Source organism: Corynebacterium sp. UMB4614 (genome assembly GCF_030217065.1).
In the GTDB taxonomy this organism is placed as follows: domain Bacteria; phylum Actinomycetota; class Actinomycetes; order Mycobacteriales; family Mycobacteriaceae; genus Corynebacterium.
In genome coordinates this window covers 115,343-229,261 of the sequence record NZ_JASONC010000001.1, presented here as the reverse complement: position 1 = coordinate 229,261, position 113,919 = coordinate 115,343, and the positions used below count along the sequence as shown (strand labels likewise).

General features: G+C 65.7%; 104 protein-coding genes and 1 tRNA gene (1 of these 105 running past the window's edge). 28 read left to right on the top strand and 77 right to left on the bottom strand.

The genetic code is table 11. The features are described 5' to 3' along the window. Positions 1 to 199: 199 nt before the first annotated feature. The 7 genes from pheT to uvrA all read right to left on the bottom strand — a co-directional run bounded on the left by pheT (position 200) and on the right by uvrA (position 9,251). Positions 200 to 2,767 carry a phenylalanine--tRNA ligase subunit beta gene (gene pheT, locus QP413_RS00990; RefSeq protein WP_284780130.1) on the bottom strand — a complete coding sequence of 856 codons (2,568 nt, stop codon included), beginning with the start codon at positions 2,765 to 2,767 and terminating at the stop codon, positions 200 to 202. Positions 2,768 to 2,839: 72 nt separating this feature from the next. After that, a complete protein-coding gene (gene pheS / locus QP413_RS00985; RefSeq protein ID WP_284780159.1) occupies positions 2,840 to 3,847 on the bottom strand; it encodes a phenylalanine--tRNA ligase subunit alpha in 1,008 nt (335 codons plus the stop codon). A 93-nt stretch (positions 3,848 to 3,940) separates the two neighbouring features. Continuing rightward, positions 3,941 to 4,750, bottom strand: a complete 810-nt coding sequence (locus tag QP413_RS00980) for an RNA methyltransferase (protein WP_148811953.1) — start codon at positions 4,748 to 4,750, stop codon at positions 3,941 to 3,943. Between the two features lie 192 nt (positions 4,751 to 4,942). Beyond that, positions 4,943 to 5,326, bottom strand: coding sequence for a 50S ribosomal protein L20 (gene rplT, locus QP413_RS00975; RefSeq protein ID WP_012360369.1), 384 nt, complete (start codon positions 5,324 to 5,326; stop codon positions 4,943 to 4,945). A gap of 65 nt (positions 5,327 to 5,391) precedes the next feature. Then, positions 5,392 to 5,586, bottom strand: coding sequence for a 50S ribosomal protein L35 (rpmI, locus tag QP413_RS00970; RefSeq protein WP_012360370.1), 195 nt, complete (start codon positions 5,584 to 5,586; stop codon positions 5,392 to 5,394). A 39-nt stretch (positions 5,587 to 5,625) separates the two neighbouring features. Then, positions 5,626 to 6,150 (bottom strand): translation initiation factor IF-3, encoded by a 525-nt coding sequence (infC, locus tag QP413_RS00965; RefSeq protein WP_081477610.1) that lies wholly within the window; start codon positions 6,148 to 6,150, stop codon positions 5,626 to 5,628. A gap of 248 nt (positions 6,151 to 6,398) precedes the next feature. Then, on the bottom strand, positions 6,399 to 9,251 hold the full coding sequence (uvrA, locus tag QP413_RS00960) for an excinuclease ABC subunit UvrA (RefSeq protein ID WP_284780128.1): 2,853 nt from the start codon (positions 9,249 to 9,251) through the stop codon (positions 6,399 to 6,401). Between the two features lie 105 nt (positions 9,252 to 9,356). Here uvrA and QP413_RS00955 point away from each other — a divergent pair, with 105 nt between their 5' ends. The 4 genes from QP413_RS00955 to QP413_RS00940 all read left to right on the top strand — a co-directional run bounded on the left by QP413_RS00955 (position 9,357) and on the right by QP413_RS00940 (position 14,359). Next, the gene (locus QP413_RS00955) at positions 9,357 to 10,040 is read left to right on the top strand and encodes an MBL fold metallo-hydrolase (RefSeq protein WP_012360374.1); all 684 of its coding nucleotides are present in this window, start codon (positions 9,357 to 9,359) and stop codon (positions 10,038 to 10,040) included. 103 nt (positions 10,041 to 10,143) lie between these two features. Continuing rightward, positions 10,144 to 10,878 (top strand): DoxX family membrane protein, encoded by a 735-nt coding sequence (locus QP413_RS00950; protein WP_012360375.1) that lies wholly within the window; start codon positions 10,144 to 10,146, stop codon positions 10,876 to 10,878. A 21-nt stretch (positions 10,879 to 10,899) separates the two neighbouring features. Further along, positions 10,900 to 13,284 (top strand): AAA family ATPase, encoded by a 2,385-nt coding sequence (locus QP413_RS00945; protein WP_284780124.1) that lies wholly within the window; start codon positions 10,900 to 10,902, stop codon positions 13,282 to 13,284. Between the two features lie 139 nt (positions 13,285 to 13,423). After that, positions 13,424 to 14,359, top strand: coding sequence for a CAP domain-containing protein (locus tag QP413_RS00940; protein WP_284780122.1), 936 nt, complete (start codon positions 13,424 to 13,426; stop codon positions 14,357 to 14,359). Positions 14,360 to 14,499: 140 nt separating this feature from the next. Here QP413_RS00940 and QP413_RS00935 read toward each other — a convergent pair whose 3' ends face one another. The 4 genes from QP413_RS00935 to QP413_RS00920 form a co-directional block, all read right to left on the bottom strand. Next, a complete protein-coding gene (locus tag QP413_RS00935) occupies positions 14,500 to 14,943 on the bottom strand; it encodes a universal stress protein (protein ID WP_070758137.1) in 444 nt (147 codons plus the stop codon). A gap of 1 nt (position 14,944) precedes the next feature. Then, a complete protein-coding gene (gene uvrB, locus QP413_RS00930) occupies positions 14,945 to 17,077 on the bottom strand; it encodes an excinuclease ABC subunit UvrB (RefSeq protein ID WP_284780121.1) in 2,133 nt (710 codons plus the stop codon). A gap of 137 nt (positions 17,078 to 17,214) precedes the next feature. Beyond that, positions 17,215 to 17,823, bottom strand: coding sequence for a dephospho-CoA kinase (gene coaE / locus QP413_RS00925; RefSeq protein WP_284780119.1), 609 nt, complete (start codon positions 17,821 to 17,823; stop codon positions 17,215 to 17,217). Positions 17,824 to 17,833: 10 nt separating this feature from the next. Continuing rightward, positions 17,834 to 18,172, bottom strand: coding sequence for a hypothetical protein (locus tag QP413_RS00920; protein ID WP_012360381.1), 339 nt, complete (start codon positions 18,170 to 18,172; stop codon positions 17,834 to 17,836). A 51-nt stretch (positions 18,173 to 18,223) separates the two neighbouring features. On the opposite strand from QP413_RS00920, the gene QP413_RS00915 reads away from it, so the two are divergent. Further along, a complete protein-coding gene (locus QP413_RS00915; RefSeq protein WP_284780116.1) occupies positions 18,224 to 19,507 on the top strand; it encodes a DUF4185 domain-containing protein in 1,284 nt (427 codons plus the stop codon). Between the two features lie 104 nt (positions 19,508 to 19,611). On the opposite strand, the gene QP413_RS00910 is transcribed toward QP413_RS00915, so the two are convergent. Further along, entirely contained in the window at positions 19,612 to 20,928 is a 1,317-nt protein-coding gene (locus QP413_RS00910) for an acetyl-CoA C-acetyltransferase (RefSeq protein ID WP_070761938.1), read from the bottom strand. A gap of 288 nt (positions 20,929 to 21,216) precedes the next feature. Between QP413_RS00910 and QP413_RS00905 the strand changes: the two genes are divergently transcribed. The 3 genes from QP413_RS00905 (at position 21,217) to QP413_RS00895 (ending at position 24,202) form a co-directional block, all read left to right on the top strand. Beyond that, complete coding sequence (locus tag QP413_RS00905; RefSeq protein ID WP_148791695.1) at positions 21,217 to 22,575, top strand: 3-oxoacyl-ACP reductase; 1,359 nt, start codon at positions 21,217 to 21,219, stop codon at positions 22,573 to 22,575. A 50-nt stretch (positions 22,576 to 22,625) separates the two neighbouring features. After that, positions 22,626 to 23,537 (top strand): MaoC/PaaZ C-terminal domain-containing protein, encoded by a 912-nt coding sequence (locus tag QP413_RS00900; protein ID WP_284759342.1) that lies wholly within the window; start codon positions 22,626 to 22,628, stop codon positions 23,535 to 23,537. Between the two features lie 83 nt (positions 23,538 to 23,620). Continuing rightward, on the top strand, positions 23,621 to 24,202 hold the full coding sequence (locus QP413_RS00895) for a DUF421 domain-containing protein (protein ID WP_284759345.1): 582 nt from the start codon (positions 23,621 to 23,623) through the stop codon (positions 24,200 to 24,202). Here the strand turns inward: QP413_RS00895 and QP413_RS00890 are convergent. The 3 genes from QP413_RS00890 to QP413_RS00880 all read right to left on the bottom strand — a co-directional run bounded on the left by QP413_RS00890 (position 24,167) and on the right by QP413_RS00880 (position 27,820). Beyond that, positions 24,167 to 25,021: a DMT family transporter gene (locus tag QP413_RS00890; RefSeq protein ID WP_284780115.1), complete on the bottom strand. Its 855-nt coding sequence runs from the start codon at positions 25,019 to 25,021 to the stop codon at positions 24,167 to 24,169. The genes QP413_RS00895 and QP413_RS00890 overlap by 36 nt on opposite strands. Before the next feature lie 120 nt (positions 25,022 to 25,141). Next, positions 25,142 to 26,602, bottom strand: a complete 1,461-nt coding sequence (rpsA, locus tag QP413_RS00885; protein ID WP_012360388.1) for a 30S ribosomal protein S1 — start codon at positions 26,600 to 26,602, stop codon at positions 25,142 to 25,144. Positions 26,603 to 26,683: 81 nt separating this feature from the next. Further along, positions 26,684 to 27,820 (bottom strand): isocitrate/isopropylmalate family dehydrogenase, encoded by a 1,137-nt coding sequence (locus tag QP413_RS00880; protein ID WP_012360389.1) that lies wholly within the window; start codon positions 27,818 to 27,820, stop codon positions 26,684 to 26,686. 109 nt (positions 27,821 to 27,929) lie between these two features. Here QP413_RS00880 and QP413_RS00875 point away from each other — a divergent pair, with 109 nt between their 5' ends. After that, positions 27,930 to 28,961: a DUF368 domain-containing protein gene (locus tag QP413_RS00875; protein WP_284780114.1), complete on the top strand. Its 1,032-nt coding sequence runs from the start codon at positions 27,930 to 27,932 to the stop codon at positions 28,959 to 28,961. Between the two features lie 159 nt (positions 28,962 to 29,120). On the opposite strand, the gene polA is transcribed toward QP413_RS00875, so the two are convergent. Continuing rightward, a complete protein-coding gene (gene polA / locus QP413_RS00870; protein ID WP_284780113.1) occupies positions 29,121 to 31,760 on the bottom strand; it encodes a DNA polymerase I in 2,640 nt (879 codons plus the stop codon). A gap of 69 nt (positions 31,761 to 31,829) precedes the next feature. Here polA and QP413_RS00865 point away from each other — a divergent pair. Next, a tRNA-Leu gene (locus QP413_RS00865) sits at positions 31,830 to 31,903 on the top strand. A gap of 88 nt (positions 31,904 to 31,991) precedes the next feature. On the opposite strand, the gene QP413_RS00860 is transcribed toward QP413_RS00865, so the two are convergent. The 5 genes from QP413_RS00860 to QP413_RS00840 form a co-directional block, all read right to left on the bottom strand. After that, positions 31,992 to 32,789, bottom strand: a complete 798-nt coding sequence (locus QP413_RS00860) for a metal ABC transporter permease (RefSeq protein ID WP_284780112.1) — start codon at positions 32,787 to 32,789, stop codon at positions 31,992 to 31,994. Further along, positions 32,782 to 33,618, bottom strand: coding sequence for a metal ABC transporter permease (locus QP413_RS00855; RefSeq protein ID WP_070758112.1), 837 nt, complete (start codon positions 33,616 to 33,618; stop codon positions 32,782 to 32,784). The genes QP413_RS00860 and QP413_RS00855 overlap by 8 nt, the downstream gene beginning before the upstream one ends. After that, on the bottom strand, positions 33,608 to 34,288 hold the full coding sequence (locus QP413_RS00850; protein ID WP_148811986.1) for a metal ABC transporter ATP-binding protein: 681 nt from the start codon (positions 34,286 to 34,288) through the stop codon (positions 33,608 to 33,610). The genes QP413_RS00855 and QP413_RS00850 overlap by 11 nt, the downstream gene beginning before the upstream one ends. Beyond that, positions 34,288 to 35,418 carry a metal ABC transporter substrate-binding protein gene (locus tag QP413_RS00845; RefSeq protein WP_070758108.1) on the bottom strand — a complete coding sequence of 377 codons (1,131 nt, stop codon included), beginning with the start codon at positions 35,416 to 35,418 and terminating at the stop codon, positions 34,288 to 34,290. Before QP413_RS00845 ends, QP413_RS00850 begins: the two co-directional genes overlap by 1 nt. 225 nt (positions 35,419 to 35,643) lie before the next feature. Beyond that, on the bottom strand, positions 35,644 to 36,642 hold the full coding sequence (locus QP413_RS00840) for an NADP-dependent oxidoreductase (RefSeq protein WP_012360396.1): 999 nt from the start codon (positions 36,640 to 36,642) through the stop codon (positions 35,644 to 35,646). Between the two features lie 230 nt (positions 36,643 to 36,872). On the opposite strand from QP413_RS00840, the gene QP413_RS00835 reads away from it, so the two are divergent. Genes QP413_RS00835 through QP413_RS00825 form a run of 3 tightly spaced genes read left to right on the top strand, consistent with a single transcriptional unit; the run spans position 36,873 to position 39,415 of the window. Continuing rightward, the gene (locus tag QP413_RS00835) at positions 36,873 to 37,193 is read left to right on the top strand and encodes a ferrous iron transport protein A (RefSeq protein ID WP_012360397.1); all 321 of its coding nucleotides are present in this window, start codon (positions 36,873 to 36,875) and stop codon (positions 37,191 to 37,193) included. 15 nt (positions 37,194 to 37,208) lie between these two features. Continuing rightward, positions 37,209 to 39,143 (top strand): ferrous iron transport protein B, encoded by a 1,935-nt coding sequence (feoB, locus tag QP413_RS00830; RefSeq protein ID WP_070761928.1) that lies wholly within the window; start codon positions 37,209 to 37,211, stop codon positions 39,141 to 39,143. Next, positions 39,140 to 39,415 (top strand): MarR family transcriptional regulator, encoded by a 276-nt coding sequence (locus QP413_RS00825; protein ID WP_284780109.1) that lies wholly within the window; start codon positions 39,140 to 39,142, stop codon positions 39,413 to 39,415. The genes feoB and QP413_RS00825 overlap by 4 nt, the downstream gene beginning before the upstream one ends. On the opposite strand, the gene QP413_RS00820 is transcribed toward QP413_RS00825, so the two are convergent. The 4 genes from QP413_RS00820 to QP413_RS00805 are packed head-to-tail and all read right to left on the bottom strand — an operon-like array spanning position 39,412 to position 43,336. Beyond that, positions 39,412 to 40,173 carry a sulfite exporter TauE/SafE family protein gene (locus tag QP413_RS00820; RefSeq protein ID WP_284780108.1) on the bottom strand — a complete coding sequence of 254 codons (762 nt, stop codon included), beginning with the start codon at positions 40,171 to 40,173 and terminating at the stop codon, positions 39,412 to 39,414. The two genes, QP413_RS00825 and QP413_RS00820, sit on opposite strands and share 4 nt — an antisense overlap. A 21-nt stretch (positions 40,174 to 40,194) precedes the next feature. Continuing rightward, positions 40,195 to 41,571 (bottom strand): glycosyltransferase 87 family protein, encoded by a 1,377-nt coding sequence (locus tag QP413_RS00815; RefSeq protein WP_284780107.1) that lies wholly within the window; start codon positions 41,569 to 41,571, stop codon positions 40,195 to 40,197. Beyond that, on the bottom strand, positions 41,568 to 42,806 hold the full coding sequence (locus tag QP413_RS00810; RefSeq protein ID WP_070761925.1) for a glutaminase: 1,239 nt from the start codon (positions 42,804 to 42,806) through the stop codon (positions 41,568 to 41,570). Before QP413_RS00810 ends, QP413_RS00815 begins: the two co-directional genes overlap by 4 nt. Then, entirely contained in the window at positions 42,803 to 43,336 is a 534-nt protein-coding gene (locus QP413_RS00805; RefSeq protein ID WP_284780106.1) for a methylated-DNA--[protein]-cysteine S-methyltransferase, read from the bottom strand. The genes QP413_RS00810 and QP413_RS00805 overlap by 4 nt, the downstream gene beginning before the upstream one ends. 47 nt (positions 43,337 to 43,383) lie before the next feature. Here QP413_RS00805 and QP413_RS00800 point away from each other — a divergent pair, with 47 nt between their 5' ends. The 3 genes from QP413_RS00800 to QP413_RS00790 are packed head-to-tail and all read left to right on the top strand — an operon-like array spanning position 43,384 to position 46,116. Then, the gene (locus QP413_RS00800; protein WP_284759311.1) at positions 43,384 to 44,391 is read left to right on the top strand and encodes an ABC transporter substrate-binding protein; all 1,008 of its coding nucleotides are present in this window, start codon (positions 43,384 to 43,386) and stop codon (positions 44,389 to 44,391) included. Positions 44,392 to 44,410: 19 nt separating this feature from the next. Beyond that, entirely contained in the window at positions 44,411 to 45,355 is a 945-nt protein-coding gene (locus QP413_RS00795; RefSeq protein ID WP_284780157.1) for an amino acid ABC transporter permease, read from the top strand. Next, complete coding sequence (locus QP413_RS00790; protein WP_070758094.1) at positions 45,352 to 46,116, top strand: amino acid ABC transporter ATP-binding protein; 765 nt, start codon at positions 45,352 to 45,354, stop codon at positions 46,114 to 46,116. The genes QP413_RS00795 and QP413_RS00790 overlap by 4 nt, the downstream gene beginning before the upstream one ends. Before the next feature lie 126 nt (positions 46,117 to 46,242). Here the strand turns inward: QP413_RS00790 and QP413_RS00785 are convergent, their stop codons facing one another. Continuing rightward, positions 46,243 to 46,623 (bottom strand): hypothetical protein, encoded by a 381-nt coding sequence (locus QP413_RS00785; RefSeq protein WP_284780104.1) that lies wholly within the window; start codon positions 46,621 to 46,623, stop codon positions 46,243 to 46,245. A gap of 49 nt (positions 46,624 to 46,672) precedes the next feature. Between QP413_RS00785 and QP413_RS00780 the strand changes: the two genes are divergently transcribed. Both QP413_RS00780 and QP413_RS00775 read left to right on the top strand, forming a co-directional pair. Next, positions 46,673 to 48,031 (top strand): DUF4921 family protein, encoded by a 1,359-nt coding sequence (locus tag QP413_RS00780; RefSeq protein ID WP_070761921.1) that lies wholly within the window; start codon positions 46,673 to 46,675, stop codon positions 48,029 to 48,031. An 85-nt stretch (positions 48,032 to 48,116) separates the two neighbouring features. After that, the gene (locus QP413_RS00775; protein ID WP_284780103.1) at positions 48,117 to 49,370 is read left to right on the top strand and encodes an amidohydrolase; all 1,254 of its coding nucleotides are present in this window, start codon (positions 48,117 to 48,119) and stop codon (positions 49,368 to 49,370) included. A 147-nt stretch (positions 49,371 to 49,517) separates the two neighbouring features. On the opposite strand, the gene pyk is transcribed toward QP413_RS00775, so the two are convergent. The 16 genes from pyk to hisD form a co-directional block, all read right to left on the bottom strand. After that, positions 49,518 to 50,936 (bottom strand): pyruvate kinase, encoded by a 1,419-nt coding sequence (pyk, locus tag QP413_RS00770; RefSeq protein WP_070758086.1) that lies wholly within the window; start codon positions 50,934 to 50,936, stop codon positions 49,518 to 49,520. A 63-nt stretch (positions 50,937 to 50,999) separates the two neighbouring features. After that, on the bottom strand, positions 51,000 to 51,902 hold the full coding sequence (lgt, locus tag QP413_RS00765; protein WP_284780101.1) for a prolipoprotein diacylglyceryl transferase: 903 nt from the start codon (positions 51,900 to 51,902) through the stop codon (positions 51,000 to 51,002). 14 nt (positions 51,903 to 51,916) lie between these two features. Further along, positions 51,917 to 52,690, bottom strand: a complete 774-nt coding sequence (gene trpA / locus QP413_RS00760; RefSeq protein ID WP_148820561.1) for a tryptophan synthase subunit alpha — start codon at positions 52,688 to 52,690, stop codon at positions 51,917 to 51,919. Beyond that, positions 52,691 to 53,947, bottom strand: coding sequence for a tryptophan synthase subunit beta (gene trpB, locus QP413_RS00755; protein WP_284780098.1), 1,257 nt, complete (start codon positions 53,945 to 53,947; stop codon positions 52,691 to 52,693). A 24-nt stretch (positions 53,948 to 53,971) separates the two neighbouring features. Next, on the bottom strand, positions 53,972 to 54,793 hold the full coding sequence (gene trpC / locus QP413_RS00750; RefSeq protein ID WP_070758079.1) for an indole-3-glycerol phosphate synthase TrpC: 822 nt from the start codon (positions 54,791 to 54,793) through the stop codon (positions 53,972 to 53,974). Positions 54,794 to 54,887: 94 nt separating this feature from the next. Next, complete coding sequence (locus QP413_RS00745; RefSeq protein ID WP_284780095.1) at positions 54,888 to 55,538, bottom strand: TIGR02234 family membrane protein; 651 nt, start codon at positions 55,536 to 55,538, stop codon at positions 54,888 to 54,890. 43 nt (positions 55,539 to 55,581) lie between these two features. Further along, positions 55,582 to 57,117: an anthranilate synthase component I gene (locus tag QP413_RS00740; RefSeq protein ID WP_284780094.1), complete on the bottom strand. Its 1,536-nt coding sequence runs from the start codon at positions 57,115 to 57,117 to the stop codon at positions 55,582 to 55,584. A gap of 3 nt (positions 57,118 to 57,120) precedes the next feature. Then, positions 57,121 to 57,465, bottom strand: coding sequence for a phosphoribosyl-AMP cyclohydrolase (gene hisI, locus QP413_RS00735; RefSeq protein WP_012360416.1), 345 nt, complete (start codon positions 57,463 to 57,465; stop codon positions 57,121 to 57,123). Beyond that, a complete protein-coding gene (hisF, locus tag QP413_RS00730; protein ID WP_148792409.1) occupies positions 57,462 to 58,223 on the bottom strand; it encodes an imidazole glycerol phosphate synthase subunit HisF in 762 nt (253 codons plus the stop codon). Before hisF ends, hisI begins: the two co-directional genes overlap by 4 nt. After that, positions 58,220 to 59,170 carry an inositol monophosphatase gene (locus QP413_RS00725; protein ID WP_284780092.1) on the bottom strand — a complete coding sequence of 317 codons (951 nt, stop codon included), beginning with the start codon at positions 59,168 to 59,170 and terminating at the stop codon, positions 58,220 to 58,222. The genes hisF and QP413_RS00725 overlap by 4 nt, the downstream gene beginning before the upstream one ends. Then, positions 59,170 to 59,931: a bifunctional 1-(5-phosphoribosyl)-5-((5-phosphoribosylamino)methylideneamino)imidazole-4-carboxamide isomerase/phosphoribosylanthranilate isomerase PriA gene (gene priA, locus QP413_RS00720; RefSeq protein WP_284780091.1), complete on the bottom strand. Its 762-nt coding sequence runs from the start codon at positions 59,929 to 59,931 to the stop codon at positions 59,170 to 59,172. Before priA ends, QP413_RS00725 begins: the two co-directional genes overlap by 1 nt. Before the next feature lie 88 nt (positions 59,932 to 60,019). Continuing rightward, positions 60,020 to 60,763: an imidazole glycerol phosphate synthase subunit HisH gene (gene hisH, locus QP413_RS00715; protein WP_284780090.1), complete on the bottom strand. Its 744-nt coding sequence runs from the start codon at positions 60,761 to 60,763 to the stop codon at positions 60,020 to 60,022. 13 nt (positions 60,764 to 60,776) lie between these two features. Beyond that, positions 60,777 to 62,105, bottom strand: a complete 1,329-nt coding sequence (locus tag QP413_RS00710; protein ID WP_148812023.1) for an MFS transporter — start codon at positions 62,103 to 62,105, stop codon at positions 60,777 to 60,779. Positions 62,106 to 62,217: 112 nt separating this feature from the next. After that, on the bottom strand, positions 62,218 to 62,832 hold the full coding sequence (gene hisB, locus QP413_RS00705; protein ID WP_070761909.1) for an imidazoleglycerol-phosphate dehydratase HisB: 615 nt from the start codon (positions 62,830 to 62,832) through the stop codon (positions 62,218 to 62,220). Positions 62,833 to 62,834: 2 nt separating this feature from the next. Beyond that, entirely contained in the window at positions 62,835 to 63,935 is a 1,101-nt protein-coding gene (locus tag QP413_RS00700; RefSeq protein ID WP_284780155.1) for a histidinol-phosphate transaminase, read from the bottom strand. Then, entirely contained in the window at positions 63,916 to 65,235 is a 1,320-nt protein-coding gene (hisD, locus tag QP413_RS00695; RefSeq protein ID WP_284780089.1) for a histidinol dehydrogenase, read from the bottom strand. The genes QP413_RS00700 and hisD overlap by 20 nt, the downstream gene beginning before the upstream one ends. 93 nt (positions 65,236 to 65,328) lie before the next feature. Here hisD and QP413_RS00690 point away from each other — a divergent pair, with 93 nt between their 5' ends. Then, positions 65,329 to 66,876, top strand: a complete 1,548-nt coding sequence (locus QP413_RS00690; RefSeq protein ID WP_284780088.1) for a hypothetical protein — start codon at positions 65,329 to 65,331, stop codon at positions 66,874 to 66,876. On the opposite strand, the gene QP413_RS00685 is transcribed toward QP413_RS00690, so the two are convergent. Then, positions 66,873 to 67,397: a hypothetical protein gene (locus QP413_RS00685; RefSeq protein WP_284780087.1), complete on the bottom strand. Its 525-nt coding sequence runs from the start codon at positions 67,395 to 67,397 to the stop codon at positions 66,873 to 66,875. The genes QP413_RS00690 and QP413_RS00685 overlap by 4 nt on opposite strands. Then, positions 67,388 to 68,086 (bottom strand): hypothetical protein, encoded by a 699-nt coding sequence (locus tag QP413_RS00680; RefSeq protein WP_284780086.1) that lies wholly within the window; start codon positions 68,084 to 68,086, stop codon positions 67,388 to 67,390. Before QP413_RS00680 ends, QP413_RS00685 begins: the two co-directional genes overlap by 10 nt. A 62-nt stretch (positions 68,087 to 68,148) precedes the next feature. On the opposite strand from QP413_RS00680, the gene QP413_RS00675 reads away from it, so the two are divergent. From QP413_RS00675 to QP413_RS00665, 3 genes are all read left to right on the top strand, one after another. Then, positions 68,149 to 68,922: a BRCT domain-containing protein gene (locus QP413_RS00675; protein WP_284780085.1), complete on the top strand. Its 774-nt coding sequence runs from the start codon at positions 68,149 to 68,151 to the stop codon at positions 68,920 to 68,922. Positions 68,923 to 69,026: 104 nt separating this feature from the next. Further along, complete coding sequence (locus QP413_RS00670; RefSeq protein ID WP_284780084.1) at positions 69,027 to 69,581, top strand: hypothetical protein; 555 nt, start codon at positions 69,027 to 69,029, stop codon at positions 69,579 to 69,581. Between the two features lie 46 nt (positions 69,582 to 69,627). Beyond that, positions 69,628 to 70,620, top strand: a complete 993-nt coding sequence (locus QP413_RS00665) for a GTP pyrophosphokinase family protein (RefSeq protein ID WP_284780082.1) — start codon at positions 69,628 to 69,630, stop codon at positions 70,618 to 70,620. Positions 70,621 to 70,717: 97 nt separating this feature from the next. Here QP413_RS00665 and QP413_RS00660 read toward each other — a convergent pair whose 3' ends face one another. The 4 genes from QP413_RS00660 to dnaE form a co-directional block, all read right to left on the bottom strand. Then, complete coding sequence (locus QP413_RS00660; RefSeq protein WP_284780080.1) at positions 70,718 to 71,086, bottom strand: RNA-binding S4 domain-containing protein; 369 nt, start codon at positions 71,084 to 71,086, stop codon at positions 70,718 to 70,720. A 3-nt stretch (positions 71,087 to 71,089) separates the two neighbouring features. After that, positions 71,090 to 71,323 carry a hypothetical protein gene (locus QP413_RS00655; protein WP_148812040.1) on the bottom strand — a complete coding sequence of 78 codons (234 nt, stop codon included), beginning with the start codon at positions 71,321 to 71,323 and terminating at the stop codon, positions 71,090 to 71,092. Between the two features lie 77 nt (positions 71,324 to 71,400). Beyond that, complete coding sequence (locus tag QP413_RS00650; RefSeq protein WP_284780079.1) at positions 71,401 to 72,087, bottom strand: YigZ family protein; 687 nt, start codon at positions 72,085 to 72,087, stop codon at positions 71,401 to 71,403. A 70-nt stretch (positions 72,088 to 72,157) separates the two neighbouring features. Continuing rightward, complete coding sequence (gene dnaE / locus QP413_RS00645; RefSeq protein ID WP_284780078.1) at positions 72,158 to 75,724, bottom strand: DNA polymerase III subunit alpha; 3,567 nt, start codon at positions 75,722 to 75,724, stop codon at positions 72,158 to 72,160. A 68-nt stretch (positions 75,725 to 75,792) separates the two neighbouring features. Between dnaE and QP413_RS00640 the strand changes: the two genes are divergently transcribed. Further along, the gene (locus QP413_RS00640; protein WP_284780153.1) at positions 75,793 to 76,977 is read left to right on the top strand and encodes an amino acid deaminase/aldolase; all 1,185 of its coding nucleotides are present in this window, start codon (positions 75,793 to 75,795) and stop codon (positions 76,975 to 76,977) included. Here the strand turns inward: QP413_RS00640 and rarD are convergent. From rarD to lspA, 4 genes are read right to left on the bottom strand one after another with little or no spacing between them, the layout of a single operon-like run. Beyond that, positions 76,974 to 77,876, bottom strand: a complete 903-nt coding sequence (gene rarD / locus QP413_RS00635) for an EamA family transporter RarD (RefSeq protein ID WP_284780077.1) — start codon at positions 77,874 to 77,876, stop codon at positions 76,974 to 76,976. The two genes, QP413_RS00640 and rarD, sit on opposite strands and share 4 nt — an antisense overlap. Before the next feature lie 3 nt (positions 77,877 to 77,879). Next, positions 77,880 to 78,503: a hypothetical protein gene (locus tag QP413_RS00630; RefSeq protein ID WP_148812049.1), complete on the bottom strand. Its 624-nt coding sequence runs from the start codon at positions 78,501 to 78,503 to the stop codon at positions 77,880 to 77,882. Beyond that, positions 78,493 to 79,437, bottom strand: coding sequence for an RluA family pseudouridine synthase (locus QP413_RS00625; RefSeq protein ID WP_284757782.1), 945 nt, complete (start codon positions 79,435 to 79,437; stop codon positions 78,493 to 78,495). Before QP413_RS00625 ends, QP413_RS00630 begins: the two co-directional genes overlap by 11 nt. Further along, a complete protein-coding gene (gene lspA, locus QP413_RS00620) occupies positions 79,434 to 79,937 on the bottom strand; it encodes a signal peptidase II (protein ID WP_284780076.1) in 504 nt (167 codons plus the stop codon). The genes QP413_RS00625 and lspA overlap by 4 nt, the downstream gene beginning before the upstream one ends. A gap of 38 nt (positions 79,938 to 79,975) precedes the next feature. Here lspA and QP413_RS00615 point away from each other — a divergent pair, with 38 nt between their 5' ends. Further along, the gene (locus tag QP413_RS00615; protein ID WP_284780074.1) at positions 79,976 to 80,896 is read left to right on the top strand and encodes a DUF6263 family protein; all 921 of its coding nucleotides are present in this window, start codon (positions 79,976 to 79,978) and stop codon (positions 80,894 to 80,896) included. Between the two features lie 49 nt (positions 80,897 to 80,945). On the opposite strand, the gene QP413_RS00610 is transcribed toward QP413_RS00615, so the two are convergent. The 24 genes from QP413_RS00610 to QP413_RS00495 form a co-directional block, all read right to left on the bottom strand. After that, positions 80,946 to 81,470 carry a hypothetical protein gene (locus QP413_RS00610; RefSeq protein WP_284780073.1) on the bottom strand — a complete coding sequence of 175 codons (525 nt, stop codon included), beginning with the start codon at positions 81,468 to 81,470 and terminating at the stop codon, positions 80,946 to 80,948. An 88-nt stretch (positions 81,471 to 81,558) separates the two neighbouring features. After that, entirely contained in the window at positions 81,559 to 82,980 is a 1,422-nt protein-coding gene (locus tag QP413_RS00605; protein WP_284780072.1) for a DNA polymerase IV, read from the bottom strand. Positions 82,981 to 82,986: 6 nt separating this feature from the next. Further along, positions 82,987 to 86,181, bottom strand: coding sequence for an isoleucine--tRNA ligase (gene ileS / locus QP413_RS00600; protein ID WP_070758026.1), 3,195 nt, complete (start codon positions 86,179 to 86,181; stop codon positions 82,987 to 82,989). Between the two features lie 277 nt (positions 86,182 to 86,458). Continuing rightward, positions 86,459 to 86,623, bottom strand: a complete 165-nt coding sequence (locus QP413_RS00595; RefSeq protein WP_168167033.1) for a hypothetical protein — start codon at positions 86,621 to 86,623, stop codon at positions 86,459 to 86,461. Positions 86,624 to 86,628: 5 nt separating this feature from the next. After that, on the bottom strand, positions 86,629 to 87,699 hold the full coding sequence (locus QP413_RS00590) for a DivIVA domain-containing protein (protein WP_284780071.1): 1,071 nt from the start codon (positions 87,697 to 87,699) through the stop codon (positions 86,629 to 86,631). Between the two features lie 180 nt (positions 87,700 to 87,879). Further along, positions 87,880 to 88,167: a YggT family protein gene (locus QP413_RS00585; protein WP_070758022.1), complete on the bottom strand. Its 288-nt coding sequence runs from the start codon at positions 88,165 to 88,167 to the stop codon at positions 87,880 to 87,882. A gap of 6 nt (positions 88,168 to 88,173) precedes the next feature. Further along, the gene (locus tag QP413_RS00580; protein WP_070758020.1) at positions 88,174 to 88,734 is read right to left on the bottom strand and encodes a cell division protein SepF; all 561 of its coding nucleotides are present in this window, start codon (positions 88,732 to 88,734) and stop codon (positions 88,174 to 88,176) included. A gap of 56 nt (positions 88,735 to 88,790) precedes the next feature. Continuing rightward, positions 88,791 to 89,501, bottom strand: coding sequence for a YggS family pyridoxal phosphate enzyme (locus tag QP413_RS00575; protein WP_284780070.1), 711 nt, complete (start codon positions 89,499 to 89,501; stop codon positions 88,791 to 88,793). Then, positions 89,498 to 90,232 (bottom strand): peptidoglycan editing factor PgeF, encoded by a 735-nt coding sequence (pgeF, locus tag QP413_RS00570; RefSeq protein ID WP_284780067.1) that lies wholly within the window; start codon positions 90,230 to 90,232, stop codon positions 89,498 to 89,500. Before pgeF ends, QP413_RS00575 begins: the two co-directional genes overlap by 4 nt. A gap of 5 nt (positions 90,233 to 90,237) precedes the next feature. Further along, positions 90,238 to 91,503, bottom strand: a complete 1,266-nt coding sequence (gene ftsZ, locus QP413_RS00565; RefSeq protein WP_070758015.1) for a cell division protein FtsZ — start codon at positions 91,501 to 91,503, stop codon at positions 90,238 to 90,240. 242 nt (positions 91,504 to 91,745) lie between these two features. After that, positions 91,746 to 92,510, bottom strand: a complete 765-nt coding sequence (locus QP413_RS00560) for a cell division protein FtsQ/DivIB (RefSeq protein WP_284780064.1) — start codon at positions 92,508 to 92,510, stop codon at positions 91,746 to 91,748. Between the two features lie 5 nt (positions 92,511 to 92,515). Then, positions 92,516 to 93,979, bottom strand: coding sequence for a UDP-N-acetylmuramate--L-alanine ligase (gene murC / locus QP413_RS00555; RefSeq protein ID WP_284757801.1), 1,464 nt, complete (start codon positions 93,977 to 93,979; stop codon positions 92,516 to 92,518). Between the two features lie 120 nt (positions 93,980 to 94,099). Continuing rightward, entirely contained in the window at positions 94,100 to 95,233 is a 1,134-nt protein-coding gene (murG, locus tag QP413_RS00550; protein ID WP_284780063.1) for an undecaprenyldiphospho-muramoylpentapeptide beta-N-acetylglucosaminyltransferase, read from the bottom strand. A 6-nt stretch (positions 95,234 to 95,239) separates the two neighbouring features. Further along, positions 95,240 to 96,856: a putative peptidoglycan glycosyltransferase FtsW gene (locus QP413_RS00545; RefSeq protein WP_070761883.1), complete on the bottom strand. Its 1,617-nt coding sequence runs from the start codon at positions 96,854 to 96,856 to the stop codon at positions 95,240 to 95,242. Next, a complete protein-coding gene (gene murD, locus QP413_RS00540) occupies positions 96,853 to 98,337 on the bottom strand; it encodes a UDP-N-acetylmuramoyl-L-alanine--D-glutamate ligase (protein WP_284780060.1) in 1,485 nt (494 codons plus the stop codon). Before murD ends, QP413_RS00545 begins: the two co-directional genes overlap by 4 nt. Before the next feature lie 21 nt (positions 98,338 to 98,358). After that, complete coding sequence (gene mraY, locus QP413_RS00535) at positions 98,359 to 99,459, bottom strand: phospho-N-acetylmuramoyl-pentapeptide-transferase (RefSeq protein WP_149121623.1); 1,101 nt, start codon at positions 99,457 to 99,459, stop codon at positions 98,359 to 98,361. Between the two features lie 9 nt (positions 99,460 to 99,468). Continuing rightward, entirely contained in the window at positions 99,469 to 100,971 is a 1,503-nt protein-coding gene (murF, locus tag QP413_RS00530) for a UDP-N-acetylmuramoyl-tripeptide--D-alanyl-D-alanine ligase (RefSeq protein ID WP_284780059.1), read from the bottom strand. Next, a complete protein-coding gene (locus QP413_RS00525; protein ID WP_284780057.1) occupies positions 100,964 to 102,589 on the bottom strand; it encodes a UDP-N-acetylmuramoyl-L-alanyl-D-glutamate--2,6-diaminopimelate ligase in 1,626 nt (541 codons plus the stop codon). Before QP413_RS00525 ends, murF begins: the two co-directional genes overlap by 8 nt. A 1-nt stretch (position 102,590) precedes the next feature. Beyond that, on the bottom strand, positions 102,591 to 104,486 hold the full coding sequence (locus QP413_RS00520; protein ID WP_070757998.1) for a penicillin-binding protein 2: 1,896 nt from the start codon (positions 104,484 to 104,486) through the stop codon (positions 102,591 to 102,593). A gap of 143 nt (positions 104,487 to 104,629) precedes the next feature. Beyond that, positions 104,630 to 105,451, bottom strand: coding sequence for a hypothetical protein (locus QP413_RS00515; protein ID WP_284780053.1), 822 nt, complete (start codon positions 105,449 to 105,451; stop codon positions 104,630 to 104,632). 94 nt (positions 105,452 to 105,545) lie between these two features. Continuing rightward, positions 105,546 to 106,607, bottom strand: coding sequence for a 16S rRNA (cytosine(1402)-N(4))-methyltransferase RsmH (rsmH, locus tag QP413_RS00510; protein WP_148812081.1), 1,062 nt, complete (start codon positions 106,605 to 106,607; stop codon positions 105,546 to 105,548). Between the two features lie 240 nt (positions 106,608 to 106,847). Continuing rightward, positions 106,848 to 107,279, bottom strand: coding sequence for a division/cell wall cluster transcriptional repressor MraZ (mraZ, locus tag QP413_RS00505; RefSeq protein ID WP_012360462.1), 432 nt, complete (start codon positions 107,277 to 107,279; stop codon positions 106,848 to 106,850). 451 nt (positions 107,280 to 107,730) lie between these two features. Next, complete coding sequence (locus QP413_RS00500) at positions 107,731 to 108,123, bottom strand: DUF3040 domain-containing protein (RefSeq protein WP_070757996.1); 393 nt, start codon at positions 108,121 to 108,123, stop codon at positions 107,731 to 107,733. A 229-nt stretch (positions 108,124 to 108,352) separates the two neighbouring features. Next, the gene (locus QP413_RS00495) at positions 108,353 to 108,760 is read right to left on the bottom strand and encodes an SAV_6107 family HEPN domain-containing protein (protein ID WP_246817996.1); all 408 of its coding nucleotides are present in this window, start codon (positions 108,758 to 108,760) and stop codon (positions 108,353 to 108,355) included. A 169-nt stretch (positions 108,761 to 108,929) separates the two neighbouring features. Here QP413_RS00495 and QP413_RS00490 point away from each other — a divergent pair, with 169 nt between their 5' ends. Next, positions 108,930 to 109,613, top strand: coding sequence for an N-acetyltransferase (locus QP413_RS00490; RefSeq protein WP_070761959.1), 684 nt, complete (start codon positions 108,930 to 108,932; stop codon positions 109,611 to 109,613). A gap of 84 nt (positions 109,614 to 109,697) precedes the next feature. Here QP413_RS00490 and QP413_RS00485 read toward each other — a convergent pair whose 3' ends face one another. Further along, positions 109,698 to 110,723, bottom strand: coding sequence for a methylenetetrahydrofolate reductase (locus QP413_RS00485; RefSeq protein ID WP_284780052.1), 1,026 nt, complete (start codon positions 110,721 to 110,723; stop codon positions 109,698 to 109,700). 245 nt (positions 110,724 to 110,968) lie between these two features. On the opposite strand from QP413_RS00485, the gene QP413_RS00480 reads away from it, so the two are divergent. The 3 genes in view from QP413_RS00480 to QP413_RS00470 are tightly spaced (at most 3 nt apart) and all read left to right on the top strand, a layout consistent with a single transcriptional unit that may run on beyond the window. After that, complete coding sequence (locus tag QP413_RS00480; protein WP_284780050.1) at positions 110,969 to 112,153, top strand: polyprenyl synthetase family protein; 1,185 nt, start codon at positions 110,969 to 110,971, stop codon at positions 112,151 to 112,153. Positions 112,154 to 112,156: 3 nt separating this feature from the next. Then, on the top strand, positions 112,157 to 113,845 hold the full coding sequence (gene crtI, locus QP413_RS00475) for a phytoene desaturase family protein (RefSeq protein WP_284780048.1): 1,689 nt from the start codon (positions 112,157 to 112,159) through the stop codon (positions 113,843 to 113,845). Beyond that, positions 113,842 to 113,919 carry the 5' end (the start) of an alpha-(1->6)-mannopyranosyltransferase A gene (locus QP413_RS00470; RefSeq protein WP_284780046.1) on the top strand. It continues 1,608 nt past the right edge of the window, so 78 of the gene's 1,686 nt are visible here — the first part of the coding sequence; it begins with the start codon at positions 113,842 to 113,844; its stop codon lies off the right edge, out of view. The genes crtI and QP413_RS00470 overlap by 4 nt, the downstream gene beginning before the upstream one ends.

Below are 113,919 nucleotides of genomic sequence, written 5' to 3'. Positions count from 1 at the left end.
CGATCACAGAAAAATGCAATATATACACGCTTATGCAAAATATGCAGCCCGCGAGGGTGGTCCTCGCGGGCCGCATTAGGGGTGTGTTCTAGAGGTCCCCTCCCCTCAGAGCACGGCCGCGCCCTAAGAACGCAGCTGCACATTAGGAGCGAAGCTGTATCCTAGCAGCGAAGCTGTGCCTTAGGAGCGAAGCTGTGCCTTAAGAGCGAAGCTCAGCACCCAGTTTCGCCGTGGCGGCGTCGATGGCCGCACGGCGACCCTCCGATGCCTCATCCTCGGTCAGCGTGCGGTCCGTCGCGCGGAAGCTCAGGGAGAAGGTCAGCGAACGCTTGCCCTGGCCGAGCGAATCCGACTCGTAAATGTCGAACAGGCGGATGCTCTCCAGCAGCTCGCCGGCGCCCTCCTGCAGCACCTTCTGCACCTCGGCGACCGGCAGATCCTCGTCAACCACGAGGGCCACGTCCTGGTAGACCGGCGGGAAGGCAGACACCTTGGGCTGCGGGAAGCGTTCCTCCACCGGGAGGGCATCCAGGTCGATCTCGAGCGCGATGCTCCGGGCCGGGATGTTGGCGCGCTCGCAGACCTGCGGGTGCAGCTCGCCCGCGTGCCCCACCACGGTGCCGTCGACCAGGATCTCCGCACAGCGGCCCGGGTGCCACGGCAGGAACTCGGCGTTGCGGAACTCCACGTCCACACCAGCCGCACGCCCGATCAGGCGGGCTGCCTCGAAGGCGTCCTGAGCCTCGAAGTTCTCCGCGCCACCCCACGGGCCCTGCAGAGCGCGCTGGCCGGCGGCGACCATCGCCACGTAGAGCGGCTGCTCCGGCAGAGTCTGAGCCAGCTCATCCAGCTCCGCCTCGGACGGGCGCTGGGTCACAGCGGGCATCGGGGTCGGCTTGCGCCCGCTTTCCGGCAGGCGGGGCAGGGAAACCTGCTCCACGCCGAACAGGGCGACGTCCTTCTGACCACGCGCGGAGTTGCGGCGCAGGGCGTCGATCATGGACGGCAGCAGCGTGGTGCCCAGGGAAGCGTGATCGGACTCCAGCGGGTTCTGGACCTTCACCACGTTGCGGCGCGGATCATCCTCCGCCAGCCCCCACTCGTCGAAAACATCGTTGGCGATGAACGGGGTCGGGAGGATCTCCGCGAAGCCATTCCAAGCCATCGCGTGGCCGATGCGGCGGCGCAGGCGCTGGCGTGGCGTCAGGCCACGACCGACCGGCGCGTGAGGCAGGACCGATGGGATGTTCTCCAGCCCCTCGAGACGGAGGACCTCCTCCACCAAGTCGGCCGGGATGGTCAGGTCCGGGCGCCAGGTCGGCGGGGTGACCTCGATCTGGCGGGCACCCTGGCCGTCGCGCAGGCCGGTCTCGCGGACGGTGCAGCCTACCTCGCGGAGGCGACCGATCGTGGTGCCATCCGGGTAGATCATGCCCGCGACCTTGCCCGGACGGTTGGTGTGCATCTGGATCGTCGGCATGCTCGGCACCTCGCCGACCATCGTGCGGCCGTGCACCACCTTGCCGCCGGCGATGCGGACGAGCAGCGAGACCGCGAAGTCCAGGGCATTGCCGATGATCGCGGCATCGGTACCGCGCTCGAAGCGGCGGGAGGACTCAGAGGAGAGCTTGTGGCGGCGGCAGGTGCGGGCCACGGTGAGCTCGTCCCAGTGAGCGGCCTCGAAGAGCACATCGACAGTCTCATCGGAGATCTCGGAGGTGCTGCCGCCCATCACACCGGCCAGGGACTGGATGCCAGAGTCGTCGGAGATGACGACGTCCTCGCTGGACAGGGTCCGCTCCACACCGTCCAGGGTGGTCAGAGTGTCGCCCTCGGAGGCGCGGTGCACCCGCAGGTTGCCGGTAATCTTGCCAGCGTCGAAGGCGTGCATCGGCTGGCCGAGCAGCATCATGACGTAATTCGTGACGTCCGTGGCGGCATTGACCGGGCGCTGGCCGCAGAGCATCAGCTCGCGCTGCAGCCACAGCGGGGATTCGGCGGTCGGGTCAATGCCCTCGACCTTGCGGATACCGAAGAGGGAGCACTTCGCATCCTCCTCGACCTCCAGGGAAAGGATGTCTTCCTTGATGCCCGGGATGCCGGCGAAGAGGTCGTCGTCGAGAGCGGCAGCCGCTGGATCGAGCGCCGGGTCACGGTACTGCAGCTCGAAGGAGGACGCCAGCTCGCGGGCCAGGCCGCGGGCGGACAGCGCGTAGCCACGGTCCGGGGTGACGTTGACCTCAAAGACCGTGTCATCCAGGCCCAGCAGGCTGCGGGCGTCGTCGCCGACGGAGAGACCGTTGGCCGTGATCTCCTCCTCGGAGACGGTGATGATCCCTGGGCTCGTGCCGTCGTAGAGGCCGAGCTCGGAGGCGGAGCACATCATGCCCTCGGAGATCTTGCCGTAGGTCTTGCGCGCGGAGATCTCGAACGGGCCAGGCAGCACGGTGCCCGGCAGGGCGACGATCACGTAGTCGCCCTCGGCGAAGTTGCGGGCACCACAGATGATGTTCTGTGGCTCGCCGGTGCCGTTGGCCTCGCCGACGGCGATCTCGCAGTAGCGGATCGGCTTCTTAAAGCCCTCCAGCTCCTCGATGTTGCTCACCCTGCCGATGACGAGTGGCCCCTCGGTCTTCGGGAGGCGCTCGTAGCCCTCCGTCTCGAAGCCGACGCGGACGAAACCTGCGTCGAGTTCCTCGGAGTCCACAGACCAGCTAGGGTTCGCGGTCTGCAGGATCCGGGTGAGCCAGTTCTGAGAAATCAACATGTGCTTGAAAAGGTCCTTTTGCCAGAAGAGTTGTGGAGCGGAGGTTGTTGTGGCGGCGGGGTACTGCGGGGCTTAGCCGCGGACCCCGAATGGCAGGGTGAAGCGGACGTCGCCTTCCACCATGTCGCGCATGTCAGGCAGACCGTTGCGGAACTGCAGGGTGCGCTCGATGCCCATGCCGAAGGCAAAACCCGAGTACTCCTCCGGGTCGATTCCCGCGGCGATGAGGACGTTGGGGTTGACCATGCCGCAGCCACCCCACTCGATCCAGCCGGCGCCGCCCTTCTTGTCCTCGAACCAGACGTCAACCTCGGCGGAAGGTTCGGTGAACGGGAAGTAGTTCGGGCGGATACGGGTCTTGGTGTTCGGGCCAAACAGGGACTTCGCGAGGTGGTCCAGGGTGCCCTTGAGGTGAGCCATCGTCAGGCCCTTATCCACGGCCAGCCCCTCGACCTGGTGGAAGACCGGGGTGTGGGTGGCGTCCAGCTCGTCGGTGCGGAACACGCGGCCCGGGCAGGCGATGTAGATCGGCACCTCGCGGGAGAGCATGGTGCGCATCTGCACCGGGGAGGTGTGGGTGCGCAGCACCTGGCGGGAGCCCTGCGGTGCAATGTGGAACGTGTCCTGAAGGGTGCGGGCCGGGTGGTCCGGGATGAAGTTCAGGGAGTCGAAGTTGAAGTACTCCGCCTCGACCTCCGGGCCGTCGGCGATCTCCCAGCCCATGCCGACGGAGATGTCCGCGATCTGCTCGTTAAGGATGGTGATCGGGTGCTGGGCCCCAACCTGGCCGCGGGTGGTGGGCTGGGTGACGTCAATGCGCTCGGCGCGCAGCGCCTCCTGGTTGCGCTTCTCCTCCAGCTCGGCCTTCACCTGAGCGAAGAGCTTCTCGACGCGGCCACGTGCCATGTTGACGATGCGGCCGGCATCCTTGCGCTGGTCCTTCGGTAGGGAGCCGAGGGAGCGGCGAGCGGCGGGGATCGGAGCGTCGTCGCCGAGGTGGGCACGGCGGGCCTCGGCGAGTTCCTCGAGGTTGGTCGCGGAGGTAAAGGCCTTCTCGGCGGCTTCGGCCGCAGCCCCCATCGACTCTTCAGAGATTTCTACAGCAGCCTCAGGCGACACTGGGGATTCCGACAACGGGGGCTCCTCGCAACACGTAACAACGACTATTTCAGGCTATAGCTTAGCAATCTGTGCTTTGGAGGATTCGTAAAGGCACACACTTGCCGCCGTGGCGAGATTCAGCGATTCCGCCTGCCCGCGCATCGGGATACTCACGCGGATATCAGCGAGGTCCAGCCAGTCCCCCAGCCCGTGCGCCTCGTTGCCAAACAGCCACGCGGTGGGCTGGGCGAGCATGCCATTGGCGGGATCGGCCGCCTCGTGGAGGGTGACGTCCCCGTCCGCTGCGGTAGCGAGGATCTGAAACTCCGCCTCGTGGAGCTTGTCCACGACCTCCACGACCGAGGTGTTGCGGGCGACCGGGAGGTTGAACAGGCTTCCGGCGGAGGCGCGCACCGCCTTGCCGCCCTGCGGATCCACGGTGTTTCCGGCGAAGAGCACTCCCCCGGCGCCGAAGGCATCGGCCACCCGGATGATGGTTCCCGCGTTCCCGGGTTCATTCGTTTCGACGGGGACGGCGATCAGCGGGCTGTTCTTGACGGCGCTGGTGATGAGGGCGTCGTCGTCCACCATCTGGCTCGCGCAGAGGGCGAACAGGCCGGTGTGGGTGACCGTCTCGGAGAGGTGGTCGGCGGCGCGTTCGGTGATGAGGTGGACGTGGGTGCCGGTGACGTCCTGGAGGAAGGGGAAGCGCTCCCACGCAGCCTCGGTGACGTACAGGTCGAGGACCTCGCCGCGCGCGAGAGCTGCGGTGACCGCGTTCTCCCCCTCGGCGAGGAAGCGACCGGTCTTGCGCCGGGTGGCGGCTCGGTGCAGCTTGGCGGCGTTGACGATGCGGGGCGTGCGTTCAGTGAACATCTCCATGGCTTCACAGCCTAGTCGGGTTGTTGCGAGGCGATGACTGTGGTGCCCCGCTGCCCACCTCTCCCCTGTTCGGGAGCTCCACCACCACGCACCCAGCTCGCTTTGCACGCACGGTAGCCCATGAAGACATGAAAAACCGCCCCGACGCGGAGCGCGTCGAAGGCGGTGGGAGGCTGAACGCCTCGGCTGGCTTTAGGAAGCCGCCGGTGCGTTGACGTCCTCCGGCAGAGCAGCCTTAGCAGCCTCGCACAGTGCGGTGAAGGCAGCAGCGTCGGAGACAGCCAGCTCGGCCAGGACCTTGCGGTCGACCTCGATCTCGGCCAGCTTCAGGCCCTGGATCAGGCGGTTGTAGGTCATGTCGTTCTGACGAGCAGCGGCGTTGATGCGCTGGATCCACAGCTTGCGGAACTCACCCTTGCGGGCGCGACGGTCGCGGAAGGCGTAGGTCTTGGAGTGGAGCATCTGCTCCTTCGCCTTGCGGTACAGGCGGGAGCGCTGGCCCCGGTAGCCCTTCGCGGAATTCAGTACTTCGCGACGCTTCTTCTTTGCGTTCACAGAGCGCTTGACACGTGCCACGGTGATACGTCCTTTACTTCAGGTTGTTCTTTAGTATTTCGAGAAAAGGGGGAGGCTTAAGGTAATTAAGCCTTGCCCAGCAGGCGCTTCATGCGCTTGTTGTCGGCTGCGGACACATCGGTGGTGCCCTTCAGGCGGCGGGTGCGGGTGGACGGCTTGCCCTCAAGAAGGTGGCGGCGGTAGGCGCGCTCACGACGGAGCTTGCCGGAACCGGTGACCTTGATGCGCTTAGCGGTACCCTTGTGCGTCTTCTGCTTCATTGGTGAAAATCCTCTAGCAACGTTTGTGAACTACTGAGACTACTTCTTGCCCTTGTTGCGGACGGGGCCGAGAACCATCGTCATGTTGCGACCGTCCTGCTTCGGACGGGACTCAACCTGACCGACTTCCTCAACGTCAGCGGCAAGACGCTCCAGGAGGCGGAAGCCCAGCTCGGGGCGGGACTGCTCGCGACCACGGAACATGATCGTGACCTTGACCTTCGAGCCCTTCTCCAGGAAACGAACGACGTTGCCCTTCTTGGTCTCGTAGTCGTGGTCATCGATCTTCGGGCGGAACTTCTGCTCCTTGACCACAGTCTGCTGCTGATTACGTCGAGCCTCGCGAGCCTTCTGAGCTTGTTCGTACTTGAACTTGCCGTAGTCCATGATCTTGGCCACGGGCGGCTTGGCGTTCGGCGCGACCTCTACAAGATCGAGGTCTGCTTCATAGGCCAGCTTGCGAGCATCGTCCGTCTTGACAATGCCGACCTGTTCTCCGTTGGGACCGACGAGTCGGACCTCGGGGACTCGAATTCGGTCGTTGATGCGAGCTTCAGCGCTGATGTGAACTCCTCAGTAGCAGTAGTAAGTGATCTTTACCGCAACTGCTTGTGAAGCCCTGAAAAATCCCCCGCGCCGGAGCGCCCAAATGAAAGCCCCTTCAATCATGTGGAAGAGGCTGCGAGCATAAAGCTTCGCTTTGGACCCGAGCCCAGCCAGTGACGGCGGTCTAAGGTGGGAGAAAAAGAACTCCACTTGCAGCTTGTCGACACACGACAAGCGGTAGTGCTCATGAATATAGCACGCAGATCTTAGGCGGGCAACATGGGCGCGAGGTATGTCGCGGTATGGGAGCCGTCGACCTTCGCCACATCCTCCGGGGTCCCCTGGGCCACGACCGTGCCGCCACCCGAGCCACCCTCCGGACCCATGTCGATGATCCAGTCCGCGGACTTAATGACATCCAGGTTGTGCTCGATGATCAGCACCGTATTGCCCTTGTCCACCAGTCCCTGCAGGACCAGCATGAGCTTGCGAATGTCCTCAAAGTGCAGGCCAGTGGTCGGCTCGTCGAGGATGTAGATCGTCCGCCCGTTGGAGCGCTTCTGCAGCTCGGCTGCGAGCTTCACGCGCTGCGCCTCACCGCCAGACAGCGTGGTGGCCGCCTGGCCGAGGCGCACGTAGCCCAACCCAACATCCACGAGCGTGTTCAGGTAACGCGCGATCGCCGTGATCGGCTCGAAGAACTCCGCGGCCTCGGAGATCGGCATGTCGAGCACCTCGGCGATGTTCTTGCCCTTGTACTTCACCTCGAGCGTCTCGCGGTTGTACCGGGCACCGTCGCAGACCTCGCAGGGCACGTACACATCCGGAAGGAAGTTCATCTCAATCTTCAGCGTGCCGTCGCCGCGGCAGGCTTCGCAGCGCCCGCCCTTGACATTGAAGCTGAAACGCCCGGCCGTGTAGCCGCGCACCTTCGCCTCGGTGGTCTCCGCGAAGAGCTTGCGCACCCGGTCGAAGACACCGGTGTACGTCGCCGGGTTGGAGCGCGGGGTGCGCCCGATCGGGCTCTGGTCGACCTGCACGAGCTTGTCCAGCTGGTCGAGTCCGCTGACCTTCTTGTGGCGCCCCGGCACCAGGCGGGCACCGTTGAGCTGATTAGCCAGCGACCGCGCCAGAATGCCGTTGACGAGGGAAGATTTGCCCGAACCCGACACGCCGGTGATGCAGGTCATCACACCGAGCGGGATCGACACGTCCACCTTCTTGAGGTTATTTTCCTGCGCCCCGTGGATCGTGAGCATCCGCTCACTATCGATCTCGCGGCGGGACTCCGGTACCGCCAGTACCCGGCGTCCGGCGAGGTAATCGCCGGTCAGCGAATCCTCGGCATCAGTGATGCCCTTCGGTTCGCCGGAATACACGATATGCCCGCCGTACTCGCCGGCATTCGGGCCGATATCGACCAGCCAGTCCGCCGCGCGGATCGTGTCCTCGTCGTGCTCGACGACGATCAGGGTGTTACCCAGGTCGCGGAGGTTCTCCAGGGTCGTAATCAGCCGGGCATTATCCCGTTGGTGCAGGCCAATCGACGGCTCATCCAGCACGTAGAGCACCCCGGCCAGGCCCGCACCAATCTGGGTCGCCAGGCGGATGCGCTGCGCCTCGCCACCGGAGAGTGTGCCCGCCGAACGGGACAGGGCCAGATAGTCCAGGCCGACGTCCAGCAGGAACTTCAAGCGTGCCTGCGTCTCGCGCAGCACCGCGCCGGCGATCATCTCCTGGCGCTTATTCAGTGTGAGGTTATCCAGGAACTCGCTCGCCTCGGCGATGGAGAGGTCGGAGACTCCCGCGATGGACAGCTCCTTCTCCCCCGAGGCGATGGTCACGGCCAACACCTCCGGCTTCAGTCGCGCCCCCTTACAGGTCGGGCACGCTACCTCGCGCATGTAGCTGCGGTAGCGCTCCTTCGACCAATCGGAGTCGGTCTGGTCGAGCTTGCGCTTCAGGAATGGCATCACGCCCTCGAAGGGTGCGTTGTACCGGCGCTGGCGGCCGTAGCGGTTCTTGTAGCTCACGCTGATCGGGGTGGGGTGCCCCTTCAGGACAGCCTTCTGTTCGGCCTTCGTGAGCTCCGACCACGGGGTGCTCGGGTCAATGTCCAGCTCCTTGGACAGCGCGGTGATGAGCTTGTCGAAGTAGCGCGCGTTCGGGCTGGACGTCCACGGCGCGATGGCCTTGTTCAGCGGGGCATCCTCGTCCGGGATGACGAGCATCTCGTCGACCTCGAGCTTGGTGCCCAGGCCGTCGCAGGCCGGGCAGGCACCAAATGGAGAGTTGAAGGAGAAGGCGCGCGGTTCGAGCTCGTCGAGCTGCAGGGCGTGGCCGTTGGGGCAGGCCATCTTCTCGGAGAAGCGGCGCTGCCGGTTCGGGTCATCTTCGTCGAGGTCGACGAATTCGATGACGACGACGCCGTCCGCGCGGCGCAGTGCCGTCTCGACGGAGTCGGTGAGTCGCTGCTTCTGGCTTTCCTTCACCTGGAGGCGGTCGATGACGACATCGATGTCGTGCTTGACCTGCTTCTCCAGCTGCGGCGGATCGGTCAGACGGTAGACCTCGCCGTCCACCCGGACGCGGGCGTAGCCCTCGGCAGCGAGCTCCTCGAAGAGGTCGACGAACTCGCCCTTGCGGGTGCGCACGACCGGCGCAAGGACCTGGAACTTGGTTCCGGCTTCCATGGCCATGATCTGGTCCACGATTTCCTGCGGAGTCTGCCGCTGGATCACTTCGCCACACGTCGGGCAGTGCGGGGTGCCGGTGCGGGCGAAGAGCAGGCGCAGATAGTCGAAGATCTCGGTCACGGTACCCACGGTGGAACGTGGGTTGTGGTTGGTCGACTTCTGGTCAATGGAGACCGCCGGCGAGAGCCCTTCGATGAAGTCCACATCCGGCTTATCGAGGCGGCCGAGGAACATGCGGGCATAGGAGCTCAGGGACTCGACGTAGCGCCTCTGTCCCTCGGCGAAGATGGTGTCGAAGGCCAGCGATGACTTCCCGGAACCGGACAGCCCCGTGAAGACGATCATTTTGTCCCTCGGCAGCTCGAGGTCCACCCCCTTGAGGTTGTGCTCGCGTGCACCGCGGACCAAAAGCTTCTCTGCCACTCGTCCTCCTGTTTGGATTTGGCGCTGAGCCGCGCCTGGGTGGCGCGGGCTCAGAATGAGTTCATTCCCACTGTACGACAAGTAGATATGCTCGAGTTCATGCATATGTCACAGGTCAGTGAGTTCGGACATCTTTCTAACCCCCGAGATGTCGAGATTATTTCCACGGATGCCACGATCGTGGCGCGCACCTCAGTCGGCGAGATGGATAACAACGTCTACCTCATCGCCAGCGGCGGCAACGCGCTGCTCATTGACGCGGCTACGGACGCTGAGCACATCCTGGCCCTGGCGGATCAGCTGCGGGTGACCATCACCGACGTCCTCACCACCCACCAGCATGGCGACCACGTGCAGGCGCTGGAGGAGGTTCTGGCGGCAACGGGTGCGCGTCACCACGCACCACGCAAGGAGGCCACCAACCTGCCAGCCCCGGCCGATGAGGTCTACGGCAACGACGAAGGGACCCCGGAGCTGCTGCGTTTGAAGGGTAACTGCTCGGAGTTGAAGATGACTGCGGTGGAGCTGCGGGGCCACACCCCGGGCGGCATCGCCGTGCACGTGGAACTGCCGGAAGACGCCCCACGCATGTTCGTCGGGGATAGCGTGTTCCCAGGCGGGGTCGGCAAAACGAACTCCCCGGAGGAGTTCCAGCAGCTGCTCTCGGACGTCACGCAGCGGGTGTTCAGCCTGCCCGACGGCACGCGGCTGCACCCCGGCCACGGCGACAGCACCACCGTCGGCGACGAGGCCCCGCACGTCGAGGAGTGGGCCGAGCGGGGCTGGTAATCCCGCGAAACGCGCAGCTGGCGCCCGGCCACTCGCGTAGACTTGATCCCCTAACGCTGGATAAAACTCCAGCTATCTTGCTACCCACACCGAAGGAGTCTTCATGCTTCGCAAGATCGCCCGTCCCCTGATGGCTTCGGCATTCATCGCCGATGGTGTCCAGATGGTGAAAAGCCCGCAGAATCACGCGAAGAACGCCGAGGTTGTGACCGGCACCCTGCGCAAGGTTCTGCCACCGCAGGCTGCTGGCCTGCTACCACGTGACGCGGAAACCAACGTGCGCATCGCGGGTGGCACCAAGATCGCCGCCGCTGCCCTGCTGGCCCGCGGTAAGGCGCCGCGCCTGGCCGCCGCAGCGCTCGCAGCCGCACACCTGCCTGCGATCCTGACCCGCCACGACATCAAGAACGTCGCCGGCAAGGGCGGCCAGAACACCCAGCTGACCACCCTCCTGGCGGACGTCGGCCTGCTGGGTGGCCTGTTGATCGCCGCCGAGGACACGGCCGGCAAGCCGGGGCTGGCATGGCGCGCGCAGCAGGCGCTGCCGGGCAAGTCCCAGCAGCAGGAGATGCTCGCCACCGCGCAGGACTACGCCAGCGACTTCTCCGAGAAGGCCCGCGAGCTGGCTTCTGAGGCCTCGGATAGCATCTCCTCTGCAGCGAGCGCTGTGAGCGACTACGTCGACGAGCACTCCGACGAGTGGCGCGACACCGCCTACCAGGTGCGCGACCAGGCGAGCGCGTATGCTGAGACCTTTGCTGAGGAGCTGCAGGACAGCACGAAGGGCCTGTCCAAGAAGGCAAAGAAGGCCAAGAAGAAGGCGAAGAAGCTCAAGTAAGCCCGTTGCACCGGAGGTAGATTGACCAGCCCCGCATCTCGCGGCACCACGAATAATGCCGACCGCTCGCTCGCAGAGGCCATCGCGAGCGAGCAGGACCATCTCGATGACCTGCTGGCTGAGGTGGACGCCACGACCGCCACGCTGAAGAAGCGACTGGCCAGCGTCCGAGCCACGGCAGATATCGATGACCCGCAGGGGCTGATGCGCCGCGACCGCGAGATCCAGGACATCTCGCAGCGACTGGATAACCTGTCCATCGCGGAGATCGGACTGATGTTCGGCCGCATCGACGTGGCCGATGAGGAGCCGGAGAATCCGGTGCCCGGCTCCCCCGATCTGGATCGCCGCTATATCGGCCGACTGGGGCTGCACACCCGCGATGACGAGATGCGCACCTTGCTGATGGACTGGCGCGCACCGATGGCCCGCCCCTTCTACCTCGCCACCACCCTGCACCCAGATGGGGTGCATCTGCGCCGTCACATCAAGACCCGCGGGCGACGGGTGACCCACGTGGCCGATGAGCGACTCACCACCCGCGGCGAGGACCGGGCGTCCTTAACAGAAAAGACGACGTCCGCGGCGGGCGGGGTGGCTCAGGAGGCCGCGCTGCTGGACGCGGTGAACGCGGCCCGCAGCACGCGGATGGGCGACATCGTGGAGACCATCGCCGCGGAGCAGGACGCCATCATCCGCAGCGAGCACCGCTCCGTCACCGTCGTCCAGGGTGCGCCGGGGACCGGGAAGACCGCGGTCGCGCTGCACCGCGCGGCCTACCTGCTGTACACGTGGCGCGAGCAGCTCGCGAAGACGGGCGTGCTCATCGTCGGCCCGAATGCGCGCTTCCTGGACTACATCTCGCAGGTGCTGCCCTCCCTGGGTGAGACCGGCGTGGTGCTGGCGACCCCGGGCACGCTCCTGCCGGGGGTGAAGACGCGGCCCGAACCGAGCCTGCTGGCCCGTGAGGTCAAGGGCAGCGCGGAGATGCTGCACATCCTGAAGCTGGCGGTGCAGTCCTGGCAGCAGGTGCCGGAGCAGCCGCGCGATTTCATGGTAGATGGCGTGGCCGTGGAGTTGAGCCCGAAGATGGTCCGCGCCGCCCGCACCCGGGCGCGACGTAGCCGCAAGCCCCACAACCAGGCCCGGCCACTGTTCGTGGATCATGCGATCAGTTCCCTGGCGGATGCGTTGGCGCAGACGATCGGGCGCGACCCCCTCGGCGGGGAGAACTTGCTGACCGCGGAAGACCGCACCAGCCTGCGCGATGACCTGCGCGAGGAGCCCGCGGTGGTGGCAGCGTTGGACGAGTTCTGGCCGGAACTCACGCCGGAGCAGGTGCTGGCCGACCTGTACGAGCATGCCGAGGAGATCGCCTCGGAGTACGACGAGGACACGATCCGCGGCCTGCAGGCCACCCCGCCGGTTGAGCTGGACGGTGGCCAGATCCTGTGGACTGCCGCAGATGCGCCGCTGCTCGACGAACTGGCGGACATGCTGGGCATCATCGACGACGAGGCGGCCGAGAAGGCGGAGCGTGAGGAGTGGCTGGCGAAGATCGCGGAGGCCCAGGACGCGCTGGACATCCTCACGGGCTCGGCGACCCAGGACTTGGACGATGGCTTCGCCCCAGAGATCCTCATGGCCTATGACGTCATCGACGCCGAGCAGCTAGCGGGTCGCCAGCGAGTACGCGACGCGCGCAGCACGGCGCAGCGTGCCGCCCAGGACCTGCGCTGGGCCTTCGGCCACGTCATCGTGGACGAAGCCCAGGAGCTTTCGGAGATGGACTGGCGGATGATCTTCCGCCGCTCCCCCAACCGGTGGATGACCGTGGTTGGTGATCCGGCACAGACGGGCAACCCGGCGGGTGTGGCCTCCTGGGGCGAGACCCTGGCTCCTTATGTGTCGGATCGCTGGGAGCTGAAGGAGCTCAGCGTGAACTACCGCACGCCGCAGGACATCGCGGACGTGGCCAATCAGTTGCTCCCCGAGATCGCCGCGGATCAGGAGCCCGCGATCGCGCTGCGCGGCACCGGCACGGGTGTGGCTTATGCGGCGCGGGCGGAGCTGGCGGGCGCGCTGCCCGAGATCGCGCGGCGGGCCGGCGAGGGCCTGGTTGGGATCATCGCCAGCGATGCGGACCTTGAGTGGGCACGCGGGAAGGTGACTGCGGCCTTGGGCGATGCGCTGGGCTCTGACCTGGTCGGCATCGACGCGGAGGTGCTGGTGGTCAGCACCGCCGAGGCGAAGGGCCTGGAGTTCGACGAGGTCGTGCTCATCGAGCCCGCCGCGATCGTCGCTGCCTCCCCACAGGGACTGCAGGACCTCTACGTGGCAATCACCCGTGCGACCCAGGGTTTGAGCGTGTTCGCGGACCAGCCACTGCCCTGGGATCAGGGTTAAGCGCGCAGGTCAGGTTCTTTTTAGCGCGGCGGCGCGCCCACTCGCTCAACAAATTCTTAAAAAGCTCTTAGCTGGCTATAATCTCATTCAATCCACTCACCCGCTCCTCTCACCGGAGCCAGCACTTTAAGGAATGAGCATGAAGCGCAAGCTCGCCGTCGCCACCGCCACGGTCCTCTCCCTCGCCTTCCCCACCGCCATCGCCAACGCGGCTCCGGACCCAACCACCGGGGTGGAACTCGGTGTAAGCCAGAGCCAGTTCTCGGCGCTCCAGGCCCAGTTCAACCCAAGCCTCGCACGCACGGAGGGTCTCCGAGCCGTCCGTCAGCTCCGCAAGGAGATGTGGAACCTGAACCCTTACCTCAGCGTCAACGGATCCACTGGAACGAAGCTTCGCGATGTTGTGCAGGCCAAGGGTTGGAGCAAGACTGACTACATCAGCAACGTCTCGATTGATAGCGACCTCACGTGGATGGCTATTCAGCGCGCTTCCGAACAGGTCCACCGTTTCGAGCCCGCACACACTCGCCCCAACGGCGGGAACATCTGGGACGCCACGCGAAACGGTCGTCGTTCGAACGGCGAAATCCTCATGACCGGGACCGGTGTCACTCTCTCTGACGCGATCGTCAAGTACTGGGGCCATGGAGAGCTTCGGGCACTGAACGCCAGCAAGGGCGAGGCGAATGCTCAGAGCGGCCACCTGCACACGCTCATTAATCCGGAAAACACATACTACGGATTTGGTCGAGTCAGTGGTCGTAAGAACGGTCAGGGTTCTGTCGACACCGTCATCGCGGGGCTCTCGGGCGTTGCACCAGCGAAGGCCCTCGCGAATGAGTCCAACACCCCGAACAAGACCTACAACACCTGGCTTTATAATGCTGCCGGTGACCGAAGGGATGTCACGGGAGTTAAGGACAACGCTCCGGGCCAATTCCCTTCTGGCATCACCAACCCAGGCGGCACCTCTGGGTCCAGTGGTGACATCGGCATGATCATCAGCATCATCCTGGGCACCATCTCGATCCTGGGCAGCATCTGGATGGCGATCCAGCAGTTCCTGCCCCGCTAAGTCGGCAGCCTCTGCGCAATCCTGAACCCCGCGGAAAATTTTCCGCGGGGTTCTTCGCTACCTTGCCCCTAGCGTCCGCGCGCTTGTGGCGAGCCCGATGCGAGCGCTGGCACGGCGCGTCTAAGGATCCGGTTGCGCGCCTAGCCGACGGTGTGGACGATCATCACGTCGCAGTCGGACTGGCGGGCCACATCGGCCGGAACCGAGCCCAGCAGGCGGCCGGTGAGGGAGTTAATCCCCCGGTTACCCACCACGAGCAGGTCGGCTTTCTCCTCGGTCACCACGGCCATAAGCGCGTCCACCGGGGCGCCCTCCCGCAGCACGGCGCGCACCTTCTCGGCCCCCTCCTCGCGGGCGACCTCCATCGCGGAGCCCAGCACTTCCTCGGCGTGCTCGTCCCCCACGACCGGCGAGGACTCATCCCGGCGCGAGGCCTGGGCGTCAGCCTCCTTGGCGAAGTACGCCGACGCGAGCACCAGCTCGGAACCAAAAGCCGCTGCGATTCCCGCCGCACGCCGGACGGCGAGGTGGGAGGATTTGGAGCCATCAGTGCCAACGACGATCTTTGAGAACATGCTCCCCATTCTATAGGCCAGCTTCCTTCATGCCCCGAAGTTCCTTATTCAGGTCCGCAATTTCATCACGCAGCCGGCCGGCCAGCTCGAATTTCAGCTCTCGTGCGGCTTCCTTCATCTGCGCGGTGAGGTCTTCGATGAGCTTTTCCAGCTGCGGGCGGGCCATGTCGCCGCGGTCTTCCGCTCGGCCGAAGGTGGCCATGTCCCCTTCCACGCCCGTGGCAGTAGAGCCCGCGACCTCGCTGCCCGGCTCGCCGTAGCCTTCGGAGAATTCCTCGACCTGGTCCAGGATGTCGGCGATCTTCTTGCGCAGTGGCTGGGGGTCGATGCCGTGCTCCTCGTTATAGGCGATCTGCTTCGCCCGGCGCCGCTCTGTCTCGTCGATCGCGTTGCTCATCGACTCGGTGATGTTATCGGCGTACATGATGACCTCACCGGAGACGTTTCGGGCGGCACGGCCGATCGTCTGGATCAGTGAGCGGGTGGAGCGCAGGAAGCCTTCCTTATCCGCATCCAGGATCGCGACCAGGGAGACCTCCGGCAGGTCGAGGCCCTCGCGCAGCAGGTTGATGCCCACCAGCACGTCGAACTCCCCGAGGCGTAGCTGCCGCAGCAGCTCCACGCGCTTGAGGGTATCGATATCCGAGTGCATGTAGCGCACCCGCACGCCGTGTTCCAGCAGGTAGTCGGTGAGGTCCTCGGCCATGCGCTTGGTGAGGGTGGTGACGAGCACGCGCTCGTCCTTGTCCGTGCGCTTGCGGATCTCCTCGATGAGGTCGTCGATCTGCCCCTCCGTGGGGCGCACCTCCACCTTCGGGTCCACCAGGCCGGTTGGGCGAATCACCTGCTCCACGAACTCGCCCTGGGCCGCGGCGATCTCGTAATCCCCCGGGGTGGCGGACATGTACACGCACTGGCCCTTGCGGTCGTCGAATTCTTCCCAGGTCAGCGGTCGGTTATCGAGCGCGCTGGGCAGGCGGAATCCGTGCTCGACCAGGTTGCGCTTGCGGGACATGTCGCCCTCGAACATGCCGCCGATTTGCGGCACCGTCACGTGGGACTCGTCGATGATCGTGAGGAAGTCCTCCGGGAAGTAGTCGATCAGCGTCGCCGGGGCACTGCCGGCGGGTCGGCCGTCGATGTGCCGGGAGTAGTTCTCGATGCCGCTGGTGAAGCCGACCTGCTGGATCATTTCGAGGTCGTATTCCGTGCGCATCCGCAGCCGCTGCGCCTCCAGCAGCTTGCCGCGGTTCTCCAGGTCCTCCAGGCGCTCCGACAGCTCCTCCCGGATGGCCTGCATCGCCTTTTCCATCCGCTCCGGCCCAGCGACGTAGTGGGTGGCCGGGAAGATGCGCAGTTCATCCACTTCGCGGATCACGTCGCCGGTCAGCGGGTGGATGTAGTACAGCGCGTCGACATCGTCCCCGAAGAACTCGACGCGGACGGCGAGCTCCTCGTAGGCCGGGATGATGTCCACCGTGTCGCCCTTCACGCGGAAGGCACCGCGGGTGAAGGAGACGTCGTTGCGGTCGTACTGGATGTCGACGAGTAGGCGGAGGAACTGGTCGCGGTCGACTTCCTCGTCCACCCGCAGGACGACGGAACGGTCCAGGTAGGACTGCGGGGTGCCCAGGCCGTAGATGCAGGACACGGAGCTGACGACGACCACGTCGCGGCGGGACAGCAGCGCGGAGGTCGCGGAGTGGCGCAGGCGCTCGACGTCGTCGTTGATCGAGGAGTCCTTCTCGATATAGGTATCGGTCTGCGCGATGTAGGCCTCGGGTTGGTAGTAGTCGTAGTAGGACACGAAGTACTCCACCGCGTTATTCGGCAGCAGGGAGCGCAGCTCGTTGGCCAGCTGGGCGGCGAGGGTCTTATTCGGCGCCATGACCAGGGTGGGGCGCTGCTGTTGCTCGATCAGCCAGGCTGCGGTCGCCGACTTACCCGTACCGGTCGCGCCCATGAGGACGACGTCGCGTTCGCCGCGGTTCAGCCGCTCGTCGAGTTCCGCGATGGCGGCTGGCTGGTCGCCCGCGGGTTCGTACTCGCTGATGACCTCGAATTTGGCATCGCTGCGCTCGACCTCCCCCACGGGGCGGAATTCGGAGTAGGACAGCTCGGGACGCTCTGCTGCAAAAGCCATGTGTCTATCCTAGGCAGCCCGCACGGTGGGCAGCCACCGGGCTGAGGTGTGGCTGGGCGGCCGGCTGGCAGGCACTGCGATGGTCGAACCGGGGTCACGGTACGCGCCCGGGGGTTACTGTCGGCCGAGCCGCTGGGTTATTTCTCGTCGAGCTGTGGGGCGACGACCTGCTCCCAGAAGGTGTCGACCTGCTGGAGGAGCTGATCCCGGGTGCCGGAGTTATCCACCACGGAATCCGCGGCGGCAAGCCGCTCCTCGCGGCTGATCTGGGCTGCGATGCGGCGGTGGGCGTCGTCCTCGTCCAGGCCACGGGAGTTGACCAGACGGTCGATGCGGATCTCGTCTTCCGCGTCGACGACGAGCACGTGGTCCATCTTCTTATACTCGCCGTTTTCGATGAGCAGCGGCATGTCGTAGACGAGCACCGGCACGGCCTCAGTGCGGGCCTGGGCGAAGCGCTCGAGGGTGCGTTCCCGGATGCGGGGGTGGGTGATGGAGTTCAGCTTCTCGGTGGCCTCCGGGGTGGCGAAGGCCTGCCGGGCGAGCTCGGCACGGTTGAGAGCGCCGTCCGCGTTGAGCACCCCGTCGAAGGCCTCGGCGAGTTCCGCGAGGGCTGGTTCGCCGGGTTCGACGATCTCGCGGGCGATCTTATCGGCGTCGACGATCCGGGCACCGAGGGTCTTCAGCCGACTGGCGACGGTCGTTTTCCCGGAGCCGATGCCACCGGTGAGTCCGATGAGAAACATTGCTTCAATCCTAAGAGCTCAGGAGCAGGCGATTAGCCGACTGCAGGCACTGTGCCCACGAGACGGTCACGTTGGTGTAGTCCACGCGCAGCTGATTTGCCGTATAAAAATCGCCGTCGGTCACTGCCTGCTGCCACTGGCCAGCAATCTCGTCCGACTGGGCCTTGAGCTTCTTGCAGTTCTTCGGGTTGAGCATCAACGATCCGCCCGAGCCCGCAGTGGGGCGTTCGATGTCTGGGAGTGGCTGGGCTTCCTCAGCCTTTGCCGGCGCTGCCCCGCCGCCGACACCTGCCGAGAGAGCGAGAGCTGCGGCCAGCGCAACGGTGGCGCGTTTCCGAAAAAGATTCATGCCCCTAAAGCTACATCACTTGAAGATCCCCGTTGTGATTGAATTAACACCATGACTGTTCTCTCCGGGCATCGCAGCCCTTCCCCTTTCACCCGCCGTGGAACCAGGACGGCGTTGCTGGTCGCCGCCCTCGCCACGTCCTCCTTCTCGGTGATGATCGGCTCCGCTGGCACCGCGCACGCCGCTGGGCCGTGCTCGGCCTGGTCCCCCGGCAGCTCCGACACAGCTGCAGCGTTGGGCTCCAGCGGCAGCTCCTCGGGCTCCTCGTGGTTGAAGGGCATCCCCGGCGGCATGCCCTCGTTGACGGGCAACACCACGGCCATGCACATCCTCACCGGCCCCAACGGCCCCGATCAGCTCTCTAAGTTCGGCTTGGCGAGCACGGACCTGGGCTTCATGTGGGACGCCGGCGACGGACGCACGCTCGCTGTGTTTGGGGACTCCTTCAGCTGCGGCCCCCGCGGGGACGGCTGGCATTCGAATGCGATCTTCGAATCGGATGACCGCGACCCGTCCAACGGCATTCACATCACCCGACCGGCCAACGGGGACCGTTCGGACGAGTTCCTCCCGCGTTCGCTGAAGATCGACGGCGTGGAAATGACGGTCATCCCGACCTCCGGCATCGCGATCGACGGCGTACAGTATGTGGACTTCATGTCCGTGAAAAAGTGGGGAACGCCCGGAAACTGGACCACCAACTACGCGGCCACCGCCAAGTCCACCGACGGCGGAAAGACCTGGACCGTGATGGAGGGCTCCAAGCGAACCAACACCAACCCCTCCACCAGTGATAAGTTGCCCGCGCTGCCCGCCCACGTTCGCGGCGCGGAGAACTTCCAGATGACGGCCTTCGCCGCCCCACCAGCCGAGAGCAACGACCCCTACGTCTACGTCTACGGCACCCCCAACGGGCGTTCGGGGCAGGCTCGGCTCGCCCGCTTCCCGAAGGACAGCTTCGCCCTCTTCCCCGGTGCTGCGGCTCACTCCGACGCCGAGTTCTACACCGGCAGCGGCTGGAGCCCCGCCATGTCGGATGCCGCACCCGTACTCGACGGTAAGGTCTCCGAGCTATCGGTGATGTACCACCCGGAACAGGATGCTTGGCTCGCACTCTACGAGGCGCCGCAGGGCGTGGTGATTAGGAAGGCTGCCTCTCCGGAGGGGCCGTGGAGCACGCCGACGACCCTGGTCTCTCGCGCTCAGATCGGTGACCTCTACGGCGCATTCATGTTCCCCCACCAGGTCGATAAAAACCTCTACTGGGTGGCCACGACGTGGAAGGACTACAACCCGGTCGTGTACAAGACCGACCTGGGTCGCGTGTTCCAGTAGAAGCACCTATTAACGCTCATGGTCTGAGCACGCCAAAGGCGCCCCGCGGGCGAGGAGAACCCTCGCCCCGGGGCGCCTTCTCTTTCGCTATCGGCGCAGCTGGTTTAGCGCTCGACGATGGCGACGATGCCCTGGCCACCTGCTGCACAGATGGAGACCAGTGCGCGGCCGCCGCCGTTTTCCTCGAGCAGCTTCGCGGTGGTGGCGATGATGCGGCCACCGGTTGCGGCGAATGGGTGGCCAGCGGCCAGCGAGGAGCCCTTGACGTTGAGCTTGGAGCGGTCGATCGCACCCAGCGGCTTGTCCAGGCCCAAGCGCTCGCGGCAGTACTCCTCGGACTCCCAAGCCTTCAGGGTGGCCAGGGTCTGGGAGGCGAAGGCCTCGTGGATCTCGTAGAAGTCGAAGTCCTGGAGGGTCAGGCCGTTACGCTCCAGCATGCGCGGGACGGCGTAGGTCGGGCTCATCAGCAGGCCGTCCGGAGTCTTGCCATCGTGGCCGTGCAGGAAGTCCACGGACGCGACCTCGGAGTCCACCAGGTAGGCGCGGACCGGGAGGTTGCGCTCCTTGGCCCACTCCTCGGAGGAGAGCAGGACGGCGGACGCGCCGTCGGTCAGCGGGGTGGAGTTACCGGCGGTCATGGTGGCGGTGGTGCCGTGCTGTGCCGCGTCGCGCTTGCCGAAGACCGGCTTGAGCTTGGCCAGCTTCTCCGGGGTGGAGTCCGGCCGCAGGTTGGTGTCGCGCTGCACGCCGAGGTACGGGGTGATGAGGTCCTCGAAGAAGCCCTCGTCATAAGCCTTGGCCAGGTTCTGGTGGGAGGTCGCGGCGAACTCGTCCTGCTCCTCGCGGGTGATGTTCATCTCGCGGGCGGTGATCGCAGCGTGGTCACCCATGGACAGGCCGGTGCGCGGCTCGCCGTTGCTCGGCTGATCCGGTGCCAGCTGGGCCGGGCGGATGGAGCCGACCAGCTTCAGGCGCTGCTGGGTGGTCTTGGCCTGGGTCAGCTTGATGAGGGTCTTGCGCAGCTGGTCGCCTACCGCCAGCGGGGCATCGGAGGTGGTGTCCACGCCGGAGCCGATGCCGGACTCGATGCGGCCCGCACGGATGGCGTCGCCGACGGCGACGATGGCGGCCAGGCCGGTTCCACAGGCCATCTGCATGTCCATGGCCGGGGTGCTGTTGGCCAGGGAGGAGCCCAGTACAACCTCGCGAACCATGTTGAAGTCGCGGGAGTGCTTCAGAACCGCACCACCGGTGACCAGGCCGAGCTCTTCGTCCTGGAGGCCGTAGCGGGCGACGAGGCCCTCGATAGCCGCGGTGAGCATGTCCTGGTTAGATGCGTCCGCGTACTCCTTGTTGGAGCGGGCGAAAGGAATGCGGTTGCCGCCGAGGATGGCGACCTTCTTCTGGTTACCGTTCGTCATGATGGTTTTCACTCCGTCTCTAGAATGTGCACCAAAGTTGTGCGTCTCCCAACCGACTATAGAGACGTGCTGGGGCCTGGGTTAGAAAACGAAAATATAAAAATAATTTCACTAGATTTCACCCTCAGTGTGACCCCCGACACCGTAGAGTTGAAGTCACGTTCTTAAAAATCTTCTCCGGTCAGCGCGCTGTGCCCGCTAGCCCGCGCCTCGTCAGAAGGGCGCACCCAGCGCGCAGCAAGTTAACGTGACGTGAAGACCGGAAAGCGACAACCCGAAGGAGAATAAGTGTCTAAGACTTCCTCCCAGCACTCCGACCGTTACGGCGAGTTCATCGAGTCCCCGTTCGGCAACTTCCTGGCTGACAAGGTCGGCCTGCCGAAGCCTGAGAAGCTGCGCCGCTACAAGGCCGGCGAGCCAGCACTGCCGGGCCTCGTGCTCGTCGGCGGCCAGGGCCGCCTGATCGACCCGGTCACCTCCCTGCTGGATGCGGACTACGACCTGACCCGCGACTCCGGTGACAGCAAGTACGCCGCCTTCGTCTTCGACGCGACCGGCATCACCAAGCCAGAGGAGCTCCACCAGCTGTTCGACTTCTTCAACCCGGTGATGCGCAAGCTCGCCCCGAACGGCCGCATCGTCGTTCTGGGCACCACCCCGGAGCTGGCTGAGTCCACCGACGAGGCCATCGCCCAGCGCGGTCTCGAGGGATTCAGCCGCTCCGTGGCCAAGGAGCTGCGCCGCGGCGCGACCGCCCAGCTGGTCTACGTCAGCCCGAAGGTCTCCGGCGACTTCACCGGCCTGGAGTCCACCCTGCGCTTCCTGCTGTCCGGCAAGTCCGCTTACGTCGACGCCCAGGTCATCCGCGTCGACGACACCGCTGCGACCGCACCGGCAAACTGGGACCAGCCGTCTGAGGGCAAGGTCGCCGTTGTCACCGGTGCTGCCCGCGGCATCGGTGCCACCATCGCCGAGGTCCTGGCCCGCGACGGCGCGAAGGTCATCTGCGTGGACGTCCCGCAGGCCGGCGACGGCCTGGCTGAGACCGCCAACCGCGTCAAGGGCACCTCCCTGCCGCTGGACGTCACCGCCCCGGATGCTGCCGACAAGCTCAAGGAGCACGCCGAGGCTCGCTTCGGCCAGGGCATCGACATCATCGTCCACAACGCCGGTATCACCCGCGACAAGCTGCTCGCCAACATGGACGACGCACGCTGGAACGCCGTCATGGCCGTGAACCTCATCGCCCCGGTCCGCATCACCGAGGGCCTGATCGCCAACGGTGGCCTCAACGACAACGGCCGCGTCATCGGCGTGTCCTCCATCGCGGGCATCGCCGGTAACCGTGGCCAGACCAACTACGGCACCACCAAGGCCTCCGTCATCGGCTTGGTCAACACCTTCAGCGAGAAGCTGGCGGACAAGAACATCACCGTCAACGCCGTGGCACCGGGCTTCATCGAAACCCAGATGACCGCCGCCATCCCGTTCGCGACCCGCGAGGCCGGCCGTCGCATGAACTCCCTGCAGCAGGGTGGCCAGACCATCGACGTCGCCGAGACCATCGCCTACTTCGCAGCACCGGCATCCAACGCCGTGACCGGCAACGTGGTCCGCGTCTGCGGCCAGTCCCTGCTGGGCGCGTAAACAAAGCACTGCCCCGCTGACATCTTTTCAACTTCTTAAAGGAGGTTCCTGTGGCTGAGGTTTCCTACAAGGAACTGCCCAAGATTCCGGCTCTCATGGACGAGTACCGGAACGCAGTCAAGGACATTCTGCCGGTCGTCGGGTCCACGCGCTCCGCGAAGGACAACCCGAAGACCGCCTTCGAGGTCCGCGGCGTGAAGATCGACGTTCCGCACCTCGCGGCGTACTGCAGCGCGACGGACCTGCGACTGAGCAACGAGCTACCGCTGACCTACCCGTACGTGCTCTCCTTCCCCATCGTGATGAAGGTCCTCACGGCTCCGGACTTCCCGTTCGGCGCTGTGGGTGCGGTGCACCTGAATAACGTCATCGAACAGAAGCGGGCGCTGACGGTCGACGACGTCCTGGACATCAAGGTCCACGCCGAGAACCTGCGCGAGCACAACAAGGGCCTGCTCATCGACCTGGTCACCGAGATCACCTCGGGCGGCGAGATTGTGTGGCGCCAGGTCTCCGGCTTCCTGGCCAAGGGTGCGAAGCTCTCCAGCTCCTCCCCGCTGGCAGGTGGCGAGAAGACCGACGGCGTGATTCTGCCGATCACCGAGCTGGCGGATCCGCGTCCGACCGCGAACGTGCGGGTCACCCCGTCCCAGATCAAGGACTACGCGGAGGCTTCGGGCGATAAGAACCCGATCCACGTCTCCGGCGTGGGTGCGAAGGCCTTCGGCTTCCCGGCGGTCATCGCGCACGGCATGTGGTCCGCCGCTCGCCTACTGGCCACGCTGGAGGGCGAGATCCCGTCCGCGGCGCGCTACACGGTGCAGTTTGCTAAGCCGGTGACCCTGCCGGCCAATGTCGCGGTCTTTACCGAGAAGGCTGCCAACGGCGACTGGGACGTCCAGCTGCGCAAGGCATCCAAGTTGGACACGGTCCACGCAGTGGCGAAGATCGAGAAGCTCTAAGCCGCTCGCTGTAGCACTCCCCTTTCGGCCGGTTCGCGTTCTCCGCGGGCTGGCCGAAAGCCTTTTGTTGGCCGCGAACTACCATGAGAATCATGGAGCAGGTACAGCAGGCCTTCTACGAGCAAATCACGATCGACCCAGCCCGCATCCCCATCGTCATCCTCTCGGCGCTGGCGATCTACCTCTTTTTCCTGATCCTCGTGCGACTGTTCGGCGTCCGCATCATGACGAAGATGAATGCCTTCGACGCGGTCGTCCTGGTCATGTTCGGCGCGGTCTCGGGCCGCGTGGTCATCGGGCACCCGCCGACCCTTGCCGCGGGGGCGATCGGACTGTTCACACTCATGCTGCTGGAGGCGATCTTCGGAGCAGCGCGCAAATCCACCGCCGTGAGCCGCGTCTTCGACGAGGACCCCCAGGCCGTCTTCGCGCACGGCCAGTACCTGGACCGGCAGCTGCGCCGCACCCACGTCTCCCGCGACGACCTGCGGATGGTCATGCGCCGCGCCGGAGTGGCAACGCCAGCGGACGTCCAGCTCATCATTCTGGAGCCCACCGGCGAGATGACCGTCTACAAAGTCGGCATCGTGATCGACCCGGAGATGCTGCGCGGGGTTGCGGGGCTCCCCTCAGGGTTTACGCAGCACGATCGCGAGAATCACTAGGGTGATACCGGCCAACTCCGTGAGGCTGATCCACTGCTTCAGCGCCACCGCGCCCACCAGGGTCGCAACGAGCGGCAGCACGGCCTGCAGGAGGGCGAACAGCGAGGACCCCGCGAGCCTCAGCACCACCTGGTCCAGGGAATAAGGGATCGCAGCCGAGAGCAGCCCCAGGCCTGCGGCGAGCCCGATGATCGTCGGTGCGGCCATCGCGAGGTTCTCTGGCCACAGCCAGATGGCCAGGGGAAGGCCAAGGACACCGGCGTAGGTGAAGCCCACCGCCAGCGATGCCTTCGAGGTGTCCGCGTTGGAGGAAATCTTGGCACCAAGCAGGATGTAGCCTGCCCAGAAGCCACCCGCGGCCAGCGCCCAGAGGATGCCGCTAGCCTCAGCTGACCACTGGGCCCCGGAGATCACCAGCACGCCAGCGATGGCGAATCCGAGAGCGAGCCAGTCGCGCAGCAGCCTCGACCCCCAGGCCGCAACGATCACCGGCCCAATGAACTCGATCGCCACGGCCGAACCCAGCGGGATGGACTGAATGGCCATGTAGAAGGTCATGTTCATCGCCATCGCGGCCACACCAAAGAAGGTGGCGATCAGCGCCGGGCGGCCGATGAAGGAGCTCGCCCGCGGCCGGAAGAAAGCCCAGAGGATCAGGCCTGCTGTGGCGATGCGGAACCACGCCACCACCACCGGTGGGAAGTGATCGAATAGCCCCACGGCCAGCGCTGCGCCCACGTAGAGCGAGAGGCCGGAGACCGCCATGATTGCCGGAGGCAGCACGCGGGAAGAGCCCTGGTGAGAAAGCGATCCGAACATGCCGTTGATCCTATCCAACCGCCTTCAAACACGAAGAAGGGCCCGCACCGTATGGTGCGGGCCCTTCTTTCAGCGCTCTAGCGTCGTTGTTTCAACTCCGCCAGAGCTGGTTGGTGCGATTTACTCGCCGCCGGCCAGCTTCTCGCGCAGAGCAGCCAGCTGCTCGTCGGAAGCCAGGGTGCCAGCGTCCTCGGCCGGAGCCTCGGCTGCCTTGGTCTCAGCGCCGGACTCGGAGGAGTAGCCGCCCTCGCCGTTAGCCGCAGCCTCAGCAGCTGCGGCGCGGTGGCGCTCGATCTGAGCTGCGTGCAGACGGTGGCGACGCTCGGACTCGGCGTAGCGAGCCTCCCAAGCCTCACGCTGCTCGTCGAAGCCCTCGAGCCACTCGTTGGTCTCCGGGTCGAAGCCCTCCGGGAAGATGTAGTTGCCCTGCTCGTCGTAGGAGTCGGCCATGCCGTACTTGGACGGGTCGAACTCCTCGGTGAAGTCCTCGTCAGCCTGCTTCAGGGATAGGGAGATACGACGACGCTCGAGGTCGATGTCGATGACCTTGACCATGACCTCTTCACCAACGTTGACGATCTGGTCCGGAACCTCGACGTGGCGCTCAGCCAGCTCGGAGATGTGAACCAGGCCCTCGATGCCCTCCTCGACGCGAACGAATGCGCCGAACGGAACCAGCTTGGTGACCTTGCCCGGAACGATCTGGCCGATCGCGTGGGTGCGGGCGAAGACGCGCCATGGGTCTTCCTGCGTTGCCTTCAGGGACAGGGAGACGCGCTCGCGGTCCAGGTCGACGTCCAGAACCTCGACGGTGACCTCGTCGCCGACGGTGACGACCTCAGACGGGTGGTCGATGTGCTTCCAGGACAGCTCGGAAACGTGGACCAGGCCGTCAACGCCGCCGAGGTCAACGAATGCACCGAAGTTGACGATGGAGGACACGACGCCCTTGCGGACCTGGCCCTTCTGCAGCTGGTGCAGGAACTCGGAGCGGACCGCGGACTGGGTCTCCTCCAGGTATGCACGGCGGGACAGCACGACGTTGTTGCGGTGCTTGTCCAGCTCGATGATCTTGGCCTCGATCTCCTGGCCGATGTACGGCTGCAGGTCGCGGACGCGGCGCATCTCGACGAGGGAAGCCGGCAGGAAGCCGCGCAGACCGATGTCCAGGATCAGGCCGCCCTTGACGACCTCGATGACGGTACCGGTGACCGGCTCGTCGTTCTCCTTGAGCTGCTCGATGGCGCCCCAAGCGCGCTCGTACTGGGCACGCTTCTTGGACAGGATCAGGCGCCCCTCCTTGTCCTCCTTGGTGAGGACCAGAGCGTCGATCTCGTCGCCAACCTCGACAACCTCATTCGGGTCGACGTCGTGTTTGATGGACAGCTCACGGGACGGGATTACGCCCTCGGTCTTGTAGCCGATGTCCAGCAGGACCTCGTCGTGATCGACCTTGACGATGGTGCCCTCGACGATATCGCCATCATTGAAGTACTTGATGGTCTCATCGACGGCGGCGAGGAAATCCTCAGCGGAGCCAATGTCGTTGATGGCTACCTGAGGGACGTTGTTGGTTGGCATATGGAAGTGTTCTCCGAAACGGAAATCAAATAGAAATGGACAGGGTCAAACTGCGCCTTTCGACGCGTAACGTACTGAAGGTTACACGAGAGGCTTTAGCTGCACAAACACCTGTTTTGCAAATTCCTCGGTCGTGGCGGGGCGGGGCGCACCTTCCACCCCACGCGCCACAGCAGGCTCATCTGCCACAGGCGTTGCGGTCTCGGGGTCTGCTGCGGCAGCCTCTCGGACCAGATCCGCGGTCGGCGCCTTGACCACGGCCTCGCGTACCGCGCCTTCCAGAAGCTCCGCAGCTTGCGGATAACCCAACGAGTCGAGCATCTGCGCGGCGGAGTTCATGATGCCCGCCGGGTTGGCAATGCCCTGCCCCGCGATATCCGGGGCGGAACCGTGCGCCGCCTGTGCCATGACCTGCGACTCGCTGGCATTGATACTGCCCGCAATCCCCAGCGAACCACCCAGCCCACCGGCCAGGTCGCTCAAGATATCGCCGAACATGTTCTCGGCCACGATCGTGGCATAGCGCTCCGGTCGGGTCACCAGCTCGGCGCACAGGGCGTCGATATGAACGGGCTGAACCTCGACCCCGAACTCTTCCGCGCAGGCCTTCGCCTCGGCGACGTAGCGCCCCGAGGTCTCGGTCAGCACGTTGGACTTGTGCGCCACCGTGAGCACCCCGTCGCGGGCGGCGGCGATGGCGGCGGCGCGACGGACGATGCGGCGGATCTTGGTCTGGGTGAAAACGCCGATCGCCAGGGAGACTTCCCCGTTGACCGTGATATCGCCGCTGCCCATCAGCATGTTGCGGTCGGCGTACATGCCCTCGGTGTTCTCCCGGACGATCACCACGTCCAGGTCCGGGTGCACCGCCCCTGGCACGCCACGCACCGGGCGAATATTCGCCCACAGATCCGCCTGTTTGCGCAGATGAGCAGAAGGGTTGAGCTGGCCCGCCACGCTCGGCGGATAAGACACATTGTCGTGAGGACCCAAGATCCAGCCATCCAAGCCAGTGATCGTCTCCCAGGTCTCTTCCGGCACGATTCTTCCGGTGGCGTTGATCGCCTCGCGGCCCAGCAGCAGCGGCACAAACTCCGGTGTCGCTTCCCCACTGGCCTGTAGCGCAAGTTCCACCGCCTGCACCGTCGGGGCGACGATCTCCGGGCCGATGCCCTCGCCCTGCCAGACTCCGAGACGACAAGTTTCTGTGTTAGCCATGCCCTCCACCCTAGGGCTCCCAGACCGGCCGAGCACAGGGCTGCCCCATTGTTCTTGCGGATTGCCCGAACCTGACGTCCGTAAATAAACCCAGCGTGCCTGGTGTCTTTTGCAAGGATTCGGCCGTAAAGTACCTCGGGTGACTGATTACTCTTCGCACTCCGCAGCATCGGAGCAATACCCGGCCGACACGGCTGGCAGCTCCAGCGGCGTGAGCTTTGACAAGACCAAGCCCTCCGCGCTCACGGTCATCCTCAACGCGATTCGCGGCGGCCTGATTGGCCTGGCCGAGCTCGTGCCAGGTGTGTCCGGCGGCACGATCGCGCTGGTGACCGGCGTGTACGAGCGCGTGATCTATAACGCCAACGTCTTCCTCGACGGGGTCAAGACCCTGCCGAAGGACCGGGCGAAGGCGGGCCAACGCTTCCGCGACGTGGACTGGTGGCTACTGATCCCGATGCTCATTGGCATGGGACTGATCGTGGTGCTCATGGCTGGTCCAATGAAGGACTTCGTCACCAACCAGCCAGTCGCAGCGCGTGCACTATTCCTCGGCATGGTGATGGTCTCCATCGCCGTGCCACTGTTGATGATCGACTGGAAGAGCGCTTCAGCGAGCTGGGCGAAGGTGCTGCCGGTGATGGGTATCTTCGCGGTGCTGACGTTCTGGGCCACCGGGTTCACCAGCAGCACGCAGCATGAACCGCACCTGATCATCGTGTTCCTCGCCGCAGCGGTGGCGATCTGTGCGCTGGTGCTGCCCGGAGTGTCTGGCTCCTTCTTCCTGCTGGCCGTCGGCCTCTACGAGGCCACGCTCGGCGCGGTGGACGAACGCAACTTCACCTACCTGGGCGTGTTCGCCCTCGGCGCGCTGACGGGCATCGTGGTCTTCGTCCGCCTGCTGGAGAAGATGCTCAACGAGCACCGCACCGTCACGCTGGCTGCGATGGCCGGTCTGCTGTTGGGAAGCCTGCGCGCGCTGTGGCCATGGCAGGACGACGCCGCTGGTCTGCTCGCCCCGGGCGAGAATGTCGGTGGTGCCATTGTTCTGTTCGTGCTGGGGGCAGCGATCGTAGCTGCGATGGTTATCGCGGAACGGCGCTTCGGGGGCGACAAAACCGAAGCCACCGCAACGTCCTAGAAGGCGTCTGTAACAAGGCGAGAAACCCCACGGTGAATGATTGAACTGATCACCGTGGGGTTTCGCATTGCTGTGGGGGTAGCGCCACACGCACGGGGTGGCGCCACACGCACGTCGCGGCGGCGCTGTGGCGGCGATGCTACAACGCTGGGGCGAAGGCTAGTGCCCGGCGAGATCCCAGTTCTCGCCGTGGCCTGCGGAGACATCCAGGGGGACCCGCAGGCTGGCTGCCGAATCCATGTTCTCCTCCAACAGCTGCTGGATCTGCTCGAGCTCACCGGGCGCGATCTCCAGCACGAGCTCATCATGGACCTGCAGCAGCACCCGGGACTTCAGATTCGCATTGCGCAGCGCGCGATCCACCCGCAGCATCGCGAGCTTGATGATGTCCGCAGCCGTACCCTGAATCGGCGCATTGAGGGCGGCACGCTCGGCATTCTCCCGAGCCACCCGGTTCGAGCTGGCCAGCTCCGGCAGGTAGCGGCGGCGACCGTAGAGCGTCTCTGTGTAACCGGTTTCCTTCGCCGCCTCGACGACCTTATCCAGGTAGCGCTTCACGCCGCCGAAACGGTCGAAGTAGTTTTCCATGATCCCCTTGGCCTCGCCCGGGCTGATGCCCAGCTGCTGGCTGAGTCCAAACGCGGAGAGCCCGTAGACCAGGCCATAGCTGAGGGCCTTGACGCGACGGCGTAGCTCCGGGGTGACCTCGTCCACGGGGACGTCGAACACTCGGGAGCCGACGTAGTTGTGCAGGTCCTCCCCCGCCCGGTAGGCCTCGATCAGACCTGCGTCCTCGGAAAGGTGCGCCATGACGCGCATCTCGATCTGCGAGTAGTCGGCGGTCAGCAGCGTCTCGTAGCCCTCTCCGACGCGGAACGCGGAACGGATCTTGCGGCCCGCTTCCGTGCGCACGGGGATGTTCTGCAGGTTCGGTTCCGAGGACGATAGTCGGCCGGTCGCCGCTCCCTTCTGGTTGAAGGTGGTGCGGATGCGGCCGTCGCCGTCGATGGCGTTGATGAGGCCGTCGATGGTGCTCTTCATCTTCTGGTACTCACGGTGCGCCATGAGGTGGTTGAGGAAGGGGTGTTCGGTCTGCTGCTGCAGCTTCTCCAGCTCCGCGGCAGCAGTTGAGTAGCCGGTCTTCGTCTTCTTGGTCTTCGGCAGGCCAAAGTCCTCGAAAAGTACCTTCTGCAGCTGCTTGGGGCTGGAGAGGTTGAGCTGATCGTCCTCGGCGAGTTCGCGGGCGGCGGTGACCTCGTCGGCGATCTGGGCTTCGTATTCGGCGGCGAGCTCCTCGAGGGCGGCCTTATCCACCTCGATGCCGTGGGCCTCCATCTCCGCCAGGATGTGGGTCAGGGGCACCTCCATGGAGAAGTAGAGCTCGGCCTGGCCGGCGTCCGTGAGCTCCTGGTTCATGATCCCGACCAGCTCGCGGACGGCCTGGGCACGCTCCAGGCTGCCCGAGTTCTCAGGCAGGTCGCGGCCCGCGTGGCGCTGCAGCACATCCCCCAGCGACCAGCTGCGCAGGTCCGGGCGGACGAGGTAGGCAGCCACGGAGGTGTCATGTTCCACCCCGTCGAGGGCGAAGCCCTGCTGCCGCAGTGCGTGGAAGCTCTGCTTGGAATCGTGGAACCACTTCGGCGCGCCCCGGTCGGCCAGCCAGGTGCGCAGCACCTGCTCGTCCTTCGCATCCAGAGCGGCAAGGTCAAGCCTTAGGCCTTTATTTTCGGCACTGAGCAGGCCGAGTGTCTCACCGTCAATGTCCACGGCGAGCGCCTCTGCGACCGCGTCACGCCCCTCCTGGTAGGCGGCGTTCTTCTTCAGCCAGTTGGCGAGCTTGCCGGGGGTCAGCTCCTCCTCGGTGACGGGGATGCTGGTGGTGTCCTCGAATTCCACCCCGAGGGTGCGGAAAGTGCGGTTGCGCAGCGTGTTGCCGAACTGCAGCTTCTCGAAGATCGCCAGCGCGTCGTTCGGGTCGATATCCGCCGGCTTCAGCGTGTCCAAGCTGTCCACCATGTCCAGGTCCCGGACCATCTCTGTGATCTTCCGGGCCAGCTGGACGTCGGCGACATAGGCGCGCAGGTTCTCGCCCACCTTGCCGCGGATGTCGTCCATGTTGTCGATGACGCCGTCCAGGGAACCGTACTTCTGGATCCACTTCTGGGCGGTCTTCGGTCCCACACCCGGCACGCCCGGCATGTTGTCCGAGGTATCGCCGCGAAGTGCCGCGAGATCCGGGTACTGCTTCGGGGTCACGCCGTACTTCTCTTCCACGGCCTCCGGGGTGAAGCGGTGGAGCTCGGAGACCCCGCGCAGGGTGTAGAGGACGGTGACGTCGTCCTCGACGAGCTGCAGGGAGTCGCGGTCACCGGTGCAGATGAGGGTGTTCATGCCCGCGTCATGCCCCTGGGTGGCCAGCGAGGCGATGATGTCGTCCGCCTCGTAGCTCTCCTTATCCAGGGTGGTGATGCCGAGTGCCTTCAGGGTCTCGCGGATCAGCTCGATCTGGCCCTTGAATTCCGGCGGCGTGGCTGGGCGCTGCGCCTTGTACTCGGGGAACTCCGCCTCCCGGAAGGTCGGGCCCGAAAGGTCAAAGGCGGCGGCGATGTGGGTGGGCTTTTCCTGTTCCACCAGCCCCAGGAACATCCCCAGGAATCCGTAGACGGCGTTGGTGTGCTGCCCGCCGGTCGTCGAGAAGTTCGCCGCCGGGAGGGCGTAGAACGCCCGGAAGGCAAGGGAATGCCCGTCGAGGAGGAGCAGGGTTTCTTCAGATTTACCACCGGTTGTCATGCCCGCCATCCTACTGAACCGCACCCCGCCCGCTGTTTTGTGCCCACCAGGGCGCTGCCGTATGCTTTGACCTATTGCGCCCCCGTAGCCCAATTGGCAGAGGCAACGGATTCAAAACCCGTCCAGTGTGAGTTCGAGTCTCACCGGGGGCACGTTTTAACCCCGCTGCGACCAGCATTAACGCCAGGTCGCAGCGGGGTTCTTCTTTTCCGCCACTTCCGCCGGGCAAGGCCAGGGTGGTTAGCGGAACAGCTTCAACAGCAGATATCCGACACCTGCACTCACCCCGATGCAGCCGCCGACCGAAAGATCCGCCCAGACACCAACACCGAGGCCAATGAGTCCCATCGCAACTCCAACCAGTGGCGCGGCGATGAGGAGGGTTCGAGTATTGGAGCACACTCCCACCAAGCCGGCGGCGGGCGCCACGAGCAGAGCGATCGAAAGGATCGTCCCGACGGCAGGGATGAGCGCCACCAGGGTGGCCACAATAAGCGCACTGATGATCCCTTGCGCAAACCTTCGATTGTGGGACACCCCGAATGCTTCAGGGTCGAAGGCGAAGAACACCAGCTTCCGCCAGCCACCCCACAGGATGAGCAGAGTGACTGCGAGCAGCCCGAGGGAAATTCCGATGTCCACCCAATCAACGTTGAGCACGCTACCAACCAGGAAGCTCTCGACCTTGACGGGCAGTGGTGCGAAAAACTTGTTGAGGAAATACCCCAGCGCGAATCCGGACGTCAGCACGATGCCAGCAGCGGCAGAGGGCGTTCCAAATTTCGAGAGTCCGAACAGGGCTCCGATGGGGATGCACATGAGTAATGCGCCGAGGAAAAGCAACGCCGAGATCCCCGCGAAGTTCAGACCGAGGGCAGCAGCCACGACCACTCCGAGGACTGCCCCGGGGAAGGTGGCGTGGGTGATGGCTTCGGCGAAGAAGACCTGCCTATTGAGCACAGCGAACACACCCACCAGCCCGGCGAGCATTCCGACGGCGATGACCTCGATGATGGGGAGCAGAAGAATATCAAGCATCGCGGCCCACCCCTACCTTCAGCCACCGCACCCCAAGGGCCAAGAAGTAGAAGCCGACGGCGGTGAGTGCGACCACTGCCTGCGGGGACACCGGTCCCAGTGGGACGAGGGCGAGGCCCACCACCCCACTCATGCAGCCGATGAGCACCGAGATCGGAACCATCGTGCGCACCCTCGTGGCCACTAACCGGGCTGCCGCACCGGGCACGATGAGGTAGCCAACCACCAGGAGTACTCCGACCGCACTGGCTGAAGACACGACGATGGCTGCAACAGCCACGTTGATCGCGATGTCAATGACCCACAAGTTGATTCCGCTGGCGGCCGCCGCGACGCGGTCGAAGGCAACAAAGACTTGCCGCCGCCACGTCACCGCGATCACCACGAGCGCTACAGCGCACACCAGCAGCGCGCTGTTGAGTCGGGAATCCGTGACCTCGAGGAGCCGGCCGAACATCAGCGCCTCCAATTGCCCCGATTGGTCACCCTTCTTCAGGGAAAGCACCACCCCTAGGGAAAAGAAGCTGGTGAGCACCACGGCCACCCCTGGTTCGGATAGCCGCGAGCGGGACACCACCGCCAGGAGCACAGCCACCACCAGAGCCAGCGCCGAGGCAGCCGGAATGATCATGTCGATCCCGCCGAACACTGCACCGGCGACGATGCCGGGGAAGATCGAATGCACCATCGCCTCAGCGTTGAACTCGAGGCTGCGCAGATTCACGATCACCCCCACCAGGCCGGAGACCAGTCCCAGTGCGAGCAGCAGCACCAGCGGGCGAAACATGAAGGGCGATACCCCCAGCGCGAGTGCTAGATCAACCCACATACAGCGGCACCACCTCGGCACTCGGCCCGAAGATCGGCTGCTCAGCAACGATGAGGGTGTAGTCACAGGCCCGTTCTGCCAGGACGAGATCGTGGGTAGAGGCGATGATCGCGGTGCCTTCTTCCTTCAGCTCTTCTAACAGGTCCAGCAGCATCTCTCGGTTCTGGGAGTCCAGTCCGTTGAATGGTTCATCGAGCAGAATGAGTTCGGTGCGCGCAACGACGGCTCGGGCAAGCAGAACCCGCTGCTGTTGCCCACCGGAGAGGCTGCCAAAGCGCACGTGCGCACGTTCCGCGAGTCCGACCTTTTCCAGGGCCTGGTAGACGCGCTTCTTCTTCCCTCCCAGCGGTTGGAAGGGACGAAGTTCCCGGAGCACGCCCATCGCGACGACGTCGAAGGCAGTGACGGGGAAGCTACGATCCAGGTCGGCGACCTGGGGCACGTAGGACAGGCGGGTGGCGTTGACGTCCAACTTTCCGCCGACAAGGCGTACCGCCCCCAGAATGCCGCGCAGCACGGTGGTCTTCCCGGAGCCGTTCGCCCCGATCAGCGCGAGCCCCTGACCAGCGTGGAGCCGGGCGTCGAGGTGCTGGACGACGGGCGGGCCACCGTAACTGAACGCGGCGTCCGAAAGCTCAACGATGGGCTGTCCGGAAGATGGAGTGGGCATTACTTCAGGCTCTCAGGAAGGTCGGCGAGCTTGCCATCCCAGGCCTCCACGAGGGTGGTGACGTTGTGAATGATCGAGGAAATGTAGGTCTCGCCAGCCGAGCCCGCAGGGCCCAGGGAGTCACCGTAGAGGGCATCGTCGCCGACGACCGCCTTCACGCCGGCTGCCTTGGCGATGGCTTCGATGGACTTCGAGTTATTGGAATTCTCCGCGAACAGGGCGGTAGCTCCGGACTTCCGCACGGTCTCAGCTGCCTTGCGAATGTGGTCGGCGGTGGCGTCCTGCTGGTCGCTGAAGTCGGAGAGCGCGGCGCCGATGAAGTCGATACCGTACTCCTTGGAGAGGTAGCCGAATGCATCGTGGCTGGTGAACAGGATCGGGTCCTTCACCGTCGCGAAGGACTCGCGTGTCCACTCGTCCAGGTCGTCGAGCTTATCCTGGTAGCTCTTCACACCCTCGGAGATCGCCTTCTTCATCGCTTCGTCGCCGCGCTCATCGGCAATCTTCTCCAGCGCGTAGCCGATGTTCGCCACCTGGACCTTCGCGTTCTTCGGGGAGGTCCAGACGTGCGGGTCGTAGGTGAACTCCGGCTCCTCGCCTGGTTCCTCCGGTGGGAATGGCCAGGGCGCGACGTCCACCTGCTCGATCCCGCGGTCGATCTTGTAGTCACCGTTGTCGGCGTCCTCGATCTGCTTCGGCTTCTCCTTCACGTCAGAAGCGGTGAGCACGCCGGTGGTGACCAGCATGTTGCCCTTGAATCCGGAGGATTCGATCGCGTTGGAGAGGAAGTGTTCCAAGTCGACGCCGTTGACGAGCAGGAGTTCTGCTTCCGAGGTCGCCTTGAGCTGCTCGTGGGTCATCTCGAGCTCGTGAGCGCTCGCATTGGGCGCCAGCAGGCAGGTGAGATCAACCTCGGAGAGGTCCATCTGCTTGACGTAATCGCAAATCTGGGTGGTAGACGCGACGACCTTGATCTGGTCATCGCTGCCGGACGGCTCGCCTTCACTGCTGCAGGCCACCAGGCTGGCGCCAGCAAGAGCGAGCCCGATGCCTGCGGTTAGCGCACGCGCGAATGGGCGGCGGAGGCGCGCGGCTGGGCTTTCGGCGGAGGGTGTTGAAGCTGGGGACATGGGTATGAGTTCCTTCCCGACGAGGTTTTGGCTCCCTGTCATCAGGCAGCCACAATTAAGCAAGGCAACCCTAAGTCGATCGCAAAGAGTTAGTCAAACCCCCAGTATAATGGCACTGTTTTCCATTAATGCTATCTCCGCTGCTGCGCCCACTCCACCGTTCCGAACCCCAAGCGACGGACTCCGCCCTCGCAGGGGGGTATCGCAGCTTCGCCCCTCCTACCGCTACATTTGCACGACCATCTTCCCGGTATTGCCGCCGGTGAACAGCTCCAGGAAAGCCCCAGGCATAGCCTCAATGCCATGACGGGTCGTGACGTCGTACCGAACCTCTCCGCTGGCGATCAGTGGCGCCATCCGCTCCCGGAACTCCCCTGCTACGTCGAGGTACTGCCCCAGCACAAAGCCACGCAGGGTGAGACACTTGCCGATCGCCAACGCAAGGTTTCGCGGCGCGGTCGGCGGCTGTGTGTCGTTGTATTGGGCAATCGCACCACACATCGCAACACGGCCGAAGGTATTCATGCGAGCAATGGCTGCCTCCAGGTGATCGCCGCCGACGTTATCGAAGTAGACGTCGATCCCCTCGGGCGCGGCCTGGCGCAGCTGCCCCGCGAGGTCGCCCTCCCGGTAGTTGATGGCCGCGTCGAAGCCGAGCTCCTTGAGTCGGGCAACCTTTTCCTCGCTGCCTGCCGATCCGATCACGCGGGAAGCGCCCAGGTGGCGGGCGAACTGCCCCACCGCAGACCCCACGGCACCGGCCGCACCGGAGACGAAAACCACGTCCCCTTCCTTGATCTCCGCGATGCGGGTCAGCCCCACGTAGGCGGTCAGTCCGGTGAGGCCAAGGATGCCGAGATAGGCCGCCGCTGGGGCGACATTCAGATCGACTGGCTTAGCCTGCCCCTCATCGACGATGGCGATATCCTGCCAGCCCAGCGGATGGGAAACGGTATCGCCGACCTGGAATTTCTCCGACCGGGATTCGCGAACCACACCCACTGCCCCGCCGGTCATCGGCTTGTTGAGATCGAAGGGCGGGATGTACGACTTGACGTCGTTCATCCGGCCGCGCATGTACGGATCGACCGTGTTGACGGTGTTCTCGACGAGGATCTGTCCCTCAGCTAGGTCTGGGAGCTCGACCTGCTCGAGGCGGAAGTTCTCCATCGTCGGGGTTCCTGTCGGTCGGGAAGCGAGAACCCATTGTTTCGCGGTAACCATGGCACGTTGTCCTCTCTGTTGATTTTCGTGACGCCCACGGTACTCGCCCGAGAGATTTCACCGCTGCCTCTAAAACCATCTCCTTTCGGTATTGCCCCCACACATAAACGAGCGCTAAGGTTAGCCTTAGTAAAGATCACTTAGGGTTGACTAAGTCGCCAGGCCATCTCATGGATGATCAGCGACGAACAGCCCCCACGCTTCCCGAGCAGAACTGAGACCACCTACCCATGAAGCTCCTCCCCATCGCCAGAAAGCCCCGCGCAGCAGCATGCCAGGACAGCCCTTGCGGATCTGGCTCCTGCCTACGCGGCGACCAGGTACCCGCCGACACCTGCGCGCTCCTGCCCGAGTGCTGCCTACAGCGTGTCATCGCTCAGCAACCCGCGCTCGCTACTCGCTTACTCGAACTGGGATTCCGCCCGGGCACGAAAATCCGGGTGGGTGGCACGGTGGCTGGTGGTGCCCGCGTGGTCACCATCGGCAATGCCCACTACGCAGTGGATCATCACACCCTGCGCCAGCTGGACGTCGTCATCACTGCGGCATAAAGGATCGAAAAGAGAATGACGAAGGATCACAGCACCCCGGTGAGCTGCCACGGCGCCCCAGCAATGGCGGTAGCTGCTGCAGGTTCGCCGGTCATCACGCTAGTGGGCGCCCCCAACTCCGGTAAGTCCACCCTCTTCAACGCGCTGACCGGCGCGAAAGTGCAGACCGGAAACTGGCCCGGCACCTCCGTGGAGATCAGCCGGGGCCTCTGGCACATCGGTGACACCCCCATCGACCTGATCGACTTGCCCGGCGCGTACTCCCTGGACCCGCTGAGCCCGGACGAGGCCTTCACCCGTGAGATGTTGGTGGACTGCCCGGCCGATGAACGCCCCGACGTGGTCGTCGTCCTGATCGACGCGACTGCTCCGGCGCGTGGGCTGAACCTGGCTTTTCAGGTTGCTGAGCACCCATACCGTGTGGTGCTGGCGGTGACCAAACAGGATGTCGCCGCTGACCAGGGCATTCACATTGACCTTGAGTCACTGGCTAAAGCGGTGGGGATGCCGGTGGTTGCTGTGAATGGGCGCCGGCGGGAGAATCTCGGCGGCCTGCGGGATGCCGTCACGCGAGCACTAGCGACTGAGCCCGCGGTGGTGCGTCCGGATACCGACCTGGAGCGCCGTTTCGCGGATCTGGATGCGGCGGAGAAAGCTGCGGTGCAGCGTGCGGAGGTAGGGCCGAGCATCAGTGAGCGGATCGACCGGGTGGCTTTGCACCCTGTGCTGGGCCCCGTTCTGTTCCTTGCTGTGATGTGGGCAGTCTTCATGATCACCACAAAGGTGGCCGCACCGCTGCAGGACGGCCTGGAGGGCTTCATTATGGGCCCGGTCTCCGATGCCGCCCGGTCCGGATTGGAAGCCGTCGGCGCGGCTCACTGGTTGGTCACCGGCCTGCTGGTTGATGGGCTGATCGGCGGGGTGGGCATGGTGCTGACCTTCGCCCCGCTGATGGCGCTGATGTTTCTGTGCCTGGCCGTACTGGAGGACTCCGGCTATATGGCTCGTGCCGCGGTGGTGACTGACCGGGTGATGCGGGCGATCGGGCTGCCGGGCAAGGCCTTCATCCCGATCGTGGTGGGTTATGGCTGTAATGTGCCGGCAATCTCCGCCACTCGTGTGCTGGGGGATGTGCGCCACCGGATCTTGACGTGTCTATTGATTCCCTTCACGTCCTGCTCTGCGCGCTTGGTTGTTTTCATGATGCTGGCTCAGGTCTTCTTCCCGGCTCACGCGGGCTCAGCCGTGTTCGCAATGTATGTTCTTTCCATTTTGTTGGTCATTGTGTGCGGTCTTGCGCTACGGCACACGCTGTGGCGGTCAATGCCCTCGGAGGCGCTGGTAATTGACCTTCCGACGTATCAGCTGCCCACCTTCCGCCTTTCTCTATCGGTGATGTGGACCCGGTTGAAGGGATTCCTGCAGACCGCGGGGGGCATCATCGTCGCGACGGTGGTTGTCATTTGGCTGCTGATGTCCATCCCAGTAAGTGGCCAGCCATTCACCGAGGAGGGGCCGACCCCGCAGGATTCCGCATATGGGCTGGTCTCCGAGGCCATGGCCCCCGTGTTCGCCCCAGCCGGATTTGGTTCCTGGTCGCTGACGGGCCCGCTGGTAACGGGCTTCGTGGCCAAAGAGGCGCTGATCTCCACGTGGGCGCAGACCTACGCGGTGGAGGACGTCACCGACGCTGATCCGGAGACGCAGGCGGATTCTCCGCTGGCGCGCAACATCCGTGCGGACTTCGATGAGGCCTCGGGTGGGCACGGGCTGGCTGCGGTCTGGGCCTATATGGTGTTCCTCCTGGCCTATACCCCGTGCGTGGCGACGATCGCTGCCCAACGCCGCGAGATCGGCTGGAAATGGACGCTGCTCGGTTTCGGGCTTCAGCTGGCGGTCGCGTGGTTGCTGGCCGTAGGAACCTTCCAAGTGTTGAAGGTGTTCCTATGACGCCGATGACGCCACAAGCCAAGGTCGCAGAGGCTATCACCCGCGGGGTGACCCGGCCGGTGGACATCGCGCTGGAAACGGGTCTGGGGCAGGGCACCGTTGAGGTGATCATGACGCACATGGAACGCAGTGCGCAGCTAGTGCGGGAGCCCATTGGGGGATGCCCGAGCACCGGCTGCGACCGCTGCCCGCAATCCAGGGGCTGTTCGGGGGCGTCGGGGAACCGCGGGCCAGTGTTGCTCAAGCTGAGCTCTCCCCCGCGGCACGACTAGCCGCCGAAGGTCTGCATCGCTCCGCGAAGCATCACAACGCCTGCCCCCAGTGTCGCCATGATCAACGAGAGCTTGTGGGCGCATTCGAGCGAAATGTAGCGGGAAAGTTTCGAGCCCGTAGCGATGCCGACCACCAGGGCCACGAGGCACAGCGGCCAGAGCACGATGGGTGCTGTGGCGAAGATCGACTGCTCAGCACCCAGTTCCTTAAACAGCAGCGAGAGAGCCCCGGAAACGAAGAACAGCGGCTGCAGCGTGGCGGCGAAGGTGCGAGTCGGCCACCGTGAGACCTGGGCGTAGACCGTGATCGCAGGCCCGGCGATACCCGCCAAGGTGTTCATGAAACCGCCGGCCACCCCAGCCGCGACGGCGTATTGGGGCCCATCAACCCTCGCGCGCTCCGGTAGCCGCGAGGTCACCAGTAGGGCGAGGAGCACCAGGGCACCGACGATCATCTGGAGCGGCCCCAGTGGCGTATTGTGCACCACCCAGGTGCCGGGGAGCGCCCCGAGCGCCATGACGGGTCCAATGAGCCAGAAGTTCCGCCAGTCGATGTTCTCCCACACGGAGGCGGATTGCATGACGGCGTTGACGGTTGCGACCACGTTGATGACGAGCACTCCCGTCACGGGGCCTGCGACCAGCGCCACAACGGGCGCGCCGAGTAGCCCCAGCCCCATCCCGGAGATCCGCTGCATCATCGCGCCGACGAAGATCGCCGCGAGGATGCACACGAAAGCCACGATGGTCAGTTCCATGTGTAGGCAGTCTACTGCCAGCTAGGACGTCGCCACCTCAGCACCCGGGGCCCCAGCGCCCGGGGCCTCAGCGCTCGGCGTTCCTGTATCCGGTGTCTCACTGCCCGGCGCGGCGGCCCGCTCCCCTTCAGTAACGCTGGGCTCGCTCTCCTCACCCCGGTGCGCACGCGCCATGACGACCGGCCACCAGAGCACGACCGCGGCCAGAACCAGCAGCACCATGCCCCACAGCACATAACCCATGGCCAAGGGTCCGGGCCAGCGCACCTGGTGCCACAGCCCCATCGCCGGGGCGATATGGCGGGTGATGAAAGGTACCGCGCACACCCCCACTGCCAGAATCGCCAGCAGCGTCCCCCACCACCGGGGCACCCATGTGATCACCTGGTCAGCCACGCAGAGCAGCACCGGGATCACCCAGACCCAGTGGTGCATCCAGGAAAACGGCGAGACCATCACCAACGCGACACCGGCAAACCCCAGCTCAGCGGTGCGGTGATCCTGCTTGTGCGCCTGCCACAGCACGGCGATAGTCACGCCGAGGATGAGTACGCAGCCCAGCGCCCAGAAGAGCTTGCTCTCCGTGTGGAAGGTGCGCTCCAGCACCACTCCCAGAGACTGGGCGCCGGGGTTGATCGCCTCACCGACCCGTGAGGAGTCGAGCATCTTCTCGGCCCAGTACGTGCCGGCGTCTTTGACGAAGAGAAAGCCGATGCCCACCGTCACGAAGAAAGCGGCGACCGAGCGGGCGAGCGCCCACCACTGCCGCCGGACGATGAATACCAGCCAGAAGAACGCGGGCACGAGCTTGATGCCCGCCGCGATCCCCGTCGCAATCCCGATATCGCTGCGCCACCGATTGGCTGGGGACCGCAGCACGTCCGCTGCTACCAATGCCATGAGCAGCAGGTTGATCTGGCCGAAGAAGAAGCCCTCCCGGATCGGGACGAGCGCGAAACTCGCGATACCGAGCAGGGTGGCAAATCCCACTGTCGCCCCGCTCACGCGGTAGCCACGCTCGGCAATGATTGCCACGAGGATGATGAGCAACAGCAGGAAGGCACCGAACTGCCATAACACTGCCCCCACTACTGCGGGGACGTGCGAGAATGCGCTAAACAACCACGCCGAGAACGGCGGATAGGTAAAAGGCAGCTTGCCCACGAGCCCGCCGGTGTAGACGTCCTGACCCTGCTGCACCAGTGCTCCGCCTCGTCGGTAGACGATGAAGTCGATGGGAACGCGGAACAGGGAGGCTTTCGAGCTGAGCATCTGCTGGCTGAGCTCGGTTCGCGCCACGACGAAAATCGCGGCGATGACGGCGAGGTAGGCCCACGGCTTACCGGGTAAGCGCTTGGACTGGTGTTGCACGGGCTGGGCCGTGGGCTGCGGAGTCATGACAATTCAGGGAAAAGCTTTCGGGGGTCTTTGAGGATAACGTTGCGGCCCGCGGTGCGCAGGCCCTGGAAGCCCTGGACGACCATGCGTCGGCCAATGTCATTAACCGAAGCGACCTCGGAGAGATCGAACACCACCCGGTCGGCGAGTTTTTCTTCTTGAAGAATAGTACGCCACGCGTTCTCCGCAGCCGCAAAATCAATGATTCCTTGGAGTTCGATAGTGGTGGTGCGACCATCCGGCCCGTCCTCGCGGGTGATGATGTCGCGCACCGCCGTATCGCCGCGCTGGCGCAGGCCCATCAGGTGCAGGCTCATGTCTTCCGAGAGACGGTGGAAAGTTTTTACACCGCGCACCGAGTTTCCCGTCTTATCCAATCGCGGCGAGAACGTGGCCAGCCCCATCACGCCGGGCAGCGTGCCCATGATGCCACCGGAGACACCGGACTTCGCGGGGATGCCGACCACGGACATCCACCGGCCCGCGAGGTTGTACATCCCGGCAGAAGACATCACCGCCTGCACCTGTCGGGAGACCAGCGAGGAGACCACGCGCTTGCCCGTCAGCGGCTGGATTCCCCCGCTCGCCAACGTCGCGGCCATCACCGCCAGGTCCCGCACCGTGACCTTGACGGAGCACTGTTGGGTATAGCTCTCCACCGCGTCGTGGGCCATGTCCTCGATGATCCCGTGGCTGCGGAGCATGTGCGCAATGGAGAGGTTGCGGTCCGCGACCTCCAGCTCGGAGTCGCAGACGACGTAGTCGATCTCCAGGTCCCGGCCCGCCAGCTCGCTCAGGAACTGCCGGATCACCTCGGTGCGCTCCTCGACAGTAGAGTCCTCGCCGTTGATGAGCTGGTTAACCGCGATGGCGCCCGCGTTGATCATCGGGTTCATTGGCCGGTTGCTGCCCGGGTCGAGGCTGAGCTCGTTGAAGGCCTCACCCGAGGGCTCCATGCCCACTGTGGCGCGCACCTTCTTCAGCCCCCGCTCCTGGATCGCCGCGGCATAGACGAAGGGCTTGGACGCGGACTGGATCGTGAACTCCAGCTCGTCGTCGCCTTCGTTGAGACCCGCGCTATAGACGGCGCCGTCGGTGGTGGCCAGCGCGACCGCGAACGGCTCCGGGTCGGCGGTCGCCAGCTCCGGGATGTAGTCCGCGACCTCGCCACCGTCGGAGTCCTTCAGGTCCTCCAGGATTTCCTGCAGGTACCCATGCACCATGTGGCGTTTCATAGACTTACTCCTTCGCGGGTCAATAATTCGATCTTGCGCTCCAGGCCACCGCCGAAACCTGTGAGGGACCCGTCGGCCCCCACCACGCGGTGGCACGGCACGAGAATGCTGATGGGGTTGCGGCCCACGGCCTGACCCACTGGCCGTGCCGCCTTCGGCCGCCCAATGCTACGCGCTACCTCCTGATAACTACGTGTCTGCCCCACCGGAATGCGCCGCAGTTCCTGCCACACAGCCTGCTGCATCGCGGTACCAGACGGAGCCAGCGGCAGGTCCCGGGCCTCGTCCAGGGCCGCAACGTCGCCGTCGAAGAAGCGGGCCAGAATGCTCGCAGCACTCCCGAGAACCGCATCGGACGCAGCAGGGACCTTCCTGACCTCGGTGAGATCCGGAATCCTGTCAGGCTGATCGAACCAGCAACCGATCAGATTCTCCCCATCCGCGATGAGCCATAGCCTGCCCACCGGGGACCCCAGGACAGCGTAACGGCGACCCGCATCGGCCCCACCGGAAGAAAAGCTGGCATCCATAGCATCCGATATTAAGCGCCAGCTGGTCATCCGTTAATATTGCCCGCATGAACAATCACCCGAAACACCGGTCTGCTGTGGCGGCGATCCTCGCCACGGCAGCCCTCGTCCTCACCGGGTGCGTAACTAATGAAGAGCTCGGCAACCCCGATGGTTGGGAGGAGATCCTCCCCCCGGCCAAACCGGAGCTGGTCGCCATGGTGCCCCAGAAGTTCCAGGACAAGGGCACCCTGTCGGCAGCCGCGAACGCCCCGTACGCCCCCAATGAGTTCAAGGACTCGCAGGGCAAGATCATCGGATTCGAGATGGATCTGGTTCGGGCGGCTGGTTCGAAGCTGGGCCTCGATGTCGTTCCGCGCCAGATGGACTTCAACCTCATTCTGCCCGCAGTCTCCGCCGGCACCATCGACGTCGGCGCGTCGGCCTTCACCGATACCGAGGAACGCCAGAAGACCTACGATTTCGTGGACTTCTTCAGCGCCGGTATCGCCTGGGCAACCCAGCCAGGCCGGGAAAAGAGCATTGACCCGGACAATGCCTGCGGCTTGACCGTCGCGGTGCAGAAGGGCACCTACTCGGACACGGACGAGGTCGAGGAGAAGAGCCAGGCCTGCGTCGAGGATGGAAAGCCAGCGATCGACAAGCTGGTCTACCCCACCGCCGATGCCGCCGCGACCGCCACGATCCTCAAGCGCGCCGATGCCTATAGCTCGGATTCCTCCGTCATCGCCTACGCGATCCAGCGCTCGGAGGACAAGCTCGTCCAGATCGGCGACGCCTTCGACACCGCCCCATTTGGCTGGGCCTTCCCGAAGGGTTCCGAGCTGGGCCACGCCTTCGCCGCGGCCCTGCAGGACATGATGGACGATGGCACCTATGAGAAGATCCTCGAGCCCTGGGGGCTGGAGGAAGGCGCCCTGGACGAGGTGACCTTCAACCTGAAGCCACTGCCCCAGGCCCGCCAGCGACACAACCAGCTGCCCGCCGCCACCGGCAACCGCAAGCGCCGGGGCACCAACCGCACGATGAACAGGAGGCGCCGTGAGCACCGCTAACAACAGCTCCCGGACAACCGTGATTTCCGACGAGCCACGCCGCCGGCCGTCGTCCAATAAGGCAGTCCCGCTGCGCCACCCCGGCCGCTGGATCACCGCCGCCGTACTCGTGATCCTGCTGGCGTGGTTCCTCATCAGCGCCGCGGGCAACGAAGCTTATGGCTGGGACACCTACCGGCAGTACATCTTCGACACGCGCATCGCCGTCGCCGCAGGCCACACCATCTTGCTGACGGTACTAGCCATGATCCTCGGCGTGGTGCTGGGCTCCATCATCGCCGTGCTGCGCATGTCCCCCAACGGCGTGCTGCGCGGCGTGTCCTGGCTGTTCCTGTGGGTCTTCCGTGGCACCCCGGTTTACGTGCAGCTGATGTTCTGGGGCCTGCTGGGCTCGATCTACCAGGTCGTCAACATCGGCATCGCGGAGATCGACATGCAGGACTTCCTGTCCAACATGTTCTGGCTCGCCGTCATCGGCCTGGGTCTCAACGAGGCCGCCTACATGGCCGAGATCGTCCGCGCGGGCATCCAGGCCGTCCCAGAGGGCCAGTCCGAGGCCTCCAAGGCTCTCGGCATGACCTGGTGGCAGAACATGCGCCGCACGGTGCTGCCGCAGGCAATGCGCATCATCATCCCGCCGACCGGCAACGAGCTGATCAGCATGCTGAAGACGACCTCCCTGGTCATCGTGGTGCCGTACTCCGGCGAGCTCTTCGGCAAGGCGACGGACATCTCCAACAGCATCTTCCAGCCGGTCCCGCTGCTGCTGGTGGCGGCCAGCTGGTACTTGGTGATCACCAGCGTGCTGATGGTGGGCCAGCACTACCTGGAGCGCTACTTCTCGCGCGGGTCCTCCCGCCAGCTGACTTCCCGCCAGCTCGCCGCCTTCACCGATGCGGAAGGCGTGCCGCCGCGCAATATTTCCATCAAGGACGACGACAGCGTTACGGAGAATGATCGATGAACGTCCCCATGATTGCTTTCCGCGATGTGTGGAAGAACTACGGCCGCCTCGACGTGCTCAAGGGCATCGACCTTGAGATCCCTAAGGGGTCGGTGACCTGCCTGATCGGACCCTCGGGATCCGGTAAGTCCACGCTGTTGCGTTGCGTCAACCACCTGGAGAAGGTCACCGCTGGCCGGATCGAGGTCGATGGCGAGCTCATCGGCTACCAGGAAAAAAACGGCACCCTGTACGAGATCTCGGAAGCAGCGGCAGCCAAGCAGCGCCGCGGCATCGGGATGGTCTTCCAACACTTCAACCTCTTCCCCCACCGCACGGTGCTCGAGAACATCATCGAGGCTCCGGTGCTGGTCAACGGCGAGGACAAGGAAACCGCCACCGGTTACGCCATGACCCTGTTGGAGCAGGTCGGGCTGGCCAACAAGCGGGACGCGTACCCGGTGCAGCTCTCCGGTGGTCAGCAGCAGCGCGTGGCCATCGCGCGCGCCCTGGCGATGCGCCCGAAGTTGATGCTCTTCGACGAGCCAACCTCCGCCCTGGACCCGGAGCTCGTCGGCGAGGTGCTGGGCGTCATGCGCTCCCTGGCTGACGACGGGATGACGATGCTGGTCGTCACCCACGAGATGGGTTTTGCCCGCGAGGTCGCCGACGAGGTGGCCTTCATGGACGGCGGCGTGATCGTGGAGAAGGGCCCTGCCGAGGACCTCATCAATAACCCCCAGCACCCCCGCACCCAGGAGTTCCTCTCCAGCCTGCTTTAGGCGCGAGAGGCTTCGCTAGGCACGAGCGCTCATTCGCTTTCGGGGTGTGCTCCCCGCGGGTGAGCGCTCTAGCATTCTTGGGCGACGGGGTGAGCGCTCCAAACATGGTTTTCTACAGCCTGGCCGCTACGGGGCGACCTCGAGGTGCCACGGCACCCGCGGGGTGCCCGGGTCGTCCTTCACCTCACGCAGCAGCGGCTCGGCGGGCTCATCTTCAATCACGGTGAGCAGGTGTGCGAACTGCATCGCCAGCCCGGAAATCGACCCGCCCTCGTAGTTCGCGACGGCGACGTCCAGGGTGGTCCCGGAGGTCGGGTCGTCCTCCGAGGTCTCCCCGAAGAGCTCCACCCAGGTGGTCTCCAGCTCGGGGTCGGGGGTCAGGCCGGTCTTCACCGCCAGTTCCGCGTCGAGGCGGGGCCCGAAAGAGTCGATGAAGGTGCGGAAATCCTGCTCGATCTCGTCGCGCTGGGCAGCGGTGGACAAGATCCTAAAACTAATCTTTGGCATGCGCCCAAGTATGGCAGCTTTACTGATTGATTAGCTAGGATCGGCAGGTGTGATTGCTAATTCAGGACGCATCCCGGCCCCGGTTCCCCCGCTGACGACGCTCCCCGACGGGACGATCAAGCAGGTCAATCCTTTCTCCGGCACCGAGGTGTGGACTGTCCCCGGCCGTGGTCACCGCCCCATGGAGCCCTATCAGCTGGCCAAGGAGCCCATCGCTGACCGCGACCGGGCCAGCGACTTCGGCATCGCCCGCAAGCTCGACACTCCCCCGGAAAAGGCCCGCATGGTCCGGGACATCAATGGCGAGGTCCGCATCGACCGCGGCGTCGTCGCCAGCAAGCTGGAGGACAGCGAACCGCTCTTCCGTCGCGTGGCGAACCTCTACGAGATCCTCACCTACGACTACTGGGCGCTGAACTACGGCTACCGCATGAACCCCGCCGCGGCGAAGCACATGACCGACTACCTCAGAGAGGAAGCCGGCTGCGAGCACGTCGAGAACATCCTGCGCGTCAAACTCGCCGCGGCAGGCACCCCGAAGGCGGAGATCGACGAGCTGTTCACCGAGGAGCGCCGCTACCAAACGCTCCACGAGATGGGTGCGGCACTCTTCGCCGGTGGCCACGACGTCGTCATCGCGCGCGACCACTACGTCCCCGGGGCGACAACGACGGACCAGCTGGCGTCCTCCGGCGAGATGAGCTGGGAGGACCACCGCCTGTTCATCGAGTTCACGGTCGACGGGATGGACCAGCTCTACCGCGCGAACCGCTACGTCCGCTACGTCGCGGCCTTCCAGAACTGGCTGGAACCCTCCGGTGCCACGATGGAGCACCTGCACAAGCAGCTCGTGGCCATTGACGAGCACGGGCTGCAGAACGACTGGGAGATCTCCCTGGTCCGCAACAACCCGAATATGTACAACGAGTGGGCCGTGGACTATGCCGCCCGCCACAACCTCGTCTTCGCCGAAAACGAGCACGCCATCGCCTTCGCCGGCTTCGGGCACCGCTGGCCGACCCTGGAGGTCTTCTCCAAGTCCGCCACCACCGAGCCGTGGCTGATGACTCCGGAGGAGCGCGCGGGTGTCGCGGATCTCGTGCACGCCTGCCACATCGCCAGCGGCCCTTCCATCCCCTGCAACGAGGAGTGGCTGCACCGGCCGATGGACGTAGACGTGCCGATGCCGTGGCGCATCGTCATCAAGTGGCGCGTCTCCACCCTCGCGGGCTTCGAGGGCGGCACGAAGATCTACATCAACACCATCACCCCGCAGGAGCTTTGCGAGCTGGTGTTGCACCGCCTGGAGGCCGCACAGGCCGCGGGGCGCCTGGCGCCGGGAATCAAGCTCGGCGAGGACATCGAGCACGCCCCCAACAAGCTGAAGTACAACCCGGCGATCCGCTAGCAGCGGGCAGCACCGCTACCTCGCAGGTGCCGCGCCGCAGTCACGCACGGCTGAAGGCTGAACGCTGAAGAAAGGAAGTTTTCGCATGTCTGCATCCGACTCCACCTCCCCCGCCCAGGCCGCACCAGAGGCGGTCGCGGAGCTCATCAACTCCCTGGGCTCCGGCCCCGGGAGTGACCTCGGGTGGACCCAGGAGTTCTACGAGTGGATGCACGCCCACCCGGAGCTCTCCCTCCAGGAGGAGCACACGGCACGCGCGATCGCGGAAAAGCTTGGCGACTTCGACTGCGAGGTGACTACCGGGATCGGCGGCCACGGTATCGTCGCCATCTTCCGCAACGGCGAGGGACCAACCGCGCTGATGCGCGCCGACTTCGACGCCCTGCCCGTACGCGAGACCACCGGGCTGCCCTACGCCTCCACCGTGGACGGTGTGATGCACGCCTGCGGGCACGACGTCCACACCTCCTCCCTGCTGGGGCTCTGCGCCGTCATGGACGCCCACCGCGAGGCGTGGTCGGGCACCTTCATCGCCCTGTTCCAGCCCGCCGAGGAGGTCACCCAGGGCGCGAACAACATGATCAAGGACGGGCTTGCCGATGCGATCCCCCGCCCCGATGTCTGTTTCGGCCAGCACGTGGTCGCAGGCCCGCAGGGGACGGTCTACACCGCCGCAGGCCCCGTGCTCGCGGCGTGCGACACCATCACCGTGACGATCCCCGGCCTATCCGCGCACGCCTCCTCCCCACACCTGGGCCTGGACCCCAGCTACGTCGCGGCGATGATCGTCGTGCGCCTGCAGGGCATCGTGGGCCGCGAGGTGGACCCGAACGACTTCGCGGTGATCTCCGTGGGCTCCCTGATCGCAGGTCACACGAATAACACCATCCCCAGCGAGGCGAAGCTGGTGCTGAACTGCCGCTTCTACAACACCGAGGTGCGCGACCGCACCTACGAGGCCATCGAGCGGGTCATCCGCGGCGAGTGCCTGACCTCCGGGGTCACCGGCGAGCCGACCATCGAGTACTCCGCCCGCGGCGAGCTGACGGATAACGACCCGGAGCTCTTCCGCACGGTCCGCCCGTACTTCGACGCGGTCTTCGGCGGCCAGTCGCAGGACTCCGAGCGGTGGACCGCCTCCGAGGATTTCTCCGAGATCCCCCGCCACTTCGGCTGCCCGTACCTGTTCTGGACGGTCGGTGTGACCCCCACCGAACAGTGGGACGCAGCCACCCCGGCGCCGGGGAACCACGCCAGCGACTTCGCCCCGGCGAAGGGCTCCGTGCACACCGGCATCAAGGCCGCCGCCGCAGCGGTGCTGGGCTACCTGGGGGTCTAGCCCGCCTGGGATTGCCCCCTGCGGCGCCCGCACCGCAGTATTCGCTCCACCTGCTTTGCCCCACCCGCGATAAGCACAGCGAAAGGGGCCGGGTCTCGCGTCACCAGCGAGCAGCCCGGCCCCTTTTTCACGCCTGCGCGCTTTGACCTAGCGGCGGCGCTCCTGACCCAGCATGTGTACCTGGATCATGTTCGTGTTGCCTGGGATCCCCGGTGGGGAGCCCGCGGTGACCACGACGAGGTCGTCGTAGTTGTAGTTCTTCTTGCTGAGCAGGGACTCGTCCACCACGCGCATCATGTCATCGGTGGAATCGACGTCATTGGTGAGCAGCGTCTCAGTACCCCAGGTCAGCGACAGCTGATTGCGCACGTCCTGCGAAGGCGTGAACACCAGCAGCGGCAGGTAGCTGCGCAGGCGTGCCACGCGCTTGGCGGTATCCCCAGAGGAGGTGAAGGCCACCAGGGCGCGCGCGTTGAGGCGCTCGCCAATGTCCTTCGCCGCATAGGAGATCACGCCGCGGCGGGTACGCGGGCGGTGCGTCAGCGGTGGGGCCTCGCCGTCATCCTCGGCGGCAACGACGATGCGGGACATCGTCTCCACCGTCGCGATCGGGTGCTTACCCACGGAGGTCTCTCCGGACAGCATGACCGCATCCGCACCATCCAGCACGGCGTTGGCCACGTCGGAGGCCTCCGCGCGGGTCGGGCGGGAGTTCTCGATCATGGAATCCAGCATCTGGGTCGCCACGATCACCGGCTTGGCGTTCTCGCGGGCGATCTGGATGGCGCGCTTCTGCACCAGCGGGACGTCCTCCAGCGGCACCTCCACGCCCAGGTCACCGCGGGCAACCATGATCGCATCGAAGGCCAGGATGATCGGCTCCAGCGCGTCGACGGCCTCCGGCTTCTCCAGCTTCGCGATGACCGGGACGCGGCGGCCGACCTCGTCCATGATCTCGTGGACGAGCTCAACGTCCGCCGGGGAGCGCACGAAGGACAGGGCGATGAAGTCCACGCCCATCTTCAGGGCGAAGCGCAGGTCCTCGCGGTCCTTCTCGCTGAGCGCCGGGACGGAGATGTTCATCCCCGGCAGGGACACGCCCTTGTTGTTGGAGACCGGGCCGCCCTCGACGACCTCGCAAACCACGTCGTCGTCCTCGACAGCCTTGCAAATCAGCGCGACCTTGCCGTCATCGACGAGCAGGCGGTCGCCCGGCTGGGCGTCCCGCGCAAGGCCCTTGTACGTGGTGGAGACGCGGTCGTGGGTGCCCTCGATGTCCTCCACGGTGATGCGGACGGTCTCGCCGGTCGCCCAGTAGGTCTTATCCTCGGCGAAGCGGCCGAGGCGGATCTTCGGTCCCTGCAGGTCGGCCAGGATGCCGACCGGCTTCCCGGTCTCCGCCGAGGCGTCGCGGACCCACTGGTAATTCTGCTGATGATCAGCGTGTTCCCCGTGGGAAAAGTTCAGGCGCGCGACATTCATGCCCGCGTCGATCAGCCCGCGAATCGAATCCTTATCGGCCACTGCCGGGCCGAGCGTACACACGATTTTTGTTCTTCTGCTCACAGCTCCCCAGAATAGCCAGGAGCAGCCTACCCCCGCTACATAAGGGGTAATTGGGGCGAGTTTTTACTCCGACTCGGCAGAAAGTTCGGCGTTGCCGCGGACGTACTCGGGAGTTTCCCGACGTCGGTTCCGGGTCGCCCAGAACAGGATGGCAGCCGACACAAACGCCACGGCAGAGACCACCACGTTGATGCGGACGTCCCCGAAGACCGTCGTCGCCGGATCGGTGCGCAGCATCTCGATGAAGAAGCGACCCAGGGTGTAGCCAGCCACGTAGAGCATGAACACCCTGCCGCCACCCAGCCGGCGGGTGCGGTCGATGTAGACCAGCAGGCAGACGATGAGGATGTTCCACACCATCTCGTAGAGGAAGGTGGGCTGGACGGTGGCGATGACCTCCCCGGTGGAGCGCCCCGTGACGGGCGCGAGGTAGCCGGATTCGTCGACGCGGCGGTAGATCTCCAAAGCCAGCGGGCCGTCAGCGGGACCGCCGTAAAGCTCCTGGTTGAACCAGTTGCCCAACCGGCCGATGGCTTGTGCCAGCAAAATGGTGGGCGCGATGGCATCCGCGAAAGGCATCAGTGGGAGGCGTTTGAACTTAAACAGCAGCGCCACGGCTACCCCGCCCAGGATCACCGCACCCCAGATGCCCAAGCCACCGTTGGTGATCTTCAGGGCGTCGACGGGGTTCTTCCCCGGCCCGAAGTACTTATCGTGGTCGGTGATGACGTGATAAATACGCCCGCCGATGATGCCCGCGGGCACGGCGACGAGCAGCGCGTCGACCACAACCTCCGGGTCGCCGCCGCGGTCTGCGTAGCGTTTACGCGACCAGAAGTACGCCACGACGATGCCTGTGAGAATGCACAGGGCATAGGCCCGCAGCGGGAATCCGCCCAGGTACCACACGCCCTGTGGTGGCGAAGGAATCGCGGCGAGCAGCATGGTGTCCGGGGCACCCATCATCCGTGGCTGCTCCCCTACGCCTTGGCACGCACGCCGGCGGCCAGGTCTGCTGCGACCTCCACCAGGGTGCCTTGCTCAGTGGCGTTGATGAGGGCGGAGCCCACGATCACACCGTCGGCGAAGGCCGCGATCTGCGCGGCCTGCTTGCCGTCGCGAACGCCCAGGCCGACGGCCACCGGCAGGTCGGTGACCTTGCGGCAGCGCTCCACGAGTTCCTGGGCGCCCTTATCGACCTCGTCCTGAGCACCGGTGACACCCATGTGGGAGGCCGCGTAGATGAAGCCACCACCAGCGTGGGTGGTCATCTCCAGCCGCTCCATCGTGGTGGACTGAGCCGCCAGGTACACGGGGTCCAGGTCGTTTTCATCACAAGCAGCCTTCCAGCGGCCGGCCATCTCCGGAAGCAGGTCCGGGATGATGCTGCCCAGGCCACCGGCCTCAGCGAACTCGGCGGCGAAGCGCTCCGGGCCGTACTGCAGCACCGGGTTCCAGTAAGTCATGACCACGCAGTTCGCGCCGGCCTCGGTAGCCCGGCGGACGACCTCGATGGTGTCCTTGACCTTGAAGCCGTTCTCCAGGGCGATGTCCGCGGCGTGCTGGATGGTCGGGCCGTCCATCATCGGGTCCGTGAACGGGATGCCCACCTCGATGAGATCCGCGTGCTTGGACAGCTCGATGATGTTCTCGACGGACTCCTCGACCGTCGGGAAACCGGCCGGGTAGTAGGCGACGAACGCCGCCCGTCCCTCGGCCTTGGCGTCCTTAAAAATCTGTTCCAGACGGCTCATTTAGTTTCCCTCCTTCGCGAACCACTTCGCGGCGGTCGCGACGTCCTTATCGCCGCGGCCGGAGACGTTGACGATGATCAACGGGTTGTCCTCGCGCTCGGCGTACTTGATGGCAGCGGCCACACCGTGGGCCGACTCGATGGCCGGCAGGATGCCCTCGAAGCGGGTCAGGAGGCGGAAAGCTTCCATGGCCTCGGCATCGGTGATGGCGAAGTATTCCGCGCGCCCCTCGGCGTGCAATGCGGAGTGCTCAGGGCCCACACCCGGGTAATCGAGCCCGGCGGAGATGGAGTGCGATGGGATGATCTGGCCGTCCTCGTCCTCCATCAAGTCGGAGTAGGAGCCCTGGAACACGCCCTGGCGACCCATGTTGATGGGTGCTGCGTGACGGCCGGTGTCCATGCCGTCGCCCGCGGCCTCGGCGCCGATCAGCGCGACGGACTCGTCCTCGATGAACCGGTGGAACAGACCGATGGCGTTCGAGCCACCGCCCACGCAGGCCACCACGGCGTCTGGGAGGCGACCAGCGCCCTGAAGGATCTGCTCGCGGGCCTCGGTGCCGATGATGCGCTGCAGGTCGCGCACCATCTGCGGGAATGGGTGCGGGCCGGCGGCGGTGCCAAAGCAGTAATAAGTGTCGTCCGCATTGGCCACCCAGTAGCGCATGGCCTCGTTAATCGCGTCCTTCAGCGTGGCGGAGCCGAGCTCGATCTCCACGACTTCCGCTCCCAGCAGCTTCATCCGGGCGACGTTCATCGCCTGGCGCTGGGCGTCCACTGCCCCCATGTAGATGCGACATTCCAGGCCGAGCAGGGCACACGCGGTGGCGGTTGCGACGCCGTGCTGGCCGGCGCCCGTCTCAGCGATCACGCGGGTCTTGCCCATGCGCTTGGCTAGCAGGGCCTGGCCGAGCACGTTGTTGATCTTGTGGGAACCCGTGTGGTTGAGGTCTTCACGCTTGAGCCACACCTCTGCACCCACGTGCTTGGAGAACCGCTCTGCGTAGTACAGCGGGGACGGTCGGCCCGAGTAGTTGCGGTGCAGATCGTCGAGCGTTTCCAGGTACTCCGGATCGGTCTTCGCCTTGCCCCAGGCGTCGGTGATCTCATCGATCACGGCCATGAGGGCCTCTGGGATATAACGGCCACCGAAGTCGCCCCACTGCCCGAGATTATCGGGCTCGTGGTGGGTCGCGGTGCCGATCACTTCGCCGGCGGTGGGAAGTGCTTGTGCTGGGCTTTTCTTGTTATTACTCACGAGTTCCAACTTACCTGGCTGGGGTTATGCGTTTTGCTTGGAGCCGGTCGGGCACGCCGGGTGCTGGCCTGCCACCACGAGGGCCTTGGCGGCCGCACCCGGGTCGTCGGCGGTCACGAGCCCTTCGCCCACGAGGACAGCGTTTGCGCCGTGGCGGGCGTACTCGATCAGGTCGTGCTTATCGCGCACACCGGATTCCGCGATCTTCACGATGTGATCCGGGATCAGCGGGGCGATACGACCGAAGACGGACATATCGACCTCGAGGGTCTTGAGGTTACGGGCGTTGACGCCAATGACCTTGGCACCGGCAGCGACCGCGCGCTCGACCTCGTCCTCCGTGTGGACCTCGACGAGGGCGGTCATCCCCAGCGACTCGGCGCACTCCAGGAGCCCGGTCAGCCGCTCCTGCTCGAGGGCTGCAACGATGAGGAGGATGACGTCCGCGCCGTGGGCCCGTGCCTCGTAGATCTGGTACGGGTTGACGATGAAGTCCTTGCGCAGCAGCGGGATATCCACGTTTGCGCGCACAGCGTCGAAGTCGGCCAGGGAGCCGTTGAAGCGGCGCTCCTCGGTCAGGCAGCTGATGACGGCGGCACCGTTCTTGGCATAGGCCTTGGCCAGCACCTCCGGCTCTGGGATCGCGGCCAGCGCTCCCTTCGAGGGGCTGGAGCGCTTGACCTCAGCGATAACGCTCACATCCGGACCGGAGAGAGCAGCCAGCGCGTCGAGCGCGGGCGGGGCGTCCAGTGCACGGGCCTTGATCTCCGCCAGCGGCACCTCCGCTTCACGGCGAGCCTGGTCCTCGAGAACTCCGGCGATGATCTCATCCAACACTGTTGCCATGTCGGCCTAACCTTTCACGATCGCTGTGTCGATGGTCACAACATTATCTACGCGTCGCGCTGGCACGAAATCCTGCCACCCCGGGTGGTACCGGCTACGTCCGTTCGTCGTCCGTGGGGTCCACTCCCGCATCCAGGGCGTCCCACAGCACCCGGCCGGAATCCGGGTTTTCCGTCAGGTCTTGCTTGGCTCCCTCGCGCCGACGTTCCGGGGTCTCATAGCGGCTATAGCCACTGTCCGAGCTCCCGGGCTTCATCGCGAGGATCACTCCGCCACACACGCCGAGAATGGCGACGATGACGGTGAGCAGGACGGGCAGGTTGTGCACTTCCGCGGACACCACCTGGGCCCAGGCGGAGATCTGCTCGGGGTTGCTGGAATTCTGCGTGGCCACGCCAGAGCGCAGCAGCTGCTGGGCTCGGTAGAGATCCGGCTCCGCACCCACGAGCTGCACGGCTCGGAAGCTCGCGCCAGCGGACAACAGTGCGATGAGCACTCCGATGATGCGGCGCACCACCGGTGGGACCGCCATCGTCGCGATCAGCGCGGCCATCATCGCCAGCGCCAGCGGCGTGCCAGCCGGATCCCACACTGCACCCACGAGCTCGTGGGTGGACTCGCCGGACTTGTCGTCGAAGACCTCCGCGGTCAGCCAGTTCATGCGGCCGAAACCCCACACGCCGGCCGCTGCCAGGATCACCAGCAGTTGGGCCAGCCCACGAATGCGCTTCTCAGTCTTCGTCATGCCCTTCTTACCTTTTTCGTCAACGTCGTTGGCCGGTCGCAACCTAGAGCTTGCGCAGCGTCTCCGCTGCTGCCACGGCGCGCAGCACGGCCGCGGCCTTGTGCTGGCACTCGCGGTCTTCCGCCGCCGGGTCGGAATCCGCAACGATACCCGCACCGGCCTGCACGTACACGGTGCCGTCCTTGTAGAGCCCGGAGCGGATCGCGATCGCCTGATCGGTGTTGCCGGAAAAATCGAAGTAGCCGACCGTGCCGCCGTAGATACCGCGGCGGGTGTCCTCGAGGCGGTCGATGATGCCCATCGCGGATGGCTTCGGGGAGCCAGAGAGCGTGCCCGCCGGGAAGGTCGCGGCCGCAGCGTCCACGGCCGTCTTACCCTCCGCGAGCTCGCCCGTCACGCCGGAAACCAGGTGCATGATGGCGCTGTAGCGCTCGATGTGGCGGAAGTCGTGTACCGCCACCGAGCCAGGCTTCGAGATCTTGCCAACGTCGTTGCGGCCGAGGTCCACGAGCATCAAGTGCTCGGAGTTCTCCTTCTCATCGGCCAGCAGCTCCCGCTCGTTGGCCAGGTCCTCCTCCGGGGTGGCCCCGCGGGGCCGGGAACCGGCGATCGGATGGGTGCTGATGTGCCCATCTTGCACGCGGACAAGGGACTCCGGCGAGGAGCCGACGATCCGGAATGCGGTCTGCGTGAAGTCCTCGTTCGGGATGTTCATCAGGAACATGTACGGGCTCGGGTTGGTGCGTCGCAACATCCGGTAGATGTCCAGGGCGGGCACGTCCGTATCAATCTCGAATCGCTGGCTCAGCACGATCTGGAACGCGTCCCCTGCCCGGATGTGCTCCTGGCACTGCAACACGCGCTCCCGGTACACCTCAGAAGTCTGCTGGCGACGGACCTGCGGCTCGACGGTGGCGTCGTAAGTATGAACCCCGCCCGCGGTCGCGCCGGAGAGCTTGCCGAGCATGTCCTCGATGCGGGCGACGGCGTCGTCATAGGCGGCGTCCACGTGCTCCGGTGAGTTATTCCAGTTCACGGCATTGGCGATGAGCCAGATGCTGCCCTCGTGGTGGTCCACGACCGCCAGGGTGTCGACGAGCATCTGCACCAGGTCGGGGACGTCCAGGTCGTCCTCACAGGTATCCGGTAGCCGCTCGATATAGCGCACCATGTCGTAGCCCAGATAGCCCACCAATCCGCTGGTCAGCGGAGGTAGGCCCGGCATGGGGGCAGTGTGCAGGGCTTCGAGGGTGGCGCTGATCGCAGCGAGCGGGTCCTCGGCGGCGGGCAGGTCCTCGGGAGTCTGGCCGATCCAGCGGGCGTCCTTGCCCTTGGCAACCAGGGCGGCGCGCGCCCCGGTGCCGATGATGGACCAGCGGCTCCACGACTTGCCACTCGGGGCTGATTCGAAGAGGAACGTGCCCGGCCGGTCTTCTGCGAGCACACGGTAAGTGTTCAGGGTGGACAGCCCATCGGCCAGCACCTTGTACACCACCGGGACCACGCGATGTTCCGCCGCCAGAGCGCGGAACTCCTCGCGGGTCGTGATCTCCTGGAAATTCCCCTGCGCTGTAGCCATGTTCTAGAGCAACCTATCCGAATCGAAGCAGGTGGTGGTTCCGGTGTGGCACGCCGCACCGGTCTGATTGACCTTCAGCAGCACCGTGTCGCCATCGCAGTCGAGCCGTGCCTCCACGACCTCCTGCGTGTGCCCACTGGTCTCCCCCTTGACCCACAGTTGCTGCCGGGATCGGGACCAGTACGTGCCCTTGCGAGTGGCCAAGGTCAGCGCCAGGGCCTCGTCGTTCATCCAGGCCTGCATCAGGACGTCGCCGGTGGTCGCGTCCTGTACGACGGCGGCGACGAGGCCGTCAGCGTTGCGCTTCAGGCGTTCGGCGATGGCGGGCTCGAGGGCTGCAGAACTCAACGGCGCACCTCGTAGTCTTGGCCGAGTGCGTCCTTGACCTCGCGGATGCTGACCTCACCGAAGTGGAAGATGCTGGCCGCCAGGACCGCATTCGCACCGGCCGCGACGGCCGGCGGAAAGTGGCTGGCCTTACCCGCACCACCGGAGGCAATGACGGGAATGGACACGACTTCACGCACCGCGGCGAGCATCTCGGTGTCGAAGCCGTCCTTGGTACCGTCGGCGTCCATGGAGTTGAGCAGGATCTCCCCCACGCCCAGCTCCTCGCCCTTCTTCGCCCAGGCCACGGCGTCCAGGCCGGCGGACTTGGTGCCGCCGTGCGTGGTGACCTCGTAGCCGGAGGGCTGGTCATCGCAGCGGCGAGCATCCACGGAGAGCACGACACACTGGGCGCCGAAGCGGGTGGACAGCTCGCGGAGCAGCTCCGGGTTCGCCACCGCAGAGGAATTCACGGAGACCTTATCGGCACCCGCCCGCAGCAGGGCGTCGGCGTCCTCGACGGAACGAACCCCGCCGCCGACGGTCAGCGGGATGAAGATCTGGTCCGCGGTGCGGCGGACGACGTCCAGCATCGTGCCGCGGCCTTCCTTGGACGCGGAGACGTCCAGGAAGGTCAGCTCGTCGGCGCCCTCTTCGTCGTAGCGCTTTGCTAGTTCCACCGGATCACCGGCGTCGCGCAGGTTCTTAAAGTTCACGCCCTTGACGACGCGGCCGTTCGCCACGTCCAAGCACGGAATGACGCGCACACTGACGCTCATCGGATTCCACCTCGGTCCATAATCTCCTGCGCGGTGCGCGCAGCGGTGCCGATCGGCACGTTTTGAATGTGTTCCAGCAGCGTGGCGTGCACGTCCGGTTCACCGGCCACCAGGCCGGACACACCCGGTCGCCACGGGTTCCCCGCGAAGTCGGTTGCCACGCCACCGTTGGCCTCCACGGCCAGGATGCCGGCAGCGTTATCCCACAGGTTCGGGCTGAAGGTCACCGTGCCGCCAAAAACACCAGCAGCGGTAAAAGCCAGGTCAATGCCCACCGAGCCGGTCACGCGCATGCGCGGATAGGACTTGCCAATTTCGTTGAGCATGTCCTGGCGGTAGGAAATCGGCAGGTTACCGCGACGCTGGGACAGAATCGAGCCGAAGCTGATCTGGGTCACGCCCGCATCCGAGGGAGGCATCGGCCGGGCCGGATTGCCGTCCACGAACAGCCCGTGGTCCTTATGCGCGGTGATGCGGCGGCCCAGCAGGGGCATCTCGGTGACCGACAGCAGGGTCTCGCCCTGGTGAATCAGGGACACGAGGATGCAGCAGAATGGGTTGCCCACCGCGTAGTTCGCGGTGCCGTCGATCGGGTCGACGACCCAGAAGGTCTCCGGCTCCTCGTCGATGAGTTCCCGACGACGCCGACGCGGGCCGTCGAGGGCGTCCGCGCTCTTGTCACCGGGATTGTATTCCGGCACTTCGCCCGGCAGCTCGCCCGGCATGACGGTCCCATACTCCTCGCCGTGAACCGGGAAGCCGGTGTACTGGCTCAGCAGGTTGCGCAGCTGCCGTTCCACCTTGAGGTCGGCCTCGGTGGCGAAATCGCCGGGGCTCTTGATGACCTCGGGATCCGCACCGACGGCGGCCGTGAAGGTGGCCTCGGCTTCGTCGACCGCGGCTTCGGCGATGGCCAGCAGCGCGCGGGTGTCGAGAGATTCTGTCATCAGTCCTCCTGACCGCGGGCGACCCGCAGCGCCTCCTCGAGCGTGAACTTGCCTGCATACAGTGCCTTACCAACGATGGCCGAGTCCACGCCCTCGTCGACGACGGCGGCGAGTGCTCGGATGTCGTCCAGGCTGGAGATACCGCCCGACGCGACGACCGGCGCGGACGTTGCCGCCGAAACCTCGCGCAGCAGCTCGACGTTCGGTCCGTTGAGCATGCCGTCACGGGAGACATCGGTGACGACGAGGCGGGACACTCCCTCGGCGTCGAGGCGCTCGAGGACCTCCCACAGGTTGCCGCCGTCGCTGGTCCAGCCACGGCCACGCAGGCGCCACTCGCCGTCGACCTCACGGGTGTCCAGGCCGATGGCGACCTTGTCCCCGTGCTCCTGGATGATCTTCTTGCACCACTCCGGGTCCTCCAGCGCGGCGGTGCCGATGTTCACGCGCTCGCAGCCGGTGGACAGAGCGCGCTCGAGGGAGGCGTCGTCGCGGATGCCGCCGGAGAGCTCGACCTTCAGGTCCATTGCCTGGGTGACCTCGCGGATGATCTCGAAGTTGCTGCCCCGGCCGAAGGCGGCATCGAGGTCGACGAGGTGAATCCACTCGGCCCCGGCGTTCTGCCAGGCCATGGCGGCCTCGATCGGCGCGCCGTAGCTGGTCTCCGTGCCGGCCTCGCCCTGGACGAGGCGGACGGCCTGGCCCTCGGAGACGTCGACGGCGGGAAGGAGAGTCAAAGCGGTGGTGTTGTTGTGGGACATGTTTTTCACTTTCTCGCCACGGGGTGAATTTAGCTATTAAAGGATCAGTGTAGCCCCGGCCTGCCGGCGCAGTGCCGGGACCGTGCAACTAGAGGGTTGTGACCCAGTTGCGCAGCAGGTGCGCGCCCGCGTCGCCGGACTTCTCCGGGTGGAACTGGGTGGCCCACAGCGGGCCGTTTTCCACGGCTGCGACGAAGCGGCAGTCCTCATGCTGGGTCCAGTGGACCAGGGGCGCGCGGGTCCGGCCGTCGGTGTGCAGCTCCCACTCCTGGACCCCATAGGAGTGGACGAAGTAGAAGCGCTCGTCGGCAGGGAGACCGTCGAACATCTGGCTGCCCGCGGGATCGACGTCCACGGTGTTCCAGCCCATGTGGGGCAGGATCTTGGCGTCGAGGCGACGGACAGTACCCGGCCACTCTCCCGCGCCCTCGATCTCCGAGCTGCCGTGGGCGCCGTCGGCGAACTCCACACCGTGCTCGAAGAGGATCTGCATGCCCACGCAGATGCCGAGTACCGGGCGGCCGCCGGCGAGCCGCTCCCCGATTAGTCGGGCCCCGTGGACCTTGCGCAGGCCCGTCATGCAGCTGGCGAACGCCCCCACCCCGGGCACGAGTAGGCCATCGGCGGTCAGCACCGTCTTCGGATCGTTGGTGACGGTGACTTCGGCCCCGGCCCGCTCGATGGCGCGCTGCGCGGAGCGGATGTTGCCACTGCCGTAGTCCAACAGCGCGACGCTGGGCCGCCGCCCACCGGTGGCCTTAAGGGTGCCCTCTTCAGCAGGGGCGGCTGTGCTGGAATTCGCTTCTGTGGACTGTGTTTCCATAGCCCGCATTGTACCCGGGCGCCTACCGGCGACGAACGCGCACCCGGTCGGTCACGCGGCGCAGACGGGTACGGACGTTTCCGGTGTCCACGACGCGGTGCTGGCCCATGAAGCGGTCCAGGATGACCAGCCCCAGGCCGACGAGGATGACGATGCCCGCACCGATGAAGGCTCCCTGGAAGGCGAAGCTGGAGGCCACGATGCCCAGCAGGATCGAGCCGACACCGGTGCCGGAGTCGAAGGACATGTTCCACAGGGCGGAAGCCTCGGCGGAGCGGTCGCGCGGCAGGCGGTAGAAGAGCAGCAGCAGCGCTTCAGACTGCGCCAAGCCAAAACCGGCGCCGAAGATCGCGGCGGTCAGCAGGGCGCAGGCCACCAGCAGCCGGCCGGTGGGTTCCATATTGATGGTCAGGGCTGCTCCCAGCACACCGGCGAGGGCGAAGATCAGCGAGGCAACGGCCAGGGTGCCGGGCTCGCCTTTGCGGTCGGACCACCAGCCGGAGAACGCACGCGCGATCGTCTGCGCCGCGCCCATCACCGCCAGGGTGAGGCCGGCGACTGTGGCGGCGATGGCGGGATCGATCTTGGCGGCGGCGGGCGCCAGGAAGTTACTGAACGCTGCAAACCCCACGGCGGCGACACCGATGAGCAGCCCGGGCACGGTCGCCAGCTTCCAGGTGGCAACCATCTGGGTGGCGGGCTTTTCAACCTCGGTGGTTTCGTGGGTGGCCTCGGTGACCTCCTTGGATTCCACCGGGAGCCCCAGCGCGGCGGCCGCGCCGACCACGGCGTAGACGGCGGCCAGGACGTAGACCGCGGAGCCGTAGTTGTCATAAACCCACATGCCCAGCGGGAAGCCGATGAGCTGGCCGCTTCCCACGAAGACCCCGAAGACACCGCTGGACCGGCCCAGCAGGTGCAGCGGCACGAGGTCGGCGATCAGCGCGGCTTCCGTCACCGTGACGGCACCGAAGCCGATGCCGCGGATGATAGCCACGGCGATCACGGCCGCATTGGACAACGAGCCGATGTGCAGCAGCGCGGGAAGGCCGAGCAATAAGCCGGCCGTGGCCATGACGGGGAAATAGCCTACTTTCCGCAGGATCCTTGGGGTGAAGTACTGGGTCGCCACGGTGGCCCCCATGAAGATGCCGGTACTAGCACCAGCCATCGTCTCGGATCCCCCAGCTTCAATGATGGCCAGCGGGATCACCGGCAGGAGGATCGCCCACCCGCCGAAGGCACAGAACACCGAGATCAACGTGGCTTTGAGCCCCGGGGCCTGCCACACGGATTCGATCTTGGCGAGCTCTGCCGCCGGGAGTGCCTTCGGGCGAATAGGCAAGGTCATCCTTCCTTCCTCCGTACGTGGTGCGCACGGGGTTGAAAATCTGCTGGTCTCTATCGGCGACGGGTCTCTCACCCGCCCAGGCCGCACGGCTGGGGCGCGTGCGGCTCAAATCCTACAAGGCACCCTTGGTCGACGGGATGCCGGTGACGCGCTCGTCGCGCTCCACGGCGGCACGCAGTGCGCGGGCCACGGCCTTGTACTCCGCCTCGGTGATGTGGTGCGGATCGCGGCCATAGAGGCAACGCACGTGCAGGGCGATCCGGGCGTTCAGGGCCAAGGTTTCGAAGAAGTGCTGGTTGATCACGGTGGCATAGTGGCCGCCGATGACCGTGTGCACCATGGCATCTGGCTCACCGGTGCCAACGTAGTACGGGCGACCCGAGACGTCGACGGCCGCATGAGCCAGGCACTCGTCCATCGGGATGAACGCATCACCGAAGCGGCGGATGCCGGCCTTGTTCCCGAGCGCCTCGCCCAGTGCCTGGCCCAGAACGATGCCAGTGTCCTCGACGGTGTGGTGGGCGTCGATCTCGACGTCGCCGACTGCCTTGACCTCAAGGTCGAAGGAGCCGTGGGCACCGAGTGCGGTGAGCATGTGGTCGAAGAAGGGCAGTCCGGTGGAAATGTCGGTCTTACCGCTGCCGTCCAGGTTGATGCTCACCGAGATGTCGGACTCGCTGGTCTTCCGCTGGGCGCGTCCGATCCGGCCCTCGAAGGTGTTGCTCATAGTTAGTTCTTTCCTTTCACTGCTGCCGCTGCGGCCAAGAAGGCGTCGTTTTCTTCCGGCAGGCCGATCGTCACGCGCAGCCAGCCGGGGATGCCGACGTCGCGGATGAGGACGTCCTGGTCCAAGAACGCCTCCCACGTGCGGTGACTGTCCTGCAGCCCACCGAAGAAGATGAAATTGGAGTGCGAGTCGACGACCTCATAGCCGAGTTCCTTCAGCTCGGCGGCAACCCGGTCGCGCTGCTCGCTGAGGGTGGCGACGGTGGCCAACGTATCCTCCCTGTGGCGCAGCGCCACGCGCGCGGCGGCCTGGCTCAGCGTCGAGAGGTGGTACGGCAGGCGCACCAGCATGACTGCCTCGATGAACGCCGGGTCGGCCACGAAGTAGCCCAGGCGACCACCGGCAAAGTCGAAGGCCTTGCTCATCGTGCGGGAGACCACGAGCTTGGCCGGGTAGTCCGCCAGCAGCGTGCAAGCGCTCGGTTCGTCGGAGAACTCGGCGTAGGCCTCGTCGATGATGACGATCCCCGGTGCGGCGTCGAGGATGCGGCGGATGTCCGCCAGCGGGGTGATCCCACCGGTCGGGTTATTCGGCGTCGTGACGAAAACGATGTTCGGCTGATGCTCCTCAATGGCCGCCACAGCCTTGTCGACGTCAATCGCGAAGCCCTGGGCCGGGTCGCGGTCGATGGCGATGAACTCGGTCTGGGTGCCTGCCGCGAGGATCGGGTGCATGGAGTAGCTGGGTACGAAACCCAGCACGCTGCGGCCCGGCCCGCCGAAGACCTGAAGGAGCTGCTGCAGGATCTCGTTGGAGCCGTTGGCCGCCCACAGATTGTCCTTGGTGACCGCCACGCCTGTCTGGGCGGTGATGTACTCAGCCAGGTCCTCGCGCAGCTCGACGGCGTCGCGTTCCGGGTAACGGTTTAGCCCAGCACCGAGCGCGCGGACCTCGGCGACGAGGTCCTCAACGATGGCCTCGCTCGGCGGGTAGGGGTTTTCGTTCGTGTTCAACTGGTTCTTGACGGTCAGCTGGGGCGCGCCGTAGGCAGACTTGCCCTGGAATTCTTCACGGATCGGGAGATTAACCACGGTTGGTCCAATCTGGGTTGGTGCGGGCCTTGATTGCTTCCCCGTGGGCGGGGAGGCGCTCGGCGTCCGCGAGGGCGATCACGGTCTCCGAGACGTCCTGCAGGGCCTGCTCACTGTAGTTCACGACGTGCACGGACTTGAGGAAGGTGTGGGTGGACAGGCCCGAGGAGTGCCGGGCGCTGCCGCTGGTCGGCAGGACGTGGTTGCTGCCCGCGGCGTAGTCGCCCAGCGGCACCGGGCTGTACGGCCCGATGAAGATCGCACCGGCGTTGATGATCTTCTTCGCAGTGCCGGTGTCGTCCTTCGTGTGGATCTCCAGGTGCTCGGCGGCGTAGGCGTTGGCCACGCGGATCGCCTCTTCCTCATCGCCGACGAGCACGATGCCGCTCTGCTGGCCCTGCAGGGCCTCGGCGACGCGCTCGGAGTTGTGGGTCACCTGGTAGCGCTCGGCGATCTCGCGGTCGACCGCGTCGGCGAGCTGTTCGGAGTTTGTGATCAGCACGGAAGCCGCCATCGGGTCGTGCTCGGCCTGGCTGATCAGGTCATAAGCCACCTGCACGGGGTCGGCGGACTCGTCGGCCAGGACCGCGATCTCAGTGGGGCCTGCCTCCGCGTCGATACCAACGACGGAGCGGCACAGTCGCTTGGCGGCGGTGACGAAGATATTGCCCGGACCGGTGATCATGTCCACCGGCTCCAGGTCCTCGTCGCCGTAGGCCAGCAGCGCGATGGCCTGCGCGCCGCCCACGGCCCAGACCTCGTCCACGCCCAGCAGCTTGCAGGCCGCGAGGATCGTCGGGTGCGGCCAGCCGCCATTATCCGCCTGCGGCGGGGAGGCCACCACGAGGCTGCCGACGCCGGCGGCCTGCGCGGGAACTGCGTTCATGATCACGCTGGATGGGTACACGGCCTTGCCACCCGGGACGTACAGGCCCACCCGCTCCACCGGGATCCATCGCTCGGAGACCACGCCACCTTCGGCGATCTCGACGTCCTGGTCCTCCGGCCGCTGCGCTTCGTGGAAGGCCCGCACCCGGCGGATCGCCTCCTTGAGCGCGTCCAGCACCTTCGGCTCCAGGGTGTCAAGGCTCTGATCGATGACCTCGGCCGGCACCCGGAGGCTCGCTGGAACGCAGCCGTCGAACTGCTGGGAGTACTTATTCGCCGCCGCCGCGCCGTGAGCCTTGACGTCCTCGACGACGGGCGAGACGGTCGGCAGCACCGCATCAATATCCGTGCCGCCGCGGGGCAGCGCCCGCCGAAGCTGCGCGGTGGTGGGTGTGGTGCCTCGAAGATCAATGCGCTGGAGCATGCCAGATCCTCTCCCTTAAAGGGGCTAAAAATGGTGGGTTGCTAGGGTGATCCTTATTCTAATCACGCCAGGTTTTCCGGAGGTTCATGGGGCATGCCACTGACTTTGAACGCATTGTTGGCCGATAGCGCCCACGATGTCGCTCAGGGGCGCACGGCCTGGCGGCAGATGAGCGAATTCGCCCGCTTCCACTGGCTCGCCACCGCCGAGGACGTCAGCCCCGAGCTCGTCGGCGAGTTCTACTTCCTGCGCGCCGGGGCCGCAGATGTGATGGGGATGACCGACGAGGCCATCGCCGCGCTCGGCGAGCTCAACACCTGGGCGGACAGTCGCGGGGACGATGCGCTCACGCTCGTCGGCAAGGCTCACCTGGCCTTCCACGCGCTCAACCAGGATGAGCCCTCTGTGTACCCGCTCGGCGAGCCCGAGGACCGGCTGCGCGCTCTGCTCGAGGACTTCCATGCCTGGCGCCCCACCCCGGATTCCCCCACTGTCGGCGAGGAACCGACCATTCGCGGGGAGAGCATCGACCGCCCCGATGCGGTGAAGCTCGCCACCGCCGCCACGACCGCATACTCGGTGGCCGTGAATGTCAGCGAGCAGCTGGCAGAGGTCTTCGCTGGGCTGGTGCGCCGCTTCGGCACCGCCTACCCCACCGAGGCAGACCGATTGCTCTGGTACGCCCAGCGGCACTGGTTCTCCGGCCGCAAACAGCAGGCCTATGCCCTGGCCAGCGAGGTGCTGAGCAGCTCAGACACCACCTCGGTCTCCCGCTTCGACGCCCACGACATGCTGGGGCACTTTGCACTTTTGGAAGGCGACGAGGCAGGCGTGGCTGAGCACTGGGCACGCTGCGTGGAGCTGGCTCGCATCATGGATGCCCCGGTCATCGCGATGCGTCACGCGGAGCTCACCGCCCGCGTGTACTTCTCCCAGGACCGCGAGGGAGAGGCCTGGCAGCTCTCACATGACATGGTCACCTGGGTCGACGGCGTCCCCGTCGGCCCCATCCTGCTGGATTTGCAGGAGGTCATCGCCCAGTCCGCCTTCGAAAACAACCTCTTCGAGGAGGCCTGGGACACCGCGCGGTCGGTGATCCACTGGTCGGAGATGACCCCCAATGACCAGCGCACCGCCTCCTGCTACGCGATCGCCACCTTCGCGGGCCTGCGCCTGGGGCTAGCCGAAGAGGTCTTCGACCTGCAGCACCGCCGGGCGGAGTTGTTGAAGGCATCCGGCCGGCTGCTGGATGCCGCCGAGGTCTTCCAGACTCTGGCCTACCTCGACGAGGACGCCGCGACCGCGTACCTCCGCCGCTCCTGGGAGCTGATTGAGGCCAGCCAAGAGGAGGGCAAGGAGTGGCACGTCGCCGAGTGGCTGCTCACCATGGCCCAGTTCGCCGAGGGCGGGGCGGCCGTGGACTTCGCGCGCCGGGCGACTAGCGCCTTCGAGCGGTTGGGGCACCCGGTCAAGGAGGCCTTCGCGCTACTGGCGGAGGCTCGCGCCCAGCTGGCGATGGGGGAAACTGACCTGGCGCGGCAGGCCTACGCCCAGGCGAACGTGGCCATGCCCGCGGAATTCGCGCGCCCCGCAGAGCTCGACGCGGTATTCACGCAGGTCAAAGAGGAGCTCGGCGGCTAGTTCTCTGCCGAAGCCGCACTATCGCTGAAGGTCTCACTGTCGCTCATCACGGACGCGCACCAGTAGAAGACCAGGGCGATGGTCATCGGCAGCAGCAGCGCGGTCAGCGAAATATCGGCGCTGGCCAAGTGGAGAACGTCCCCCGGGGCGGGGTGCCCCTCGGGCAGGGTATTCATCCAGCTGGTGATCCGCGCCCCAATCGCGAAGGCCCACCAGGTGCCGGAGAACACCACGAGCGTGGTCCACATCATCATGGCCGGTCCGCGCGGTTTGGTGAGGAAAGACCACCCGGCGACGGCGAAGGCCAGCAGGCCGGTGACGATAACGAAGCACGCAAAGCCCACGAAGCTGGCATCTTCGGTGCCGGGCACGGGGTCGAGTGCACCGTTGGCGGTCACCTCGACGTCAACGGTCGGGTGCCACAGCCCCCACAGCACACCGACAACGCCGTAGGCCAGCATCGCGAAGAGGAATACCGCGGAGACCGGCTGCGCCTTGCGTGCGATGCTAGCTAGCCGCAAAACTTCCAGCGCCCGCCTTCCTTGACCAGGTCAATCGGCGCTGGCTGGGACTGGCCCTGTGCGCTGGCGGTGGTCTCGACGCGGGCGGTGTTGCCGTTGACCTGCACGCTGTTGATGTTGTCGATCCGCGGGATCAGGTTCAGCCCGGTCCCGGCGAGGTTGTTCGCTGCCTCGTCGAAGGCGCCGTCGCCAACCTCGTTGCGGACGCGCTGGCAGGCGTTGTCACGGCGGTAGTTCATGTAGGCGTGCGGGTTGTTGACGTGGGCGTTCATGCCCATGACGAGGTCGCGGATCTCCTTCTCGTCATTCGCCGCGTTGCCCTGCGCCGGGGCACCACCCGGCGCCTTGGGCTGCTCCTTCGCCTGCTCCTGCTGGGCCTGCTTGGCGGCCTCTGCCTTCTTGGCCTCTTCCTTCTTGGCCTCAGCCCGCTTCTTCTCGGCTTCCGCCTTCTTCTTTTCCTCCGCCTTCTTCTTTTCGGCGGCCTTCTTCTCCTCAGCCTTCTTTTCTTCGGCCTTCTTCTTGTCCTTGTCCTCGGACTTCTTCGCGTCGGCCTGCGAGGCGGTGGTCGAGGTGGACTTCTCGTCCTTCGACGCTTCCTCTTCCTTCGAGCAAGCGGACAGGGCGAGCCCTGCTGCCAGACACACCGCGAGGGCGCGCCGTCCAGAGCTGGAAACTGCTGAGATCTTCATAGCTTTAGAAGCCTAGTCGCTCGCGTGTCCTGTGCCTAGCTCCATCGGGTAGCGTCGAAGCCATGACGGACTCCTCGATCACCATCACCAGCGACGGCATTCAGGTCCACCGTTCGCTGCTCGCCCGCTCCCTCTCCCCCGATCTGGCCATCGCATCGGAGCAACTGCTGGGTTGGCGCATCTCGGCGCCGACGGCCAGCTCGCCGGGGTGGTTGCACTTCCTGCTTGCTGGGGCCAGCACCAACGGCTTCATCCGCAGCTTCGATGAGGCACGCCTGAACCCGGCCACCGTGCACTTCTTCCCCGGCGAGGCGGAGATGCTGACCGAGATCGACGAGCAACTTTCCCGCCTACAGGCCGGTTTCGACGTCGACGTCGCGACCATCGATGCCGCAGAGTGGTCGGCCTCCTTCGAGTCGGACGCCCCAGCGGCGGGCAGCTCCGCAGCACCAGCGGCCGCGCCGACGTCGTCGTCGACAAAGAAGACACCGAAGAAGAGCGGCAACCGGCGCGCCCCCTGGGACCGGGTGGCCACACCAGACAAGGTGCCGGAGCAAAACACTGAAGCGGACGTGGACGGCCCCGTGTTCGGCGAGACGGTCGTCATCACAGGGGACGTGGAGCCCTATTCCAAGGGCGAGGTCTGGGACATGCTGGCCGATGCCGGCGCCATCGTGGCGAAGAACGTGACGAAGAAGACCACACTGCTGATTCTCGGCGAATGGGCGACGGTGACCAGCAAGGAAAAGCGCGCCCGGGAGCTGCAGGAACAGGGCCAGGAGCTGGCGATCTGGACCTTCGAGGAACTGCTTCAGAAGCTGGGAGTGCAGGGCTAGCGCCCCGGCGCGGTGGGTGGCTCCCCAAGAATTTTTTGGGTTTTCCGCCGTTTTCGGGAACCAAATGGGCTCCCGCGTTGTCTAACACTGTCATGACGAGCACAGTGACAACGCGTAGAACCAGGACGACGATCGCCCCGGCCGCGGAGGTGGCCACTCAGTGCACGGCCGAGCCGAGGAGCCCTGCGGGTCGCAGCCTGCCCGGGGTGGCTCGGCTGACCCGCCTGCCGGAGGCCTGCTATAGCCGCCCGGTGCGGGTGCCCGTGGGGTCCGGCTTCACCGCGGAGCTGCCGGAGTTCTCGGAGAAGGATTATCACACGCTTCTGCAGCTGTGGGGTGAGACCGCAGACAGCATCAGCGAGGTGGTGGGCGAATCCGGCGAGGCCTACCGTGTCCACCGCCTCGACTCCCGGGATTATGGCTGGGTGGAGCTCACCGGTTCCGCGGGCGCCCCGCCGCCGACCGCGATGCTGACCCACCCGAAGCTGGCTCAGGGGCTCGCGGAACGGATGGAAAGGGTCTTGGACGGGGTGGCGGCGTTCTACGTCGCCGGCGAGCGCGTGCAGGTCTGCCCGCTGCCGTTGGCTATCGAGCGCCAGGACTGGCACGGCCCCTTCGACCTGCGCACTGGCTTCTGCGTGGCCTTCGACTTCCTCTAGAAACCGCTCTCCGCGGCCTCGCGAACCGTGGCTTAGACTCTGGGTCATGGGAAACTCCACCTCACCAACCGCCAGCACCATCGCCCAGGCGCTGAAGGACTACGACACCTGGCTCGATGAGCACCCCGCCGCCGAGCGCGAAACGAAAGAGCTCGTTGCCGCCGCGCTCGACGACGCGGGGATCAGCTTCGACCAGGTTTCGGTGAGGCTGAAGGACCGCTCCAGCTTCGTCGCGAAGCTGAAGAACCCCAACTACCCGGAATATCAGGACTTCGCGAGCGCCCACGACATCGTCGGCATCCGGGTGACCACCTTCCACTCCGGTGAGATCGAGCAGCTGCTCGCGGCGGTGAGCACCATCTTCGCCATCGACACCGTGGTCGATAAGGCCGCCGAAACCGCCAAGAGCGGGCGCTTCGGTTACGCCTCCCACCACGTGATCGGCTACTCAGAGCAACTCGGCCGGCGAGTGGAGGTGCAGCTGCGCACCGTGCTGCAGCACGCGTGGGCCGAGTTCGAGCACGATATGCGCTACAAGAACCCGGAGATGTCCGGCAACCCGGAGGTGGACCGGGCTTTCACGCTGGCCGCAGGTCTCATCGAACTCGCCGACGAGCAGTTCGACAAGATCGCCCGCATCGTCGACGCCCGCACGCAGGAGCAGGACGCCACCGAGCTCGACACCCGCTCGCTGCCGGGCCTGCTCACCCGCCTGCTGGGCAACTCCTACCCCACCTCGCGGGCGGATTATTACGGCTGGGCGATCGCGATGCTGGCTGCCCACGGCATCACCACCGTCGCGGAGCTCAAGGAGCTGCTGGACCCGGAGCGCATCGCCGCGCTCAACGAGGCGATGGCTTATCCCTTCGAGCCCGGGCAGGTGCGACTCATCGACGACCTGCTGTTGTTCACCTACGGCCGGGACCATATTCGGCGCACCGTGCACATCGGGGAGAATATCGAGACCCGCCCGGGGCGCCTCGGCAACCGTTGGCAGCAGCTGGGACAAAAGGTCTACTCCCCCGGCACACGCGACTGAACGCACTGGTTCCCAGTTGTTGCCGCTGGGCGTCTACGCCCAGCGGTGATCGCCGCTAGCTTTAGCGCCGCGGCGCACCAACGCGGTGCTACCGCATTCAGCGGCGCCGCTGGTTGCGCATGAACTTATCCAGCTGGCGGCGCTCCTTCTTCGTGGGCCGGCCGGCCCCGGGGTCACGCCGTGGCATGGAGGCGATGATCTCCTTGGGCGGTGGTGGCGGAGAGTGGTCGATATAGGCTTTCTGCGCCACGGGCGCCCCCACTCGCTTGTGCAGCAGTTCCGTGACCTCAACGATGCGTTCGCGGTGATTGACCCACACCCGCACCTGGTCCCCCACGGCCACGTGCTGAGCAGGCTTCACTGATTCGCCGTTGATTTTCACATGCCCGGCGCGGCATGCGGCCGCGGCCTGCGCGCGGGTCTTGGTGAGGCGGACGGCCCAGACCCAGGCGTCGACGCGGACCATGGTTTACCAGTTGTCCTTCTGGTTGATGATCTTGTTGATCTGCCAGCCGTTGTATCCGGCCACGATTAGGGAGATCACCAGGACGGTGATGATGAAGCCCATGCCAGCGCCGGTGAGGGCGCCCAGGACGATGAGTCCGCCGCCGACGCCAGCGGTGATCTGGATAGCCTTGGAGTGCTTGCGCACGGCGGCCTTGCGCTGGGCAATCGGGTTGTCTCCGTAGGGGCTGAGGGTCATGGTGCTTCTTCCTCTATCACGTTCTTGGTGTTGTGGCCCGGGTGCTCACCGGGTCGCCAGGGTGCCTGGGAAAAGTTTTAGCTTCCGGTGGGTAAATCTACCCAACGTTGGCCCGCGCGGGTGGGTTCCACGCGGCCTTGGGTCCAGCTGGCCAGATGGGTGGCTAGCGCATCGTCCCCGGCGATGAGGAAGCCGACCTGGGCGGCGTAGTCGGTCTCCAGGATCTGGTAGCCGGCATTGCGGATGTCGGATTCCACGCGCCCGGCCTCGTCGTGATTGAGCTCCACGCGGTAGAGCTCCAGCTGGGTGCGTGTGACCCAGGTGACCTTATCGAGCGCGGCCTTGGTGGCGTCGTGGTAGGCGCGGACCAGGCCGCCGGTACCCAGCAGGACGCCGCCGAAGTAGCGGACGACCACGGCGGTGACGTCCAGGGCCCCGCTGCCGCGCAGCACCTCCAGCATGGGCTGTCCGGCGGTGCCGGCGGGCTCGCCGTCGTCACTGGAGCGCTCGATGGGTTGGGCTCCGTCCTGGTGGACGAGGTAGGCGCTGCAGTGGTGGCGGGCATCCGGGTAGCGTTCCCGGACCTCGTCGATGAATGCCCGTGCCTCGGCCTCGGTGGGGGTCTGCCGCACCAGGCCAATGAAGGTGGAGCGCTTGATCTCGAGCTCGGCCTGCCACTCGTTATCCGTCGGGCGGCGGTAGGGCGCAAGCCGGGTGAACTCTTCTGCGCCTTCCGACTCGGGGGTCTGCTTCTTCTCGCTCACTGGGTGTTGTTTTCCTGCTCGTGGTGTGCTCGTGGTTGGGCAGCCGTGAGGGCCGGGACCACCTGGGCGTTTAGGCGAAGATACCCTCCCAGGTGCTGGCCTTCAGGTCCCCCATCAGCGCCGGGGATTTGGTCACCCGCATCTCTGGGCCGAGGAGGAACTGCACCTCCTGCTCACCGTCGATGAGGGTGAGGTAGACATCCGAGTCGCCCTTGTTGTTGCTGAGCACCTGCTTGAGGCGCTGCATGTTCTCCGGGGTGGCCTGGTCGACGCGGATGTTCAGCCGCAGTGGCACGCCGGTGCCCGCCCCGATGGAGAGCTCGGCGGACTTCAGATCCTCGCAGAAGATGCTCATGCGGTCGTCGCGGTAGCGGATCTTCGCCTTCGCGAGCACGATGTTGTCCTCCACAATCTGCGGGGCGACCATCTGGTAGGTCTTCGCGAAGACGAGCAGTTCCACCTGCGCGCCGTGCTGGTCCTCGAGGGTGGCGATGACCCAGGGCGCACCGTTGCGGTCCACGCGGCGCTCGACGCTGGAGATGATGCCGCCGATCTTGACGTCCTTGTTATTCGGCAGCTCGCCGGACAGGACGGTGGGCAGCGGGGTGTCGACCTGGGCGTCGAGGGCGTCCTCGAAGCCGTCGAGGGGGTGGCCGGAGACGTAGAGGCCCAGCATGTCGCGCTCCAGGGCGAGCTCGTGCTTGCGCTCCCACTCCTGGTCCGGGACCTCGACCTTGAAGACGTCCCCGGCCTCTTCGGCGCCGAGGCCGGCGAAGAGGTCGAACTGTCCCTTGGCGGCGGCCTTCTTCGTCGCGACGACGGCGTCGACGGCGTCCTCGTGGACGAGGACGAGGCCCTTGCGCGGGTGCCCGAGGGAGTCGAAGGCTCCCGCCTTGATCAGCGACTCGGTCACGCGCTTGGAGGCGGCGACGGCGTCGATCTTGTCCAGGTAGTCAGAGAAGTCCTTGAACGCCCCCTTCTCCTCGCGTGCGGCGATGATGGATTCGACGACGTCCTCGCCGACGTTGCGCACCGCGCCGAGGCCGAAGCGGATGTCCTCGCCGACGGACTGGAAGGTGAAGGCGGACTCGTTGACGTCCGGCGAGAGCACCTTGATGCCCAGGTGGCGACAGTCGGCCAGGTAGATGGCGGACTTGTCCTTCTTATCCGAGACACTCGTCAGCAGCGCGGCCATGTACTCCGCGGTGTAGTTAGCCTTCAGGTAGGCAGTCCAGAAAGACACCAGCCCATAGCCCGCGGCGTGGGACTTGTTGAACGCGTAGGAGGCGAAGGGCTCGATGGTGCCCCACAGGGCGTCCATGGCCTCCTTGGAGTAGCCGTTTGCCTGCATGCCCGACCAGAACTTGTCGTACTGCTGGGCCAGGACCTCCGGCTTCTTCTTACCCATGGCCTTTCGGAAGCCGTCTGCCTCACCCGCGGTGTAGTTCGCCACTTTCTGGGAGATCCTCATGATCTGCTCCTGGTAGACGATCAGGCCGTAGGTCTCGTCGAGGATCTCCTTGAGCGGTTCCTCCAGCTCCGGGTGGATCGGGGTGATCGGCTTGCGCCCGTTCTTGCGGTCCGCGTAGTCCCAGTGGGCGTTCACACCCATCGGGCCCGGGCGGTACAGGGCCAGGGAGGCGACAATATCGCTGAACCCGGTGGGCTTCATGCGCTTGAGCAGCTCCTGCATGCCGCCGGAGTCCAGCTGGAACACACCCAGGGTGTCGCCCCGGGCGAGCAGCTCGTAGGTCGCATCGTCCTCGGTGGACAGCCCCTCGAGGTCGAAGTCCTCGCCACGGTTCTTCTTGATGTTGTCGATCGCATCGCCGAGGACGGTGAGGTTGCGCAGGCCCAGGAAGTCCATCTTCAACAGGCCGATGGCCTCACAGGCCGGGTAGGGCCAGCCGGTAATCAGCGCGCCGTCCTGCTTGCGCTTCCACATCGGGATGCAGTCCAGTAGTGGGACGGAGGACATAATCACCGCACAGGCATGCACGCCCGCCTGGCGGACCACCCCCTCCAGCCCGAGGGCGTCCTCGTAGATCTTGTTGACCTGCGGGTCGGTGTCGATGAGCTGACGGACCTCGGCGGCCTCCGCGTAGCGCGGGTGCTCCGGGTCCTTGATGCCCTTGAGCTCGATGTCCTTAGCCATGATCGCCGGCGGCAGAGTCTTGGTGATCCGGTCAGCCATCTGGAAGCCCGCCTGCCCGTACCAGGCACGCGCCGAGTCCTTAATCGCCTGCTTGGTCTTCACCGTGCCGAAGGTGATCACCTGGGCGATCTTGTCCTCGCCCCAGCGATCCGCTGCGTAGCGGATCATCTCGCCACGGCGGCGGTCGTCGAAGTCGATATCGATATCAGGCGCGGACGGGCGTTCCGGGTTGAGGAAGCGCTCGAAGAGCAGGCCGTGCTCGATGGGGTCGATGTTCGTGATCGTCAGTGCGTAGGCCACCAGGGCGCCTGCGGCGGAGCCACGGCCGGGGCCGACGCGGATGCCGACGGAGCGGGCGTACTTAATCAGCTCGGCGACGATGAGGAAGTAGGAAGGGTAGCCCTTCATGTCGATGACGCCGATTTCGTACTCGGCCCGGTCAATGTATTCCTGCGGCACCGGGCCGCCGTTGAATCGCTCCTCCAGGCCACACATGACCTCGTGGGTCAGCCAGGACGTCGGTGTGTGGCCTTCTGGAACCTCGGCGACCGGCATGCGGTCGTAGGGGTGTTCTTCCCAGATCTCGCCGTAGTCCTGGACGCGCTCGGCGATCCACAGGGTGTTATCGCAACCATCCGGGACGACATGGTCCCACTGGTTGCGGATGTCCTCCGCGGTACGGATGTAGTAGGAGGAACCGCTGAAGGCGAAGCGCTTACCGCCCTCGTCGATGGTGGGTTCGTCCATGGTGGAGCCGGTCTGCACGCACAGCATGACCTCGTGGGCGGCGGCCTGGTTCTCCAGCACGTAGTGGCAGTCGTTGGTGACCAGCGGCGGCAGGTCCAGCTTGCGGCCGATCTCCAGCAGCTCGTCGCGGACGCGCTTCTCGATCTCCAGCCCGTGGTCCATGAGCTCGAGAAAGAAGTTGTCCTTGCCGTAGATGTCCTGCCACATCGCCGCGGCCTCGAGGGCCTCGTTGAACTGGCCAAGGCGGAGGCGGGTCTGCACGTCGCCGGAGGGGCAGCCGGTGGTCGCGATGACGCCCTCGGCGTGCTCGGCGATGAGCTCGGCGTCCATGCGCGGCCACTTGCCCAGCTGGCCCTCGTAGGAGGCCATGGAGGAAAGGTAGAAGAGGTTGCGCAGGCCGGTGGCGTTCTCGGCGAGCATTGTCTGGTGCAGGTACGCGCCGGAGGCGGAGACGTCGTCCTTCTTCTGCTCCGGGTTACCCCAGCGCACGCGGTTCATGTTGAAGCGGGAGTCGGGGGCCATGTAGGCCTCGATGCCGATGATCGGCTTGATCCCGGCCGCCGTCATGGTGCGGTAGAAGGCATCCGCGCCGAACATGTTGCCGTGGTCGGTCATGCCCACCGCGGGCATTCCCTGGCGGGCGACCTCCTCGGCGAGCATGTCTACCTTCGCCATGCCGTCGAGCATGGAGTATTCCGTGTGATTATGCAGGTGGACGAAAGACGAGCGGCTCATAACTGGCTATCCTATCGTTTTCCGGACACTGCGAAACTCGGGCACTAAGCTTTTGCTCCGTGAAGTATTTGACCAGGTCTGCCGTTGCCCATTTGGATGCCCCGTTCGCCGTCATGGATCTCGACGCCGCGCTCGCGAACGCCCGCGATATGGTTCGGCGCGCGAATGGCACCCCGATCCGGCTTGCCAGCAAGTCGGTGCGTATCCGTGAGATGCTGCGCCGCGTGCTGGAGCTGCCGGGCTACGCCGGGGTGTTGGGTTTCCACCTCTCCGAGGCCATCTGGTTGGTCGAGACCGGGGTCAGCGACGACGTCCTGGTCGCCTACCCCACCACCCACCGCGAGGCGCTGCGCACACTCGCCGCGTCCCGCACGCTCCGGGAGTCCATCACCGTGATGGTGGATTCTCCGGCCCACCTGGACTTCATCGACGAGGCAGTGGCCGAGGAGGTTGGTTCCGGTGCCGAACGCGGGGAGATTCGGGTGTGCATCGACGTGGACGCCAGCCTGGCCATGGGGCCGGTGCACGTGGGGGCACTGCGTTCCCCGGCCCACTCCGTGGAGCAGGTCCGGCGGCTGGCGGAGGTCATTGTTGCCCGGCCGGGGTTCCGGCTGGTGGGTCTCATGGCTTACGAGGGGCAGATCGCCGGGACCACGGATAGCTCCCCGGCGATCTCGGTGATGAAGGGGATCTCCACCCGGGAGCTGGCCACCCGGCGCGGGAAGATTGTCCGAGCCGTGGAGCAGCTCCTGGCGAGCGCGGGGCAACCGCCGCTGGAGTTCGTCAACGGCGGGGGCACTGGGTCGATCGAGACTACCTCGGCGGAAACAGTGATCACGGAGATCGGTGCGGGCTCGGGAGTGCTGGCCCCCGGGTTATTCGACCGCTATAAGAGCTTCCAACCGGATCCGGCGCAGTGGTTTGTGGTGCCGGTGGTGCGCCGCCCCGCCGCCGATGTGGTGACGGTGGCGGGTGGTGGCCGGGTGGCCTCTGGGCCGCCGGGGTCGGACCGGCTGCCAACGGTGGACTACCCCGCTGGCCTGCGCATGGCCCCACTGGAGGGCCCTGGCGAGGTACAGACCCCGCTGAAGGGACCTGCGGCTAAAAGCCTGCAGTTGGGAGATCACGTGTGGTTCCGCCACGCGAAGGCCGGCGAGCAGGCGGAGTGGTTCGACGAGGTGATCGTCGTGTCCGGTGGTCAGATCGTGGACCGGTGGCCGACCTACCGGGGCGAGGGGCAGGCCTTCGTCTAGTCTTCCTCAGTGGCTGGAGTGACCTTGCCGATCTTCTCCAGGGAGGCGTTGCGCCGGGTGGCGCGGGTCTGGATGACCATGTCGATGATGAAGATCACCACGGCCACCCAGATGATGGAGAAGCCCACCCAACGCATCGGCTCGATATGTTCCTTCGTGACGAACACGGCCCAGAGCATCTGCATGACCGGGGTGAGGTACTGGATCATGCCCAGCGAAGTCAGGGACATCTCCTGGGCGGCGCGGGCGAAGGCCAGCAGCGGCAGGGCGGTGACCACACCCGCGACCATCAGCAGAGCCGTGTGTCCGCCACCCTCGGTGGTGAAGGTTGACTCCGGACCCAACCACAGCAGGTAGATCACGGCAATGGGGGCAAGCACCATCGTCTCAGCGGCCAGGGATTGCAGTGGTTCCAACCGCATGCGCTTCTTCGCCAGACCGTAGAAGCCGAAGCTCAGGGCCAGCCCCAATGAGATGATCGGTGGCTGCCCCAGCGCGATGGTGAGGATCACCACCGCCACGGCGGCGATGGCTACCGAGAGCTTCTGCATCGGACGCAAGCTCTCGCGCAGCAGCAGCACGCCCAGCACGACGGAGACCAGCGGGTTGATGAAGTAGCCCAACGCGGCGTCCGCGACGTGACCGCTGTTGACCGCGTAGATGTAGAGTCCCCAGTTCACGGAGATCAGCAGCGAAGCCACCGCGACCCGGATCCATTCGCGGGGCGTGATCTCGCGCAGCAGCTTGATGCGGCGCAGCGCCAGCAGGAGCAGCAGCACGAAGACCAGGGTCCAGATGAAGCGGTGCGCCAGGATCTCCACAGGCGCGGCCGGTTCCAGCAGCGGGAAGAATGCGGGGAAGAATCCCCACATGATGTACGCGGCAAAACCCCACAGCATGGGCTACTCCTCCTCGTGCGTCACGGCGCGGATACCCATACGACCATAGGCTGCGTCCACCGGGGCCGGTTCGACGGCCATGACTTTCGGGTTCTCCGCGATCGCCTTGAGCTCGGCGGGCGCGGCGTAGACAAGGGCGCCGTTGATGGCGACCTTCTCCCCCTCCAGCCCTTCGGTGGCGATGGTGAAGACGTCCTCGCGGCGCAGCCCGGCGGCCGGCTCCGGGATTGGGCGTTGGACCACCGGGCCGATCAGCAGCGTGGACACACGCACCCGGTCCGCGTGCGGGATGTCGAAGACCTTGGCGAAGTCCTTTGGCGCCATCGCCGTGGCGGGTGAGACCAGTGCCCAGCGCGGCTCGTTCCCCTCGGCCTCGTCAAGGAGCTGGCGGGAGTGTTCCTCGTATGCCTGGTCGGACATGTAGAACGGCCCCAGCTGGTCACCATTAATGTGCATCGGCTTACTGGTGCGGTCCGACTGGGCCATCACCATGATCCCCACGAGCAGGGCTATGGCGCAGAGCCCGCCGAGCCACGCGACCCACGCGGGTCGGCGGGTATCCTCCCAGTCCAGCTCCCGCTGGCGGGCGCGGTTGGGCTTGACCACCTGCGGAGACCTAGATTCCATCGTTGGCCTCCCGCAGCCTATCCAGGGCCTGCTGGAGGTCCGCCGGGTACGGGCTATCGATCTGCATCATTCGGCCCGTGGGATGTTCGAAGCGGAGGGAAACCGCGTGCAGCCACTGGCGGATCAGGCCCAGCTTCTCGGCCAGCTCCGGGTCCGAGCCATACATGGGGTCGCCGCACAGCGGGTGGTGCAGGGAGGAAAAATGCACGCGGATCTGGTGGGTCCGGCCGGTCTCCAGGTTCACCCGCAGCAGGCTGGCCTGCCGGTGGGCCTCCAGGGTGTCGTAGTGCGTCACCGCGTGCTTGCCATCGTCGCGCACGGCGAAGCGCCAACCCGCCGAGGGGTGGCGCCCGATCGGGGCGTCGATGGTCCCGGAGGTCGGGTCGGGGTGGCCCTGCACCAGCGCGTGGTAGATCTTCTCCACCTCGCGGTTGCGGAAGGCGCGCTTCAAGTGGGTATAGGCCCGCTCGCTGGCGGCGACGATCATCACCCCGGAGGTGCCCACGTCGAGCCGCTGGACGATGCCCTTGCGCTCCGGGGGCCCGGAGGTAGAGATACGGAAACCCGCGGCCGCCAGGCCCGCGGTCACGGTGGGGCCCTCCCAGCCCAAGGTCGGGTGTGCTGCCACACCGACGGGTTTATTCACGGCGATGACGTCGTCGTCGGAATAGAGAATGTCCATACCCTCGACGAGCTGGGGTGGCTCGGCAGCCAGGTCGCGTTCCGGAGCGGGAAGGGTGACGTCCAGCCACTGGCCGGCAACAAGCCGGTCGGACTTGCCCAGCGCCTTGCCCTCGGAGGTGATGTCCCCCGCCGCCGCGAGGTCGGCCACCACCGTCCGGGACAAACCCAGCAGCTTGGACAGGCCTGCGTCGACACGCATCCCCGCCAGGCCGTCCGGCACGGGCATCATCCGCTGCTCACGTTCGGTCATTCCTGCGCCTTCCTTTCTGTTCGGGGCTCGGCGATGAAAACGATGGCGAGGTAGAGGACCACCCCGACGGTAATAGCGATATCCGCCACGTTGAAGATCGCGAAGTTCCAGAAGCTGAAGAAGTCCACGACGTGGCCGTGCATGCCGCCCGGCTCCCGGAAGATGCGGTCGATCAGGTTGCCGGCCGCCCCTCCCCCGATCAGGCCAATGGTCAGGGCACCAAGCCCGGTGCGGGCCCGAAACGCCAGGAATACCGCCACACCCACCGCGATGAGCTGGATGAATGCCAGCACGATGGTGGCGTCCGTGCCCATCGAAAATGCCGCCCCCGGGTTGCGGACCAACAAGAAGCGGAACCAATCGCCCAGCACCGGCACGGGTTCGCGCGGTGGCAGGGTGGCCACGGCCAGCCACTTGCTCAGCTGGTCGATGATCACCACAACCGCCAGGGTCGCCAGGGCCACGGCGGTCACGGTTCCTCGGTTACTCTGCTGCTTCACTCCAGCAAGTCTAGCTTGAGGCCCAAACTGCTACGGTTATGACCGTGTTTACTCCCTCACGCACCCGTTCCCACCGCACCGGTCGGCGCGCGATCGCCGCACTGATGTGCTCACTCGGACTCCTCGGCACGGCCGCGTGCTCTGCTGATTCGTCGAGCCCAGAGGCCGTCGAGGCGCCGGTCGAGGGTGTGCGCGTGCAACTACTTAAACCCGGCAGCAGCCCCCGCGCGACCCTCGCCTACCGCATCGGCGAGGAGGAAACATCCCAGGAGCTGACCTATTCGGCGACCCAGGGGTTGGAGCAGAAAACCGCCCACGGCGAGGGCGAGGACGTCCCCTACGGCGATGTCACGATGGACCTGCCGCTGAACGCCACGGCGAGCGCAACGGGCGAGGAGATCGCCACGACCGTCGTGGTGGGGCGCCCGGACGGGACGAACGCGGAGCTGAACGAGGACATGGCCTCCGCCGAGGGCTTCGAGATGCACCAGACGATGGAGCCCAGCGGCCGGGTGAAGACCCGCTCCTTCGGCGCTCCCGAAGGTGCCACGGACGGGGCCCGGGCCAGCGTGGAGCAGGCGCTAACGCAGATGACGGACCTGCCGATCGTCTTCCCTGAGGAGGAAGTAGGCCCGGGCGCGACGTGGACGGTCAGCGGACGCGTGGACGAGGGGGTCTCGCTGCGCCAGGAGCTGACGTACACGCTCGTGGAGCGGGACGGCGACAAGGTCATCCTCGACGTCGCGGCCAAGCGCCGACCGGCGGTCGCGAGCCTGGCGGATACGGACCTGAAGGTGCTGGAGGCGGATTCAACCTCCGAGGGGCGGATCACCGTCGACCTCACCCGCCCGCTGCCCGCCGAGGGCAAGGTCAGCGTGGAAACGACCGTCACTTACGGCAAGGACGACGCCCCGCTGCGCGTACTGCAGACCATCACGTCGCGCAGCGAATGGAAGTAGGCCGTTGACAGCCTAAGGCCCAGGGAGCAGAGCCCAGGGCGTGGGGAGCTTAGAGCTCCTTACACATCGGCGGGACCTGCTCCGGCAGAACCGTCTCGACGAGGGTGCACGCCCAGCGGGTGTCCAGCTTCCACTTGCCATCCTCGTGGACGAACTCCACTCCACTGATGACCTGCGGGTCCCGCTCCGGCGCCTGCAGCTTGATGGTGGCCTCGGCCATATCCGGCAGCACGCCCGGCAGCACCGGGTCCACGACCTCGAGCTTCGCCTGAGCCTCGCTCTGGCTGCGGGTCAGCGCCTCGAAGATTTCCGGAGCCTGGTCACCATCCACGACGGAATTGACCTTCTCCTCGGCTGGGACGCGCGGGTCAACGGCCTTGAGGAGGACCTCCTGCAGTTCCTGAGGGGTCGGCAGCTTCTCCTCCGGTGCGGTGGAGGACGGTGCGCTGCTGGCGGTGGTCTGCTCGGTGGTGGCTGCGTTATCCGCATCCTCCGAGCCGCAGGCGGTCAGCATGAGGCCAGCGACGGCAGCGGTTGCCACGGCCACGGACTTCCAGATCTTCACGGTCAACATTCTCCTTCGACGCGGGGGTGTCAAAGCCCTGATCCTACTCGCCTGGGTGTCAAAGCCCGCTTCCGCAGGCGTTGGTGTGCGCCGGATCTCATTCCGGGCGGGGCTCAGTCGGGTCTACCCCACCGAGCTCCAGCTGCCCGCCGTCATCATCCGCAGCCGTATCCCAGGCCAGGCTGTCCAGCGGGTCCGCGGGCTGGAGCTTCGGGTCGTCGGTGCCGAAGGTGGCGATGCGTCCCGGACCGGTTTCGCGGGTCTCAAAGCGCACCGTCACCACGCCCACCCCACTTCCCTGCACCCAGCCATGCCCGTAATCCGGGTGCCAGACGTCCTGGGTCTGTTTCCACCGGTTTTCCGACTGCTCCCCCGCACCCCCGGGGTGTGACTCGCCAGCTGCGTCGGCCTCCGCCGGGATCACGCCAGGGCCGCTAACGGTCGTAGCACTCGGGTGCGGCACCGCGGGGTGGCTGAGCTCTGGGAAGAGCATCTCCTGCCGGTCGTGGCTGAGTCCGGAGAATCCCACGCCCACCAGCCGCACTGCGCCGGAGTCCTCCGGGCGCGGCAGTACCGCGCGGGCGGCGCGCAACAACTGCTCGAAGTCATCGGTTGGTGCGGGCAGCGTGGTTGACCGGGTGTGCAGCGCGAAGTCGCTGGTACGGATCTTCACCGTGACAGTGCGTGCGGCCCGACCGTCCTTGCGCAGCCGCCGATAGGCCTGCCGGGCGGAGAGTTCCATGATGTTCAGCACGTCCCGGTAGGTCCGCGCGTCCACCGGCAGGGTCTGTTCGGCGCTGATCTGCTTCGCCTCCGCCCGTGGGGCCACGGGCCGGGGGTCGTCACCGCCGGCCATGACCTGAACCTCAAGGCCGACCTTGCCGAGCAGTGATTTCACGTCGGTGGGGTCCATGTCCACGAACTGCTGAATCGTGTACACGCCTACGTCGGCGAGCTTGGCCTGAGCAACCCGACCGATCCCCCATAGGTCGCCCACGGGGCGGGGCCCGAAGGTGGCCATCCGGTCCTCCACCACGAAGATGCCGTGGGGCTTGGCCAGGTCGCTGGCCATCTTCGCGTCCAGCTTGGTGCTCGCCATCCCGATGGAGCATGGCAGCTCCGTGGCCTCCTCCACCGCGCGCTGGAGGCCCTCGGCCCACCGCCGGGCGGCCGCGGCGTCGGCCAACCCCTGTGGTTCGGCGAAGCCCTCGTCGACCGAGAGCTGCTCGACCACGCCCGCGCGCTCGGCGATGACCTGGAAGATTCGCCGGGAAATGGTCTTATACAGCACCGACCGGGGCTGGACCACGATCGCTCGGTTGCGGCACAGCCGGATCGCCTGGTGCATCGGCATGGCTGAGCGCGCGCCGTACACGCGCGCCTCGTAGCTCGCCCCGGCCACAACCCCGCGCCCGGACATCCCGCCCACAAGGACGGGCCGGTCACGCAGGGTCGGCCGGGTCAGCTGCTCCACGGACGCGTAGAACGCGTCCATGTCGATGTGGGCGACCCAGCGCATGGCGGCTTAGCGAGCCACCTTTGCCACCTCGGCGGTCACGCCGGCCACGATCTCGTGGCCCAGCTTCTCGCCGGTGAGCACCTCGTGCTCCACCGCAAGGACCTCCTCGGCGATGTGGCCGATGTGCTGCTTAGCCCAGTCCTGCTTCTCCGCCGGCACCGACAGGCGCAGGCTGATGCGGTCGGAGACCTCGAAGCCCTCGTTCTTGCGGGCGTCTTGCAGGCCGCGGATGACATCCGCTGCCCAGCCTTCGGCCTCCAGCTCGGGGGTGACGGTCGTGTCGAGGACCACCAGACCGTCGACCCCACCCGGGCCCGCGACGCGCGCGGTGGAGTCCGGGTTCTCCGCCACCAGGCGCTCGGTGTACAGCTCCGGGGTCAGGACGATATCGCCGTCGACGACGACGTTCTCGCCGTCACGGACGTAGTTACCGGCCTTGACGTTCTTGATCGCGCGCTGGACGTCACGGCCAAGCGTCGGGCCGGCAACCTTCGCGTTGACGACGACCTCGAAGCTGCCCGCGGAGTCAACGTCATCCGTCAACTCCACGTCCTTGACATTGACCTCGTCGCGGATGGTGGCGGCGAAGTCCGCGAGCCGTGCAGACTCCGGCAACGCGACCGTGAGCTTCGGCAGCGGCAGACGGTTGCGCAGCTTATTGGACTTGCGCACCGAGCTGGCCGAGGAGCAGACCGCACGGGTAGCATCCATCGCGTCGACGAGCTCCGCGTCGGCCGGGAAGTCCTCGGCCTTCGGGTAGTCCGCCAGGTGGACGGAACGCTCGCCGGTGAGCCCACGCCAGATGACCTCGGAGATGTACGGCAGCAGCGGCGCGGTCACGCGGGTGGCCACCTCGAGCACCGTGTACAGGGTGTCGAAGGCCTCCGGGTGAGCCTCCTGGCCAGCCCAGAAACGGTCACGGGAGCGGCGCACGTACCAGTTGGTGAGGATGTCGGCGTACTGACGCACCTCGTCGCAGGCGTCCGCGATACGGGTATCGGCCAGGGCCTTGTCCACGTTGGCCACCAGGTCGTGGGTCTTGGCGAGAATGTAGCGGTCCAGCACGTTATCGGAGTCCACGGACCAGCGCGCCTCCTCGGAGGCGTAGAGCTGCAGGAAGCTGTACGCATTCCAGATCGGCAGCAGCGCCTGGCGCACGCCCTCGCGGATGCCCTGCTCGGTGACGATCAGGTTACCGCCACGCAGGATCGGGCTGGACATGAGGAACCAGCGCATCGCGTCGGAGCCGTCACGGTCGAAGACCTCGTTGACGTCCGGGTAGTTGCCCTTGGACTTGGACATCTTCAGCCCGTCGGAGCCCAGGACGATGCCGTGGGCGACGACCTTCTTGAACGCCGGGCGGTCGAACAGCGCGGTGGAGAGTACGTGCTGGACGTAGAACCAGCCGCGGGACTGGCCGGAGTACTCGACGATGAAATCCGCCGGCTGCTCCTCCTCGAAGGCCGCCACGTTCTCAAACGGGTAGTGGTACTGGGCGAAAGGCATGGAGCCAGACTCGAACCAGCAGTCGAGGACGTCCGGGACGCGGCGCATCATGGACTTGCCGGTCGGGTCATCCGGGTTCGGGCGGACCAGCTCGTCGATGTCCGGGCGGTGCAGGGACTTCGGGCGGACGCCGAAGTCGGCCTCCAGCTCCTCGATGGAGCCGTAGACGTCCACGCGTGGGTACTGCGGGTCATCGGAAACCCACGCTGGGACCGGGGAGCCCCAGTAGCGGGTGCGGGAGATGTTCCAGTCGCGGGCCCCCTCCAGCCACTTACCGAACTGGCCGTCGCGGATGTGCTCCGGGATCCACTCGATCTGCTGGTTGAGCTCCACCATGCGGTCGCGGATCTCGAGCACATTCACGAACCAGCCGGGCAGAGCCATGTAGATCAGCGGCTCGCCGGAGCGCCAGGAGTGCGGGTAGGAGTGGACGATCGTCTGGTCGCGCAGGACGCGCTGCTTGGCCTTCAGATCGCGGATGATGTCGCGGTTGGCGTCGAAGACGAGCGTGCCCTGGTACTCGGGCACCAGGGAGGTGAACTTGCCGTCGGCATCCACTGGGATGACCAGGTCGATGCCGTAGCCCTTACAGACGTCCATATCGTCCTCGCCGAAGGCCGGGGCCTGGTGGACGACACCGGTGCCGTCCTCGGTGGACACGTAGTCCGCGACGAGCACCATGAAGGCGTTGTCCTGATCAGCGAAGTGATCGAAGACCGGGGTGTACTCCAGGCCCTCAAGCTCAGCGCCGGTGAAGGTCGCCAGCACCTCTGGCTCCTTGCCGAGCTCCTTGGCGTAGGCACCCAGCAGTGCACTAGCCAGCAGCAGCTTCGCGCCGACGAAGCCCTCCGCACCGTCGTCGCCGACCTTGACCAGGGAGTACTCGATCTCCGGGCCGACGGCCAGGGCGAGGTTGGACGGCAGCGTCCACGGGGTCGTCGTCCAGGCGATGGCCGCGGCGTCGTGCAGCTCGGGGTGCGCCTCCCAAGTCTTGGTGGCTGGGTAGCCCTCGCGTGCGCCGGTGAACGGCATGGTCACGGTGACCGTCGGGTCCTGGCGGTCGCGGTAGGAGTCGTCGAGGCGGGTCTCCTGGTTGGACAGCGGGGTGTGCTCGGCCCAGGAGTACGGCAGCACGCGGAAGCCCTGGTAGATCAGGCCCTTGTCGTAGAGCTCCTTGAAAGCCCACATGACGGACTCCATGTAGTCCTGGTCCATGGTCTTGTAGCCGTTGTCGAAGTCGACCCAGCGAGCCTGACGGGTGACGTAGTTCTCCCACTCATCGGCGTAGTGCATGACGGACTTGGCGCAGTACTCGTTGAAGCGGTCGAGCCCCATGGACTCGATCTCGCCCTTGTCCTTGATGCCCAGTTGCTTCTCCGCCTCCAGCTCGGCAGGCAGGCCGTGGCAGTCCCAGCCGAAGACGCGCGGGACGTGGTAGCCGGCCATGGTGCGGTAGCGCGGGACGATGTCCTTGACGTAGCCGGTGAGCAGGTGGCCGTAGTGCGGCAGGCCGTTGGCGAACGGCGGGCCGTCGTTGAAGACGTACTCCTCGTTGTCCTTGCGGTTATCGAGGCTGGCCTGGAAGGTATTGTCCTTCTTCCAGTACTTCAGTACCTCTTCTTCCATGGCCGGGAAGTTGCTGCCCCCGCCGCTCATGTCCACGCGGGGGTAGACGCCGCCAGCTGGTGTAGCCATAAGAAAATCCTCGTCTCTGGTGCTTAAAATGAAATTTCTTTCAAGCACAGGGACGAGGATTCGCGGTACCACCCTGCTTGAAGCCTTCCGTGGGCGCCACCCGCCCGTTGGAAAGGCTTCCTCTTATCTTGCGTTGTTGTACGGAACGCGACTCCGCTCGGTTCTACTGGGCATCCCTCGTGGGGGCTGTTCTTCCGAGACGCTCGCCGGTGATGGCCGGGTCCTCGCGGTGGGTTGGCTCGGTGTGGCTGCCAACCCTAGGGGTAAAGCTATGTAGTTATTTTTTGCTCTTCCGGTGCTGGATGGCCTCTGCGATGGAGAGCAGGACTCCGATGGCTGCGATGATCACGCAGATCCAGGCCCAGGTGACTGAGCCCAGGTAGAGCGCCACCAGGAGTGCCGCAAATCCGAGGACCGCGAGGCCCAGTGAGGCCACGAGCATGATCGCTAGTTTCGCTCGCCTTCGCCCTCGACGGCCTTCGGCGCTGCGGTGCCGCGGCTGTTGAGGTCCTCAAGCTGGGACTCGAGGAAGGTCTTCAGGCGGGTGCGGTACTCGCGCTCGTAGGTGCGCAGCTCCTCGATGCGGGCCTCGAGAGCGGTCTGCTGCTTCTTCACCGTGGTCATGATCTCGGTGTGCTTGCGCTCGGCGTCCTGCTGCAGGGCGTTGGCCTTCTCCTGCGCCTGGCGCACGGTGGCCTCTGCCTGAGCGTTGGCGTCGGAGACCAGGGTCTCGGACTTCTGCTTCGCGTCGGAGAGCTGGGTCTCGGACTTCTGCTTCGCGTCGGCCAGCATCTTCTCGGAGCGGGTCTTCGCGTCGGAGAGCTGCTCCTCGGAACGCTTCTGGGAGTCCGCCAGCTGGTTCTTCGCGGTGGAGTCCGCGTTGTCCAGGGTCTTCTTCGCCTCGGCGCGGGCCTCATCCAGCATGGCGTTGGACTCGGTCTTCGCGTCGTTGGTGAGGCGGTCGGCCATCTCCTGAGCCAGGGACAGCACGCGGGCGGCCTGCATGTGGGTGTCCTCGGTGGCAGCGCCCTTGGCAGCTGCACCACCGGCGACACCGGAAGCCTGCGGGGCAGCCTTGCCAGCCTGGGACTTCGCGGCCTCGGCATCCTGCTGAGCCTTCTTCGCCTTCTGCTCAGCTTCCTGGGCGCGACGCTCAGCGGCCTCGGCGCGCTGCTCCGCCTCCTTCAGCTTGGACTGCAGGCCGGAGACCTCTTCAGCCCCCTTAGACTGGGAGTTCTGCGCTTCGCGGCGAGCCTCCTCGCGGACCTCGGCCTCAACCTCGGAGCGGATCTGCTTGCGCAGTGCCTCCTCGTCGACCTTGGTGTCCGCTGCGGCAACGACCGGCTGGCCACCGTCGCCCACCTGGCTGCGAAGTTCAGCGTTCTCGTCCTGGAGCTCGGCGAGGGTGTCCTCAACGAGGTCGAGGAACTGATCGACCTCGTCCTCGTTGTAGCCACGCTTACCAATCGGGGGCTTACTGAACGCAACATTGTGAACGTCAGCTGGTGTGAGCGCCATCAATACTTCCCTTCGCTCTCGGTTATTTTCGGCAATGCCTGTCTGCAGGATGGTTTTATTCTTCAGAAAGACTGTATTCCACCATACCAGCGCGAAAAGGCTTTGTTCCTATCAAGAGGCGGTTTTCTTCACCAGTTCTGAAAAACCATCGCCCTGGCCGGGTGCTCCCGGGATTCCTCGCTAGAGGAGGGAGTACAGAATCATCGTGAGAATCTGCAGACCAAAGAACAGCACCAAGACAGAAACGTCGAGGGCAACCCCGCCCATATTCAGCGGCGGGATGAGCTTACGCAGCCCCTTGACCGGCGGATCGGTGATCGCGAAGATCGGCTCGGCAAGCATGATGAACCAGCGCTGCGGGCGCCAATTCTGGGAGAAGGACTGCACCATCTCCACGATGATCCGCACGATGAGGAGCAGCGTGAAAAGGCGGACGAGCAGGATGAGTGCTCCGATGAGGTTGACCACTCGGGATCAGCCCTCCGTCAGCTGATCCAGCTGGGACTGCTCGAGCTCAATGCCGTGCGGGATCAGCACGAAGTTACGAACCCCACCCAGCTTCTTCAGCTCGGCGTCCAGGCCCAGGCTCAGGCCTGCGGCGAAGTCCAGCACGCGGGTTGCGGCGGACTTCTCCATCCCGCCCAGGTTGAAGACGACGACGTCGCCGGTCTTCAGCGCCTCGGAGATCTCGCGCGCCTGGTTGTACTCGTTCAGCGCCAGGCGGATAACCATCGGATTCTTCTGCGCCGGGGCAGCCTCACGCTCGGTAGCACCATAGCGGGAACGTGCCGGGGCCGCGTGCTCCCGGTCGGAACCGTAGCCGTGAGAGGAGCCAGCCTCGGAGCGTCGCTCGCTGGAGCGGTAGGAACCGTAGTGATCGGAGTCGTAGCGTCCGGCCGAACGGTCCTCACGCTCGTGGCGCTCGGTGCGCTCGGGGCGCTCTTCGAAGTTATCCCGGTAGTAAGGGTCCTCGTAGCTTTCTACGCCCCCGAGCCCGAAGAACTCCTTGAACTTATCGCCAAAGCCCTCAGCCATGCTTGGGTTTCCTTTCGCTTGCTGCAATCACTGTTTATTGGGGTATTCGTTGTTCGTTAACGTACTGGTCGCGGGCCCATGATGTCCGTACCGACACGCACCAACGTGGAGCCCTCGCCGATCGCGATCTCCAGGTCGTGGCTCATGCCCGCGGAGTACACCGGCGCGCCAAGAACCCGGTCGCTGATGCCGTCCAGCAGCGCGCGGCCGCGGGCGAAGACCTCGGCCGGGTCACTGCCCAAAGGAGGGACGGTCATGAGGCCGCGCAGCTCGAGGTGTTCCGATCCCGCAACCAGGTCCGCGAGCTGGTCGATCTGGTCCTCCGGGGCACCGCCGCGCTGGGGGTCACCGTCGGCGCTGAACTGCACCAGTACCGGCAGCTTCTCCGCCCGGTCGCCGCGCTCCAGCGCCAGGCCGGTGCCGCGTTCGAGGGCGTTAATGAGGCGCTCCGAGTCCGCGGTGTGGACGGCGGCTGCCCACCGAGCCACGGAGTTGGCCTTGTTGGTCTGGATCTGACCCACCATGTGGATCTCGACGCTTCCCGCCAGGTCAGCGGCCTTGCGCTTGGCTTCCTGTTCGCGGTTTTCCCCGACCGCGTGGATGCCGCCGGCGCGCAGGAGCTCGATGTCCTCTACCGGGTGAAACTTCGTGATCGGCAGGAGGTCTGCTCCCCCGGCCACGGCGATGCGCTGCCGCACGGCTCGGAGGTTCTCCGCCAGCTGCTCTGCCCGCTGGGCGCGGGCCTTATCTCCATCTGGGCTTGTCATGATGGCATCCAGATTACGCCAGCTTGGCGACCGGTGGTTCCCTCGCGGCGGTAGCTGAACAGGTTCTCGGAGGCAATGGTGCAACGTGGGTCGATGTCCACCGCGCCCACGCCGAGGCTTTCGAGCTGGCGGGCGATGCCCGCCCGGATGTCGAGCCCGGTGGTCCCCTGCTTCGTACGGGTTTTCGCCCCAGGCAGGCGGGACTCCACGTCCGCCGCCATGTCGGCCGGAACCTCGTAGTTTTCGCCGCTGGCCGCAGCCCCCATCACCGCGTGGATCGCGGTGGGGTTGGCGCCAAGCTCCACCATGCGCTCCACGGCCCGGGGAACGATGCCGTTGCGGGCCCCGATCCGCCCGGCGTGGACCGCGGCGATGACGCGGGCGTCCTGATCGGCGAGCAGGAGGGGGACGCAGTCGGCAGTCAGGACGACCAGCGGGACGTCCCGCAGCGTCGTGACGAGAGCGTCGGAGGCCGGCACGGGACCCGACCCCACCATGTCCGCGGTGACCTCCGTGACCGTCGGGGTGTGCAGCTGCTCCATGAACATGAAGCGCTCCGCGTCGAGCCCCAGGATCTCGGCGAGTCGTCCGCGGTTGGCGGCGACCGCCGCCGGGTCGTCCCCGACGTGATCTCCCAGGTTAAAGCTGCCGTAGGGAGCCTCGGAGACGCCACCGTCACGGGTGGTAAACACCATCCGGACGGGGCGCTCGGTCGGGTGTGCCGTAGCCATCGCTGTTAGAGGAAGGACGGGAGGTCGAGGTCGTCGCCCTCGTCCGGGCCGTCGGTGCGCTCGTGGCGCGGGCGAGCCGGCTCGTCAGAGGTGAACAGGCCGCCGCCGCGTGCGGGGTTCTGACCTGCGCGGCCCTCGCGGGCGGCGAAGGAGCTCTGGCGCTCCTGGCGCGGCTCGCTTGCCGGGGTCGCTGGCTGGGCCGGTGCGGCTTCCTGCAGTGGCTCAGCCTCGACGCGCGGGGCCTCGGAGTCACCGAAGATGCTGGCGCCGCGGTTCTCGGCAGCGTGGGCAGCCCCGCCGCGCTGGGCGCTGGAGGATGCCGACGGGGAGTCGTCGAAGCCGGTGGCGATGACGGTGACGCGAACCTCGTCGCCGAGCTGGTCGTCGATGATGGTGCCGAAGATGATGTTGGCGTCCTCGTCGGCCATGGTCTGGACCAGGGATGCGGCCTCGGAGACCTCCATCAGGCCCAGGTCGGAGCCACCCGCGAAGGAGAGCAGCACACCCTTGGCGCCCTGCATGGTGTTCTCCAGCAGCGGGGAGTTGATCGCAGCCTCGGTGGCCTTGACGGCGCGCTGCTCGCCACGGGAAGTACCGATGCCCATCAGGGCGGAGCCGGCGTCGGTCATGACGGAGCGGACGTCCGCGAAGTCCACGTTGATCACGCCCGGGGTGGTGATCAGCTTGGTGATGCCCTCGACACCGGACAGCAGGACCTCGTCCGCCTTGCGGAAAGCGTCCATCATGGACAGCTGCTCGTCGGAAAGCTTCAGCAGGGAGTCGTTCGGAATGACGATGAGGGTGTCACAGACGTCGCGGAGCTCCTCGATACCCGCCAGGGCCTGCTTGGTGCGGCGCGGCCCCTCGAAGGTGAACGGACGGGTGACGACGCCGACGGTCAGGGCGTTCTGCTTCTTCGCGATGTTGGCAACGACCGGAGCGGCACCGGTGCCGGTGCCACCGCCCTCACCGGCGGTAACGAAGACCATGTCCGCACCAGCGAGAATCTCCTCGATCTGGTCCTTGTGGTCCTCGGCGGACTTGCGGCCGACATCCGGGTTGGCACCAGCGCCGAGACCGCGGGTCTCCTCGCGGCCGATGTCGAGCTTCACGTCGGCATCGGTGAGCATGAGAGCCTGCGCGTCGGTGTTGATCGCGATGAACTCCACGCCCTGGAGCTTCTCATCGATCATGCGGTTGACGGCGTTGACTCCGCCGCCGCCGACACCAACCACCTTGATTTCTGCGAGGTGGTTTCCAGGAGTTGTCATAAAGTTTTCCGCCTTCCTTGTGCGCGAGCCTTCGGGGAAAGGTCCGCGCTTTTTCGTGGAGCCTTTTCGTTGCCTTCCATCTTGACCCGTAGGGCCAAAGATTTGGCGCACATTTCAGGAGCGTGTCGTATCTTTAAAGTTCTACTTTAAGGTTCCGACCTGCGAATATCGGCACATGAGTCACACCAGTCACACGCGCTTCAGGAGCGCCGCGCCAACCCCAACGCAGCGAAAAATCCCTGTTAATCCCGGGCTGTCGGCATGGCGGGATTAGACACGTTCCACGTGGGCTGCTCGCGCTGCAGCACCACGCGCACCGCCTCGGCCTTTTCCGTCAGCTGCTCGGCAGCTCCGAAGTACACGACCTTGCGAGGCTTCTGCTCCCCCTCCGGGGCGGGCAGTTCGAAGGTCATCTCAACCGCTTCGGCGTTCGGGACCGCGACCTCCACCAGTTGCTTGCGGTTCTCCGGCTGCAGCGCATTCACCGCCGCCGCACCGGCAGCCAGTGCCCGGGTGTCGCCGTCCTTGACCTTTGTAAACGGCACCGCACCCTCCGGGGCCGGCCCCTTAAGGAAGACCTTGCCGTCCCGGTCGATCAGGGATGTCTCCCCACCCTCGTCGAGCACGCCGACGGCCTCGTGTTCGGTGATTTGAATTGTCACGGTGCTCGGCCAGCTGCGTGAGACGGTTACCTTCTTCACCCACGGCGTCGGAGCGACGTTCCGGGCGACCTGCTCGGTATCCAGGCGCAGCATGTTGCTCTGCTGGCCCACCCCGCTCGCTTCGCTGACCTGCTGGGCGTCAGCGTTTTTGGCGCCCTGGACGTCGACGTTCTTGACGGTAAGAACCGGGAAGAAGAAGAGCACCGCCCACGCGACAACGACGGCGAGCACCGCCACAAACGCCCACCGGCGCCGCGCGTGCTTGCTTCGCCTGCGACGTTCCCGGGCCTGCACTCCCGCGCTGCGGGGGCCGCGCCGATCGCGAGTGGTCTTTTCTTCCGCCATGGCCCCTACTCCCCCTGCGCTTCCCGGCCGCAGCGCAGGATCTCATCGGCGAGCATGGTGACCGTGCCAGCACCAATGGTGAGCACCACGTCCCCCGGCTTCGCGATGCCGATGACCTGCTCCGCAACAGCGGAGAAGTCCGGCTGGAAGTGCCAGTCGCAGGTCAGCTTCTCACCGATGATGCGGGAATCCACGCCCTCCACCGGCTGCTCACGCGCGCCGAAAATATCCAGCAGAACAACCTCGTCCGCCAGGGACAGGGCACGGGCGAATTCAGCGGCGAAGTTCATGGTGCGGCTGTACAGGTGGGGCTGGAATACCGCGATGATGCGTCCGGCGTCGGTCGCCTCGACCAGCTCCTTAGCGGCGGTGAGCACCGCGGTGACCTCGGTCGGGTGGTGCGCATAATCGTCGTAGACCCGCACGCCACCGGCCTCACCGTGGTACTCGAAACGGCGGCGCACCCCGTCGAAATCGGCCACCCCAGCGATGACCTTCTCCAGGTCCGCGCCCAAGAGGGCACCGCCGGTGATCGCGGCGACCCCGTTGAGCGTCATGTGTGCCCCCGGGATGGCCACGCGGATGTCCTCACAGCGTTCCTCCTGGCCGGGCAGGGTGAACCGAACCTTCGCAGCCGTACCACGTGCGTCGGGGCGCATCTCCTCGATAATCGCGGCGGCCGGGATATCCGGGTGTTGGTCGACGGCCGCGCGGGTGCCGTAACCCAACACCGTGGGCGCCGAACCCGCGGCGCGAACCCGGGCTGCCAGCGCGGCAGCGCCCGGGTCGTCGAGGCAGCACACCAGGTAGCCACCCGGGGTGACCTTCGTGGCGAACTCATCAAAGATCGCCACATAGGCCTGTTCCGTGCCGTAGTAGTCGAGGTGATCCGGCTCGATGTTCGTGATCACCGCAACTTCCGGGCTATAGGAGAGGAACGAGCCATCGGATTCGTCGGCCTCGGCGATGAAGATCTCCCCGGTGCCGTGGTGGGCGTTCGTGCCCGCGCGGTTCAACTGCCCGCCGATGGCAAACGAAGGATCGAGGCCGGCGGCCTGCACGCCCACCACCGCCATCGAGGTCGTGGAGGTCTTCCCGTGGGTGCCCGCCAGTAGGAACGCCCGGCGATCGGACATGAGGGCGGCGAGCACGTCGGAGCGGCGGACGACGGGGATCCCGGCCTCGCGGGCAGCGGTGAGCTCAGGATTATCCTGCGGAATCGCGGCGAAGGAGGTCACGACAACCGTCGGAAGTGCCGCGCCACCGGTGACGTTGGCGGCGTCGTGTCCGATAGCGACCTCCGCCCCGGCTGCACGCAGCGCCAGAACGCTGCGGGAATCCTTCATGTCGGAGCCGGTGACGCTGTAGCCCCGGGCGAGCAGGATTCGAGCGATGCCGGACATCCCGGCCCCGCCGATGCCCACCATGTGGGTGCGGCTCAGATCAATCTGTTCAGGCTGCGTGGTCATGGGATCCTCAATCTTCGTGGGAAGGGCTATTGCCTTGAAAGGGGTGTCGTAATAATCGCACCGGGAGAGGCCACCTGCTGGTGCTGTGGCCCGGCGTCCGGTTGAAGCGGGTCTGGGCGCCTAGCGGGCTGCTGAAAGCAGAGCTCGAGCAATCTCGTCCGCCGCATCGCGGTGACCGGCGGACTCGGCTGCCGCGCTGGCCTGGGCCAGCCGCTGCTCGTCGCCGAGCAGTGCGGTGACCTCCGAGGCGACGCGCGCGCCGTCGAGCTCGGCATCGGGGACAATCACCCCGCCACCGGCGTCGACAACAGGGCGGGCGTTGAGCTCCTGCTCCCCGTTGCCGTGCGGCAGCGGGACGTAGATGCCAGGCAGGCCGACGGCGGAGACCTCGGCGACGGTCATCGCACCCGCGCGGCACAGTACGGCGTCGGCTGCGGCGAGCGCGAGATCCATGCGGTCGATATACGGCACCGCCTGGTAGCGGGGTGCGGTGTCGAATTCGGGTGCGGTGATCTCGTTCTTCTTGCCGAAGGCGTGGAGGACGCCCACGCCCGCCTCGTGGAGGGCATCGGCGGCGTCAACAACCCCGCGGTTGATGCTGGCGGCACCCTGGGAACCACCGGTGACCAGGAGGACCGGTCCTTCGGGGTCAAGGCCAAAGAACTCGCGGGCCTCGGCGCGCAACGCTGCGCGGTCCAGGTTCAACACGGATTCCTTGACCGGGGTGCCCACGATCTTCTCGTCCTTCAGGCCCGAGCCCGGCACGGCGGCCAGTGCAGTCCCACCGAGGCGAACGCCCAGCTTGTTAGACATGCCGGCACGGGCGTTGGCCTCGTGCACGAAGAACGGGATTCCCAGCGAACGGGCGGCGAGGTAGGCCGGAGCAGAGACGTAGCCACCAAAGCCGATGAGGACGTCCGCCTGGACGTCACGGAGGTGGGCCTTGGTCTCGTCGATGGCCTGCTTCAAACGCAGCGGCAGGGTGAATAGGTCCTTATTCACCTTCCTCGGGACCGGAACCGGCGGGATCATGCGCAGGTCAAAGCCGCGGTCAGGCACGATCGAGGCTTCCAATCCCTTGGGGCTACCCAGTGCGGTGATCCGGGCGTTCGGGGCCAGGCGCTTCACAGCCTCGGCGACCGCGAGCGCTGGCTCGATGTGGCCAGCGGTTCCGCCTCCTGCGACGACCACCGACGGCGCGGCATCGGTACGCCCGCCTGCTGGATGATCCTCCCGGTGTGTGCTGTGGCCCATGGGTTTCTACTTCCTCCTTGTCGAGTAGCGGTTCGCGCTACTGCGGCTTCGACGTTGCGGCAGTGGTTCCTGCCGGTGCCAGCTATTAGTGCCATCGTAATCTGGCACGCGATCGCGGTGCGGCAGCCGCTCCTGCGCGCGACGGTTCCGGTCACGTTCCCGGCGGACATCCTGCCCCGCGGTGCCCGCGGTGGACTCCCGGCGGGTCACCGGTCGACCGTAGCGCTGAGTCGTATTGCGACGCTCGATGCGGCGCTCCTCCCCCGCCCGGTACGGCAGCGGCTCCGGCAGCAGGAACATCCGGTCGAAGAGGCTACGACCCTCGTGCTGCATCGAGGAGATCGCCTTGGGCTCGTGGCGTGCGCAATTGGCGAGGAGACCGAGCGAGCCCAGGGTGATGACCATAGAGGTACCGCCCGCGGAGATCAGTGGCAGCTGGATACCCGTCATCGGCATCAGGCCCACGACGTAGGAGATGTTGTACAACGCCTGCACGACGATGCCCAGGGTCAGGGTTGCGGCGAGCATGGACAGGAACGGGTCTGCCTGCGCCAGGGCGGTGCGGATGCCGAACCAGCCGAGGAAGGCGAAGAGCGCGACCACGATGATGGCCCCCACCCAGCCGAGCTCCTCCCCGATGATTGCGAAGATGAAGTCATTCTTCGCCTCCGGCAGGTAGTACCACTTCGCGCGAGATTGCCCCAGCCCCGTGCCGGTCAGGGAGCCGTCCGAGAGGCTCAGCAGCCCCTGATAGGACTGGTAGGACGGCCCGCTGGTGCTGCCCTCCCGGAAGTTCAGGAACAGGGTGTCCTTCCACGTCGTGATGCGGTCGCTTCGGTAGGCCTGGGCGATGGTCGCGCCAGTGGCCAGCAGCGCGATGACACCGCCGACGAGGGCGATGAGGCGAGCCGAGACACCGGAGAAGAAGAACAGCGCCATCAACACGATGCCCACGGTGAGCATCATGCCGAGGTCCTTCTGCAGCAGAACCAGCAGCACCATGGCCGTGCCCACGGCCAGGAATCGACCAAGAGCGGGGCGGAATTCGTCGGTCTGGCGCGTCTTGGAGCTGATCTCCGCGGCACCCCACACAGCCAGCGCCACCTTGGACAGCTCGGAAGGCTGAATACCGAAGGAGCCGAAGCGGATCCACGAGTGGGACCCGATTTCCGCGCCAACACCAACCCCCGGGATGAACAGTGCCACCTGCAGGAACAGTGCGAGGCCGAGCAGCCACGGGGAGATGGCCTTGATGGTGTCCGGCCGGAGCCGCAGGGCAAGCCAGGCAACCACGAGGCCGAGGACGACGTACAGGGCCTGGTTGAGGAATACGGACCACACGGAGGTATCCGGGGTGCGCGCGGTGACCATCGAGGAGGACAGCACCATCGTCAAACCAATGGCGGTGAGCATCAGGGTGATGCTCAGGATCACCTTGTAGTTCAGCTGCGGGGCATCCAGCACCGCGCTGATCTTGGCTCCCACGCCCTTGGCGGTGGAGTTCTGCCCGCCACCGCTCTGCTTCGGTCGCGTTTGATCCGCGTGGCGGCGGGGGTACTCGGTGCGGGCGGGTTGGCGCCGGGCACGATCACGGCCTGAGCCGTGGTGTGAAGTCATAGTCATTGGTTCTCGCCCTCCCGTTCGCTGGTGCAAGCCTCGGCGCCTGTGCGCTGAGCGTAGGCGGCGAAGAGTTCGCCGCGCTGTGTCATGCCGGTGTACATGTCCAGAGACGCCGCCGCGGGCGCAAGGACAACACTGTCCCCTGGTGCAGCGAGGCTACGGGCGGCGGCCACCGCCTCGGCCATCGCTCCTTCCGGGTCGGTGTTCGAGACCTCCGTGACGGGCAGGTCTGGGAACTGTGCCGCCAGTTCACGAATGATCTCCGCCCGGTCACAGCCGAGGACGACCGCGCCTCGCAGCCCAGGTCCGACGGTGGCGATGAGGTCGTGGACCTCCGCGCCCTTGAGCTGGCCGCCGGCGACCCACACGATGTTCTCTAGCCCGCCGAGCGCGGCGATGGCTGCGTGCGGGTTCGTGGCCTTGGAGTTATCAATCCAGATCACCCCTTCTGCCAGGTGCACGGCTTGGCCACGGTGCGCCTGCACTTCGAAGCCGTGCAGCGCCTGCGAAATGGCTACTGGCGGCACGTCGAAGGCTCGCACGAGGGCGCAGGCCGCCACAGCATCGGCGATGCCCGCCGGCCCCGGTGGGGAAATCGCTTCCGCCGAGGCGATGGGGGTGACCTGCAGTTCACCGTTCTCGGCGGTGGCTACCTCGGTGATGACCGCCCCTGCCTCGGACTCCACCACCCCCACAACGAGCGGGAAATGTGCCTGGGCGAGCACCTCGGCAGGATCCTGCATGCTGCAGGCCACCACGTTGGGGACACCGTTGTCCGCAGCGAGCTCGCGGACGAGCTGTTCGTCCACTGCAACCACCGGGCGCGGTCCCCGAAGGGCGCGGAGCTTATCCCCGGCGTAGCCTGCCATGGAGCCATGCCAATCCAGGTGATCTTCCGCGAGGTTGAGCACCACGCCGGTGTCCGGGGTGAAGGTGGGCGCCCAGTGCAGCTGGAAGCTGGAGACTTCGGCGACGAGGTAGTCCGCCCGCTCGTCGGCCACCAACGCGGCCCCCGGCGGGGTGCCGATGTTGCCGACGGACACGGCGGCCAGGCCCGCTGCCTGCAGCATCGCCGTGGTCATCGCGGTGGCGGTGGTCTTGCCGTTCGTGCCGGTGATCGCAATCCAGGTGCGCGGGGTTCCGAAGGCTCCGGCCTGGTCCGCGAGCCAGGCGGCCTCGATGTCACCGATCACCGGCACGCCCGCGGCCTGGGCTGCGAGCAGCAGCTCTGAGTCCGGGCGCCACCCCGGCGAAGTGATCAGCAGTGCGGGCGCGGTCTCAGCCGAAGACACCGCGGCAATAGCCTCGGCGGTGTTGAGATCCGCAGCCTGGGCGCGGTCGTCGACAATCTTGAAGCGTCCACCGATGCCCTCGAGCATGGCGACGATGCCCTTGCCCGCCACGCCGGCGCCGGCGACGAAGACCGTCTGCGAGCGCATGATGTCAACAGCGGACTGGGGGTGAAGGATCGAATCGGTGGACATGATAGGCCCTCTTTCGCGGGTTTAGAAGCTCGTGGCGGTCAGCCACTCGCCGTAGAACAGGCCGAAGCCGGTCATCGCGGCCAGGGCTGCGAGCAGCCAGAAGCGGACGACGACGGTGGTCTCGGCCCAACCGCCGTTCTCAAAGTGGTGGTGGATCGGTGCCATGCGGAACACGCGCTTACCGGTCGTCTTGAAGTAGGTCACCTGGATGACCACGGAGACGGTCTCCAGAACGAAGATCGCGCCCACGATGATCATCAGCAGCTCGGTGTGGGAGGTAATCGACAGGCCGGCGACAAGACCGCCCAGGGCCAGCGAACCGGTGTCCCCCATGAAGATTTTCGCCGGGGCGGCGTTCCACCACAGGAAGCCAAGGCAGGCGCCCAAGCCGGCGGAGGCGAGCATCGCCAAGTCCAGCGGATCGCGCACGAAGTAGCACCCAGCCGCCGCCCCATCGGCGCAGGAGTTGCGGAACTGCCAGAAGGTGATGAGCACATACGCCCCCATCACGATGGCCGTCACGCCGGACGCCAGCCCGTCCAGGCCGTCCGTGAGGTTCACGGCATTCGACCAGGCGGAGATGACGATATTGATGAAGATCAGGAACAGGATCATGCCGATGACGGCGCCGCCCACGGCGATGTTGAACGTCGGCATCTCCCGGACGAAGGAGAGGTACGTGGATCCCGGGGTGATGTCATTGGAATCCGGGAACTGCAGAATCAGCACGCCGAAGGCGATGGCGATCACCAGCTGGCAGATGAGCTTCGCCCGGGCGTTGAGCCCCAGGTTCCGCCCCTTGACCAGCTTGATGTAGTCATCGGCGAAGCCCACCCCGCCCAGGGCGAGGGTCAGGCCCAGCACCAGCCAGCCGGACACGCCGGGGCCGGAGCCGGTAAAGATAACCCCGACCAGCACCGCGACAATATAGCCAAGGGTGATGCCCACGAGGATGGCGATGCCACCCATCGTGGGAGTGCCGCGCTTCTTCAGGTGGGACTTCGGCCCCTCCTCGCGGATCTCTTGGCCCAGGCCTTCGTCCGAGAACTTCCGGATGAGAACCGGGGTGAAAAGTACAGCCGCGAGGAACGCCACGGCGCCCGCGATGAAGATCTGCATCATGGGTTTTCCTTATGCTCCTTCGTCCGCCAAAAGCCCTTCGGCGACCGCCCAGAGACCATCAGAGTATGACGCCTTCACGAGCACAACATCCTTGGGTTTGACATGTTGATCCACAAAATTCACTGCCGCGTCGACATCCTCGACGCTGCGGGTATCCACACCGTGCTCCCGCGCCGCATCGGCGATGGCACGCTGATTGACCCCGGTGCCAACGATCACGGCGTGTTCGATGCCCCGGGTGCCGAGGAACTTGCCTAGCTCGGTGTGCTCCTCGGCGGATTCCTCACCCAGCTCGCCCATCTGCCCCAGCACAGCCCAGCTACTGGCCTCCGGACGACCACCGGCCGTGTAGGCCAGGGCGTCGATGCCAGCGCGCATGGACTCCGGGTTGGCGTTGTAGGAATCGTTGATAATAGTCGCACCATCGCGCCGGGTTCGCACATCCATGCGGTTGGCGCTGGCGGCGACGTGGTTGCCCAGCACTCGGGCCACCGACGCCGGCAGCATGCCGGATTCGATCGCAACCGCAGCGGCGGCGAGCGCGTTGGAGACCTGGTGGGCACCGAACACGCCCAGGCGGATGTCCACCGGCTCACCGTACGGGTGGTGCAGGCGGAAGGACGCCCGGGCGACCTCGTCCAGGCGGATGTCGCTGGCCCAGTAGTCGACCCGCTCCCCCGTCTTGGAACGCTCGTCAAGCGCGAAGGTTACGACCCGCGCGCGGGTGCGGTGCCGCATGGCGATCACCGCGTCGTCGTCTGCGTTGAGGATCGCGATCCCGCCATCCTCTGCGGCAGGGAGTGCTTCGACGAGCTCTCCCTTGGCCTGTGCGATCGCCTCCCGGGAGCCGAACTCGCCGAGGTGTGCGCTGCCAACGTTCAGCTCGACGCCGATCTTCGGCGGGGTGACCGTGGTCAGGTGGGCAATGTGGCCCACACCGCGGGCGGACATCTCGGAGACCAGGAACTTCGTGTCTCGGTCCGCGCGCAGCGCGGTGTAGGGCAGGCCGATTTCGTTGTTGAAGCTGCCCGGCGGGGCGACGGTCTCTCCCAGGTCACCCAGCAGCGCACCGATCAGGTCCTTCGTGGAGGTCTTCCCGGCCGAGCCGGTCACACCAACGACGACCATGCCCTCTTCGTCGGCAAGGACGTCGGTGTTGTGGCGCGCGAGCTTATCGACGGCGGCGAGCACCGCCGCCCCGTAGCCCTCCTCATCTGCGCCGAAGACCGCGGAATTATCGGTGCCCTCAGCCCGCTCGCTGGCCGGAGCCAGCAGCGCCGGGTAGCCGACGGGCCGGCCCACGATGGCCAACGCCGCGCCCTGCTCACCCGCGGCGGCCACGTAGTCGTGCCCGTCCACGGTGGCCCCGGGCAGCGCCATGAAGATGCTCCCCGGCGCTACGTTGCGCGAGTCGAACTCCACGGGCCCCGCCACGATAGTCTCCGCGGCGGCGCCGTCAATCAATTCGCCACCCGTGATGGCGGCAATTTCACCTGCTGAAAGCTCAATCATTGCTTCGTCGCCTCTCGTTAGTCGCGGAGCTTCGTGTGTGCCTGCTGGTCAACGCCCGCCGGCGCTCAAGCGCAGCGGCGAGCTCCTCGAGGTCGGAGAATGGGTGGATTTCCCCGCGGACCTCCTGGCCGGTCTCGTGTCCCTTGCCGGCCACCACGATCGCATCGCCGGGGCGAGCCCATGCGACCGCCGCGCGGATGGCGTCCGCGCGGCCCGGGACGTCGTCATAAAAAACCTTCTCGCCGTTCGCCTCGCGCGCCTTGGCTGCCTTGCGCACCCCGTCCAGGATCATCGACCGAATCGGGGCGGGTTCCTCATCGCGCGGGTTGTCGTCGGTGACGAAGACGGCGTCGGCGATCTTCGCGGCCTCTTCGCCCATCATGGGGCGCTTATCGTGGTCGCGGTTACCGCCGGCGCCCAGCACGATGCCGATGCGCCCCGTCGGGGACGGCAGGTAGTCGCTCAAGGTTCGGACGACGGCGGCGACGGCGCCCGGCTTGTGGGCGTAGTCCACGACCGCGAGGAAGGGCTGCCCGGCGTCCACGGCCTGCATGCGGCCCGGCACCTGCACATCCGCGATTGCCGCTGCTGCGGCCTGCGGGTCCTCCCCCAGTTGCGCCACGCAGCTGATCGCCAGCAGGCTGTTGGCCACGTTGAAAGAGCCGACCAGGCCGATGTCGTAGCTGAATTCTTCGCCCTCGGCGGCCACGGTGATCTCCTGGCGCCCGGCCGGGGTGACGTGCACGTCAGTGACCTGCCAATCCGCGCCAGACTGCTGCGTGGTGCCCACGGTGAGGGCCTGGTGACCGGAGTCCGCAATCATGTCGGCGAGGCGCTGGCCCCAGTCGTCATCGACGCAGACAACGGCGGCGGGCAGTTCCGCGCCCTCGGCCTGAGCCTGGAGGAACAGCTGAGCCTTCGTCTCGAAGTAGTCCTCCATCGTCGGGTGGAAATCCAGGTGGTCCTGGCTCAAGTTGGTGAAGCCGGCGACGTCGAAATCGATGCCGGTCACCCGGCCCAGCGCGAGCGCATGCGAACTGACCTCCATGACCCCGTGGGTGACCCCGCGGTCGCGCATCTGCGCCAGCAGGGCCTGCATGGTCGGCGCCTCGGGGGTGGTGAGCTTCGTGGGGATCTGCTCGCCATTGATCCGGGTGCCGGTGGTACCGATGATGCCGACGTTGTGCTTGGCCATCAGGGCGCGCTCGATGAGGTACGTCGTGGTGGTCTTACCCGAGGTTCCGGTGATGCCGATGATGCGCAGGTCGCGGCTCGGGTGGCCGTACACCGCCGCTGCGACCGGCCCCATCCAGCGCCGGACGTCGTCGACGACCAGCAGCGGGAGGTCCGCATCGGCGAGGATCTCCGCGCCCTCGGCGTCCGTGAGGACGGCAGCGGCCCCACTGTCGGCTGCGAAGGTCGCGCCGTGGACGCGGCTACCTGGAACGGCACAGAACAGGCCGCCGGGCTGGACGTCTGCGGAACCGATGGCGGCGGAGTCGACGGTGACGTCCTGATGGGTATCGGCGACCGTGCCGCCGGTCAGTGCCGCGAGTGCGCGGAGGGTTACCCCGCTGGTGTTGCGGTCGGAATTGTCAGTGGCCTGGTGGGTTGCCATGTTATCGAGCCTCCAGCATGAGCCGTGGTGCCTTCGGGGAAGGCGGAACGTTGTAGTGATCCATCAACCAGGATGCAATGTTGTGGAAGGTCGGCGCAGCCGAGCCCCCGCCGCCACCGCCTTCCTCGGTGCCGCGCTGCGGGTTATCCAGCATGATCGCGACGACGAAACGGGGGTTATCCGCCGGGGCGATGCCGCCGAAGGTGATCCAGTAGTTGGAGTTTGAGTACGCGCCGGTGTCCGGATCAATCTGCTGGGCGGTGCCGGTCTTGCCGGCGATCTGGTAGCCCTCGACTGCGGCCGCGGCACCGGTGCCGTTTTGCACACCGTTCGGGTCATCCTGGGTGACGGACTGGAACATCGCGCGGACGGTCTTCGCCGTCTCTGCGGACACGGCGCGCGTCTCGCCCTGGACCGGCTGCGGGACGTCCTCCCCGTCCGAGTTGGTGATGGACTTGATCAGGCGCGGCTGGACGCGGACGCCGTCGTTGGCGATCGTCTGGTAGATGCTGGCCATCTGCAGCAGGTTCATGGACATACCCTGCCCGATGGGGAGGTTGGCGAAGGTACCGCCCGACCACTGAGAGAGCTCCGGCATGTAGCCCGCGGCCTCGTGTGGCATGCCCACGTCTGCAGCCTGGCCCACACCGAACTTCCGGAAGTATTCGTACATCTTCTCCTGACCGACGCGCTCGGCGAGCATCAGGGTGCCGACGTTGGAGGACTTCCCGAACACGCCGGTGGTGGTGTACGGGGCCACGCCGTGCTCCCACGCGTCGCGGACGGTGACGCCGGCCATTTCAATTGAGCCGGGCACCTTCAGGACCTCGTCCGGGGTGGTCTTCTTCTCCTCGATGGCGGCCGCGGCCGTCATGATCTTGGCGATGGAGCCCGGCTCGAAGGTTTCCGCGGTATTGCGGTCGCCGAAGGCCTTGTTGGCCCGCAGCTGCTTCTGCAGGTCACCGTTGGGATCAATCGTGTCGGAGCTGGCCATCGCGATGACCTCAGCGGACTTGGCGTCCAGCACGACGGCGGAAGCGGACTCGGCCTTGGAGTTATCCTTCGCCTGCTGCACCTGCTGCTGGATGAAGGCCTGCGCGTCGAGGTCGAGGGTGAGCTCGAAGTTATCGCCGTTGACCGGCGGGTGTTCGTCGCGGGCGGAGCCTGGGATAGTGAGGCCGCCAGCGATGTCCAGGGTCTTGGAGCCGTTGACGCCCTGCAGTCGGCTGTCCTGGGAGAGCTCCAGGCCGAATTGGCCCTGGTTATCGGCGCTGATCTTGCCGATGATGTTCTGGGCCACCGCACCGTTGGGGTACTGGCGGATGTCCTGGCGTTCCGCGGTGATCTCCGGGAACTTTTCGGTGACCTTCTGTGCCACGTCTGGGGCGACGTTGCGGACGAGGACGGTGTAGGTGACCTTCTCGTCGGTGAGTTTCTTGCGGAGGTCTTCCTTCTTCACCCGACCTTCGGATGCCGGGATCATGTCGGGCAGTTCTTCGACGATCTGCTCGATGCGCTCGTCGGCTGGCGGGACCTCATCCGGGTTCGCCTTGTGCCGTTCGTCCATGTAGCCGCGCAGCTTATTCGGCAGCACCGACAGCGACTTGGCTTCCATCGTGTAGGCGAGGTTGCGGCCCTCGCGGTCGACGATGGCGCCGCGGTGGGCTGGTTCAGCGATGACGGCTGTGCGCTGCGCAGCGGCGTGTTCCGCGAGCGTTGGGCCCGCGATGAGCTGGACCCAGGTCAGGCGCAGGATGAGCGCGAGGACGACGATAACGATGGCGAACAGGGAGAGCCGCAGGCGCTTGTTATAGCGCTGCGGGCTGTTGTCGAGGAGCAGCAGCGCTCGCGTATTCCGCGAGCCGTCTGCCGGCCGACGGTTCCACTGCTGAGCCAACGGTGTGTGTCCTCCTCGATCTTTGTCTTCGCAGTTGCAAGATCGGCATGGTTCTTGGGTTGGAGACGCAGATCTTCACTGGCCGGGACGCGGCGGTGTCCCGGAAGTTTTAGCGCTTAGAATCTTAGGCGCTGTGCGGCCAGTTACGGTCGCGGCGCGGCGGGCGGAGCCGGATTCGCTTCGGCGGGTGCCGCCGGTGCGGGCTGTGCTGCTGGTGGCGCCGGCGGTGCCGGCTGCTCGCCGTTGGCCGGGGCCGGGGCCGGAGCTGGTGCGGGGGCTGGGGCGCCGTGGCCCTGGTTGGCATATGGCAGGTCCCCGGAGTTCATGTTGCCGGCTGCTTCCGCACCCGCCGGGCTAGAAGGCGCCAGCCCCGGGACGTTGCGGGTCTCCTCCGGGGAGGACGTTGCCTCGCGAGTTCGTTTATTCCCGGTGACGTCGACGACCCGGCGATCCTTGGAGTTATCCGCCTCGCGACGCTGGTCAACCTTGTCGCCCTTGGTCTCCAGAATGCCTGCCTGCCCCGGGGCAACCATGCCCAGTTCGGCGGCCTTCGCGGACAGGTTCTGCGCGGACTTCGCCTTTTCGACGTCTCGCTCCAGCGTGGTGATCTCGTTGGCCAGCGTCTTGGATTTGGCCTCTGTGTCCGTGATCTGGAAGGTCTTCTCCGTCGTCAGCCCGGCGAGCAGCATGACGGCGGCGGTGCCGATGATGCACGCGGCAACGGCGAAGGCCACGAAGCGGAAGACCCGGGAGTTTTCCTGCTTGATGGGCTGCAGGCGGCGGCCGCGTTCCGAGACGCGCTGCTGCGAGCCGAGGCGGCCACGGTAGGCCGGAGCGCGGTGCAGGCTGCGACGGGGCTTGGCCGGCTGCCGCTTGAGCGAACGGGGTGCGCTGGTGCGCAGCTCTGCTCGCTCGACCTTGGTGGCAGTCCTGGGGTGCTCCTTCAGCATTCCGGGAGTGGTCATATCCTGTCCTTTGCCTGGTTCTTCGGGCTCGTTGTGGGCTTCGTGGTGCGGTGCGCGGTTGTTGTTGAGGTTTCTGTCGGGCTATTCGGTCCACTTACTGTGGCGACGCCAGCGGGTAGTGTGGCCCGTCTGTTCCGGAGGTGTGGGCGCCTATTCGCCGCGCTGCCCGGACCCTCACGGGGGCGGATCTGGAGTTTTCAGCGATCTCTTGCTCGCTGGCTTTCTCTGCCCCGCGAGTGAGGAGCTCGAACTCCGGTTCGGTGCCGGGCAGCTCGACTGGCAGCCCGGGCGGCGTTGTGGACTCGGTCATGCCCTTGAGCTGTTGTTTGACGATCTTGTCCTCGAGGGACTGGTAGCTCATGAAGACCCCGGCGCCGTCGACACGGAGCCAGCTGAAGGCTGCCGGGATGACGAGCTCGAGGCTTTCCAGCTCCGCGTTAACCTCGATCCGTAGTGCCTGGAAGGTTCGCTTGGCGGGGTGCCCGCCGGTCCGTCGTGCCGCGGCTGGGATGGTTGCGTAGAGCAGGTCCACGAGGCGCGCGGAGTTGTCGAAGGGCTGCTTCTCGCGCTCGCGGATGACAGCGGAGGCGATCTTGCCCGCGAACTTCTCATCGCCATAGCGCTTGAGGATGCGGGCAAGCTCGCCGTGCTCGTAGGTGTTGAGGATCTCCGCCGCAGTCAGCCGGCTGCTGGGGTCCATGCGCATGTCCAGTGGGGCGTCGACACGGTAGGCGAAACCGCGATCCTCCTGGTCCAGCTGCATGGAGGACACCCCGAGGTCGAACAGGAACCCGGAGATCCCCTGCTCACGGATGTCGACCGGGAAGTCAGGGTCCTCGGAGAAGTGCTCTAGTGCCTCACCGATGCCATCGAAGCGAGTCTGGTAGCTGAAGAATCGCTGACCGAAGCGCTCGAGGCGGGCGCGGGCCTCAGCAAGCGCGTTGGGATCGCGATCCAGCCCGATGACGATGGCATTGGGGTAGGCCTCGAGGAATGCTTCGGTGTGGCCTCCGGCCCCCAGGGTGCCGTCCACGATGATGGGCTGAGCTGGGGCGCTGTCTGCGGTCACACCGATGCCGACGAGTTCCACCATGCGCTGCCGCATGACGGGAACGTGGCCTGGGCTGCTCGGATCGTGGGGGGTGTTCGTTGCCACGGTCACGCTCCTCTGGGCTCGTCGGTGGGTTACTTGGGGTGGGCGCCTGCCTGTGGGTCGGGCGCCGTCAAACTGCTTGGGTTTTGTCTTGGGTTGATATGAACAGGGCCTTACCTGCGCGGGCGTGGGCTTGATGTTGGGGAAGTGCATCAAACGGTCACGTCTTCCGCTCAGGCAAGGGCCTGCACACATCACGGGCATCACCGGCGTGATCGTGGCCGGTCGATGTGGCATGGCGGGCTAGAGGAAATTCGCGAAGGCTTCGTCGTCGCCTGCGGCGAAATCTGCCTCGTGGGCTGCGCTGTACTCCTCCCAAGCCTGGGCATCCCAGATCTCGAGGAAGTCCACCGAGCCGATGACGACGCACTCCTTCTTCAGCCCCGCGTATTCGCGGTGCGCTGCGGAGACGGAGATGCGTCCCTGCGAGTCGAGATCCTGCTCATCCGCGCTTGCCGCGAGGTTTCGCACGAAAGCGCGAGCTTGCGGGTTGCTGCGACTCGCGGCCGCAGCCTTGCGGGCCCGGAGGAGGAACTCCTCGCGGGGGTAGATCGCGAGACTGTGGTCCTGCCCCTTAACGACCATCAGGCCGTCCTTGAGTTCCTCGCGGAACTTCGCAGGAAGGGTGAGTCGCCCTTTGTCGTCGAGCTTCGGCGTGAAGGTGCCAAAGAACATGTCTTGTGACCCCTTTCGCCGTTTTCTCGTGCAGCCATGCCATGTTTTCGCTGTGAAGTTATCCGTGGCTCTTGCGGTGCGTCCGGTCTGGACCGGCGAGCTACCTACATTCAGGAAGCCCCCTCAATCACCAACATTCCCCACTTTACCCCACCTTGCACCACCTTAACCACCCAGCTGGCGTGTTTAGGCGTGTTTTTTCTCAAGCCAGCGAAACAACCTGCAGGTTCACGACAGAGACCGGTGGGGAGCGCGAACTTTCCGCCATCGAAATCCGATCCACAAGGCCCAAAAATGGCGCCTTTCATGGTGGCTTTGACTCTAAATAACGCCAATTCGAGTCTCAGCGGGTCGAGAGTGGGTGAAAGTGGGGATTCGGAAGAAGGCACGAAAAAACCCTCGCCATGTGGCGAGGGCTCTCGGGCTGGGGCCCGCTAGTTCACCGCGGGGCTTAGCGCTCGAAACGCTTGCGGAACTTATCCTCCATGCGGTCCCCCAGACCGCCATCCCCCTGCCGGACAGCTCCGCCAGCGGAAACCCGACGAGACTTCGCGCTCTTCGCTGGAGCCGGGGAATCGCCGTTATTCAGCGCGATCATTCCGCCACCCAGCATGACCAGGAAGCCCGCAACGCTCAGGATCACGAACCACAGGGAGACCTGCGCCAGAGCGACACCGCCGACCAGCAGACAGATGCCGAGCATGATCAGCGAGATCGAACGGATATCGAAGCGCACCCCCGACGGCGCCGAGTCATCCCCGCCCTGAGCAAAGCGCGGATCCTCCGCGATCAAAGCCCGCTCGATCTCTGCGAGCATCTGCTTTTCTTGTTCCGAGAGAGCCATGACAGTCCTCGTTTCCCTCTACTGATCCTCCGCGTGGCCACAACAACGCAGCACGCGACCTGATAACCCACTGTAGCGCGCTTCAGATCTTCATTTACTCCGGCGGAAGATCGCGCCAACGCCGCAGTCTGCTGGAAGCCACCCCGCCGCAGCGAGGCTTCCCCATGTTTTAGTTACTACTCGATTCCCCACTCTAACCAATGAGCAGGATTAAGTCAGCCCCAAAGCCCTAGGCAGCCTGCAGGCCAAGGCCCAGCTCCATTCGCACACGCTCCAGGAGTTCGACAGAATCCGAGTACACCTCCTGAAACGAAGAATCCGCTACATCACGCTCGAGGCCAATATCTGCCCGCTCCGCCAGCCTGGCGTGTTGCTCGAAAGAGTCAGCCCAGCCGCCGAGGTCAGGTCGCACCGCCCGGAGACGCAGCCACGCCGAACCGGCCGGAAGCCTGCGACGAGCCGGCCGCTCGGCGTCGATAACAGCACCCGCAGCACGTAGCCCGGCGCGATAGGCGTAGACAACAGCCCGCGGCAGATCCCCCTGACCATAAGCCTCGTTCGCCAACACGAGTTGGGCTTCCGCACGCATCAAAAATTCCGCTGGATTGGGACGCAGCGTCCCCCTTGTCTTCGACATCACAGCCATCGCCACTCCCACCTTTCGAGAACTTCCGTTTCGCAATTTGCACCCCTGACGTTAAAGCTCGGCGCAGACACCCCCGCCCACTATTCGAACACGTGTTCTAATTACGCTTTAGCATCTCCCGTTGCACACCCTCGCGCTTGATACGTGGGACGATATCCCTATGAGCCAACCCATCGCGCAACCCGACCAGGATCACCTCGTCTCCCTCGCACCCATCAGCCGCGCGGTCTTCCTGCGACGCCTCGATGAACTCGTTGCTTTGCACCTCAAGGCCATGGGGTATCCGCCGGAGGCATTTCGACAACGGCGCAGCCTGTGGCTCAGCAACGCCAACCACCCACACTTCACGAGCCTGGTAGCGCTCTTACACTCACCGGCGGAAGAACCGGATCCAGCCAACCCTGCGCAGAAGATCGTGGGTGTCTGCTTTGGCTTCCAAGGTAGCCGAGGAACGTGGTGGTACCAGCAGGTCAGCTACGGCCTGCTGGCTTCGGGCATGCCGCCGGAGGACGTCACCGAGACTCTGTCGAGCTACACCGAGATTTCGGAGATCCATGTTCTTCCGCGATTTCAGGGCTCCGGCATCGGAACCCGGCTATTAACGGAGGTCCTGGGCATCCTGCCCACCCGCGACGCAATGCTCTCCACCCCGGAGGTGCCCGGCGAGAATAATCACGCGTGGCACCTCTACCGCAGCCTGGGCTTCACCGATCTACTGCGGGAACACCGCTTCCCTGGCGATCCCCGCCCCTTCGGCATCCTTCGCAAGCGCCTGCACAACGCCCCAGGCGACCCCACCACAGTGAGGGAACCAGCGTCAGACGCGGACCGGGTGGCACGCTAGCCCCCGCGCGCCGGTCCGGGGCAGACTTGCCCAGCAGCTGCCCCACCCCACGGGGCGAACGCACCGGTAGGCGTCGCCGGTGAGCTAGCGAACCATGTCCTGGCCGTAACCCGGCCCCCATGCTGGCGCCATCCCCAGGTTGTGCAGCACGTCCTGGGTCGCCCGCACGTTATTCATAGTCATGAAGTGCAGGTTCGGCGCACCCTCAGCGATGAGACGCTCACTCATCTCGGTGGTGATGTCGATGCCGACCTCGCGGACCGCATCACGGTTGGCAACCTCATCGCCAGCTGCGGCCTTCTCCAGGCGCTCCAGGATCTTCACGGGAACCTCGCCACCCGCCAGTTCCATTTGGCGGCGCACGGAACGGATCGAAGTGATCGGCATGAGTCCCGGAATCACGGGCTTTGCCCCGTGGATCGGATCGGCGGCGGCGAGCCTATCGCGCAGCCGGAGGTAGTTCTCCACGTTGAAGAACATCTGGGTAATTGAGTAGTCCGCCCCCAGCCGGAGCTTGTGCAGGGTCACCTGCGTGTCCTGCTCCAGGTCCTCGGCCCGGTAGTGCCCCTCCGGGAAGCTGGCGATACCGATATCGAAGTTTTCACACTCCGGGGTGTTGCGGATCAGTTCGATGAGGTCGGAGGCATAGTTCAGCCCGCCGGGCGTGGCCTGCCATGCCCCGAGCGGGTCCCCCGGCGGGTCGCCGCGAAGCGCGAGCACGTTCGTCATGCCGCGGCGGGCGTAGTCCTGGAGCATGGCGCGCAGCTCGTCGGCCGAGTGGTCCACCAGGGTGAGGTGCATGAGGGTGGTCAGTGGCTTGGCTGCCAGCTGTTGGGCGACCTCCATCGTGCGCTCCCGGGTGGAGCCACCGGCCCCGTAGGTGATGGATGCGAAGCTCACGCCGAGGTCGTGGAAGGCCTCCGCAGCGTTCCACAGCCGGGTTTGGGCGGCATCGTCGCGCGGGGGCATGAATTCAACGGAGAACGGGATCTTACCGGGGCTGTAGCCACGGATAGCTTCGCTCACTGGAACTTGGAGCGTGGGCTGTGGTGGTGTGCCCGGCAGCGGTGAGGTCTTCTCGTGGTGACCGTGGGGGTTGGATGCAGACATGAAGAAAATCATAGTAGACATCTCTGTCTAGGTCGCGTTCCGGGCTAACACTCGCGTGCCGTCGGGTTCCCCCACCCCCACTGACCTATCCGGCCCCCACCCCGGTTGCGCCTGTTCGCCGGTGTCTGCAGCGACCTTTAGACTATGAGGCACAAGATCGAACCTTCAAAGCAGGGCGCTTCGTGCGCTGCTCACTCAGCATCCACGCCCCGCCCTGCCCCACAGCCCCGAAAGGTGTGCTCCCTGTGACCACTCCGTCCTCCCCGCATGGCCTGTCGACGATCTCCCAGCCGCCGGTTGCGAACCAGCTGGCCGGTTGGGACCTGCGCTCACCGCTGAAGGACGTTCCGGCTGCTGTCGACCGTGCCCTGGACGCCTACTTCGACCACAGTGCGGCGGAGTTTTCCGCGATCGCGCCCGAGTTCAACGACGCCATGGCGGTGTTGCGGGGCTTCGTCATGGGCGGTGGCAAGCGCGTCCGACCGACCTTCGCTTGGGCTGGTTTCCGCGCCGGCCTGGAAGGTGGCGGGGCCGATGGCAGCAGCATTCAGGACGTCGACCCGGCGACCGTGCTGCTGGCTCTCAGTGCTCTCGAGTTTGTTCAGGCGTGTGCGCTGATCCACGATGACATCATCGACGAGTCCGATACCCGCCGAGGCAACCCCACCACCCACCGAGTGTTTGAAAGCCAACACCGCGAGCGCGACTGGTTTGGATCCCCGGAACACTACGGCATCAGCCAGGCCATTCTGGCTGGTGACCTCGCGTTGAGCTGGGCGGATGATCTGCTCGCCACCGCGGGACTGAGCCCAGCGATTGTCGAGCGGGTGCGGGGTCCTTGGCGTGCGATGCGTACTGAGGTGATCGCCGGCCAGCAGCTGGACATCGCCTTGGAGAACAACGGGAGCGAGTCGATCGCCGATGCCTTGCAGGTGATCAACTTCAAGACCGCTAGCTACACGGTCGCCCGTCCACTGCACATCGGCGCGGCTCTGGCAGGCGCTGATGAGCGCACGATCGAGCTGCTCCTGGAGTACGGGACACTGGTGGGGCAGGCTTTCCAGCTTCGGGACGATCAGCTGGGCGTCTTCGGCGACCCTGCCGTGACTGGCAAACCGAGCGGGGATGATCTGCGCACCGGGAAACGAACGGTGTTGGTGAATACCGCTTTCGCGGAGTGCAGCCCGGAGCAGCTGGCCCGACTGCGGGAAGATTTCGGTCCGCTTCCCGGCGCGGCGGAGCACACTGCGGAGCAGATCGACGGGATGCGCCAGATCATTCAAGATTGCGGGGCGGCGCAGCAGATCGAGGACAAGATCAACGTCCTGTCCGAGCGGGCAATCTCGCTGGTAGAGGACTCCTGGCTGGAGGACAGCATCAGCGAGGAGCTCGTCGCCTTCGCACGCTTGCTGAGCGACCGGAGGTTCTAGGGCATGCCGATTTTTAGCGCGATCCCCTCCCCTCGCCAGGTACTCGCGGCCACGCGCCGGATGGTGGTTCCGACCACCCGCCCAACGACCCGCGATCGGGTCCCCGGGGATGTCGAATCCGTGGTTGTCGTGGGTGCGGGGCTATCCGGTTTGGCGGCTGCGTGCCGGCTGCAGGCTGCTGGCAAGCAGGTGACGCTGGTTGAGGCGAATCCCGAGGTCGGGGGCCGCTGCCGTACGGAACAGCTGCGCAGCGACCACGGCGAGTTCTACGCCGACACCGGGGCGACGGTGCTGACGATGCCGGATCTGGTGGATAACCTCCTGCTGCACCTGGGGGTGAGTGCCGAGGACGTTGGCTGGGGTTACCGCAAGTTGCGCCCGGCCTATCACGCGATGTTCGCCAGTGGCCGCGAGCTGGATGTTTACTCGGACGGCGACACCATGGAGCACGAGGTGCGCCGCTTCGCCGCCGGGAAGTACGGCGCCGACAGCGCGGATGTCGACCGGCTTGCCCGGGGATACCGCCAGCACCGCCAGTGGATCGGCGGGATCTTCGATGCTTCCTTCGAGTCCTTCATCGGCGCGGATTTCGATTCCCTCCTCGACGCCGTAGCGACCCCCGCCACCGCCAATGACATGGCGGATCTCGTGGAGCTCGGGGCGTTCGGCAGTCTGGGTAAGCGCGCCTCCCGCCACCTGGGGGACGAAGAGCTGGCCCGGGTGTTCAGCTTCCAGGCCCTCTACGCCGGCGTGGCCCCGGCGAAGGCCCGCGCGGTCTATGGGGTGATCTCCCACATGGACACGACCATGGGTGTGTTTTACCCGCGTTTCGGCATGGGGGACCTGCCTGAGGTCTTGACCAGGGCCTTCCGCCTAGCCGGCGGGGTGCTGCGCTGCAACACCCGGGTGGAGCGCATCATCCATGATGGTGCGCGTGCCACGGGGATCCGAACCGCTGACGGCGAGCAGCTGGCCGCGGATGCCGTCGTCGTCACTGCGGACCTGCCCGTCGTGGAGGAACTACTGGACTCCCCGGCACGGCTGGCGGGACGAAAGCCGAATTGGTCCCCCTCCGCAGTCGTGGTGCACGGCAGTATCCCGGTGGACGTCACCGCCGCATGGCCGGGCGCAGACGAGGGCGGCTACCACCACAACATCAGCTTCGGCGAGGCGTGGAACGAAACCTTCGCCGAGCTCACCGCCTCGCGCGGTCGGGCGGGGCTGATGTCGGACCCATCGCTGCTACTGACCCGCCCGGCGGTCACGATCCCTGAGCGGCTCGTCCGCACCGAAGATGGTCACACGGTCGAGCCGGTGAGCGTCCTCGCCCCGGTGCCGAACCTGGACCGGGCGGGCCTGGATTGGGAGGCGATCGCCGAGAACTACGTCCAGGAATTGCTGGGGGTTCTGGAGGGTCGCGGCTTCACTGGTCTGCGGGATCACCTGTCGGTGGCCCGGATCGATACCCCTGTGTTCTGGCAGCAGCAGGGCCATGGCGGGGGCTCGCCGTTCGGGCTGGCCCACACCGTCGCACAGACCGGCCCCTTTAGGCCCCGGAATTATCCGGTGGCGGGCCTGGAGAACGTGATTCTGGCTGGCTCCTCCACCACCCCGGGTGTGGGTGTGCCGACCACGCTGCTCTCTGGTTCTTTGGCAGCACGCAGAATTATTGGTGGAGGCTCCATCCGATGAGCACGCAGTTGCAGGAGTCGCGGGATAAGTCCGCGGCGACCAGCCGACCTTTCACTGAGCACCCCGTCGTCGCC

Excerpts from the sequence above, each read along its gene's own strand:
- pheT (WP_284780130.1), bottom strand. The coding sequence starts at position 2,767 with ATGTTGATTTCTCAGAACTGGCTCACCCGGATCCTGCAGACCGCGAAC.
- pheS (WP_284780159.1), bottom strand. The coding sequence starts at position 3,847 with ATGGGGGCTGCGGCCGAAGCCGCCGAGAAGGCCTTTACCTCCGCGACC.
- QP413_RS00980 (WP_148811953.1), bottom strand. The coding sequence starts at position 4,750 with ATGGAGATGTTCACTGAACGCACGCCCCGCATCGTCAACGCCGCCAAG.
- rpmI (WP_012360370.1), bottom strand. The coding sequence starts at position 5,586 with ATGAAGCAGAAGACGCACAAGGGTACCGCTAAGCGCATCAAGGTCACC.
- QP413_RS00955 (WP_012360374.1), top strand. The coding sequence starts at position 9,357 with ATGTCACAGGTCAGTGAGTTCGGACATCTTTCTAACCCCCGAGATGTC.
- QP413_RS00950 (WP_012360375.1), top strand. The coding sequence starts at position 10,144 with ATGCTTCGCAAGATCGCCCGTCCCCTGATGGCTTCGGCATTCATCGCC.
- QP413_RS00940 (WP_284780122.1), top strand. The coding sequence starts at position 13,424 with ATGAAGCGCAAGCTCGCCGTCGCCACCGCCACGGTCCTCTCCCTCGCC.
- QP413_RS00935 (WP_070758137.1), bottom strand. The coding sequence starts at position 14,943 with ATGGGGAGCATGTTCTCAAAGATCGTCGTTGGCACTGATGGCTCCAAA.
- uvrB (WP_284780121.1), bottom strand. The coding sequence starts at position 17,077 with ATGGCTTTTGCAGCAGAGCGTCCCGAGCTGTCCTACTCCGAATTCCGC.
- coaE (WP_284780119.1), bottom strand. The coding sequence starts at position 17,823 with ATGTTTCTCATCGGACTCACCGGTGGCATCGGCTCCGGGAAAACGACC.
- QP413_RS00920 (WP_012360381.1), bottom strand. The coding sequence starts at position 18,172 with ATGAATCTTTTTCGGAAACGCGCCACCGTTGCGCTGGCCGCAGCTCTC.
- QP413_RS00915 (WP_284780116.1), top strand. The coding sequence starts at position 18,224 with ATGACTGTTCTCTCCGGGCATCGCAGCCCTTCCCCTTTCACCCGCCGT.
- QP413_RS00910 (WP_070761938.1), bottom strand. The coding sequence starts at position 20,928 with ATGACGAACGGTAACCAGAAGAAGGTCGCCATCCTCGGCGGCAACCGC.
- QP413_RS00895 (WP_284759345.1), top strand. The coding sequence starts at position 23,621 with ATGAGAATCATGGAGCAGGTACAGCAGGCCTTCTACGAGCAAATCACG.
- QP413_RS00890 (WP_284780115.1), bottom strand. The coding sequence starts at position 25,021 with ATGTTCGGATCGCTTTCTCACCAGGGCTCTTCCCGCGTGCTGCCTCCG.
- rpsA (WP_012360388.1), bottom strand. The coding sequence starts at position 26,602 with ATGCCAACCAACAACGTCCCTCAGGTAGCCATCAACGACATTGGCTCC.
- QP413_RS00880 (WP_012360389.1), bottom strand. The coding sequence starts at position 27,820 with ATGGCTAACACAGAAACTTGTCGTCTCGGAGTCTGGCAGGGCGAGGGC.
- polA (WP_284780113.1), bottom strand. The coding sequence starts at position 31,760 with ATGGCGGGCATGACAACCGGTGGTAAATCTGAAGAAACCCTGCTCCTC.
- QP413_RS00860 (WP_284780112.1), bottom strand. The coding sequence starts at position 32,789 with ATGCTTGATATTCTTCTGCTCCCCATCATCGAGGTCATCGCCGTCGGA.
- QP413_RS00855 (WP_070758112.1), bottom strand. The coding sequence starts at position 33,618 with ATGTGGGTTGATCTAGCACTCGCGCTGGGGGTATCGCCCTTCATGTTT.
- QP413_RS00850 (WP_148811986.1), bottom strand. The coding sequence starts at position 34,288 with ATGCCCACTCCATCTTCCGGACAGCCCATCGTTGAGCTTTCGGACGCC.
- QP413_RS00845 (WP_070758108.1), bottom strand. The coding sequence starts at position 35,418 with ATGTCCCCAGCTTCAACACCCTCCGCCGAAAGCCCAGCCGCGCGCCTC.
- QP413_RS00840 (WP_012360396.1), bottom strand. The coding sequence starts at position 36,642 with ATGGTTACCGCGAAACAATGGGTTCTCGCTTCCCGACCGACAGGAACC.
- QP413_RS00835 (WP_012360397.1), top strand. The coding sequence starts at position 36,873 with ATGAAGCTCCTCCCCATCGCCAGAAAGCCCCGCGCAGCAGCATGCCAG.
- feoB (WP_070761928.1), top strand. The coding sequence starts at position 37,209 with ATGACGAAGGATCACAGCACCCCGGTGAGCTGCCACGGCGCCCCAGCA.
- QP413_RS00825 (WP_284780109.1), top strand. The coding sequence starts at position 39,140 with ATGACGCCGATGACGCCACAAGCCAAGGTCGCAGAGGCTATCACCCGC.
- QP413_RS00820 (WP_284780108.1), bottom strand. The coding sequence starts at position 40,173 with ATGGAACTGACCATCGTGGCTTTCGTGTGCATCCTCGCGGCGATCTTC.
- QP413_RS00815 (WP_284780107.1), bottom strand. The coding sequence starts at position 41,571 with ATGACTCCGCAGCCCACGGCCCAGCCCGTGCAACACCAGTCCAAGCGC.
- QP413_RS00810 (WP_070761925.1), bottom strand. The coding sequence starts at position 42,806 with ATGAAACGCCACATGGTGCATGGGTACCTGCAGGAAATCCTGGAGGAC.
- QP413_RS00805 (WP_284780106.1), bottom strand. The coding sequence starts at position 43,336 with ATGGATGCCAGCTTTTCTTCCGGTGGGGCCGATGCGGGTCGCCGTTAC.
- QP413_RS00800 (WP_284759311.1), top strand. The coding sequence starts at position 43,384 with ATGAACAATCACCCGAAACACCGGTCTGCTGTGGCGGCGATCCTCGCC.
- QP413_RS00790 (WP_070758094.1), top strand. The coding sequence starts at position 45,352 with ATGAACGTCCCCATGATTGCTTTCCGCGATGTGTGGAAGAACTACGGC.
- QP413_RS00785 (WP_284780104.1), bottom strand. The coding sequence starts at position 46,623 with ATGCCAAAGATTAGTTTTAGGATCTTGTCCACCGCTGCCCAGCGCGAC.
- QP413_RS00775 (WP_284780103.1), top strand. The coding sequence starts at position 48,117 with ATGTCTGCATCCGACTCCACCTCCCCCGCCCAGGCCGCACCAGAGGCG.
- lgt (WP_284780101.1), bottom strand. The coding sequence starts at position 51,902 with ATGATGGGTGCCCCGGACACCATGCTGCTCGCCGCGATTCCTTCGCCA.
- trpA (WP_148820561.1), bottom strand. The coding sequence starts at position 52,690 with ATGAGCCGTCTGGAACAGATTTTTAAGGACGCCAAGGCCGAGGGACGG.
- trpC (WP_070758079.1), bottom strand. The coding sequence starts at position 54,793 with ATGGCAACAGTGTTGGATGAGATCATCGCCGGAGTTCTCGAGGACCAG.
- QP413_RS00745 (WP_284780095.1), bottom strand. The coding sequence starts at position 55,538 with ATGACGAAGACTGAGAAGCGCATTCGTGGGCTGGCCCAACTGCTGGTG.
- QP413_RS00740 (WP_284780094.1), bottom strand. The coding sequence starts at position 57,117 with ATGGCTACAGCGCAGGGGAATTTCCAGGAGATCACGACCCGCGAGGAG.
- hisF (WP_148792409.1), bottom strand. The coding sequence starts at position 58,223 with ATGAGCGTCAGTGTGCGCGTCATTCCGTGCTTGGACGTGGCGAACGGC.
- QP413_RS00725 (WP_284780092.1), bottom strand. The coding sequence starts at position 59,170 with ATGACAGAATCTCTCGACACCCGCGCGCTGCTGGCCATCGCCGAAGCC.
- priA (WP_284780091.1), bottom strand. The coding sequence starts at position 59,931 with ATGTCCCACAACAACACCACCGCTTTGACTCTCCTTCCCGCCGTCGAC.
- hisH (WP_284780090.1), bottom strand. The coding sequence starts at position 60,763 with ATGCGGGCTATGGAAACACAGTCCACAGAAGCGAATTCCAGCACAGCC.
- QP413_RS00710 (WP_148812023.1), bottom strand. The coding sequence starts at position 62,105 with ATGACCTTGCCTATTCGCCCGAAGGCACTCCCGGCGGCAGAGCTCGCC.
- hisB (WP_070761909.1), bottom strand. The coding sequence starts at position 62,832 with ATGAGCAACACCTTCGAGGGCCGGATCGGACGCGCCCAGCGGAAGACC.
- hisD (WP_284780089.1), bottom strand. The coding sequence starts at position 65,235 with ATGCTCCAGCGCATTGATCTTCGAGGCACCACACCCACCACCGCGCAG.
- QP413_RS00690 (WP_284780088.1), top strand. The coding sequence starts at position 65,329 with ATGCCACTGACTTTGAACGCATTGTTGGCCGATAGCGCCCACGATGTC.
- QP413_RS00680 (WP_284780086.1), bottom strand. The coding sequence starts at position 68,086 with ATGAAGATCTCAGCAGTTTCCAGCTCTGGACGGCGCGCCCTCGCGGTG.
- QP413_RS00675 (WP_284780085.1), top strand. The coding sequence starts at position 68,149 with ATGACGGACTCCTCGATCACCATCACCAGCGACGGCATTCAGGTCCAC.
- QP413_RS00665 (WP_284780082.1), top strand. The coding sequence starts at position 69,628 with ATGGGAAACTCCACCTCACCAACCGCCAGCACCATCGCCCAGGCGCTG.
- QP413_RS00660 (WP_284780080.1), bottom strand. The coding sequence starts at position 71,086 with ATGGTCCGCGTCGACGCCTGGGTCTGGGCCGTCCGCCTCACCAAGACC.
- QP413_RS00655 (WP_148812040.1), bottom strand. The coding sequence starts at position 71,323 with ATGACCCTCAGCCCCTACGGAGACAACCCGATTGCCCAGCGCAAGGCC.
- dnaE (WP_284780078.1), bottom strand. The coding sequence starts at position 75,724 with ATGAGCCGCTCGTCTTTCGTCCACCTGCATAATCACACGGAATACTCC.
- rarD (WP_284780077.1), bottom strand. The coding sequence starts at position 77,876 with ATGCTGTGGGGTTTTGCCGCGTACATCATGTGGGGATTCTTCCCCGCA.
- QP413_RS00630 (WP_148812049.1), bottom strand. The coding sequence starts at position 78,503 with ATGGAATCTAGGTCTCCGCAGGTGGTCAAGCCCAACCGCGCCCGCCAG.
- QP413_RS00625 (WP_284757782.1), bottom strand. The coding sequence starts at position 79,437 with ATGACCGAACGTGAGCAGCGGATGATGCCCGTGCCGGACGGCCTGGCG.
- QP413_RS00615 (WP_284780074.1), top strand. The coding sequence starts at position 79,976 with ATGACCGTGTTTACTCCCTCACGCACCCGTTCCCACCGCACCGGTCGG.
- QP413_RS00610 (WP_284780073.1), bottom strand. The coding sequence starts at position 81,470 with ATGTTGACCGTGAAGATCTGGAAGTCCGTGGCCGTGGCAACCGCTGCC.
- QP413_RS00605 (WP_284780072.1), bottom strand. The coding sequence starts at position 82,980 with ATGCGCTGGGTCGCCCACATCGACATGGACGCGTTCTACGCGTCCGTG.
- ileS (WP_070758026.1), bottom strand. The coding sequence starts at position 86,181 with ATGGCTACACCAGCTGGCGGCGTCTACCCCCGCGTGGACATGAGCGGC.
- QP413_RS00595 (WP_168167033.1), bottom strand. The coding sequence starts at position 86,623 with ATGCTCGTGGCCTCACTGGGCCTCGCGGTCCTCGGATTTGCGGCACTC.
- QP413_RS00590 (WP_284780071.1), bottom strand. The coding sequence starts at position 87,699 with ATGGCGCTCACACCAGCTGACGTTCACAATGTTGCGTTCAGTAAGCCC.
- QP413_RS00580 (WP_070758020.1), bottom strand. The coding sequence starts at position 88,734 with ATGGCTGAGGGCTTTGGCGATAAGTTCAAGGAGTTCTTCGGGCTCGGG.
- QP413_RS00575 (WP_284780070.1), bottom strand. The coding sequence starts at position 89,501 with ATGACAAGCCCAGATGGAGATAAGGCCCGCGCCCAGCGGGCAGAGCAG.
- pgeF (WP_284780067.1), bottom strand. The coding sequence starts at position 90,232 with ATGGCTACGGCACACCCGACCGAGCGCCCCGTCCGGATGGTGTTTACC.
- ftsZ (WP_070758015.1), bottom strand. The coding sequence starts at position 91,503 with ATGACAACTCCTGGAAACCACCTCGCAGAAATCAAGGTGGTTGGTGTC.
- QP413_RS00560 (WP_284780064.1), bottom strand. The coding sequence starts at position 92,510 with ATGGCGGAAGAAAAGACCACTCGCGATCGGCGCGGCCCCCGCAGCGCG.
- murC (WP_284757801.1), bottom strand. The coding sequence starts at position 93,979 with ATGACCACGCAGCCTGAACAGATTGATCTGAGCCGCACCCACATGGTG.
- murG (WP_284780063.1), bottom strand. The coding sequence starts at position 95,233 with ATGGGCCACAGCACACACCGGGAGGATCATCCAGCAGGCGGGCGTACC.
- QP413_RS00545 (WP_070761883.1), bottom strand. The coding sequence starts at position 96,856 with ATGACTATGACTTCACACCACGGCTCAGGCCGTGATCGTGCCCGGCGC.
- murD (WP_284780060.1), bottom strand. The coding sequence starts at position 98,337 with ATGTCCACCGATTCGATCCTTCACCCCCAGTCCGCTGTTGACATCATG.
- mraY (WP_149121623.1), bottom strand. The coding sequence starts at position 99,459 with ATGATGCAGATCTTCATCGCGGGCGCCGTGGCGTTCCTCGCGGCTGTA.
- murF (WP_284780059.1), bottom strand. The coding sequence starts at position 100,971 with ATGATTGAGCTTTCAGCAGGTGAAATTGCCGCCATCACGGGTGGCGAA.
- QP413_RS00525 (WP_284780057.1), bottom strand. The coding sequence starts at position 102,589 with ATGGCAACCCACCAGGCCACTGACAATTCCGACCGCAACACCAGCGGG.
- QP413_RS00515 (WP_284780053.1), bottom strand. The coding sequence starts at position 105,451 with ATGACCACTCCCGGAATGCTGAAGGAGCACCCCAGGACTGCCACCAAG.
- mraZ (WP_012360462.1), bottom strand. The coding sequence starts at position 107,279 with ATGTTCTTTGGCACCTTCACGCCGAAGCTCGACGACAAAGGGCGACTC.
- QP413_RS00500 (WP_070757996.1), bottom strand. The coding sequence starts at position 108,123 with ATGGCTCTCTCGGAACAAGAAAAGCAGATGCTCGCAGAGATCGAGCGG.
- QP413_RS00495 (WP_246817996.1), bottom strand. The coding sequence starts at position 108,760 with ATGTCGAAGACAAGGGGGACGCTGCGTCCCAATCCAGCGGAATTTTTG.
- QP413_RS00490 (WP_070761959.1), top strand. The coding sequence starts at position 108,930 with ATGAGCCAACCCATCGCGCAACCCGACCAGGATCACCTCGTCTCCCTC.
- QP413_RS00485 (WP_284780052.1), bottom strand. The coding sequence starts at position 110,723 with ATGTCTGCATCCAACCCCCACGGTCACCACGAGAAGACCTCACCGCTG.
- crtI (WP_284780048.1), top strand. The coding sequence starts at position 112,157 with ATGCCGATTTTTAGCGCGATCCCCTCCCCTCGCCAGGTACTCGCGGCC.